The sequence below is a fragment of the Xanthomonas sp. LF06-19 genome, assembly GCF_034105425.1.
Taxonomy (GTDB): Bacteria; Pseudomonadota; Gammaproteobacteria; order Xanthomonadales; family Xanthomonadaceae; genus Xanthomonas_A; species Xanthomonas_A sontii.
The window spans coordinates 565217-680559 of record NZ_JAXGGH010000002.1; the positions used below are offsets into that span (position 1 = coordinate 565217).

87 protein-coding genes (2 of these 87 running past the window's edge) are annotated in these 115343 nt (G+C 68.7%); 40 read left to right on the forward strand and 47 right to left on the reverse strand.

The window, feature by feature from the left end; genetic code table 11:
* The 4 genes from SLW55_RS06455 to SLW55_RS06470 all read right to left on the reverse strand — a co-directional run.
* Positions 1-2454, reverse strand: partial view of a hemagglutinin repeat-containing protein gene (locus SLW55_RS06455; protein WP_320744841.1) — the 5' portion only. The gene continues 1755 nt to the left of window position 1, outside the view; only the first 2454 of its 4209 coding nucleotides appear in the window; the start codon lies at positions 2452-2454; its stop codon lies off the left edge, out of view.
* Between the two features lie 209 nt (positions 2455-2663).
* The gene (locus SLW55_RS06460) at positions 2664-3140 is read right to left on the reverse strand and encodes a hypothetical protein (RefSeq protein WP_320744842.1); all 477 of its coding nucleotides are present in this window, start codon (positions 3138-3140) and stop codon (positions 2664-2666) included.
* The gene (locus tag SLW55_RS06465; protein WP_320744843.1) at positions 3137-17278 is read right to left on the reverse strand and encodes a hemagglutinin repeat-containing protein; all 14142 of its coding nucleotides are present in this window, start codon (positions 17276-17278) and stop codon (positions 3137-3139) included. Before SLW55_RS06465 ends, SLW55_RS06460 begins: the two co-directional genes overlap by 4 nt.
* Positions 17279-17357: 79 nt before the next feature.
* Entirely contained in the window at positions 17358-18998 is a 1641-nt protein-coding gene (locus tag SLW55_RS06470) for a ShlB/FhaC/HecB family hemolysin secretion/activation protein (protein WP_320744844.1), read from the reverse strand.
* A gap of 344 nt (positions 18999-19342) precedes the next feature.
* Here SLW55_RS06470 and SLW55_RS06475 point away from each other — a divergent pair, with 344 nt between their 5' ends.
* The 3 genes from SLW55_RS06475 (at position 19343) to pyrF (ending at position 21705) form a co-directional block, all read left to right on the forward strand.
* Positions 19343-19966: a hypothetical protein gene (locus tag SLW55_RS06475; RefSeq protein ID WP_267117668.1), complete on the forward strand. Its 624-nt coding sequence runs from the start codon at positions 19343-19345 to the stop codon at positions 19964-19966.
* Positions 19967-20056: 90 nt separating this feature from the next.
* Positions 20057-20974: a 5'-nucleotidase, lipoprotein e(P4) family gene (locus SLW55_RS06480; protein WP_320744845.1), complete on the forward strand. Its 918-nt coding sequence runs from the start codon at positions 20057-20059 to the stop codon at positions 20972-20974.
* Entirely contained in the window at positions 20971-21705 is a 735-nt protein-coding gene (pyrF, locus tag SLW55_RS06485; protein ID WP_267085911.1) for an orotidine-5'-phosphate decarboxylase, read from the forward strand. The genes SLW55_RS06480 and pyrF overlap by 4 nt, the downstream gene beginning before the upstream one ends.
* A gap of 187 nt (positions 21706-21892) precedes the next feature.
* Here the strand turns inward: pyrF and SLW55_RS06490 are convergent, their stop codons facing one another.
* From SLW55_RS06490 to SLW55_RS06505, 4 genes are all read right to left on the reverse strand, one after another.
* Positions 21893-23410, reverse strand: a complete 1518-nt coding sequence (locus tag SLW55_RS06490) for a tryptophan halogenase family protein (RefSeq protein WP_267117508.1) — start codon at positions 23408-23410, stop codon at positions 21893-21895.
* Between the two features lie 118 nt (positions 23411-23528).
* On the reverse strand, positions 23529-26552 hold the full coding sequence (locus SLW55_RS06495; RefSeq protein ID WP_267117507.1) for a TonB-dependent receptor: 3024 nt from the start codon (positions 26550-26552) through the stop codon (positions 23529-23531).
* 90 nt (positions 26553-26642) lie between these two features.
* Positions 26643-27686, reverse strand: coding sequence for a LacI family DNA-binding transcriptional regulator (locus tag SLW55_RS06500; protein ID WP_295921415.1), 1044 nt, complete (start codon positions 27684-27686; stop codon positions 26643-26645).
* 14 nt (positions 27687-27700) lie between these two features.
* Positions 27701-30766, reverse strand: coding sequence for a discoidin domain-containing protein (locus tag SLW55_RS06505; RefSeq protein WP_320744846.1), 3066 nt, complete (start codon positions 30764-30766; stop codon positions 27701-27703).
* 378 nt (positions 30767-31144) lie between these two features.
* Here SLW55_RS06505 and SLW55_RS06510 point away from each other — a divergent pair, with 378 nt between their 5' ends.
* The 3 genes from SLW55_RS06510 (at position 31145) to SLW55_RS06520 (ending at position 35846) form a co-directional block, all read left to right on the forward strand.
* A complete protein-coding gene (locus tag SLW55_RS06510; protein ID WP_267098895.1) occupies positions 31145-32083 on the forward strand; it encodes a hypothetical protein in 939 nt (312 codons plus the stop codon).
* The gene (gene plsB, locus SLW55_RS06515) at positions 32083-34755 is read left to right on the forward strand and encodes a glycerol-3-phosphate 1-O-acyltransferase PlsB (protein WP_267084835.1); all 2673 of its coding nucleotides are present in this window, start codon (positions 32083-32085) and stop codon (positions 34753-34755) included. The genes SLW55_RS06510 and plsB overlap by 1 nt, the downstream gene beginning before the upstream one ends.
* Positions 34756-35006: 251 nt before the next feature.
* On the forward strand, positions 35007-35846 hold the full coding sequence (locus SLW55_RS06520; RefSeq protein ID WP_152237619.1) for a DUF2884 family protein: 840 nt from the start codon (positions 35007-35009) through the stop codon (positions 35844-35846).
* A gap of 70 nt (positions 35847-35916) precedes the next feature.
* Here SLW55_RS06520 and SLW55_RS06525 read toward each other — a convergent pair whose 3' ends face one another.
* Both SLW55_RS06525 and SLW55_RS06530 read right to left on the reverse strand, forming a co-directional pair.
* Entirely contained in the window at positions 35917-36495 is a 579-nt protein-coding gene (locus tag SLW55_RS06525; RefSeq protein WP_320744847.1) for a DUF488 domain-containing protein, read from the reverse strand.
* Positions 36492-36695 carry a DUF465 domain-containing protein gene (locus SLW55_RS06530; protein ID WP_017908896.1) on the reverse strand — a complete coding sequence of 68 codons (204 nt, stop codon included), beginning with the start codon at positions 36693-36695 and terminating at the stop codon, positions 36492-36494. Before SLW55_RS06530 ends, SLW55_RS06525 begins: the two co-directional genes overlap by 4 nt.
* 140 nt (positions 36696-36835) lie before the next feature.
* On the opposite strand from SLW55_RS06530, the gene bamE reads away from it, so the two are divergent.
* A complete protein-coding gene (gene bamE / locus SLW55_RS06535) occupies positions 36836-37438 on the forward strand; it encodes an outer membrane protein assembly factor BamE (protein WP_320744886.1) in 603 nt (200 codons plus the stop codon).
* Between the two features lie 144 nt (positions 37439-37582).
* On the opposite strand, the gene SLW55_RS06540 is transcribed toward bamE, so the two are convergent.
* From SLW55_RS06540 to SLW55_RS06565, 6 genes are all read right to left on the reverse strand, one after another.
* The gene (locus SLW55_RS06540; RefSeq protein ID WP_320744848.1) at positions 37583-38950 is read right to left on the reverse strand and encodes an XVIPCD domain-containing protein; all 1368 of its coding nucleotides are present in this window, start codon (positions 38948-38950) and stop codon (positions 37583-37585) included.
* Between the two features lie 11 nt (positions 38951-38961).
* The gene (locus tag SLW55_RS06545; protein ID WP_320744849.1) at positions 38962-39597 is read right to left on the reverse strand and encodes a hypothetical protein; all 636 of its coding nucleotides are present in this window, start codon (positions 39595-39597) and stop codon (positions 38962-38964) included.
* Between the two features lie 118 nt (positions 39598-39715).
* Positions 39716-40279, reverse strand: a complete 564-nt coding sequence (locus tag SLW55_RS06550) for a hypothetical protein (protein WP_320744850.1) — start codon at positions 40277-40279, stop codon at positions 39716-39718.
* 148 nt (positions 40280-40427) lie between these two features.
* Positions 40428-42014, reverse strand: coding sequence for a choice-of-anchor Q domain-containing protein (locus SLW55_RS06555; protein ID WP_320744851.1), 1587 nt, complete (start codon positions 42012-42014; stop codon positions 40428-40430).
* Positions 42015-42306: 292 nt separating this feature from the next.
* Positions 42307-43857 (reverse strand): cryptochrome/photolyase family protein, encoded by a 1551-nt coding sequence (locus tag SLW55_RS06560; protein WP_320744852.1) that lies wholly within the window; start codon positions 43855-43857, stop codon positions 42307-42309.
* Positions 43858-43909: 52 nt separating this feature from the next.
* A complete protein-coding gene (locus SLW55_RS06565) occupies positions 43910-44068 on the reverse strand; it encodes a DUF2256 domain-containing protein (RefSeq protein ID WP_150409989.1) in 159 nt (52 codons plus the stop codon).
* 203 nt (positions 44069-44271) lie between these two features.
* Between SLW55_RS06565 and SLW55_RS06570 the strand changes: the two genes are divergently transcribed.
* Complete coding sequence (locus SLW55_RS06570; RefSeq protein ID WP_320744853.1) at positions 44272-45180, forward strand: DUF6624 domain-containing protein; 909 nt, start codon at positions 44272-44274, stop codon at positions 45178-45180.
* A 36-nt stretch (positions 45181-45216) separates the two neighbouring features.
* On the opposite strand, the gene SLW55_RS06575 is transcribed toward SLW55_RS06570, so the two are convergent.
* The gene (locus SLW55_RS06575) at positions 45217-45579 is read right to left on the reverse strand and encodes a hypothetical protein (protein WP_017907949.1); all 363 of its coding nucleotides are present in this window, start codon (positions 45577-45579) and stop codon (positions 45217-45219) included.
* Between the two features lie 190 nt (positions 45580-45769).
* Here SLW55_RS06575 and ttcA point away from each other — a divergent pair, with 190 nt between their 5' ends.
* From ttcA to SLW55_RS06590, 3 genes are all read left to right on the forward strand, one after another.
* On the forward strand, positions 45770-46639 hold the full coding sequence (gene ttcA / locus SLW55_RS06580) for a tRNA 2-thiocytidine(32) synthetase TtcA (protein ID WP_320744854.1): 870 nt from the start codon (positions 45770-45772) through the stop codon (positions 46637-46639).
* Positions 46640-46751: 112 nt separating this feature from the next.
* On the forward strand, positions 46752-47657 hold the full coding sequence (locus tag SLW55_RS06585) for a recombination-associated protein RdgC (RefSeq protein ID WP_017916664.1): 906 nt from the start codon (positions 46752-46754) through the stop codon (positions 47655-47657).
* A 67-nt stretch (positions 47658-47724) separates the two neighbouring features.
* Positions 47725-48516: a SprT family zinc-dependent metalloprotease gene (locus tag SLW55_RS06590; RefSeq protein WP_148828610.1), complete on the forward strand. Its 792-nt coding sequence runs from the start codon at positions 47725-47727 to the stop codon at positions 48514-48516.
* A 729-nt stretch (positions 48517-49245) separates the two neighbouring features.
* Here SLW55_RS06590 and SLW55_RS06595 read toward each other — a convergent pair.
* From SLW55_RS06595 to hemH, 3 genes are all read right to left on the reverse strand, one after another.
* The gene (locus SLW55_RS06595) at positions 49246-51441 is read right to left on the reverse strand and encodes a methyl-accepting chemotaxis protein (RefSeq protein ID WP_017912116.1); all 2196 of its coding nucleotides are present in this window, start codon (positions 51439-51441) and stop codon (positions 49246-49248) included.
* Between the two features lie 227 nt (positions 51442-51668).
* A complete protein-coding gene (locus SLW55_RS06600) occupies positions 51669-52511 on the reverse strand; it encodes an alpha/beta hydrolase (protein ID WP_320744855.1) in 843 nt (280 codons plus the stop codon).
* Positions 52508-53467 carry a ferrochelatase gene (gene hemH / locus SLW55_RS06605; RefSeq protein WP_320744856.1) on the reverse strand — a complete coding sequence of 320 codons (960 nt, stop codon included), beginning with the start codon at positions 53465-53467 and terminating at the stop codon, positions 52508-52510. The genes SLW55_RS06600 and hemH overlap by 4 nt, the downstream gene beginning before the upstream one ends.
* A gap of 167 nt (positions 53468-53634) precedes the next feature.
* Here hemH and SLW55_RS06610 point away from each other — a divergent pair, with 167 nt between their 5' ends.
* The 4 genes from SLW55_RS06610 (at position 53635) to tatC (ending at position 56164) form a co-directional block, all read left to right on the forward strand.
* Positions 53635-54534 (forward strand): YSC84-related protein, encoded by a 900-nt coding sequence (locus SLW55_RS06610; RefSeq protein WP_148828608.1) that lies wholly within the window; start codon positions 53635-53637, stop codon positions 54532-54534.
* A gap of 125 nt (positions 54535-54659) precedes the next feature.
* On the forward strand, positions 54660-54890 hold the full coding sequence (gene tatA, locus SLW55_RS06615) for a Sec-independent protein translocase subunit TatA (protein WP_010340619.1): 231 nt from the start codon (positions 54660-54662) through the stop codon (positions 54888-54890).
* Positions 54891-54905: 15 nt separating this feature from the next.
* Complete coding sequence (gene tatB / locus SLW55_RS06620; protein WP_017907960.1) at positions 54906-55427, forward strand: Sec-independent protein translocase protein TatB; 522 nt, start codon at positions 54906-54908, stop codon at positions 55425-55427.
* Positions 55424-56164, forward strand: coding sequence for a twin-arginine translocase subunit TatC (gene tatC / locus SLW55_RS06625; protein ID WP_017907961.1), 741 nt, complete (start codon positions 55424-55426; stop codon positions 56162-56164). The genes tatB and tatC overlap by 4 nt, the downstream gene beginning before the upstream one ends.
* Positions 56165-56318: 154 nt before the next feature.
* Here the strand turns inward: tatC and SLW55_RS06630 are convergent, their stop codons facing one another.
* From SLW55_RS06630 to SLW55_RS06640, 3 genes are all read right to left on the reverse strand, one after another.
* Positions 56319-57218 (reverse strand): BPSS1780 family membrane protein, encoded by a 900-nt coding sequence (locus SLW55_RS06630; protein ID WP_017907962.1) that lies wholly within the window; start codon positions 57216-57218, stop codon positions 56319-56321.
* Positions 57219-57266: 48 nt separating this feature from the next.
* Positions 57267-58037, reverse strand: a complete 771-nt coding sequence (locus SLW55_RS06635; RefSeq protein WP_320744857.1) for a glutamine amidotransferase — start codon at positions 58035-58037, stop codon at positions 57267-57269.
* 103 nt (positions 58038-58140) lie between these two features.
* On the reverse strand, positions 58141-59961 hold the full coding sequence (locus SLW55_RS06640) for a GspE/PulE family protein (protein WP_284468029.1): 1821 nt from the start codon (positions 59959-59961) through the stop codon (positions 58141-58143).
* Between the two features lie 76 nt (positions 59962-60037).
* Here SLW55_RS06640 and glyQ point away from each other — a divergent pair, with 76 nt between their 5' ends.
* Both glyQ and glyS read left to right on the forward strand, forming a co-directional pair.
* Positions 60038-60946, forward strand: coding sequence for a glycine--tRNA ligase subunit alpha (glyQ, locus tag SLW55_RS06645; protein WP_160947476.1), 909 nt, complete (start codon positions 60038-60040; stop codon positions 60944-60946).
* A 183-nt stretch (positions 60947-61129) separates the two neighbouring features.
* Positions 61130-63298: a glycine--tRNA ligase subunit beta gene (glyS, locus tag SLW55_RS06650; RefSeq protein ID WP_320744858.1), complete on the forward strand. Its 2169-nt coding sequence runs from the start codon at positions 61130-61132 to the stop codon at positions 63296-63298.
* A 636-nt stretch (positions 63299-63934) separates the two neighbouring features.
* On the opposite strand, the gene rep is transcribed toward glyS, so the two are convergent.
* Positions 63935-65911, reverse strand: a complete 1977-nt coding sequence (gene rep / locus SLW55_RS06655) for a DNA helicase Rep (RefSeq protein ID WP_010340793.1) — start codon at positions 65909-65911, stop codon at positions 63935-63937.
* A gap of 132 nt (positions 65912-66043) precedes the next feature.
* Between rep and SLW55_RS06660 the strand changes: the two genes are divergently transcribed.
* Together SLW55_RS06660 and SLW55_RS06665 are read left to right on the forward strand one after the other, a co-directional pair.
* On the forward strand, positions 66044-66664 hold the full coding sequence (locus SLW55_RS06660) for a thymidine kinase (protein WP_017907968.1): 621 nt from the start codon (positions 66044-66046) through the stop codon (positions 66662-66664).
* A 165-nt stretch (positions 66665-66829) separates the two neighbouring features.
* Complete coding sequence (locus tag SLW55_RS06665; RefSeq protein ID WP_017912190.1) at positions 66830-67594, forward strand: sel1 repeat family protein; 765 nt, start codon at positions 66830-66832, stop codon at positions 67592-67594.
* 203 nt (positions 67595-67797) lie between these two features.
* Here SLW55_RS06665 and SLW55_RS06670 read toward each other — a convergent pair whose 3' ends face one another.
* On the reverse strand, positions 67798-69402 hold the full coding sequence (locus SLW55_RS06670; RefSeq protein WP_039726155.1) for a glucan biosynthesis protein D: 1605 nt from the start codon (positions 69400-69402) through the stop codon (positions 67798-67800).
* A gap of 399 nt (positions 69403-69801) precedes the next feature.
* Positions 69802-70614, reverse strand: coding sequence for a bifunctional DNA-formamidopyrimidine glycosylase/DNA-(apurinic or apyrimidinic site) lyase (gene mutM, locus SLW55_RS06675; RefSeq protein ID WP_320744859.1), 813 nt, complete (start codon positions 70612-70614; stop codon positions 69802-69804).
* A 173-nt stretch (positions 70615-70787) separates the two neighbouring features.
* On the opposite strand from mutM, the gene SLW55_RS06680 reads away from it, so the two are divergent.
* Both SLW55_RS06680 and SLW55_RS06685 read left to right on the forward strand, forming a co-directional pair.
* Entirely contained in the window at positions 70788-71801 is a 1014-nt protein-coding gene (locus tag SLW55_RS06680; RefSeq protein ID WP_320744860.1) for a cytoplasmic protein, read from the forward strand.
* A 7-nt stretch (positions 71802-71808) separates the two neighbouring features.
* A complete protein-coding gene (locus SLW55_RS06685; protein WP_295966095.1) occupies positions 71809-72111 on the forward strand; it encodes a hypothetical protein in 303 nt (100 codons plus the stop codon).
* Here SLW55_RS06685 and SLW55_RS06690 read toward each other — a convergent pair.
* Both SLW55_RS06690 and SLW55_RS06695 read right to left on the reverse strand, forming a co-directional pair.
* Positions 72077-72484, reverse strand: coding sequence for an EF-hand domain-containing protein (locus tag SLW55_RS06690; RefSeq protein WP_267121633.1), 408 nt, complete (start codon positions 72482-72484; stop codon positions 72077-72079). The genes SLW55_RS06685 and SLW55_RS06690 overlap by 35 nt on opposite strands.
* Entirely contained in the window at positions 72481-73677 is a 1197-nt protein-coding gene (locus SLW55_RS06695) for a fatty acid desaturase (protein WP_267104630.1), read from the reverse strand. Before SLW55_RS06695 ends, SLW55_RS06690 begins: the two co-directional genes overlap by 4 nt.
* Before the next feature lie 135 nt (positions 73678-73812).
* On the opposite strand from SLW55_RS06695, the gene SLW55_RS06700 reads away from it, so the two are divergent.
* Complete coding sequence (locus SLW55_RS06700) at positions 73813-74655, forward strand: ATP-binding cassette domain-containing protein (protein ID WP_295860227.1); 843 nt, start codon at positions 73813-73815, stop codon at positions 74653-74655.
* A gap of 121 nt (positions 74656-74776) precedes the next feature.
* Here SLW55_RS06700 and SLW55_RS06705 read toward each other — a convergent pair whose 3' ends face one another.
* Entirely contained in the window at positions 74777-75229 is a 453-nt protein-coding gene (locus SLW55_RS06705) for a helix-turn-helix domain-containing protein (RefSeq protein ID WP_267093186.1), read from the reverse strand.
* A 133-nt stretch (positions 75230-75362) separates the two neighbouring features.
* Here SLW55_RS06705 and SLW55_RS06710 point away from each other — a divergent pair, with 133 nt between their 5' ends.
* A complete protein-coding gene (locus tag SLW55_RS06710) occupies positions 75363-76268 on the forward strand; it encodes an NAD(P)H-binding protein (protein WP_320744861.1) in 906 nt (301 codons plus the stop codon).
* A gap of 22 nt (positions 76269-76290) precedes the next feature.
* Here SLW55_RS06710 and mnmE read toward each other — a convergent pair whose 3' ends face one another.
* The 5 genes from mnmE to rpmH form a co-directional block, all read right to left on the reverse strand.
* On the reverse strand, positions 76291-77634 hold the full coding sequence (gene mnmE, locus SLW55_RS06715) for a tRNA uridine-5-carboxymethylaminomethyl(34) synthesis GTPase MnmE (protein ID WP_320744862.1): 1344 nt from the start codon (positions 77632-77634) through the stop codon (positions 76291-76293).
* Between the two features lie 32 nt (positions 77635-77666).
* Entirely contained in the window at positions 77667-80408 is a 2742-nt protein-coding gene (locus SLW55_RS06720; protein WP_320744863.1) for a tetratricopeptide repeat protein, read from the reverse strand.
* A gap of 101 nt (positions 80409-80509) precedes the next feature.
* Positions 80510-82240, reverse strand: a complete 1731-nt coding sequence (yidC, locus tag SLW55_RS06725; RefSeq protein WP_267098917.1) for a membrane protein insertase YidC — start codon at positions 82238-82240, stop codon at positions 80510-80512.
* An 18-nt stretch (positions 82241-82258) separates the two neighbouring features.
* Positions 82259-82696, reverse strand: a complete 438-nt coding sequence (gene rnpA / locus SLW55_RS06730) for a ribonuclease P protein component (protein WP_026144197.1) — start codon at positions 82694-82696, stop codon at positions 82259-82261.
* 38 nt (positions 82697-82734) lie between these two features.
* Positions 82735-82875 carry a 50S ribosomal protein L34 gene (gene rpmH, locus SLW55_RS06735; RefSeq protein ID WP_003469983.1) on the reverse strand — a complete coding sequence of 47 codons (141 nt, stop codon included), beginning with the start codon at positions 82873-82875 and terminating at the stop codon, positions 82735-82737.
* Positions 82876-83136: 261 nt separating this feature from the next.
* On the opposite strand from rpmH, the gene dnaA reads away from it, so the two are divergent.
* From dnaA to SLW55_RS06800, 13 genes are all read left to right on the forward strand, one after another.
* Positions 83137-84477 carry a chromosomal replication initiator protein DnaA gene (gene dnaA, locus SLW55_RS06740; protein WP_026144198.1) on the forward strand — a complete coding sequence of 447 codons (1341 nt, stop codon included), beginning with the start codon at positions 83137-83139 and terminating at the stop codon, positions 84475-84477.
* Positions 84478-84798: 321 nt separating this feature from the next.
* Positions 84799-85899: a DNA polymerase III subunit beta gene (dnaN, locus tag SLW55_RS06745; protein ID WP_017911750.1), complete on the forward strand. Its 1101-nt coding sequence runs from the start codon at positions 84799-84801 to the stop codon at positions 85897-85899.
* 479 nt (positions 85900-86378) lie between these two features.
* A complete protein-coding gene (recF, locus tag SLW55_RS06750) occupies positions 86379-87479 on the forward strand; it encodes a DNA replication/repair protein RecF (protein WP_320744864.1) in 1101 nt (366 codons plus the stop codon).
* 112 nt (positions 87480-87591) lie between these two features.
* Complete coding sequence (gene gyrB / locus SLW55_RS06755) at positions 87592-90054, forward strand: DNA topoisomerase (ATP-hydrolyzing) subunit B (RefSeq protein WP_152237607.1); 2463 nt, start codon at positions 87592-87594, stop codon at positions 90052-90054.
* A 78-nt stretch (positions 90055-90132) separates the two neighbouring features.
* Positions 90133-90978 carry a type II CAAX endopeptidase family protein gene (locus tag SLW55_RS06760; protein ID WP_320744865.1) on the forward strand — a complete coding sequence of 282 codons (846 nt, stop codon included), beginning with the start codon at positions 90133-90135 and terminating at the stop codon, positions 90976-90978.
* Positions 90979-91046: 68 nt separating this feature from the next.
* Positions 91047-91853 carry a M48 family metallopeptidase gene (locus SLW55_RS06765; RefSeq protein WP_026143554.1) on the forward strand — a complete coding sequence of 269 codons (807 nt, stop codon included), beginning with the start codon at positions 91047-91049 and terminating at the stop codon, positions 91851-91853.
* Between the two features lie 159 nt (positions 91854-92012).
* Entirely contained in the window at positions 92013-93206 is a 1194-nt protein-coding gene (locus SLW55_RS06770; RefSeq protein ID WP_267103140.1) for a tetratricopeptide repeat protein, read from the forward strand.
* A 266-nt stretch (positions 93207-93472) separates the two neighbouring features.
* Positions 93473-94033 carry an energy transducer TonB gene (locus SLW55_RS06775; RefSeq protein ID WP_267084955.1) on the forward strand — a complete coding sequence of 187 codons (561 nt, stop codon included), beginning with the start codon at positions 93473-93475 and terminating at the stop codon, positions 94031-94033.
* Between the two features lie 97 nt (positions 94034-94130).
* Complete coding sequence (gene exbB / locus SLW55_RS06780; RefSeq protein WP_010340667.1) at positions 94131-94895, forward strand: TonB-system energizer ExbB; 765 nt, start codon at positions 94131-94133, stop codon at positions 94893-94895.
* Positions 94896-94935: 40 nt separating this feature from the next.
* Positions 94936-95361: a biopolymer transporter ExbD gene (locus tag SLW55_RS06785; RefSeq protein WP_010340666.1), complete on the forward strand. Its 426-nt coding sequence runs from the start codon at positions 94936-94938 to the stop codon at positions 95359-95361.
* 3 nt (positions 95362-95364) lie between these two features.
* Entirely contained in the window at positions 95365-95778 is a 414-nt protein-coding gene (locus SLW55_RS06790) for a biopolymer transporter ExbD (protein WP_010340665.1), read from the forward strand.
* A gap of 178 nt (positions 95779-95956) precedes the next feature.
* The gene (locus SLW55_RS06795) at positions 95957-96820 is read left to right on the forward strand and encodes a hypothetical protein (RefSeq protein WP_267084867.1); all 864 of its coding nucleotides are present in this window, start codon (positions 95957-95959) and stop codon (positions 96818-96820) included.
* A gap of 251 nt (positions 96821-97071) precedes the next feature.
* Positions 97072-97479 carry a biopolymer transporter ExbD gene (locus SLW55_RS06800; RefSeq protein ID WP_295909622.1) on the forward strand — a complete coding sequence of 136 codons (408 nt, stop codon included), beginning with the start codon at positions 97072-97074 and terminating at the stop codon, positions 97477-97479.
* A 194-nt stretch (positions 97480-97673) separates the two neighbouring features.
* On the opposite strand, the gene SLW55_RS06805 is transcribed toward SLW55_RS06800, so the two are convergent.
* The 4 genes from SLW55_RS06805 to SLW55_RS06820 all read right to left on the reverse strand — a co-directional run bounded on the left by SLW55_RS06805 (position 97674) and on the right by SLW55_RS06820 (position 100699).
* On the reverse strand, positions 97674-98426 hold the full coding sequence (locus SLW55_RS06805; RefSeq protein WP_295909624.1) for a pyridoxine 5'-phosphate synthase: 753 nt from the start codon (positions 98424-98426) through the stop codon (positions 97674-97676).
* A gap of 14 nt (positions 98427-98440) precedes the next feature.
* Entirely contained in the window at positions 98441-98707 is a 267-nt protein-coding gene (locus tag SLW55_RS06810) for a hypothetical protein (RefSeq protein ID WP_010340662.1), read from the reverse strand.
* A gap of 102 nt (positions 98708-98809) precedes the next feature.
* Positions 98810-100282: a cardiolipin synthase gene (cls, locus tag SLW55_RS06815; protein ID WP_320744866.1), complete on the reverse strand. Its 1473-nt coding sequence runs from the start codon at positions 100280-100282 to the stop codon at positions 98810-98812.
* A gap of 9 nt (positions 100283-100291) precedes the next feature.
* Entirely contained in the window at positions 100292-100699 is a 408-nt protein-coding gene (locus SLW55_RS06820) for a hypothetical protein (protein ID WP_320744867.1), read from the reverse strand.
* Between SLW55_RS06820 and SLW55_RS06825 the strand changes: the two genes are divergently transcribed.
* Positions 100686-101771, forward strand: coding sequence for a PA0069 family radical SAM protein (locus SLW55_RS06825; RefSeq protein ID WP_295911915.1), 1086 nt, complete (start codon positions 100686-100688; stop codon positions 101769-101771). The two genes, SLW55_RS06820 and SLW55_RS06825, sit on opposite strands and share 14 nt — an antisense overlap.
* Positions 101772-101936: 165 nt before the next feature.
* Here SLW55_RS06825 and SLW55_RS06830 read toward each other — a convergent pair whose 3' ends face one another.
* The 7 genes from SLW55_RS06830 to SLW55_RS06860 form a co-directional block, all read right to left on the reverse strand.
* Positions 101937-102644 (reverse strand): 2OG-Fe(II) oxygenase, encoded by a 708-nt coding sequence (locus tag SLW55_RS06830; protein WP_017911286.1) that lies wholly within the window; start codon positions 102642-102644, stop codon positions 101937-101939.
* An 84-nt stretch (positions 102645-102728) separates the two neighbouring features.
* Positions 102729-103340 (reverse strand): NAD(P)H-dependent oxidoreductase, encoded by a 612-nt coding sequence (locus SLW55_RS06835; protein WP_320744868.1) that lies wholly within the window; start codon positions 103338-103340, stop codon positions 102729-102731.
* A 209-nt stretch (positions 103341-103549) separates the two neighbouring features.
* A complete protein-coding gene (locus SLW55_RS06840) occupies positions 103550-103822 on the reverse strand; it encodes a hypothetical protein (RefSeq protein WP_017910082.1) in 273 nt (90 codons plus the stop codon).
* Between the two features lie 194 nt (positions 103823-104016).
* On the reverse strand, positions 104017-104529 hold the full coding sequence (locus SLW55_RS06845) for a hypothetical protein (protein WP_267084871.1): 513 nt from the start codon (positions 104527-104529) through the stop codon (positions 104017-104019).
* An 81-nt stretch (positions 104530-104610) separates the two neighbouring features.
* A complete protein-coding gene (locus SLW55_RS06850) occupies positions 104611-104934 on the reverse strand; it encodes a hypothetical protein (RefSeq protein ID WP_267084872.1) in 324 nt (107 codons plus the stop codon).
* 259 nt (positions 104935-105193) lie between these two features.
* Positions 105194-106210, reverse strand: a complete 1017-nt coding sequence (locus SLW55_RS06855) for a class 1 fructose-bisphosphatase (protein WP_320744869.1) — start codon at positions 106208-106210, stop codon at positions 105194-105196.
* A gap of 169 nt (positions 106211-106379) precedes the next feature.
* Entirely contained in the window at positions 106380-107582 is a 1203-nt protein-coding gene (locus SLW55_RS06860; RefSeq protein ID WP_026143214.1) for an amino acid aminotransferase, read from the reverse strand.
* Between the two features lie 130 nt (positions 107583-107712).
* Here SLW55_RS06860 and SLW55_RS06865 point away from each other — a divergent pair, with 130 nt between their 5' ends.
* Entirely contained in the window at positions 107713-109839 is a 2127-nt protein-coding gene (locus SLW55_RS06865; RefSeq protein WP_320744870.1) for a TonB-dependent receptor, read from the forward strand.
* 440 nt (positions 109840-110279) lie between these two features.
* Positions 110280-110699, forward strand: coding sequence for a hypothetical protein (locus tag SLW55_RS06870; RefSeq protein WP_017910076.1), 420 nt, complete (start codon positions 110280-110282; stop codon positions 110697-110699).
* A 122-nt stretch (positions 110700-110821) separates the two neighbouring features.
* On the opposite strand, the gene SLW55_RS06875 is transcribed toward SLW55_RS06870, so the two are convergent.
* Both SLW55_RS06875 and SLW55_RS06880 read right to left on the reverse strand, forming a co-directional pair.
* Positions 110822-111586, reverse strand: coding sequence for an SDR family oxidoreductase (locus SLW55_RS06875; protein ID WP_295954621.1), 765 nt, complete (start codon positions 111584-111586; stop codon positions 110822-110824).
* Between the two features lie 341 nt (positions 111587-111927).
* Positions 111928-113826: a sigma-54-dependent Fis family transcriptional regulator gene (locus SLW55_RS06880; protein WP_267100904.1), complete on the reverse strand. Its 1899-nt coding sequence runs from the start codon at positions 113824-113826 to the stop codon at positions 111928-111930.
* 247 nt (positions 113827-114073) lie between these two features.
* On the opposite strand from SLW55_RS06880, the gene adh reads away from it, so the two are divergent.
* Positions 114074-115343: the 5' portion of an aldehyde dehydrogenase gene (gene adh, locus SLW55_RS06885; protein WP_267117799.1), read on the forward strand. Its footprint extends 260 nt past the window's final position; 1270 of the gene's 1530 nt are visible here — the first part of the coding sequence; the start codon lies at positions 114074-114076; the stop codon falls past the right edge of the window.

Here is a 115343-nt window from a genome sequence, read left to right on the forward strand (position 1 = left end):
CTCACTGCCCTTGGCCTTATCGTCGTCGGTGCCGACGCTGTAGCCGCCCGACAGGCTGATGCCCTTGGCGTCATAGCTGCTGGTGTTGGCGATGTCGCTGTACGTCAGCGTGCCGGTGCTCAGGCGGTTCTTGCCTTGGTCGATCGCATCCTGGCTGCTGGCGATCACCGCGCCCTTCAGGTCGGTGTTGCCGCCCACGGTGATGTCGAACCCGCCCTTGCCGGCCTGGATGCCGCTCTGCTCGGTGACGCTGGCGTAGTCGCCATTGACCTTGTTGCTGCTGTAGCTGGCGCTGGCACTGAACCCGATGCCGAACGTGACGTTGCCACCGATCGACTTGTCCTTGCTGGCGTAGCTGCTGCTGTCCTGCAGGCTCTCGATGTTGAGGTTGCCGCCGACATCGGCGATCACCTTGTCCGCGGAGACCTGTGCGCCCTTGAGCGTGGTGTCGTTGCCGCTGATGATCGTGGCGTTGTTGCCCGCAGCCACATGGCTGTTGGTGTAGCTGACATCCTCGCCATTGGCCTTGCCACGCGCCCCACTGGCGCTCAACGTCACGCCCGCCGCGAACCCATCAGCGCCGTAGGTGATCGCAACGCCGACCGCAGCGCTGCTGCTCTTACTCGTGCTGTGCTGTTCGGCCGTGTTCTTCGCGGCCTCGATGGTGACATCGTGATCGGCGGCCAGCAGCAGGTCGTGACCAGCGGTGACGTCGCTGCCGCGTACCAGCAGGTTGCTCGCATCGCCGCCGCCAGTAGCGATCAGATTGACGTCGCCGCCTGCCTGTAGCTTGGAACCCTTGGCCTGGTCGGCCGACTGGGTACTCTTGCTCTCGCTCTTGCTGCCACCCACCGTCACGGCGATGCTGATGTTCGCGCCTTGCGCAGCGCTTGCGGCGCTGCCGCTGGCCAGTGCGCTTCCGGTCTGACTCAGCGAGCTGGCGGCGCCATAGGCGCTGTAGGCCGCGGACCCCGCCGCCAGCGCCTGCATGCGCGCATCGCCACTGACTTTGGAGCCAGCCTTGGCCGTATCGTAAGCGGACTGGGCCAGGTTCAGTGCTGCGGAACTGAGCGTGATCGACAAGCCGCCTTGGCTGAACTTGCTGCGCTGCTCGGCATCGGTGGTGTCGTGGACCTCGGTGATGGCGATGTCCTTTGCCTTCACCGTGATGTCGCCGGCATTGGCCAGCACGTCGCCGCCGGTCTGCGCGTAACGATTGCCCGCAACCAGCGTGACGTCGCCCTCCACGCTACCGACCGTGCTGCCCACATGCGTCACATCGGCGGTGTCGGCATTGTTCTGGATCTTCTGCGTGCCGAAGGTCACGCCGATCCCGCCGCTGCCGAACATGCCGGACTTCTTCGTCTTCTTCTCGTGCTCCTCGCTGTGCGTGTTCTGCGCCGTCTCCAGCGTCAGATCGTTGCCGGCGGCCACCACCACGTTGCCGGTGCCGGCGACCTGTGCGCCCTGCGACAGCAGGTCGTGGCCGGCGGCGATCTGCACGGTGTCGCCGCTGAGCGTGGTCGCCACCGCGGTGCTGTCGTGCCACTCGTCATGCGTGGTGGTGGTCTTGCTGGACAGGAAGCCCTTTTTCTTCTTCTGCATGTCCTGCACGGCGTCGTGCTGCTCCTGTGCGGCGAGCAGGTTGACGTCGTTGCCGGCGGACACGGCCAGCGCGCCCTTGTCGGTGAACGCCTTGGCCGCGGTCAGGTTCACGTCGTGGCCGGACTGCAGGGCGATGTCGCCGCCGGCGGTGAACTCGGTGCCGTGGACGGTCTCGTCGCGGGTGCTGGTGGTCTGCTTGAAGCGCTTGCGCGTCTCCAGGGTGGTGCTGCTGTCGACCGTGGTCAGCGTGGTGCTGTTGAGGTCGTTGCCGGCGACCACGGCCAGGCCGTTGCCGGCGTCGAGCTTGACGGCGGTCAGGTTGACGTCGTGGCCGGCGCTGAGCACCAGGTTGCCGCCAGCGGTGAGTGCCTGCTGGTCGATGTCCTGGGTGGTCGTGGTGGTGACGACCCTGGTCTTGCCCTGGCGGGTCTGGTCGGTGACGGTGCGGCTATCGCCCAGCACCGACGTGACATTGAGATCGTGCCCGGCCGCGGCGATCAGGTTGCCATCGGCCTTGACCTGCGCCTGGCGGATGGTGAGGTCGTTGCCGGCGGCCAGTTGCAGGCTGCCGCCAGTATCGATGCTGGTGCGCACCGTCGCCTTGCCGTTGGCGTCGGTGACCGGGGTCAGCGACAGGTCGTGCCCGGCCTGCAGGGCGGCGTCGCCGCCGGCGGCGATCGCCACGCCGTGCAGTTGCAGATCGTTGCCGGCCTGCAGGGACAGGTTGTTGCCGACGGTCAGGCTGGTGCCATCGCCGCCGCGGGTCAGGCCGGACTCATCGCGCAACGCGGTCGGCTGCAGCCTGAGATTGTTGCCCGCCAGCAGCGCGGCACTGTTGCTGGCCTTCACGGTGGTGCCGGTGAGGCTGAGGTCGCGGCTGGCCTGTAGCAGCAGGTTGTTGCCGGCGAGGCGTTGCGAGTGGTGCTGGTGAAGTCGCGCCCTGCACTGAGCAGCTCGTCGCGGCGAGCGATCTGGCCGCCTGAGTTCAGCAGATCCTGACTGGCTTGCAACGCCACGGTACCGTCGGAGACGATGCGGCCGTGGTTGAGCTGATAAAGTCAGATAAGCAACCCATTGAAGTCGTACATGTACTCTTCAAATTCCAGCAATGTCCAAATGTGCCCATCCAATCTATCCACTCGAACAACCCCTCCAGCCTTCTCTTGACAACTATCGACAATATTAAATGTTTGATAAAGAGGGAGGCCAGGAGATAATAAGATCCCTTCTTCTGCAACGCTCGCACCGATAGAAGAAGCGTATTTTTTTGCGAAGCGTAAACATTCTGATTTACCAAGCAATCTCTTCTCTTTATAACAGTGGGGAACACTGAAACAGTTGATGCCAAGAGATCGCAAATCGATCAGAATTCTGACCAAATTAATTCTTTCAATTTTAACTCCAAAGTATCCCTGAAAACCACCTTCCTTGTACCTAAAATCTTTATCGTATATCCCTATCAGCTTGAGTCTTTCCGATGTCACCACCTCAAAACTAAATAAATCACAATTAAATCTATTTCTTATAATGGTCATTTTTTTACCTCCGGCGTAATTATTACGATACTTCCTAACTTCTCGCCAGTTTTAGAAGCTTTACCCAGAACGTCCCTCAGATCGTTTACAGGAACAGAGTAGGAAGAACCAGTGCCTAGAGGCCATGGATCTCGAATGTACGCACGTCCGCTATCGATGGAATCAACAACGATAGCATGGAGGCCGCCACCAGAAGTTCTAACATTTACGATAACTGAAGAACTCCCATTTGCCGCCTCGGCTATTCTATCAATACTTGCACCTGACAAATATTCCGCAGAGCCTTTAAAGCCAAGATCGCGCAACCCATTTGGCACATCTGAAAGCCAGGCGCCACTATGATCGGTGTTAATAGCGCCCCGCACATAGAACTCTGGAATGTCTTCGAGATTTGCAGCCATTCGACAACTTGCTGCGACACAGGAAATTTCAGTTGACTGCCCCATAACTTTACTTGGCGGCTCGTAAGGGCCAATGTTTTCTTTGAGAAACAAGCCCTCTCCGTTACCGGCTTTAGCTATTTCCGCATCTTTCTCCAGTAACTTTGCCGATCGTGCAGCATCACTTGTTAGTGCCAATTCTAGCGGAGCACCTTCCAACTTAGCCCCTTCTTTGAGGGCCACCTTTTCCGTCGCGTCTGCAATAACTTGTGCAGCCTTCCGCTCTGCGACGCTCGCGGCAGTACCGATGCTGTGACCACCCGTAGCATCGCCAAGGACAACATCTGCTGCCCCAACTGCTAGCGCATTGCAGGCAATTGGATTTCCAAAACATGCCGTTATAGCAGCCGGGGTCGCCACGACGCCGACTGCAGCTCCACCACCAAGTACAAGGCCTGCGGCAGGTACCGCCAGCACACCCCGACCGGAGGACCCGATCTGCGTATCCGCAAACGTCAGCAATTCCGGGCTGTAGTTCGCCTGCAGGGTGTCCTTGTGAATACCCGCCTGATAGAGGCTGTTGTAAACAGTGAGGAAATTGTCAGGACTGGACGCCAACTCGTTTCCATACAGATGAAAGTTGTTGTATTCGGCGTCGGTCGCCTGGAACGCACGCTCCCCAGCATAATCGTTGGTATTGGTACTCAGGAATGCTTGCGCACTCTCATCAACTTTGGTGTTCCCAATAAGTCCATTGATCTTTGCATCCACGCGCGCTGCTGCTTCCACGGTTAGGCGACGCGTTGCTTCCTCTTCGCTAATTCCTTCCTGCAAAGCGAATGTCGCGGCGTTCTGGCGGATCCAGGTCACCTCTTCCGGATGCAACTGCCGGTTGAATCTATCGCCCGATAGCGCCGTGTTGGCTCCGTCCTGTCCGCCCAACACACCGCCGATCGCCGCGCTGCCCAACTCCATCAGGGCGTTGTACGTTTCCTTGTCCGTCACCCCGTGGGCGACCAAATAATCCGACATCGCGCTCTTGGCAGCTTCAGCGCCAGCAGCGGCTGCAGCACCTTGCAGCGCGCCGTCACCGCCCAGTGCGGCCACGGCGGCGCCCGTCAGGCCATGCAGCAGTGTCTTGTTCGCTCCCCCATCGCTCCACGACTCAAGACGGGCTTGTGCTGCTTTTCGAGTCTCCTCGTCCGGGGCATTGATCAAGTCCTGCTGTGCCTTAAGTTGCATCGCCGAGGCAACATCGCCAGCAACACGGAACCCGACCTCGCCCGCCACGGCGGCCAACTCCTTCTGCTCTGCCAGCTTCTTCTCGTCGAAGATTTCCTTCAGGCCCGACTGCTGCAACTCGGTGGTCTTGCGGTCCAGGCCCGACAGCGCCGCGGTATCGCCGTTGCGCACCTCCACCGTGCCAGCGGCGATGTCGCTCTTGGTAGTGCTACTGCTGCTGTCGCTGCTGTTACCCAGCATGCTCAGCCCGGTTCGCGCGGCAACACTGACCATGCTGCTTCCGGTCCCACCGCCGACCGACACGCCACTGCTCTTGTACTCGGCCTTGTTCTGCAGGTCGTCCACCGTCAAGCCGTTGGTGGACAGACGGTTCTTCTCAGCGTCGGCGGTGCTGGCAATGGCGCCGCCAATGAGATGGGTGTCGCCGCCGACGGTGATATCGAATCCACCGTTGCCCGCCTGGATGCCGCTCTGTTCCTTGACGCTGATGTAGTTGCTGTTGACCTTCTGCTGGCTGTAGCTGCCACCGCTCCCGGAGCCAGTCGCCAGGGTCAGGCTGGCCTGCTGCTGCTTGCTCTTGTAGTCGTTGGTGTCCTGCTCGCTCTGGATCAGCAGGTCGCCACCGACCTTGGCCAGCACGGTGTCGCCGATCGCCTGCGCGCCCTTGATCGTGGTGTCGTTGCCGCTGGCCAAGGTCAGCGTGTCGTTGGCCGTGACCACGCTCTCGGTGTGGAGGTTGCTGTTGCCCTTGGCGTCGCCCTTGCCGGCCGACACGGTCAGGTAGTAGCCGGTCGTTGCGCCGACGCTGACACCGATCTCGCCGCCGGCGTTCTTGTTTTCCGACTTGGTCGTGTTGGTTTCCTGCTGACTCAGCAGGTTGAGGTTGTTCGCCGCCGCCAATGCGACGTTGTCGCCGGCGATCTTGCTGCCGATGACGTTGAGATCGCCGCCCGTGGCCGCGATGGTCACATTGCCGTCGCTGAGGATGCGGCTGCCGCCGGTGGTCTCTTCGTGGGTCGTCGTCTTGCTGGACGAGCTGCTGGCACCGATGCCGATGCGCAGGCTCACGCCGGTGGCATTGGCCGCTCCCTGGGCACCATCGGCTGACGCCTCACCGGTTCTCGTCATGTTGCCGGCAACTGCTTCGCCGTTGTAGCCCTTCAGGCCGTTGCTGGCCAGACCAGCCGCATCGCCGATCGCGTATCCGGCCTTCGCCGCGTAAAGCGCCTTGAGCCGATCGTCGTCTACGTCCGAGCCACGCTTGACCGCCCCATACGCGGTTTGCGCCGCATCGACCAAGCCACCGGTCAATCCAAGGGTGATCCCCGCACTCTGCTGCTTGGACGTCTGCACCGTGTCCACGCGGTTCTCGACCGCGGCGATGGTCACGTCCTTGCCGACGATGGCGGTGCCGGTCTTGCTCAGCACGTCGCTGCCGGTGATCGCCACGGCATTGCCGCCGGTGAGGGTGACGGAGCCATCGGTGCTGCCCACCAGGCTGCCGCTCTGGCTCACCTCGGTGGTGTCGAGCGTGTTGGTCTGCTTGCTCGCACCCAGGGTGACGCTGAAGCCGCCGCCGCTGTACAGACCGGTCTTCTTGACCTTCTTGTCGTGCTCCTCGCTATGCGTGTTCTGCGCCGTCTCCAGCGTCAGATCGTTGCCGGCGGCCACCACCACGTTGCCGGTGCCGGCGACCTGCGCGCCCTGCGACAGCAGGTCGTGGCCGGCCGCGATCTGCACGGTGTCGCCGCTGAGCGTGGTCGCCACGGCGGTGCTGTCGTGCCACTCGTCGTGCGTGGTGGTGGTCTTGCTGGACAGGAAGCCGGTTTTCTTCTTCTGCATGTCCTGCACGGCGTCGTGCTGCTCCTGCTCGGTGAGCAGGTTGACGTCGTTGCCGGCGGACACCGCCAGCGCGCCCTTGTCGGTGAACAGGTTGGCCGCAGTCAGGTTCACGTCGTGGCCGGACTGCAGGGCGATGTCGCCGCCAGCGGTGAACTCGCTGCCGTGGACGGTCTCGTCGCGGGTGCTGGTGGTCTGCTTGAAGCGATTGCGCGTTTCTACGGTGGTACTTGTATCGACCGTGGTCAGGGTGGTGCTGTTGAGGTCGTTGCCTGCGACCACCGTCAAACCCTTACCGGCATCGAGCTTGGCCGCGGTCAGATTGACGTCGTGGCCGGCGCTGAGCACCAGGTTGCCGCCGGCCGTGAGAGCTTGCTGGTCGATGACTTGGATGTTGCTGGCCGTGACGACCTTGGTCTTGCCTTGGCGAGTCTCGTCGGTGGTGGTGTGGCTGTCTCCCAGCACCGAGGTCACGTCGAGGTCGTGTCCAGCTGCGGCCATCAGGTCGCCGCCGGCCTTCACCTGCGCCTGGCGGATGATCAGATCGTTGCCGGCGGCCAGTTGCAGATTGCCGCCGACCGTCAGGCTGGATGTATCGCCACCGCGCATCAAGCCGGATTCGTCACGCAGCGCTGTGGGTTGCAGCAGCAGGTTGTTGCCTGCTTGCAACGCGGCATTGTTGCCGGCCTGTAGGGTGGTGCCGGTGAGGCTGAGGTCGCGGCCGGCCTGCAGCAGCAGGTTGTTGCCGGCAGTGATGCCCGAACGCAGATCGCCGCCGGCGAGGGCGTCGCGGGTGGTGCTGGTGAGGTCGCGACCGGCACTGAGCAGCACGTCGCGGCCGGCGATCTGGCCGCCGAGGTTGAGCAGGTCCTGATTGGCCTGCAACGCCACCGCGCCGCTGGACACGATGCGGCCCTGGTTGAGCAGGTTGCCAACGTTGGCGCTGACATTGGCGCCGCCGATGGTGCCGGTGTTGCTCAGACCGGCCGTGGCGTTGAGCGAGACGTCGCCGTTGTCGCTGGCCAGCAATGCGCCGTCGCTGCGCAGGGTCAGCGCGGTCTTCGACGACAGGTACACCACCGGCACCAGCACCTTCTGGCCCTGATACTCCTGTTCCACCATCCACACGATGTCGTGGGTCAGCGCGGCGACCTGGTCGGCGGTCAGCGCCACGCCCACGCTCAGGTGCAGGGTGCCGGCCTCGGCGACGCCGCCATCGAGCAGTGCGCGGTACTGGGCCACGCCGTCGGCATAGTTGCCCAGGTAGCGGCGGCCGGTGAGCTGGGTGATCTGGTCCAGCACCAGGCGCTGTTCGTAGAAGCCATCGCCCAGGCGGGTCTGGGTCCACTGCGGATCCACGCCGAGCTTGTCGAGCAGGTAGTCGCTGCTGATGAAGTTGTTGTAGTCGACGAAGCGCGGATCGGTCTCGATCAGGTAGCGGCGGCCGGGGGCGCTGTTGCTGGCCTTGACCCCGCCCAGGCCGTTGGCGGCGCGACCCAGCGTGTTGACGCTGGCGCCGTTGCTGCCGACCAGGCGGTACAGCCCGCCCATCGGCAGCACGATGTTGCCCAGCGGCGCGCCGACGCCGCCGACCACCTGCGGCACTTGGCCGGTACCTGGGTCGATCTGCTGGTACTGGCCGGGCACGCTGCCGGCGGTCAGCACCGCCTGCGCCGTGCCGGCCTGGACCTGGCTGCGGCTGCCACTGCCGGCGCCGCCGAGCTGGACCTGCACGCCGCTGGCCTGGACCTGGGGCGCAGTGGCGCTGCTGCCGTTGGCCAGCGTGGCCTGGCCGTCGTCGATGCGGATGGCACCCAGGCTGGCGGTGGCGATGCGGTTGCCGACGTTGGCCTTGGTCGGCGTCGCAGCGGTCTGCGCCTGCACGGCGATACCGCCGGCGCCGTCGGCGCTCATCGTGCCGTACCGGTTCAGGGCCCCGCCCTGGGTGGCGTTGAAGGAGGCGCCGCCGATGCTGCGACCATCGCTGCCGACCGCGCCGTTGCGGATGGTGGCGCCACTGATCGAAACGCCCTGTCCGCCGGTCATGTTGGCGGCGAGGGCGATGTAGCTGTTGTCCAGAATGCCGGAGCCGGTTTCGTTTTCCTGCACCTCATAGGTACAGCCATCCGCCCGATAGCCGCGTGCGCAATCGCCATCCTGCAGAACCGCCACCTGTTCGACATCGGTGTACTTCGTGCGCTGGCTCAGTGCCAACGCGTTGTTGCTTACGACCTCTTGTCCGCTGATGAGTCCATCACTCAAACCGCTCGTGCCACGACGATTGACAGAGAGCAGACCGGCGGCAGCGATCGTTGACGCATAGTTATTGACGCCGCCTGACATGGAGATATTCCCTCCAGCGACGATGCGTCCTTCGACACTGGCGGAGATGAGCTTATCGCGACTGATGACATCGTAGGTCCGCGTGGCGCCCAGGCCGACTCTATCGCCAACGTTCGGGCCATTCTGCTCAGGCATCGGCTGACCGACGTACAACACTTCGGGAGGTGTCGTGGCATTGATCGCGTCGCGCTCTGCGTCTGACAGCGGTGTGGTTTGGGCATTGACCACGCGCCGCCGATTGTTGATCTGATTGGCCGCGACCAGGATGCTGCCATCGGCCTCGATGCTGCCGGAGACGTTGTCCAGCGTGCCGGTGCGCGCGGTGAGCGTGCCGTTGCCGTCGCGCGCGGCGCCGATGGCGATGTTGCCGAGGCTGAAGATCTTCGCGTCGCGGTTGACCAGTTGGTCGCGCACCAGCAGGGTCATGCCGCTGGTGGCGCCGATCAGCGCACTGCCGTAGGCGGCGTTGTCAGTGGCGCTGCCCAGGTCGGCGCCGTTGACCAGGGTGCCGGTGTCCACCAGCACGTTGCCGCCGACCAGGCTGCCGGTGTTGGACACCGACCCCGAGGTGACCTGCAGGTTGCCGCTGGCGGAGATGTCGCCGGCGTTGCTGACGCTGCCGCCGGTGTTCAACTGCACGTTGCCCGAGCGCATGCTGGCGCCGGCGAGATTGCTGATGTTGCTGGCGTTGATGCCCAGGCTGCGCCCGGCCTGCAGCGCCGATGCGTTGACGAAGTTGCCGCCCACCGCCAGGCGGAAGTCGCCGTTGCTGGTGATGTCGGCACCGGCGCGATGGGTGTAGTCGCTGCGGATGGTCAGGTCGAGCAGGTTCTGGCCGAGGATGCTGCCGCCGCCGTCGAAGCCGACGGTGTCGATGACTACGTCGCCCGCGCCGCCGGCGCTGCTGCCGGCGCCGATCTGGCCGCCGCTGTTGCTCAGGCTCTGCAGGGTCAGGCGCACCGCCTGCTCGGCCTTGATCCTGCCGTTGCGGTTGTCGAGCGTGGCGCCGCTCCGCTGCAACAGCATGCTGGCGCCGGCGTAGACGCTGCCGCCCTGGTTGTCGAGCGCATTGGTGTTGGCGATCAGGTCGCCGCCGGCCACCAGTTGCCCGCTGCCGTTGGCGATGCTGACGGCGTCGAGCACCACGCTGCCGCGCCCGCCCAGGCTGCCGCCGACGTTGCGCAACTCGCCGCCGGTGGTGAGCCGGGTCAGGCCGCCGCCGTTGTTGACGACGCTGCCCTGGCTGTTGTCGATGCGGCCGCCGGACAGGGTCATGGCGTTGCCGCTGTCGAGCTGGCCGCCGCTATTGAGCAGCGCGCCGGTGACGGCGACGCTGAGGTCGCGGGCGGCGCCGATGCGGCCGCTCTGGTGATTGTCGAGCTGGCCGCGCGCGGTCAACGCCAGGTCGCGCCCGGCCTGCAGGGTCCCGCCGCTGTTGCTCGCGTTCTCCGCGTTCAGCGTCAGATCGGTGCTGGCGCCGATCACGCCCGCGTCGTTGTTCAACGTATGCGCCAGATCCACGCGCAGGTCGCCACCCGCACCGCCGCTGCTCAGCGCCTGCATGGTGCCGCCGCGGTTTTCGAGGCTGTCGGCGCGCAGCACCAGGCTGCCGCCGGTGGCCTGCACCACGCCGAGGCGGTTGTCGAGCGCGCCGCTGCCCAGTTGCACATTCAAGCCGCGTCCGGACACGCTGCCGCCGATATTGCCCAGGCCGGCCGCGGTGACGCTGGCATCGCCGGCCGCGGCGATGGCGCCGCCCTGGTTGTCCAGCGTGTTGCCGGTACTGAGCTGCAGCTGGCCCTGGGTGAGGATGCGCCCGCCGGCATTGCCGAGGGCGCCGCTGCTGCTGACCATCAGCGTGCCGCCACCGGCGTGTTCGATGCGCCCTTGTGCGTTGTTGATCGACGCCGCGCCCAGCTGCAGGTCGCCGCCGTTGCTGACCAGGCGGCCGCCGCCGTTGTCGAACGCGCCGGTGACCGCGATGCGGGTGGTGCCGCTGCCGCTCTGCACCAGGCTGCCGCTGCCGTTGCGCAGCGTCGCCGCGCCCAGGTCCAGGCCCGCCGCCTGCAGCGTGCCGCCGACGCCGTTGAGCGCGCTGTTGTCCAGCGCGCCACCGGCGCGCACGGTGAGCAGGCCGCCGGCCAGCAGGTCGGCGCCGCGATGGTCGACGTCGCCGCTTGCGGTCAGCGTGGCGTTGCCGCCGACGCGGGCGGTGCTGCCGGCCAGCGCGAGTTGCGCGGCATCGGCGGCGAGGTTGCCGGCGGCGACCAGGCGGCCGCTGGCGCTGAGCGTGCCATCGGCATGCAGGGTCAACACGCCGCTGTTGCCGAGGCTGCCATCGGCGCGCACGCCGGCCGCGGCCACGCCGCCGATGGCGACGTTGCCGCCACTCAGGCGCAGGTTGCCGCTGGACAGGGTCTGCCCGGCGTTGTCGATGCGCTGGCCCTGCAGCGCGACGTCCGCGCCACTGACGGTGCCGTGCTGGAGCACGCTGGCGTCGCTGCCGAGCAGGACCTGGTTGGCGTTGAGGGTGCCGGTCACGGTCAGGTCGCCGTGCGCCTGCAGTTGCAGCGTGGTCGCCGCGCTCAAGGCGCCGCTCTGGTTGAGCGCGCCGCCGGCCTGTGCGCTGAACCCGCCGGCCGAGGCCAGGGTGCCGCCCAGGTTCAGATCGCCCTGGCTGACCAGGGCCACGTCGCCGGTTTCGCTGCCGAGCTGGCCGCTGCTGGCGACGCTGGCCGCCTGCACACGCAAGGCGCTGCCGGCGATCAGATCGCCGCGGTTGTCGACCGCCCCATTGGCGGTCAGCGCCAGACGCTGCACGCCGTAGCTGCGCCCGGTCTGCTGCAGCGAACCGACATCCAGTTGCAGGCGCTGGCGCGCACGCAGCGCGCCGGCGTTGCTGAGCAGGCCGCTCACGGTGAAGGTGCCGTTGCCCAGCGCGGCGAGCAGGCCGCTGCTGCTGTTGGTGGCGCTGGCGGCGGTGAGCGTCAGGTCGCTACCGGCGACGACCTGGGCGGCGTTGTCGAGCGCGCCGGTGGCGCGCAGGTCGAGCGTCGAAGCGGACTGCACCAGGCCACCGAGGGTGAGGTCGCCGGTGCTGGTCATCGCCAGCGTGGTGCCGGCGTCGACGGTGCCCTGGCTGTCGATGGCCGCGCCGTTCAATTGCAGCGCGCCGGCGCTGTGCAGCACGCTCTGGCTGCCGCTGCGCAGGGTGCCGCCGGCCTGCAGGGTGGCACTCTGGCCGGCGCTGACGCTGCCGTTCACCTGCAGATCGCGCTGCGCCTGCGCTTGCAGTCCCTGGGTCGTGGCGAGCTGGCCGCCAAGGGTCAGGTCGCGCCCCGCACGCAGGTCCAGCGCCTGCGCGCTGAGCGTGCCGGTCTGCAGCAGATCGCCCTGCGCCTGCGCGCTGAGTGCGGTGGCGGCGGCGACGGTGCCGCCCAATGTCAGATCACCCTGGCTGGTCAGCGTCACCTGGCCGCTCTGGCTGCCGAGCTGGCCTGTGCTGGCGATGCGCGCGGCGTCGAGCTGCAGGTCGCGCTTGGCGATCAGCTCGCCCTGGCTGTCGATGGCGCCGCTGGCGCGCAGGCTCAGCGTGTCGCCGGCGTAGGCCTGGCCGCTGTGCTGCAGGTCGCCGACCTGCAGGGTCATGGCCTGGCCGGACTGCAAGGTGCCGGCGTTGGCGAGGGTGCCGGCGGTGGTCAGGGCCAGCGCGCCCTTCGCGGCGAGGCTGCCGCCTTGGGTATTGGCGATGCCGGTGGCGGCGACGCTGAGGTCGCGGCCGGCCAGCACCTGCGCGGCATTGGTCAGTTGGGTGCCTGCGGCGAGCGCGACATCGCGCCCGGCCTGGGCGACGCCGGCCACGGTTAGGGCGCCATCGCTGCGCAAGGCCAGATCGGTGGCGGCGTCGAGCGTGCCGCGGCTGTCGAGGCTGCCGCCTTGCAGGGTGATGGCACCGGCCGCGCTCTGCAGCACCGCCGCGTTGCCGGTGGTCACGCTGGCACCCTGCAGTTGCAGGTCGCCGGTGGCCAATGCCTGGCCATCGACGCTGAGCGCGCGCTGCGCCTGCAGCGTCGCGCCGGTGGCGCTCTGCAACGCACCGGCAACGCCCACATCGCGCCCGCTCAGGGCGATCGCGCGCGCCTTGGCCACGCCGTCCAGGCGCAGGTCGCCCAGCGCAGTGGCGTTCAAGGCCTGCGCGGCGATCACGCTGCCGCCCAGCTGCAGGTCGCCCTGGCTGGTGAGCGTGACCTGACCGTTCTGGCTGCCGAGCTGGCCGCTGTTGCTGAGGCTGCCCACGTCCACCAGCAGGTCGCCGCCGGCGATCACGTTGCCGCGGTTGTCCATCGCGCCGCTGCTGCGCAGCGTCAGCGCCCGGCCGGTGGAGAGCGTGCCGCTGTGCTGCAGGCTGCCCGCCTGCAGGGTCAGCGCCTGCTCGCCGCGCAGCAGGCCGGCGTTGTCGAGCAGTCCATCGATGTGCAGATCCAGCCCGCGGCCGGCGGCCAGCGTGCCGGCAGCGCGGTTGACCGCGCTCGCCGCTTGCACCTGCAGATCGCGCCCGGCCACCACGCGGGCGCTGTTGTCGAACGCACCGGCGGCGGTCAGCAGCACATCGTTGCCGCCCTGGGCGATGCCGGCCAGGCGCAACGCGTCCTGGCTGTGCAGGGCCAGGTCGCTGCCGGCGTCGAGCGCGCCCTGGCTGTCGATGCTGCCGCCGTCCACGGCGATGGCCGCGGTGCTCTGCAGCACCGCGGCGCTGCCGGTGCCGACGCTGGCGCCGCGCAGCTGCACGTTGCCGCCGGCCAGCGCCTGCCCGTCCAGTTGCAGCGCGCGCAGCGCCTGCGCCTGCAGGGTCGACGCACTTTGCACCGTGCCGGCCATGCTCAGATCGCGCCCCGCCTCCAGCTGCACGGACTGCGCCTTGCTGGTACCGCCGTGGAGCAGATCGCCCGCCGCCTGCAGATGCAGCGCGGTGCCGGCGATCTGGGTGCCGGTCACTTGCAGATCGCCGGCGCTGACGACGCCGAGCTGTCCGTCCTGGCTGCCGAGCTGGCCGCTGCTGGCCACGCTGCCGGCGCTGATCGCCACATCGTGCTTGCCGATTAGGTCGCCGCTGTTGGTCAGTGCGGTGGCCGCCTGCACGGTCAACGTATCGCCGGCATAGCTGCGGCCCGTCTGTTGCAGGCTGCCGACGGTCAATTTCGCGGCCTGGCCGGCCTGTACCAGACCGGCGTTGTCGACGTTGCCCTGCACGCTGGCGTCGAGCGTCGTCTGCGCGAGCCACTGGCCTTGCGCCTGGTTGCGGGCGCTGGCGGCGGTGAGCTGCAGCGCGCGTCCGGCGAACACCTTGGCCTGGTTGTCGAGGGTGCCGCCGGCCAGCACCGCGACGTCGCGCCCGGCCTGGGCGATGCCGGCCAGATGGATATCGCCCGTGCTGTGCAGGCGCAGATCGGTGCCCGCGTCCAACGCGCCCTGGCTGTCCAGCGCGGCGGTGTCCACCTGCAGCGCGGTGGCGCTCTGCATGATGGCGCTGTTCCCCAACGCGACGCTGGCGGCGTTGACGCCGACCGCGCCGCTCGCGCTGGCCTGGCCGTCCACGCGCAGCGCACGTTGCGCCTGCAGTTGCAGGGTGTCGGTGCTCTGCACCGTGCCGGCCACGCCCAGGCTGCCCGCGGCAGCGAGCTGCACGCCGGCCGCACGCAGGCTGCCGCGCTGCTGCAGATCGCCCAGCGCCTGCGCGTTCAAGGCGCCGGCAGCCACGACCACGCCATCGAGTTGCACGTCGCCGCGGCTGTTCAACACGACCTGGCCGCGCTGGCTGCCGAGCTGGCCGCTGCTGGCAAGGCTGCCGGCATCGAGCTGCACGTCGCCGCCGCCGACCAGGTCGCCCTGGTTGGCAACGGCACCATCGACGCTCAACGTCAGCGTCGTGCCGGCATTGGCCGAGCCGGTCTGCGTAAGGCTGGCGGCGCGCAGGCCCAGCGCGCCGCCGGCGTACAGGTGGCCGTCGTTGGACAGCACGGTCGCGCCGCTCAGGCTGGCATCGCCCAGGGCCGACAGGCTGGCGCCGGCGGCGTTGCTGAGACTGCTGGCGTCGGCGCTGAGCGCGCCGCCGGCCACGACCTGGGCCTGGTTCTGCAGCGCCGCGGCGCTGCTCAGCGCGAGGTCGCCACGCGACTGCACGGTGCCGGCCAGCGACAGGTCGCCGGCGCTGCGCAGCGCCAGGCTCGTGCCTGCATCCAGCACACCGGCCTGGGCGATACTGGCGCCGTCCAGCGCGAGTGCGCCGCCGGTCTGCACCTGCCCACTCTGCAGCAACGCGCCCTGCGCATGCAGCGTGGCATTGCCGCCAGCCGCCAGGGTGGCGCTGCTGCGCAACTGGCCATCGGCACTCAACTGCAGATCGCCATCGGTGCGGACCACACCGTCCAGCGTGGCGTCGCCGGCCGCCCGCAGTTGCGCGCTGCCCGCGCCCAGGGTGCCCGATTGCAGCAAGGCGCCGCCGGCCTGCGCGGTCAGCGCGCCCTTTGCCGCCACCTGCCCGGCCAGGGCCAGGTCGCCGCGACTGCGCAGGGCGACATTGCCGCCCTGGCTGCCGAGTTCGCCGCTGCTGCGCAGTTGCGCCGCGTCCACGCTCAGCGCCGCGCCGGCCACCAGGCTGCCGCTGTTGTTCAGCGCCGCCGTGCTGGCGAGCGTGGCGTTGCGCCCGGCGTAGCTGCCGCCGGAGTTGCCGACGCTGGCCGCGTCGATGCGCAGGTCGCGTCCGGCATACAGGGTGCCGGCGTTGTCCAGCGCGCCCGGCGTCGCCAGCGCGATGTCGCCACCGGCCGAGACCACCGCACCGGCCGCATTGCCGATCGCCGCCGCGCCCAGGTCCAGGCGCCCGCCGGCGCTGAGCTGGCCGAGCGTGTCCAGGCGTCCACCGGCCTGCACACTCGCGTCCTGCCAGGACTGCGCGAGGCCGGACAGGCGCATGTCGGCGTCGCTGCGCAGGCGCAGGCCCGCGCCGGCGTCGAGCACGCCGGCCGCATCGATCCGCGCCGCCTGCACCGCCAGGCTGCCGGCGCTCTGCACGGTGCCGCCCTGCTGCAGCCAGGCTGCGCCGGCCTGCAGCTGCGCAGCGCCCCCGGCGTAGGCGCTGCCGCTGCTGCGCAACTCGCCGCTGGCACTCAGCGCCAGATCGCCGCCGCTGTACAGGCTGCCGCCGGCATCCAGCTCCGAACCGAACAAGCTGATGGCGCCGGCGCTGCTGCGCCCGCTGTGCGCCAGCGCGCCGCTGGCCGCGGCATCGAGCAGGCCATGGGCGATGGTGTCGCCGCTCAGCGCCAGTTGCGCGGCGCGCAGGCGCACGCCGGCCTGCTGCGAGCCGAGGACGCCTTGCTGGCTCAGCGCGCCGGCCGCGCGCAGGTCGACGTCGTCGCGGGCCACCGCGGTGCCGGCCAGGCTGAGCTGGCCGGCGCTGTCGATCTGCAGGCTGCCGCTCTGCGCGGACAGGGTGCCGCGGCTGACCACACCGACACCGGCTTCGGTGGCGATCAGGCGGATGCGGTCGGCGTACATGCCGCCCAGGTACGCCACGTCGATGCCGATCGCCGGCGGTGCGCCGTCGCTGCCCGGCAGCACCTCCAGCAGCATGCCGTCGTAGCCGATACGCTGTGCACCGGCACTGGCCAGCAGATCCTTGGCCCACACCGAGCCGTTCACGCTCAACTGCCGCGACAGCAGATCCAGGCGGTCCACGTTGTACGCGTCCAGGCCGTTGCTGCCGACGCTCAGCGCGCCGCCGGTGATGGAAAACCCGTTCAAGGCGCCATCGGCGCCGAGCAGCGGGGTGCCGGTGGCCAGGGTGACGCGCGAGGTGTTGAGGAAGCCGCAGCCGTCGCAGACGATGCCGTTGGGATTGGCGATCACCAACTGCGCCTTGGCCCCGGCGATTTCGGTATAGCCCTGCAGGCGGCTGGTGGTGGAGGTGACTTCGTTGAGGATCAGCGTGGCCGCGCCGCTGTTCTTCAGGTTGTCGTTGCCGGCGATGTAGCCGCCGAGTTCGGTCTTGGAGATCTGCGCGCTGTTGTTGAGGATCAGGCCGTTGCTGCCGACGTCGAAGCGCGAATAGCGGTTGTGCGAGACGCCGCGTGCGTTGGGGGCGACGATGTCGACCACCGGCACGCCGTTGGCGGCGGCCTGCTGGCCGGGCTGGCGTCCGTCCGGATTGGCGACCGGTGCGACCTGCGCGTACAGCGGCAGCGAGGTCCAGGTGACGGTGCAGCACAACAGCGCGGCCAGGCCGCGCTTGAGCGGCTCGAGCAGGCGGTGGCGGCGGTCGTCGGTACGGTCCATGTGCATCGTCGTCTCTCTCGTGCCGCGCACCGCGGCAAAACCCATCGCGTTGCCTGCCGCCGGCCGGCGGCAGGACGTGTCAGAACTGGTAGATCAGGCGCACGCCGTAGGCCGGCTGCGCGCTGTGGAAGTCGCGCGGCGCGTGCAGGTCCCAGCCGGCGAAGCCATCCCAACTGAGCCCGCCGTACGCGCCGCGCACGCCGACGAAACCGCCGACCAGGCTGCGCCCGGCTTGCGCGGCGGCGCTGGGTCCGGCGATGCGACCGGCATCCACGCCCAGGTACGGGGTGATGCCCAGGCGCTGCACCGGCAGGTTGAGGCTGTTGCGCCAGTACGCGCCGCGCTCGGCGCCGAGGGTGCGTTCGCCGTCGAAGCCGCGCACGCTGTAGCGCCCGCCCAGGGTGATGAATTCCGAACCCAGCAGCAGTTGCGAGGACGTCTGCGCATGCAGGCTGCTGTCCCAGCTCATCGCCACCTGGCCCAGCGCGAACGGCAGACCGGCGCTGACATCCAGCGTGGTGACGCCGTAGCGGTAGCCGGGGAAGCCCACCGCCGGGTCGTAGCCGGTCCATTGCCCGTCGAACCACGGGGTGCCGCGGCGGTGCCCAAGGCGCGTGTCCAGCTGCAGCTTGCCCAGGTAGTGGCGATGGCTGAGGTAGAGCTCGGCGCTGGTGGTGTGGCGGCGCTGGATGCCGATCTCTACGCCGTCCAGGTAGCTGCGTGCGGCGCGCTTGGCCACCACCATGCCCAGCGTGGTCTTGCTGGTGCCGGTGCGGTGGATCACCCGCTGCAGATCCAGTTGCGCGCTGTCGGAGCTGCCGCTGGACTGGAAACTCTGGCGGAAGCCGTCCACCTGCTGGTGGTAGCGATACGACGACAGCGACAGGGAGAACGTCCACCAGCCCCAGGGCACGCTGTAGGACAGGCTGTTGCCGCGGGTGCCGCGGGCGGCGCCGTCGTCGACCAGGTCGTGGTTGTAGCCGATCGAGAGCAGGTCGTTGATGCCCAGCGGCGCATCCAGGGCGAAATCGATGCCGCCCTGGTAACGGCCGGTCGCCTGCACGCCGGAGTCGTCGGCGTTGAGCACCGCGCGCCAGCGCTTGCTGCGCTGCACGGTGATCAGCAGGTCCGACTCGCCGGGCTGCTCGCCCGGGGCGATGTCGATCTTGGCGTCCTGCGACGGCACCCGCTTGAACTGCTCCACGCCCTGCTCGATCGCGCGCAGGTCGAGCACGTCGCCCGGCCGCAGCGGCAGCGCGCCGCGCCAGAACACGCGGCCATCGGCCGACTGCACCCGCACCTGGCGCAGGCGCCCGGGCAGCAGTTCGAAGCGCAACTCACCGCGGGACAGATCCTGCGCGGGCACGCCGAGGCGAGTGGTGACGAAGCCGCGCGCGACCAGTTGGTCCAGCGCGCGGCGGCGGATCAGGTCGATGCCGGCCGTGCCGATGCAGCGGCCCTCGTAGCGACGCAGCGACTGCCACAGCCAGGAAAAACGCGCCGCATCCGGGCCGCCGCCGTTGAGGCGGACGCGCTGGATCGGGAAGCACAGGGCTTCGGTCGGCAGGCTGGTGCTGCGCATGTCCGCCGGCGCTTCGGCCTCGCGCGGGCCCACGAACGGCGCCTGCCGATCCTGCTCCTGCTGCCGCTGCACCTGCTCGGCCTGGCGCAGCTGTTCCTGGCGGTCGAGCGTGCTCGGCGGTTCCTGCGCCTGCGCCATGGGCGCGCCGGCAAGCAGGCACGCAGCCAGCACAATGCGAGAAGCTCCTTTTCTCCAGCGATCCACTGCAACGTCCCCTGTGACGCTTCCCGCATTTGCCTGCAGGTACAGGCGCGATCGCGCTGCAGCGCACCAGGCGCCGCGTCGCGCGGTTTTCCGTACTGCGAAGTGTGGTGCAAACCACAACGTCGCGGCATCCGGAGGCTCCCGACACGCTGTCGGGAAATTCCCTGCAAAACAGGCACTTAAGTGAATTGCGTCACTTTCATGGAGGATGCACGTCACAACTGGCGCGCGATCCACAGCGGCTGCCACACTCTCGGCTCACACCGCGAAGGCCCCGCATGCTCCCGCTCACCCTCCTGCTGGCCCTGGCCGCGCCCGCTGCGCCCGGCGCCTTGCCAACCCACACCGCCGCGCCCCCGACGCCGACGGACTGCGGCGCGGCATCGGCCGCGCTGGCCGAGACCGAGGTCTGCGATCCACGCCGCGGCGTCCTGCATCTGGCCTATCGCGCCGGCCGCGTCGTGCTGCAGATGCCAGGGCGCGCACCGACCGAGCTGGAAACCATCCCGCGCGCCTACGCACCGGAGCTGATCGGCAGCGCGCGCGCCATCCGCCTGCTGCCGACCCGGTTGCAGCCGTATCTGGCGCGCGACCGCCTGCTGTACCTGTCGGTGCGCCGTTCCTCGCCCGGGGACGGACATGGCTACTGTGGCGCCGGGGCGGAGATGGCGCTGACCGTGGTCGACCTGCACGGGGCGCCTTCGATCCTGGCCCGGGTGCCGGTGTCCAGTTGCCTGGACAACATCGATCTGGATGCACCCGGCCTCGACGACCTCACGCCCTACGCCGTGCGCGATGGGCGCCTGCGCATCCGCTTCAGCGCCTATGCCGGCCACGACGATGCCGATCCCGTCGAGGCGGTGCTCGCCCCGGACCTGCACGAACTGACGTTCGCGCCCTGAGCGCGGCAGCCCGCCTGCGCCACCGCGCGCCGCGCCTGTCATCGCAACCGGCTAAAATCCGCGGTTCATTTGCCCAGGTTCCCACGCCCGATGACGCCGATCGCCCGCACCGCACTGGCCTGCGCCGTGCTCGCCCTGTCCGCCTGCAAGCCGCAGGCGCAGGTCGCCGACCCCGCCGCCAAGCCGGCTGCCACCGCCACTGCCGCGTCGACCGCGTCCGCCGCCAACCCGGGCGCCGCCGACGACAACCTCAACGCGGTGCTGTGGATGCAGCGCTCGGCCGAGTACCAGGCCCTGGCCGAGCAGACCTATCGCGCCGCCGCCGACCGCCTGGATGCGGCGCTGAAGGAACCGAACTGGGACGCGCTGGTGCCGGAGGAACGCGGCAACGCCGCCGCCGGGTTGAAGCCAGCGGTGGTGATGGACGTGGACGAAACCGTGCTGGACAACTCGCCGTACCAGGCGCGGCTGATCCGCAACGGCAAGGAATACGACGAGGTCACCTGGGACCAGTGGGTCGCCGAGAAGAAGGCCAAGCCGATTCCCGGCGTGGTCGATTTCGCCAAGGCCGCCACCGCCAAGGGCATCACCGTGCTGTACGTGACCAACCGCGCGGTGCACCTGACCGACGCGACCCTGGCCAACCTGCGCAGCGCCGGCCTGCCGGTGGCCGACAACAGCGTGCTGCTGGGCCTGGGCACGGTGGTCAAGGACTGCGAGCAGAACGGCTCGGAGAAGAACTGCCGGCGCAAGCTGGTCGGCCAGCAGTACCGCGTGCTGATGCAGTTCGGCGACCAGCTCGGCGACTTCGCGCAGGTCGTGGCCAACACCCCGGAAGGCCGCGCGCAGTTGCTGCAGCAGTACCACGACTGGTTCGGCGAACGCTGGTGGATGCTGCCCAACCCCAGCTACGGCTCCTGGGAGCCGGCGCTGTTCAACAACGACTTCACCCAGTCGCGCGCCGCACGCCACCAGGCCAAGGTGCAGGCGCTGGAGCTGGCGCAGTGAGTCGCGCGCCGCTGGCGCTGGCGCCGCACGAGCGCCTGATCTTCGCCCTCGACGTGCCCGGGCGCAGCGAGGCGCTGGAGTGGATCGAGCGGCTCGGCGAGGCGGTGGCGTTCTACAAGATCGGCATGGAACTGCTGGCCTCGGGCGAATACTTCGACGTGCTGGACACGCTGGCCGGGCGCGGCAAGCGGGTGTTCGTGGACCTGAAGTTCTTCGACATCCCGGCCACGGTGGGCGGGGTGATCCGGCGGCTGTCGCAGTGGCCGGTGGACTACTGCACCATCCACGGCTGGCACCCGCCGATGATGCAGGCCGCGGCCGAGGCCAACGGCAGCGACATGCGCCTGCTGGCGGTGACCGTGCTGACCTCGATGGGCCGCGCCGACCTGGCGTCGATGGGCATCGACCGCGCGCCGGAAGACGTGGTGGTGGAGCGCGCGCTGGCCGCGCAGGCGGCCGGCATCGACGGCGTGATCGCGTCCGGCCAGGAAGCGGCGCCGATCCGCCGCGCCACCGGCGCCGGCTTCTCCATCGTCTGCCCCGGCATCCGCCCGGGCGGCCCGGTCGGCGACGACCAGCAGCGCACCGTCGGCGTGGCCCAGGCCTTCGCCGACGGCGCCGATGCGATCGTGGTCGGCCGGCCGATCCGCCAGGCGGCCGATCCGCGTGCTGCCGCCGAGGCGATCCAGCGGGAGATCGCGCTGACGTTGGCCGGCGGCGCCGTCAGTTGATTTTAAATCAATGACTTAACCGACAACTTCTAAAGCATTGCTTTAGCTCCGGCATGCCGGTAGCATGCCCAGCGTCCGGCGTTGCCGGAGATGTGCCATACCGTTCTCCGGCTTCGGTCGGATTTGAAGAGGCCCGCGCCTGGTGCGCGTGGCCTCTTTTTTTGTGCCCGCGCGGCGCGGGCCGTGCTCACACAGGCCTGGCCGCGCAATAGCGGTCGATGAAGGCCTGGTGCGGCGGCATCGCGTCGGCGCAATGGCCGATGGTCTGCTCGACGCTGGCCATGAAGCGCTCCAGATCGGCCTGCGGCACCTGGTCCACCAGCGGATGGTAGGCGCGCGGCAGGATGCCCTGCCCCACCATCACCTGCACCCAGCTGATCTCGGCGAACATCTCGTCGCCGTTGCGGTAGAAGCGGCCGCTGTCGCGGAACAGCGCCAGCGTCTCCTGCAGCTCCGGGGTGATCGGCATACTGCGGCAGTGCCGCCAGAACGCGCTGTCGTCGCGCTCGGTGGCGTGGTAGTGCAGCAGCAGGAAGTCGCGGATGCGGTCGAACTCGAAGGCGATGCGCTCGTTGTAGCGCCGCACCAGTACCGGGCTGATGCCCTCGCGCGGGAACAACTCCAGCAGCTTGGAGATGCCGGACTGGACCAGGTGGATGCTGGTCGATTCCAGCGGCTCCATGAAGCCGCTGGCCAGGCCCAGCGCGATCACGTTGCGGTTCCACACCTGCTTGCGGCGGCCGGTGACGAAGCGCAGCGGCCGCGGATCGGCCAGCGCCGGGCCGTCGAGGTTGGCCAGCAGCGTGGCCGCGGCCTCGTCGTCGCTGATGTGCGCACTGCAGTACACGTAGCCGTTGCCGGTGCGGTGCTGCAGCGGGATACGCCACTGCCAGCCGGCCGCGCGCGCGGTGGCGCGGGTGTACGGCGTGGGCGGGCCGACCTTGGCGCAAGGCACCGCCAGCGCACGGTCGCACGGCAGCCAGTGGCTGAAATCGTGGTAGCCGGTGTGCAGCGCCTGCTCGATCAGCAGGCCGCGGAAGCCGGAGCAATCGATGAACAGGTCGCCGGCGATCGCCTCGCCCGATGCAAGCCGCACCGAAAGCACGTCGCCCGATTCCGGATGCAGCTGCACCTCCTCGACGATGCCCTCGCGCCGGGTCACCCCGCGCTGTTCGGCGTAGCGGCGCAGGAAGCCCGCGTATAACGCCGCATCGAAATGATAGGCGTAGGCGATGTTGGCCAGCGGCGAGTTCGGCGGCACATCCGTGGCCGAGGTCATGAACCGGTCGCGCTTGGCGGCGACGGTGTTGAGCGTATAGGCGCCCAGCGGCTTCGCCTTGCCGGCCAGCGCCTGCTTGAACCAGTACTGCTGGAACGGCAGCAGCCCGAGCGGATGCCCGATCTCGGTGCCGAAGCCGTGCACGTAGGACATGCCGGGGCGCTGCCAGTCGGCGAATTCGATGCCGAGCTTGAAGCTGCCCTGGGTGTGGCGTACGAACTCGGCCTCGTTGATGCCGAGCAGATTGTTGAAGGCCTTGATGTGCGGCACGGTGGCCTCGCCGACGCCGACGATGCCGATCTGCTCGGACTCGATCAAGGTGATGCGGTAGTCGGGGCCCAGCACACGCGCCAGCGCGGCAGCGGCCATCCAGCCAGCGGTGCCGCCGCCGACGATGACCAGGTTGCGGAGAGGGGCGGCGATCATGCGTGCAGGGTCCTGTACCGAGGAAAGAGGCGACCGCAAACGCGGACGGGGCCACACGGCCCCGTCCGTTGAAACCCCACGCGCGCCGGTCGGGCACGCGCGTGGGTCATACGGTGGATCAGAACTTGGCGCCGATCTCGAAGGTCACCGTCCGCGGCACGTACATGATGTCGCCGGTCTTGTTGATGGTGATGTTCGGATCGAAACGGCCATTGGAGCCGAAATCGTTGTACGAGTACGACGCGTAGTTCTTGAAGTTGAAGGCGTTGAGCAGGTTCACGCGCGCCGTCAACTTGAAGTCGTTGTACACGGTGAAGTCCTTGGTCGCCTGGAAATCGACCGTGCGGTAGCCCCAGATCTTGCCGCCGACCAGGAACTTGCCGCTGCCCGGCGGCACCGCCGCCACCTGCTGGCAGGTCGCGCCATCGGGATCGGTCTTGCCATAGCACGCGATGGTGTTGATCGGCTCCGGCGTGGCCAGCACCACCTTGGCACCGAAGGTCAGGCCCCACGGACCGTCGATCGAGCCGGAGGCGACGAAGCGGTGCGCCGACACGGCATCGGACTTCACGAACGGATAGTCGTGGATGGTCGCCTTGTCGAACGCGTACGGCTCGTCGATGTTGCGGTTCTGACGCGCGCTGGTGTGGGTGTACGACAGGGTCAGACCCCAGCCCGATTCCTTGGTGTACGGCTTGTCGGCCGACAGCAGCACCTGGCTGCTGCGCTGCTCCAGGCCATTCATGCCCAGGATCGTGTTCTGGTAGCCCGGCACCGGCTGGCCCCACGGGGCGCTGCCGTTCTGGAAGTAGGAACCATCCGGGTAGCGGTTGATCAGCGACATCGCGAAGCCGTCGTAGCTGAGCACGCGCTGGAAGGTCACGTCGGTCTGCCAGTCGCCGACCTGGTTGGTGATGCCGATGCTGTACTGGTCGCTGTACGGCGTCTTCAGGTGGTTGTTGAACATGAACAGTTCGGCGCTGCCACTGACGCCGGGGATGGTGTTCAACTGGTCCACGCCATTGAGGTAGCGCGGATCCCACGCGGTGCAGACGCGGTCGCCACGGTAGCACTGGCCGGTAGCCGGGTTCTGGAAGTACACCGCGACCGGCGACAGCGCGGCCTTGCTGGTTTCCAGCGCCAGCTGTTCGAACAGGTTGCGATCGTAGGAGCGGCCGGCACCGCCGTGCAGCACCGAGCTCTCGTCGCCGAAGAAGTCGTAGGAGAAGCCCAGGCGCGGTGCCCAGCCATCCTTGAAGTTCTTGCGGTTGCGACCGGTGCTGATGTAGTCGGCGGCGTTGATGCCGCTGGGCAGCAGGCGGTTGGCCCAGGGCTGGCCCGGGTTGGCCGGATCATTGGAGTACAGCGCGTTGACGAAGGCCTGCGAGGTGACGAAGTCGGTGTAGGCCGGGCTGTCCTCGTAGTCCCAACGCACGCCGACGTTGATCATCAGCTTGTCGGTCGCCGCCCAGTCGTCCTGGATGTAGATGCCGTACTGCTTGGACGGCGACTCCACCGTGGCCTTCTGGCCGGGGGTGTTGTACGGCGCGACGTAGTCCACGCGATACGGCGTGGCGGCGACGCCGTTGTTGTTGACCGCATAGCTGAACTGCGGGTTGAGCGCAGCGGCATCCTGCGAGGTCAGCTTGATGTCCTTGTAGCTGACGCCCATCTTGATGGTGTGCTCGCCATGCCACTGGAAGCTGGTGAAGGTCAGGTCGTTCTGCAGGAACCAGCCCTTCTGGCTCTTGCGCTGCACGTTCAGACCGCCGGCGGAGCCGGTTTCCAGGAAGGTGTATTCGCCGACGTTGGGATCGTTGTAGTTGAGGTACTTGTAGACGACGCCATTGCCGATGCTCTTCGGATTCGGGTTGTTCTCCGAATCCTCGGTGCCGACGATCAGCTCGTTGAACCAGTTGTCGGCGCTGTGCTGCCAACGGATGTTGGCGCGCTTGTCCTTGTTGATCTTGTTGGTGCCGTGCTCCGGCGTGCTGGTGCCGCCGACGTTGCCGGTCTGGGTCTCGTCGCGGTACTGGCCGCTCAGTTCGATGCGGTCGCGATCGGTCGGCTCGAAATCGATCTTGCCGAAGTACAGATCCTCGGTGAACGGCATGTTGGCCGCGCCGAACTGGCTGGACAGGTTGGACGGCAGCAGGCCGACGTAAGGCTGCGCGGTGCTGTCCGCCTGCACGCTCTTGGGCACCACGTTCTCCTTGCCTTCGTAGGCGACGAAGAAGTGCATGCGGTCCTGGATGATCGGGCCGCCCAGGGCGAAGCCGTATTCCTTGGTCTGCGAATCGATCTTGCCGTTCGCTTCGTCGGGACGCTTGTCGCGCAGATCCTGGTCGGTGTAACGGTAGAAGGCTTCGCCGTGGAACTCGTTGGTGCCGGACTTGGTGGCCGCGGTGATCGCCGCGCCGCTGATCTGGCCGTACTCCGCCTTGTAGTTGGAGGTGATGACCTTGTACTCGCCGATCGCCAACTGCGGGAACGGGTTGCCCTGGGTGTCGCTCTGGCCGGCGATGCCGCCGCCCTTGACGTAGCTCTTCTGGCCGACGCCGTCGATGTACAGGTTGCCGGCGCTGGCATTGGATGCACCGCCGCGCAGCTTGGTGTTTCCGTTGCCGTCGATCTGGAACACCATGCCCGGCACGGTGTCGGCGAACTCCAGGAAGTTGCGGGTGGCCTGCGGCAGCTGCTGGATCTGGTGCAGCGACACCACGTTGCCCACTTCCGAGGTCTTGACGTCCTTCAGCAGCGGCGCGCTGACGGTGACGGTGTCCAGGGTGGTCGCGTTGCCGCCGGCGGCGGTGGTACCGGCGTCGAGATCGACGGTGGACGAGGACGCGACCTGCAGGGTCACCGTCTTGGTGACGCCGTTGGCCTCGACCTTGTAGGTGCCCGGCGGCAGGCCGACCACGGTGTAGTTGCCGTTGGCGGCGATCGGCGCGCGACGCACCGAGCCGGTGGCGACGTTGGTGACGGTGACTTCGGTGCCGGCCTGGGCGGCGGCGACCTGGCCGCGCAGGGTCGCGCTGCTGGACTGGGCCATCGCCGGCATCGTGGCGAACAGGCAGGTGGCCAGCGCGCAGCACAGCAGGCTGCGTGCGGGCAGGTTGGAGGCGGAACGCGATTTCTTCATGACTAAAGCCCTCCCAGGGCGGTCAACGGGATCATTGTTGTGTTCTTCTAGGTGGTGCAAAAAACGACATCGGTGCTGCATGCGTCGGTGTCAGTCCATGGCGGTCCCTCGCTGGGCACTGGAAGCACGAACGATCAGTTGCGGAGCGATCGCATTGGCCGCTGCCGCCGACGCCCCCGGAGCGGCATGCGGCTCCAGCGCACCGAGCAGCAGTTGCATGGCGCGGGCGCCGAAGCCGGCGATGTCCACGCGCATGGTCGTCAGGGCCGGATGCACGTAGCGTGCCATCGGCACGTCGTCGAAGCCGGCCAGGGCGATGTCCTCGGGCACGCGCAGCCCGGCATGGGTGAAGGCGAACAGGCAGCCCAGCGCCATCATGTCGTTGGCGGCGAACACCACGTCCGGGCGCTGGCCCTGCAGCAGGGCTTCGCCGGCGCGGTACCCGGAGGCCTCGTCGAAGGCGCCGGGCAGCACCAGCGGTGCCACCTGCGGGCAGCGCTCGCGCAGTTCGTCGCGGTAGCCGCGCAGGCGTTCGCGCGCATCGAAGTTGTCGTCCGGCCCGGCGATGAAGGCGATGCGGCGATGGCCCACGTCCAGCAGGTGGCGGGTCATCGCACGCGCGCCGCCGTAGTTGTCGACGTTGAGCACCTGCGCCTCGCCGATGCGCTCGGCGCAGTTCATCAGCACCGCCGGCAGCGTGCCGGGCAGCATGTCGGCCGGGTCCTCGGCATCGCTGGCCATGGACGGCGACATGATCAGCAGTCCGTCGACGCGTCCGGGCATGCGCCGCACCGCCAGCCGCTGCTGTTCCGGCTCGCCGTGGTAGCTGGACACCAGCAGGTGCAGGCCGCGCTCGCGCGCCACCGTGTCGATGCCGCGGATCAGTTCGGAGAAGAACTCGCCGTGCAGGTCCGGCAGCACCACGCCGATGGTGTGGGTGCGGCGGCTGCTCAGGCTGCGCGCGGCGTGGTGCGGCACGTAGTGCAGGGTGCGCGCGGCTTCCAGCACGCGCGCGCGCACCGACTCGGCTACGTGCTGGTGGCCGTTCATGGTGCGCGACACGGTGGCCACCGAGACGTTGGCCAGGCGCGCCACGTCCTTGATGGTGATGTTGGCGCGCTGGTCCGGCGCCATGACGGGGGGCGGGCTCACCAGCGTGCCTCCAGGGTCCGGAAAGGCTTGGACAGGGTCACGCCGCCGGCGTCGTATCGGTCGATCCGGCGGCCGTCCACGCGCACCTGGGTCGGCCGCGTGCGCGTCGGCCAGACCACGCGCACGCCGGTGCCGGCGCGCAGGCCGCTGTCGAGTTCGACGCGCAGCCGCCCGTCGCGCTGGCGCGCGCGCAGGCCGAGCGTGCCGTAGGCGGTGGGCAGGCGCTGCACGGCCAGGCCATCGTCGGCGAGCCAGGCTGGCGGCACGCCGGGCAGCAGCACCAGCGCGTCGTCGCCCTCGTGCATGAGCATGCCGAACAGGGTGCGCGCGTACTCGGCGCCGATCCAGGTATGCGGCATGTCGCCCAGGTAGCGCGGGAAGCGCAGCCGCGATTGCACCACCTCGGCCAGCACCTGCCATTCGAACGGGCGGCGGTCGCGCAGCAGGTCCTGCAGCAGTTCGTCGGCCACCTGCGGCTGGTCAAGATGCACGTAGGTCAGCACGTTGCGCATCTCGTACGGGGTGTAGGCCCACAGCGCATTGGGTTGCTTGCGCTGGCGCACGTCTTCCAGATAGCGCGCGAAGGTGGTGCGCAGCGCCGCCTCCGGCAGCAGGTCCTGCTGGCCGGTGGGATCCAGCGCGATCGAGACGCTGGTCGGATCGCCGTCGCCCAGGTCGGCCGCAGCGGGAATGTAGTCCGCGCCCTTCCACGCCATGGTGGCGCGGATGGAAGCGGCCAGCGAGGTGCGCAGCGCCGCGTACTGTTCGCGCGCCCAGGCGGCGGTGGCGGCATCGCCCAGCGATTCGGCCAGCCAGGCGCCGTCGTGCCAGCCCTTCAGCGCCCAGTAGTCGTCCCAGTAGCTGTGGGTGGGGCTGGAATAGCCTTCGTGGCTGATCGACGGGGCGAGGATGCCGCGGAAGCGTTCCGGCGCCGGCTGCTCGGCCATGTAGCCGGGCACCAGGGTGCGCTCGCGCAGTTCCTGCAGGAACTGCATCGCCAGCTTCACCTTCGGCAGGTAGGCGCGCACGCTTTCCGGGCCGCCGTCCAGCCGCGCGACGTCGGCGACCAGGGTGATGTATTCGCCCTGGCTGTCGTACTCCAGGTCCGAGCCGAAGCCATCGTTGACGCTGCCGTCGTCGTTGAGGATCGGCGAGACCAGCCCGTTCGGGTGCACCGCGTGGTCGCTGTACCACTGCAGGTAGTCGCGCGCGACCTGCGCCTGGCCCATGCGCAGCAGGATCGCCGAGGTGGCCATACCGTCGCGGATGAAGGAGCGGTTGTAGTTGCGCGGCCCCGGCTGCATCGCCGGGCCGGTCTGGTTGATCAGCATGTACGCGGCCTGCGCGCGCAGCATGTCCACCAGGCTGGCGTCGGGCAGGCGCAGGCCGACGTTGCCCAGGCGCTGCTGCCAGTCCGCGGAAACCTGCTCGGCCAGCGCGTCGAAGCTGCGGCCCGCATCGCCGCGGCCGGCGGCGAGCAGGGCGTCGCGGTCCAGCGGCGGCGCCGGCGGCAGGCGGCCCTGGGCGTCGGCGCTTGCGGTGCCCAGCGGAAACGCCAGCACCACGTCCTGTTGCGCACCCGGCACCAGGCGCACCGTGTAGTTCAGCATCGCCGCGGCCAAGCCGTCGGCGTCGCGGGCCTGGCGCTGCGCCGGCAGCGTGCCGGCGGCGACGTGGCGGGTGATCTCGGTGGCGCCGTTCGCGCCGAACGCTTCGGCGCCGCCGCCGCTGGGCGCGCTCAGCGAGGTCAGCAGCGCGCGGCCGTCGACCTGCACGACGTTGCCGTCGACGGCGACGTCGTGGATCGGCGACAGGCCGCCGTTCTGCCACGGCGGATTCATCTGCATCGGCCGCACCAGCAGCGACAGGGTGCCGCTGACCGGGGTGGTGCCGGTGTTGCGCAGGCGATGGCGCAGCAGCGTCACCGGCTGGCCGTCGCGTTCGATCGCGAAGGTCTCGCTGCGCAGTTCCAGCCCCGGCTGCGGCGACCAGCGCACCGACGGCATCGGCTTCCAACCGTCGCGCAAGGCGTGGGTGAGCGCATGGCCGTCGGCGCCGGCGGCGGTGCCGGAGGCGTCGCGCCACAGCGGCTGCACCAGCGGCGCGCCCTTCCACGCCTCCAGGTTGCCGTACTCGTCGAAGATCGATTTCTGCCGGCCGGCGTGGATGCCGACCGCGGTCCAGTAGGTCTGCTGCATGTGCAGCGAGGCCGGGAACAACGCGCGGGTGGCGCCGCGCTGCGCGGCGACCTGGTAGCGCTTCATCGGCGTCATCACCGCCTTCGGCCCCAGCAGGCGCAGGCGCGCCAGGGTCGGCGCGACGCCACCGGGCGCGGCGTCGACGCGCAGGCGCAGCGCGCGCACCGGCAGCGGCGCGGTGCCGGCCAGGTAGGCGCTCTCGCTGTCGCCGGCCTGCGGATCGTCGGCCAGCGTGCGCCAGCGGCCCGCGGCGTCCTGCGCCTGCAGCTGCGCCGCGCCATGCGCACCGGCGAACTCGACGATCAGGCCGGCGCTGTCGAACGCGCGCGGGAAAGCGATATCCAGTTGCCGCGCCTGCGCGCCGGTGCCCGGCATCGCCACCGCGGCACCGCCCTGCCACAGCGCCGCGGCGTCGGCTGCGGACACGCCACGCAATTGCGCGGCGCCGGCACCCAGCGGCTCCATCTCGTAGATCGACACGCCCCAGTCGGCGCTGCGCGCGGGCGCAGCCAGGCGCAGGTAGCGGGCCAGCTGCGGCGCAAAGAACACGGTCTCGGTGCCGCCCAGCGAATCGGCCATCGTGTAGACCGTGTCCCAATGCTGGCCATCGCGCGAGGTCTGCAGCAGGAAGCCTTCCGGATTGGAGGTGTCCCATTGCAGGCGCACGCCGCCGACCTGCGCGGCGCGGCCCAGGTCGATCTGGAACCAGTGGCCGGGACTGAAGGCGCCGGCGGTGCGGGTGCTGGCGTCGCCGTCGATCAGATAGCCGATCGCCTGCGCCTTGACCTGCTTGGAGGAACTGGACGCCTGCCATTGCGCACGCGGCGGCAGGCGGCCGTCCTGCGCCTGCACCGGGGCCGTCATCGCAAGTCCGTACAGGACTGCGGACAACACCCAGGCGCAGCGGCGCGCGCCACCGTGACCGAGCACTCGGATGATCTCTGACGAATATCGCACTGGGTCCCCCGGCCAGCACCGCCTCAATCGAGGTGGGCGGACGTTAGCAGCAACTGCAAGCGGTTACATGATGCGTTGCAACATCCGCAATCCACTGGCACATCTGGCCATCTGCCGACATGCCTGTCCCGACAGCCCAACACCGGGTCATGAAATGTCCCGCCGCGACAAGCCCAGCCCCCTGGCTGCCTGCCGGTCGTCCCCGCACCGCCGCCCCGCCCGGCTTGCCGGAATCGCCCGCGCCCAGCAAGATGCGGGACGTTTTGGGGAACGAGCCCGCATCGTATGTCGTCCTGCCCGACCCGGGTCATCTCCTCGCGCGCGCTGTGCGTCCTGCTGTTGGCGATGCTCGCCCTGGCCGTGGGCGGATGCAAGCGCACGCCCGCCGAACTGCCCGGCGCCAGCGCCGAGCCGGCCGCCGCGGTGCGCACGCTGGCGCACGCGCTGCAGCGCAACGACCTGCTCGGTTACGCCCGCGCCGCGGTGCCGCCGGCCCAGTACCAGCGCCTGCAACAGGCCTGGAGCGAGGACCGCAGCCGCTGGCCGCTGACCGAGCTGCCGCTGGCCGAACGCCTGCCCGAGGTGCTCGACACCCTCGCCGCGCCGGACGCCGAGCGCCAGCTGCAGCGCGCCTTCGACGCGCAGTTCGGCGGCCAGGCGGCGAGCCTGAAGCAGGCGGCGCACTCGCTGGGCCTGTTCGGCGTGCAGTTCCTGCGCAACCAGGGCCACTACACGCCCGAGCAGCGCGGCCATTACGTGCAACTGGTGCAGGCGCTGAGCGCCTGGGCCGCGCGCGCGCCGCTGTCCGAGCGCAAGCGTGCGCAGGCAGCGCTCGCGCGGCTGTGCGCGGGCGCGCGCCGCACCGGCGTGCGCAACGATGCCGACCTGCGCACCCTGGGCATGGACGAGAGCCTGCGCCGGCTGGGCCCGTTCGTGGCCGACCTCAAGGCGGTGCTGGCCGACTACGGCCTGGACCTGGACGCCAGCGCCGGCGCGCTGCGCACCGGCCTGGTCAACCAGCAGGGCGACCAGGCGGTGGTGCGCATCCAGTACCCGCTGGACGGCGAACAGATCGACACCACCGCGGTGCTGGTGCGCCGTGACGGGCACTGGTACCTGCGCGACACCCTCAGCGAGGTGGACGCGCTGCTGGCGGCCAGCGCCGGCACCGCCGCCGCGGCCGCGGCGCCCGCCGCCGACCCCGTCCCGCCGGCTAAGCGATAATGGCCCCGATGCCAGAACAGAATCCCCTCCCGTTCCCCGACGACGCCGCGGCCGCACGCGCGGCCGACACGGCACGTGCGCCCGCCGACGCCTCCCCGGCCGACCCCGGCGCGTCTCTTTCCTCGACCGCCGCTCCCTCCACCCTGCCGGTGGCCGCGACCGCCGCGCGCCAGGCCAAGGGGCCGCTGTGGGCGCGCCTGCTCGGCCGCCTGGCCGATCCCTGGCTGGGCCTGAAGATCGAACCGGCCGAGCCGGGCCAGTACAACGACGGCCGCCCGGTGGTGTACGTGCTGGAGGACTACGGCCTGTCCAACGCGCTGATCCTGGACAAGGCCTGCCGCGAATCCGGCCTGCCCTCGCCGCTGGTGCCGCTGCCCGGCGACCCGCTGGGGCGCAAGCGCGCCTACCTGGCGCTGTCCCGGCGCAGCAGCAACCACGCGCTGCTGCCGGAGCAGCGCGGCGCCAAGACCCACTCCGATTCGCTGGCCAAGCTGCTGCAGGCGCACCGCGAGCGCCCGGACCTGGACATCCACCTGGTGCCGGTGTCGATCTTCGTCGGCCGCGCCCCGGACAAGCAGAGCGGCTGGTTCGCCGTGCTGTTCTCGGAAAACTGGGCGCTGGTGGGCAGCTTCCGGCGCCTGCTCGGCGTGCTGCTCAACGGCCGCAGCACCATCGTGCGCTTCGCCCCGCCGGTGTCGATGCGGCAGACGGTGGAGGAAGGGCTGCCGCCCGAGCGCACCGTGCGCAAGCTGCAGCGCGTGCTGCGCACCCACTTCCGGCGCATCCGCGAGGCGGTGATCGGCCCCGACCTGTCGACCCGGCGCCTGCTGGTGGACCAGGTGCTGGCCGCCGAGCCGGTGCGCGAGGCGATCGCCGCACAGGCCAAGCGCGACAACAGCAAGCCGGTGGACGCCTGGCGCAAGGCGCACGCCTACGCCTGGGAGATCGCCGCCGACTATTCCAGCCCGGTGGTGCGCTCGGCCAGCTTTCTGCTGACCCACGTCTGGAACCGCATCTACGCCGGCGTGCTGGTCCACCACCTGGACAAGCTCAAGGACGCAGCGCCCGGGCACGAAGTGATCTACGTGCCCAGCCACCGCAGCCACATGGACTACCTGCTGCTGTCCTACCTGCTGTACGAACGCGGCATCGTGCCGCCGCACATCGTGGCCGGCATCAACCTCAACCTGCCGGTGGTCGGCACCCTGCTGCGCAAGGGCGGCGCGTTCTTCATCCGCCGCTCGATCAAGGGCAACGCGTTGTACTCGGCGGTGCTCAGCGAGTACGTGGCGCAACTGGTCGCCGGCGGCTACTCGATCGAGTACTTCGTCGAAGGCGGACGCTCGCGCACCGGCCGCCTGCTGCAGCCCAAGGGCGGCATGATCGCGATGACCCTGCGCGCGTTCCTGCGCCAGCCGCGCAAGCCGGTGCTGTTCCAGCCGATCTACGTCGGCTACGAGAAGCTGATGGAGGGCAACAGCTACCTCGACGAACTCAGCGGCCGGCCCAAGGAGAAGGAATCGATCTGGGCGCTGCTGTGGGGCATCCCCAAGGTGCTCAAGCAGAACTACGGCCAGGTGGTGGTGAACTTCGGCGAGCCGATTCCGTTGAGCCAGGTGCTGGCGCAGCGCGCGCCGGAATGGGACGGCCAGCCGCTGGGCGAGGACGAGAAACCGGCCTGGTTGAACGGCACCGTCGATGCGCTGGCGCAGCAGATCCAGGTGCACATCAACGCCGCCGCCGACGTCAACCCGGTCAACCTGCTGGCGCTGGCGCTGTTGTCCACGCCCAAGCACGCCATGGGCGAGGCCGACCTGATCGCGCAGATCGAACTGTGCAAGAAGCTGCTGGCGGAACTGCCGTACTCGGACCGGGTCACGGTGACCCCGCATTCGCCCGAGCGCATCATCGCCCACGCCGAAGAGATCAACGTGCTCACCCGCACGCCGCATCCGCTCGGCGACGTGCTTAGCGTCAACGGCGACAACGCGGTGCTGCTGAGCTACTTCCGCAACAACGTGCTGCACCTGTTCACCGCCTCCTCGTGGGTGGCGTGCTGTTTCCAGAACAACCGCCGCATGAGCCGCGCCGGCCTGCTGCGGCTGGGCCGCACCGTGTACCCGTTCCTGCAGGCGGAGCTGTTCCTGCCGTGGAGCGAGGACCAGTTCGCCGAGCGCATCGAACGCACCATCGAGGTGTTCGTGCGCGAAGGCCTGCTGCTGCAGCTCGCCGAGGACGACGGCAGCGTGCTGGCGCGCAACACCGGCCAGACCGACGAGGTGTTCCGCCTGCGCGCGATCGGCCACTCGCTGCAACAGGCGTTCGAGCGCTATTACATCGCCATCTCGGTCCTGGTGAAGAACGGCCCGGGCAAGCTCGGCGCCGGCGAACTGGAGAGCCTGTGCCAGCAGGCCGCGCAACGCCTGAGCCTGCTGTACGCACCGGCGGCGCCGGAGTTCTTCGACAAGACCCTGTTCCGCGGCTTCATCCAGAAACTGCGCGAACTGAAGCTGGTGTGGCCGGACGAGAACAGCAAGCTGGTGTTCGACGAACGGCTGGATGCGTGGGCAAAGGATGCCAAGTTCATCCTTGGTCGCGAGCTGCGCCACACCATCGAACGGGTCAGCCCGGAAGCGGCCAAGGTCGAGGAGCCGCCGGTTCCGCAGGATTGAAGCGGCAGTCGCCGCACCTGCAGTCGTGATGCGGTGAGATCCTGGCGCGTGGCGACGCGCCAAACACAAGGGCGCGCTGGTATCACTGCGGCGCGACGCGTGGCGACGCGCCGTGCATAAAGGCGCCCCGCTATCACTGCCGCGCGGCACAGTGACTTCCGACACGCGACCCAGGGGCCGGTGCGGCCCGAGCATGCTTGAACTCCCTGCTGCGGGTTCCGGCGATGCGCACAGCTCCTCTTTTCGCTCTGTTGCTGCTTGCCGCCTCCAGCGGGCCGGCGTGGGCCGACCAAGGCGACGACGCTGGCAAGCACGACCATCGGCCGCAGGTGTCCTCGCGCCAGTGCGGCCTGAGCACGCCGTTCAACGTGCTGGCCGACAGCGGCGGCATCTGGCTCACCCGCGACGGCGAGGGACCACGCGAGATCTTCTTCCATGCCGGCGAACTGAGCGTGGATCACCAGGTGCAGCAGATCGGCGCAGCGGATGCGCAGCGATTGCTGGACATGGAGCGCGAGACCCGCGCGCTGATGCCGGAGGTGACGGATCTCTCGCACGAAACGGTCGACCTCAGTTACGACGTGCTCGGCGTCGTCGTCGAAGTGCTGACCGGCAATGCGGGCAATGCGCGCAAGATCGAGCGGCTACGCACGCAGGCCAACGCATACGTCGACGGCACGCTCGGCAGGGGACGCTGGGACCAGACCGCGTTCGACAGCAATTTCGAGCGCTACGTGCAGACCCAGGCCGAGAGTTTCTCAGGCAGCATCGCCCGCCACCTGCTCTGGCAGATCGTCACGGGCCGCGCCGATGCCATCGACAAGCGCGCCAACCGCATGGACGCCGCCCTCGAGGCCCGCCTGGATGCGCGCAGCAAGGGCATCGAAACCAAGGCGCAGGCGCTGTGCGCGCGGGTGGCGCGGCTGGATCAGCTGCAGCAGGCGCTGGAATACCGTTACCACGGCCAGCCGTTGCGCCTGCTCACCACCTCCGAGGACGGTACGCCTGAGCAGAGCACCGCCGCCCTCGTCGGTACCGACGATACGCCGCGGAGCAATGCGGTCACGGTGCCGTCGGTACCAACGCATTGAGCCTGACGCCGCCGCTGGCGCGTGGCGACGCAGCCGCCGCGCTGGCGGCCTGCGGCGACGACAGCACCGCTCAGGCGTCGAACAGATCTCCGGTGCGCGGCCCCGCAGCCGCCGCATCGGGCGGATAGACCAACTGCCCCTGCGCGTCGCTGCGCGCAGCCGGGTTGAGCGTGGCCGGTTCCTGGCGGGCGACGTCGATCAGGTGCACCACCGGGTGGCCGTGGTGCAGCAGGTGGTCGCAGACGATCTGACGGTGGCACTGCCGCCAGTAGGCCTCGGCGCACATGACCGCGCACGCGCCGTCCTCGCCGAAGGCCTGCAACTCGGCCAGCGCCTCGGCGAATTCGTCGCCCAGCGCGTAGTCGGCGTAGTTGTGGAAGCTGACGCTGCGCCAGTGACCGTTGCGCTGCGGATCGACCCCCGGCTGCTTGCCGCGGCGTCCGCCCAGGGCGCGGAAGTGCCGGTAGGCGATCCCCGCGGCGGCCAGCGCCGGCGCCAGCGCGCTGCCGTCGAACTGTGGGAACCGCCGCGAATACGGAAACGCGCGCACGTCGGCGAGCCGGGTGACGCCGGCGCCCCGCAGGATCTGCAGGAAGGTCTCCAGGCTGCGCGTGGAATGGCCGACGCTGAAGAAGGTCGCCGCGCTCACGCCGGTTCGTCGGGGATCAGCAGATGCTCCAGGCGCAGGATGCAGTCCTTCAGTTGCAGCTTGCGCTTCTTCAGCCGCTTGGCTTCCAGCTCGTCGTCCAGATTGGCCGGGATGCGCTGCAACTGTTCGTCGAGCGCGCGGTGCTCCCGACGCAGGGCGTCGATGCGCAGGGAGATCTCGGCGGGCGTCAGGGTGTCCACGAGGTTCGAGCATACACAGGCCACCGGTCCGCCGTCACCGTGCAACGCGCCGCCATGCCGGGTGCAGGCCAGCCGGCACAATGCGCGCGGACGCCGCGGCGGAGACGGTGCCCTCCCACCCTCGTGCCACCCGCGGCAGGATCGCCGCGCCGAAAGGAGTCAGCCATGCGTTCGTTCCGTTCCCTTTCGTTCTCGCCCTCGCCCTGACGGCGGCCCTGCCGCAGCTGGCCGCGGCGGCCGATGCCAAGTTCTCCGGCTTCCTGTGCTGCAACATGCGCAGCGACGGCAGCTGGATCAGCGACAGCAACTACGCCGAAGACGGCAAGCGGGTGATCCCGGCCGGCACGCCGGTGCAGGTGACCGGCTACGGCCGCTACCGGGTCAATGTGCTGATCGACGGCAAGAAGCAGTCGATCGGCGACGACTACAGCCGCGACCTGGGCAACGAGGCCTTCGCCCAGCGCTACGTGGTCGCGCAGGATCCCACGGCGAAGCTGGCGGCCTACCTGCCGAAGATCCGCGAGGCGATCGCCGCCAACCGCGTGACCAAGGGCATGACCCGCGAGCAGGTGCTGATGGCGCTGGGCTATCCGATCACCAGCGAGAACCCGAGCCTGGACGCGCCGCTATGGCGCTACTGGCTCGACAGCTTCAACGAGTTCCAGGTGTCCTTCGACGGCGCCGGCAAGGTCGAGAAGGTCACCGCCGATCCGAAGACCCAGAACCTGGTCTGGCAGCCGTAATCCCGGCGCGACTCCACGCGTCATGGCGCCGCGCTTCCGCCTCGGCGGAGGCGGCGCGAAGCGCATGCCATGGCCGCGACCTGCCGCGACCATGGCGCGACGCAAGGGCAGCGGGCGCTGGGCGCATCCCGCCGGCCACTGCGCTCAGCGGCTCAGCACCTGCGGCGGATCGGTCCGCGTCGGGCCCTGTTGCGAGGCCTGCAGCGCCTGTTCCTGCCCCTGTGCCTGGCGCTGCGCCTGCCCCTGCTGCGCGCCCAGTTGCTGCAGCTGCTGGTAGGTCTCCTGCGCCGGCCGTGCGATCGCCTCGCTGGTCGGCATGTGCGCGCGGTTGGCGTAGGGATCGGGCGAAACGTCGCCGCCGTTGCGGTACACGAACGCCAGTTCGCCGCCCTGGTGCGCGGCGGTGGGCCGGTTGAAGCCCACCGCCAGCTGGTCGCGCTCGCTGAAGCCGTTCTGCTTGGCCAACAGGGTCAGGCTGGCGGTCATGCGCTCGCTGTTGTCGTCCCAGCCCTTGCCGATCGCCTGTTCGGCCTGGGCCACGCCGCTGCGGACCCGCTCGTGCAGGGCGCGGTCGGCGGCACCCGGCGCGGCGGTCGGCTCGCTGGCGCGCGGCGCAGGCGGTTCGGGTGTCGGCGCCGGTGCGGAGCCATCGCGGAATCCCGCCGGCAGCACATCGCGCGGCACCTGCGCGGCGTCGATGCCGACCGCCTTCAGGTCGGCATGCACCGCCGGCGGCGTGCGCTCGGGGTGCTGCGCCTGCGCCCGGTCCTCGGCATCGGCGATCTGCGCCAGCGCGCGCTCGCCATAGTTCTGCGGATAGCCGCGCGCGTCGTAGAACAGCTTGCCCATCGCCTCCACGTTGCGCGGATTGTCGGCATCGATCTTCAGGTCCTTGCCGAAGCTCAACCCATCCTTGGCGGTGTAGGTGGCCTTGCTGCCTACGCCCTGCTTGTCGATGTAGCTCGCCATCTCGCTGCTGGCGTTGTACAGGTCCTTGAGCGTGGCCTTGGGATTGGTGCGGGTGACGTAGTCGGCCAGCGTGTTGACCCCGGCGATCTCGTCCTTGGCCTCGCGGGTGCGCTGTTCCTGCCCGTAGGCCTTGAGCGTGGCGGTGTAGTCGTGCGGCGAGGGCGAGGCGGCGATGCCGTCGACCTTGGCGGCGAACGCGGCATCGCTGCGGTCGATGGCGGCCTTGTTGATGGCATGGCCGATCTCGTGGCCCAGCACGATGCGGGCGGTGTTGGCCGAATCGTCGCGCGGTGCGTTCATCTTCGCCGTGGCCAGCACGTCCATCGGCAACTCGATCTGTCCGGTGCGCGGGCTGTACGACCCGGTACCCGCCTCGGGGCTGGGCGCGAAGCCGGACAGCTGCTGTTGCCCGATCGCCTGCTCCACGCGCGTGCGCAGTTCCGGCGTGTTGTCCAGCATCTGCCGCAGCGCCTGGCCTTCCTTCGGATGCGCCTGCGCGAAGGTGTCGACCATGCCCTTCAGGCGTTCGTCGTCGTGTGCCATCTCCGCTCTCCTTACGCGTCGACCAGGATCTGCAGCATCTCCACGCACGCCTGCGCGTCGTGTTCGCCAGCGTCCTTGCCGACGAAGGCGTACACGGCGACCGCGCCGCGTTCGAAATGCCAGCGGCCGGCGCTGCCCTGGCGCGGCGGCGCAATCCAGCGCGGCACGAAGCCGGCCGCGACCAGTGCCTGGCGATACGCGTCCAACGATTGCGTGCACCGCGCCGGCGCCGCGCCCGGCGCGGGGGTGAAGCGCAGGTCCAGCCGCGACGGCGGGGCATCGTCGGCATCGGCGACCGATTCCAGCGTGTAGCCGCCACCGCCGGCGAGCGTGCCGGACGCGCTGAACGCATGCCCGCCCTCATCCTCGACCTGCAGCCCGGTCTGCGCCGCGACCTGCGCGGCGACCAGATCCTGCCTGCCGCCGATCGCCAGGATCAACCGTACTACGCCTTGTGCCAGGTGCTCTGGCGTCATCTCCGACATGGTCCGCTCCGTGTGTGCAGGGGTGATCGAGGGGGAAGAGGAATGCGCACCGGCACAGGCGGCCAGCAGCGCGGTGGCCAGCAGCAGGGCCGCGCGCGGCGCCAGGCGCCTGCCGGCGACGTGCCGCGACCCGCGGCGATTGCGATACAGCATCCGCTCCATGAAACGCCTCTCCGTCAAACGTCTTCCACGCATCGTGGCGCGGTCAGACATGAGCACGCGATTGTAGCCAGGGCATCGGCGTCTCGCAGCCTGCCGCTGCCCACGCCGCGCTGGAACGTCACTCCCAGTCGGCGCGACGCTGCCAGACGAAGCCGGGCAGATCGATACGCTTGCGCGGCGTGCCGTCCCAGTCCACGGTGAAGCCCGCCGCACGCAACGCCGCGGCGACCTGCTGGCCGACCACCAGGTCTGCCTCTTCGCGCCCCTCCAGATCGCCGAATGCCAGCATCAGCCCGCCGCCGTCGATCGCGCGCTCCATGTCCTGGCCGTGATAGAAGCAGTAGCCGTGGTAGCGCCGGTCCGGCGTGTCGGCCACCGCCTGGTTCACTTCGACGTGACCGTCGGACATGGTGTAGCCGGCATTGGCCAGCGCGCAGATGCCGGCGTCGTGCAGCCGCTCGAACAGCGCCTCGAGCCGGTCGCAATCGGTCTGCGCCGGCCAGGTCTGTTCCGCCTGCTGCTTGGCCTGCCACTGGCTGGCGACCGAGGCGCGCAACATGGCCTCGTCGCAGTCGTCTTCGAGGATGTCCTCGAGCATCTCCTGGATCTCGTCCTGGGAGTAGAACCCGGACCAGACCCATTTGCGGATCTCGTCGTACACGTAGGCGTCGGATTCGTTCATGGTCGCTCCTGCGGTCTTCGGCGCATGCCGCGCGCACTGTAGCAGGGCCATCCCGCGGCGTTGCTGACGATCGGATCAATACGCGTGGCCGCACCGGCCAGGCCGGCGCGACCGCACGCTTTCGTGCAGCGAACGAAGGCCGATCGACCTACTTGACCTCCACCGCGCCGAGATCGCACACGGCGGTATTGCGGGGATTGCCGCGCTGGTCGATGGCGGCGCAGTTGCTGCCGGCATTCAACGCCGGGCTGTTGGCCGCGGGCAACTGGGTGAGCGTCGGTCCGCCGTTGCTGGCCGGGGCCGACAGCAGCGGATCGGCCGCTTTCACGGTGCCCGCGGCCAGGCAGGCATTCGGCCACACCGCGCCCTTTGCCGAGTATTCGATCAGGTTGTTGCCGGTGTTGCTCTGGTTATTGCAGAACACGCGCTCGGTCTTGGAATACAGGATGCTGTTGCGGAGGTCGAACCTGTCGCCGAACAGGGTCACCCACGGCGTGTTCTCGGCGAAGGTGACGTTGTTGAAGCGCACGCTGGGGCTGCCTTGGTCGCCGTTGGCCGGCTGCCAGCCGACATGCTGGATGGCCGCGCCCACGCCTTTCGCATAGTTGCCGTAGAAGGTGCTGTTGCTGACGTCGCAGGCGCCGTAGCAATCCAGGTACAGCGCGCCGGCGTTGCCCTGTTCGGCCTTGTTGGACAGGAAGCTGGTCTCGGCGACGTTGATGGTGCCCGGCGTGGTGATGGCGGTGCCGGCATGCGAGGTGTCGGTGAAGCCCATGCTGATGCGCGCGCCGCCGCCGGGGCCGCCGGTGGCGACGTTGTTGGCGAAGGTGGAGTACTTCACGTCGATGGTGTCCGGCGCGTACGCCCACAACGTGGCACCGCCGGAGCCGTTGGCGGCGACGTTGTTGCGGACCACGGTGCCGCATACCGCCAGCGTGCCGCCGCTGCCGACGCCACCCTTGAGATAGCCGGCCAGCGATGCGCCGTCGGTGTCGATCGCCCCGCCACCGCCGAAGTTGCCGGCATCGGGGAAGCCCTGCGGCGCATTGATCGCCTGGTTGTTGGCGAATTCCGAGCCGACGATGGTCAGCCGACTGAGCTGGGTGTACAGCGCGCCGCCGAGCCAGGAGCTGTTCTTGTAGAAGCCGCTGCGGACGATGGTCACCTCGGCGTCGCTGCCGGCGAAGATGGCGCCGCCGCCGATGCTGCTGCGGTTGGCCAGGAACTGGCTGTTGATGACTTCCAGCTTGCCGCGGTAGCCGACCTTGATTGCGCCGCCGCCCCAGGTGCCCGGGTCGTAGGCCTGGTTCGATGCCGGCTGCACGGAGCTGCCGTTCTGCAGTTTCAGGTTGCGCACCGATAGCGCGCTGCCGGCATTGACCAGCAGGATCCGGGCGGACTGGCGGCCGTCCAGGGTGATCTTGCCCTGGCCGTCGATCACCGTGGGCGTCGTCGCCGCGATGGTGATCGAACGCGTGACGGCGATGCTGGTCGGCTTGGTGCCGCAGTTGAAGGTGATGTAGCCGCCCTGCGCCGCGGCGGTGGCCAGCGCGCTGGCGGTGCAACTGGCCTGCGTGCCGGTGCCGACCACGGTGGTCGCGGTCGGCAGCGCCCAGGCCTGCGGCACGCTGCATTGCGGCGCCGCGGGGACGGCGGCGATCGCCGTGGCGGCGGTCATGAGAGCGAGGACACCCAGCGCGCGTGCGCTGGTGGTGAGGTATAGCGTCGTGGTCATGATCATGCTCGATAGGGTTGCGGGGGAACAACACGACGCGCGACAGTCATCCAACTGTCATCCACGTCGCTGACACCTCGAGTGCAACCGGCGGCCTGAACCGACCGGCGGCATAGGGTGCTCAAGCGCGTGTCGATCGGCCAGAACGCAGGTAGCACATCGCGCGATTGCACGGTCCGCCGATGCGACAGTGTGCCGATACGCGGCGCGCGGCACGCTTTGGGTGCGTCGCAGGGCACGTTCCCGCATCGCATCCGGCCGCTGCGGATGCGCACGAGTCGCCTGGCCCGCGCTACAGCGCGTCCAGACCTTCGCGCAACTGCTGCGCCTGTGCGCGCAAGGCCTGCAGTTGCGTGGCCGGCAGCTTGCCCAACTGGCGGTAGACCATGTCCAGGCGACGATTGCGCCCCAGCGTGTCCTGGTGCCGTGCGAAGAAGTCCCAGTACAGCGCGTTGTAGGGACACGCACGCGCGCCGGTCTTCTGCTTGCGGTCGTAACGGCAGCCCTGGCAGTAGTCGCTCATGCGGTCGATGTAGGCCGCGCTGCTGACGTAGGGCTTGGTCGCGAGCAGGCCGCCGTCGGCGAACTGGCTCATGCCGACGGTGTTGGGCAGTTCGACCCATTCGAACGCGTCGATGTAGACGCCCAGGTACCAGCGATGCACCGCCGCCGGATCCAGTCCGGCCAGCAGGGCGAAGTTGCCGATCACCATCAGCCGCTGGATATGGTGCGCGTACGCATCCTGCAGCGATTGGCCGATGGCGTGCTGCAGGCAGCGCATGTGCGTCTCGCCGGTCCAGAACCAGGCCGGCAGCGGCGTGTCGTGGCCGAGCGCGTTGCGCGCTTCATAGTCCGGCATGTGCGCCCAGTAGATGCCGCGCACGTACTCGCGCCAGCCGAGGATCTGCCGCACGAAACCTTCCACCGCCGCCAGCGGCGCGGCGCCGGCACCATAGGCCGCCAGCGCGCGCTGCACCACGTCCTGCGGCCGCAGCATCTTGGTGTTGAGGGCGAAGGAAAGCTGCGAATGGAACAGGCGCGGACTGCGCGTGCTCATCGCATCCTCGTAGCGGCCGAAATGCGGCAGGGCGTCGACGATGAACCGATCGAGGCAGGCCAGCGCCTCGGCCCGGTTCAATGGCCAGCGCACCGCCTCCGCCTGCGGCTGACCGAAACTGTCCACGCCGGCGGCCTGGATGCTGGCCCACAGCGCGCGGTGATCGTGGGTCGGGCGCGCATCGGGCGGTGGCGGCGGCTCGCCATGCCAGGGCTGGCGATTGTCGTGGTCGTAGTTCCACTGCCCGCCCTCAGGCGTGCCGTCATCCGCCAGCAGAATCCGGTGGCGCTTGCGCATGTGCCGGTAGAAGTGCTCCATCAGCCACTGCCCACGCCCGCGGAAAAAGTCCGCCAGCTCGCCGCGGCGCGTGTAGAAGTGCGTGCTGTCCACCGCCTCGACGACGAAGGCCTGCGCCGCGCTCCACTGGCGCAGCTGCTGGTCCAGACGCCATTCGTCCGGATCCTGGTACTGCAGGCGCTGCGCACCGTAGTGCGCCATCAGCGCCTCGAGATTGGCGGGGATGGACTGGCGATTGCTGGCATCGTCGATCGCCACATAGCGCACGCGGTGGCCGGCGCTGCGCAGGTGCCGGGCGAAGTCGCGCATCGCGGCGAACACCGCCAGGATCTTCTGCGCATGGTGCAGGACGTAGTCGGTCTCCTGCCGCACTTCCATCAACACATACACCACGCCGGGATCGCGCACGTCGAACCAGGCGTGTTCGGGATCGAGCTGGTCGCCCAGGACCAGGCGCAGGGTGTGGGCGGTGGATGGCAGCGGACTCATGCAGCGCGGCACGCCTGCTGGCATGCGGTGGGCCAGCGCACGGCCCGGCAGCTCACGGCGCCTCCGGCGCGCGCACGCGCTTGCGCTCGCCACGACAGCGGTCGGAACAATACTTCACCTCGTCCCAGACCTTCTCCCATTTCTTGCGCCAGCGGAACGGCCGGCCGCAATGCAGGCAGGGCTTTTCCGGCAGATCCTGTTTCTTGTGCATGCGCGATCCTGCGGCGATGTGGGACGGACCGGCGCGGCCGGGGCCCGCAACCGGCGTGTGCATAGTGTGCCCCGCCAGCTCCCCGACGGGACACTCCCGCCGCGGCCCAGGCGCAGTCGTGACCGCGTGCTGCCGATGACACCGGACTGCGCTACTGTCCGCCCAGGCTACGCGCCGCGCGGCCCCGCCAGAGTGGATCGTTTATGCACCAGGGATACGCGCTGTTTGTCGCATTGCTGGCCGCGAGCGCGGCGCCTGTCTCCGCTTCGGAGCCTGCGCGGTTGGACGATGCGCTTGCGGCCTACGATGCGAAGGACTACGGCACTTGTGCCGATACCTTGGCGCGCATCGACGCAGCGCCGGCCGGCCTACCGAGCGGAGCGGATCTGTTCTACGTCGAATGCCTGGCCGCTGCCGGGAGAACAGATGCGGCCGTGGCGGTACTCGACGCGCGGTTGGCGCAAGGCCGCATCGATGTGCCGGAACTGATGCACAAGGATCGACCCGGCCTGAACCGGCTGCGCGCCTCGCAGGCGTGGCCAGCGCTACTCGCCCGTGCCGAGACGCTCGATGCCGCACGCCAGGCGCGCCTCGACCAGCCACTGCGGCAGGCATTACTGGCGCGTGTGGAGAAGGATCAGGTCGTCCGACAGAAGGCCATCGACGAGGGAAACACCCCCGCATCATGGCAACAGACGGTGGCGGTGGATCAGGACAACACCGCCTGGCTGAAGGCAATGGTGGCGAAGAAGGGATGGCCTACGCGCACATCGGTGGGCGAAGACGGGGCCAAGGCCGCGTTCCTGATCGCCCAGCACGCAACCCTGGACCCCGCCTTCCAGGAGCAGGTCCTCGCGTTGATGCAGTCCGCCCTGGCGCAGAAGGAGGCGGATCCTTCCGACGTGGCGATGCTGCAGGATCGCGTGCTGCTGCACCAGGGCAAGCCGCAGCTTTACGGTACGCAGTTCAAAACCGAGCCGGACGGCACGATGGTCCTGGACAGGACCCAGGACATCGACGACCTGGATGCGCGCCGCGCGACGATGGGCCTGCCGCCGATCGCCGAGTACAAGGCCTCCCTGTCCGAGGTCTACCATGCGCCGATACGATGAACGGACCGGACGCACATGGCATCCGCCTGCGCGCCCTCACTCCTGCGCCGGCCACTCGCGAAACACCACACAGACCGTGGTCGGGTCCAGCATCGCGAACTCGCGTGCGCCCCAGGGCTTGAGCGCGACGGTACGGCAATTCGGATGCAGCCACTGCGGCGCACGTGCGGACAACTCGGCATAGATCGTGTCGATGCTGTCGGTTTCGATGCCCAGTTCCGGCCGGTCCTTCGCCGCCCACTCGGCGTTTTCCACCAGGTAGGCCTTGGCGCCGTCGCGCGCGATCACCGCCATCGTGGCGTCCTGGTACAGCACCTGGAATCCCAGGCCGCCGACGAAGAAGTCCAGCCCGTCCTGCATGCGCGCGTAGAAGATCTTGGGAATGAGGTTCTTGAACATGGGGCGACCGCTGCGTCCGTGACCAGCGGCGAGTGTACGGCCTTGGTCTCCTGGCGGCATGGCCGAGGAGGATCGGTAGACGGGGCGTGGCGCTTGTCCCGATCCTCGCAGGCAACAGGGCCGATAAAGCTCAGCCTCAACGTCAGCTTCACAATCACGGCGGTCCGAGCTGCCGACTACACTACCGCCGATGACCTCGCCCCTGCCCCTGCCGCCGCTGCACCCGCTCGCCGATCCCGCACCGCCTGCCGCCCGCAACGCCGCGGCGCTGGGCAAGCGCCTGTGCCGGCAGGTCGGCCAGGCCATCGCCGATTTCGGCATGATCGGCGCCGGCGACAAGGTCATGGTGTGCCTGTCCGGCGGCAAGGACAGCTACACCCTGCTGGACATCCTGCTGCAGTTGCAGCGCAAGGCGCCGGTACCGTTCGAGCTGGTGGCGGTGAACCTGGACCAGAAGCAGCCGGGCTTTCCCGCCGACGTGCTGCCGAGCTACCTGCGCCAGCGCGGCGTGCCCTGGCATGTGATCGAACAGGACACCTATTCGGTGGTCACCCGGGTGGTGCCGGAAGGCAAAACGCTGTGTTCGCTGTGCTCGCGGCTGCGCCGCGGCGCGCTGTACCGCTACGCGGCGGAGAACGGCATCACCAAGATCGCGCTGGGCCACCACCGCGACGACATCGTCGCCACGTTCTTCATGAACCTGTTCTTCCACGCCAAGCTGGCGGCGATGGCGCCGGTGCTGCGCAGCGACGATGGCCGCCACGTGGTGATCCGGCCGCTGGCCTACGTGCGCGAGGACGATATCGCCGCCTACGCGCAGGCACAGGCCTTCCCGCTGATCCCTTGCACGCTGTGCGGCAGCCAGGAGACGCTGCAGCGCCGCCAGGTCGGCCAATTGCTGCAGCAGTGGGACCGGGAGCATCCGGGGCGGGTGGAGCAGATCGCCCGCGCGCTGGGCAACGTGCATCCGGCGCAGCTGGCCGACCGCGCGCTGTTCGACTTCGCCGCGCTCGGCGGCGCGGCCACGGCCGGCGCCTGGGCGGACGACCCGCCGGGCTGATCCATCTCGCTGAACCGCCCGATGCGGTGCCGGGGCGGGCGCGATGCGACAATGGCCACCGCTCCCCGGCGCACGCCGCCGGACCGTTCCGTTTCCTTCCGCTGGATGCTCGATGTTCTTTCGCAATCTGACCCTGTTCCGCTTCCCCACCACGCTCGATTTCTCCGAGGTCGAAACGCTCCTGCCGGAGGCCCAGCTCAAGTCGGTCGGCCCGCTGGAAATGAGTTCGCGCGGCTTCATCTCCCCCTTCGGCCGCGACGAGCAGGAAGCGCTGTCGCACCGCATCGCCGATTTCCTGTGGCTGACCGTCGGTGGCGAGGACAAGATCCTGCCCGGCTCGGTGGTCAACGACCTGCTCGCGCGCAAGGTCGCCGAGATCGAGGAGAAGGAAGGCCGGCGCCCCGGCGGCCGCGCGCGCAAGCGGCTCAAGGACGACCTGATCCACGAGCTGCTGCCGCGTGCCTTCGTCAAATCCTCGCGCACCGACGCCATGCTCGACCTGCAGCACGGCTACGTCGCCGTGGACACCTCCAGCCGCAAGACCGGCGAGAACGTGATGTCGGAGATCCGCGGCCTGCTCGGCAGCTTCCCGGCGCTGCCGCTCAACGCCGAAGTGGCGCCGCGCTCGATCCTCACCGGCTGGATCGCCGGCGAGCCGCTGCCCGAAGGCCTGAGCCTGGGCGAAGAATGCGAGATGAAGGATCCGATCGAAGGCGGCGCGGTGGTCAAGTGCCAGCACCAGGAGCTGCGCTGCGACGAGATCGACAAGCACCTGGAAGCCGGCAAGCAGGTCACCAAGCTGGCGCTGGTGCTCGACGACCACGTGTCCTTCGTGCTCGGCGACGATCTGGTGATCCGCAAGCTGAAGTTCCTCGACGGTGCGCTGGACCAGCTCGAGCATGCCGACCAGGACGGCGTGCGCGCCGAACTGGACGCGCGCTTCGCGCTGATGAGCGCCGAAGTGCGGCGCCTGTTCCTGTTGCTGGAAGAGGCGCTGAAGCTGAGCAAGGCCGACTGATGCTGCGGCGCAAGCGGGTGCACGCGGCTGTCACCGTGCGCACCCGTGCCGGCGGTATGCTGTGCCCATGCCCGATCTGCTCCGTCGCCTGATCGCGCCGCCCCCGGCGGCCGTCGAACGCGACCTCGTCCGCTTCCGCCTGGACGAGCGCGAGGTCGAGGTGCTGCGCGTGCGCGACCCGCGCGCGCGGCGCATCAAGCTCAGCGTGGACGAACGCGGCGCACGCCTGACCCTGCCCCTGCGGGCCAGCCTGATCGCCGGCGAGCGCTTCCTGCTGGAGAACCGCCAGTGGCTGGCGCAGCAACTCTCGCGCTATGTCGCCGCCGAGACGCTGACGCCGCTGCGCCCGGGCGAGGCCGGCGAACTGCCGCTGCGCGGGCAGTCGCTGCCGGTGGCCTGGCACGACGCCCGCTACGCGCGCATCGAGGTCGCCGACGGCGTGGCGCACCTGCACCTGCCGCCACGCGGCGGCGACGCGGCACTGCGCCGCGCGCTGCGCGATTTCTACGAAGCCCAGGCCCGCGCCGACGTCGGCCGCTGGCTGCCGCAGTACCTGCCGTCGCTGCCGCGCGCGCCGCGTGCGGTGCGCTACAAGGTCATGTCCTCGCAGTGGGGCTCGCTGGCGCCCGACGGCAGCATGGCGCTGGATCTGGCGCTGGTGCTGGGACGCCCCTCGGCGTTCGAGTACGTGCTGGTGCACGAGCTCTGCCACCTGATCCAGGCCAATCATTCGCCGGCGTTCTGGCACGAAGTGGAAGCGCGCTTCCCCGACTGGCGCGCCGAGCGCACCTGGTTCCACCAGCATGGCCGCCAGCTCAAGGCGCATCTGCGCTGGCTGCTGCGGCCGGATCGCGACTGAAGGGTCCATCCACGAACGGTGGGAAACGCTCCGTAGAAGCAGCTTTCGCCGCGATGCGCGTTCTCGGCAAAGCGCATCGCGGCGGAAGCCGCTCCTGAAGGACAGGCTGCATCCGACAGATCGGCTTGGGCGAGAGCGCGTTCGTCGAAGCGCTCGAAGACGCTGCGGCGGGTGCGCCCGGACCGCGGCTGAACACCGAACATCGCGGCGCGATCGACGGCCGCGGCGAGGCTGCGGTCGGGCGGCGAATCGGGCACGCATGCTGCGCTGCGGCACGACATGGCGCAAACAGGGATGCGAACAAGGGGAATGAGCAGGTGGGTGGGCGCGCCGATGCGGTCGCATCGCGGTGTGTTGGCCCAGCGCTGCGGAAGCAGAACTCCATGCAGCGCCCGGCAGGCCCCCTCTCCTCCCGCCTACCGCGAATCAGGCGCGACCTCCGGCGCCAGCGAGGCGGTACGGTCCGTGCGGCACTACGCCGGCATGTCAGGACGCCGGGATCGAGCCGCGTACACAGGACGTATCGCGTCTACGCCTGTTGACGGCAGGCGCGGGCGCAACTTAAGCGAAAATTCTTTTACACACAAGCTTCACGATGGGTGTGTAGGGAACACACCTACAGACCTGTCCGCGTGTCCCCGACGTGGGTGCGTTCGGCCTGGCGATGGACGCCGTAGCGGTCGTCAACCGCACTGCCCGCGGCGCCCCGCTCCTGCGAACGCTTCCGCATCAGGCGCTGCGCGCATAGTCGAAGCCGGCTGGCGCAGGCTGGATCGCCAGCACCGGCAACGCCTGCTCCGCCGGCGGGACCGACGGTGCCGCATCGGCCAGCCGGAACACCGCCACCGCCTCGCTCAGACTGCCGGCCTGCTGCTCCAAGGCGCGCGATGCGGCCGTGGCCTGCTCCACCAACGCCAGGTTCTGCTGGGTGCTGCGGTCCATCTGCGCCATCGCCTGTCCGACTTCGTCGATGCCGGCGGCCTGCTCCTGCGAGGCCGCCGCAATGCCCGCCATGAGGGCATTGACCTCGTCCACCGAGGCCAGCACGCGCCCCATGGTGCGGCCGGCGTCGTGCACCTGCGCCGAGGCCACCGCGACCTGGTCCACCGAGGCCTCGATCAGGCGCTTGATCTCCTTGGCCGCATCGGCCGAGCGCTGCGCCAGCGCACGCACCTCGCTGGCGACCACCGCGAAGCCGCGGCCCTGCTCGCCGGCACGCGCGGCCTCCACCGCGGCATTGAGCGCCAGGATATTGGTCTGGAAGGCGATGCCGTCGATCACCGCGATGATCTCGCCGATCTTGCGCGAGGCCGCTTCCACGCCCTGCATCGCACCGACCGCCGCATCGATCGAAGCACCGCCCTGGCCGGCCACGGTCGCCGCGGCGTCGGCCAGCTGGTTGGCATGGTGCGCATGGGTGGCGTTCTGGCGCACGGTGTCGGTCAGGCGCGCCGCCGCACGGGCGGTGCGCTCCAGCGTGCCGGCCTGTTCGGCGCTGCGCTGCGACAGGTCCTGGTGGCCGCCGGCGATGGCGCCGGCCTCGGCATCGATCGCCGCGGCCGCATGCTGGATGCCGGCCACGATCGCCGCGAGCTGGTCTGCACTGGCGTTGGCGTCGTCGCGCATGTCAGCGAACACGCCATGGAAATCGCCGTGCATGCGCACGCCGAGGTCGCCGCTGGCGATGGCGCGCAACAGCCCGGACAACTCGCCCAGGTTGCCGTCCACCGTCGCCATCAGCTGGTTGAGACTCTCGAGCATGATGCGGAAATCGTGCTGGTGCGCGCCGAGATCGGCACGCGCGCTGAAGTCGCCGGCCGCGGCGGCCTCGGCCAGATGCCAGATGTCGCGGCTGAGCGTACCAAGGTTGGCCTTGATCGCATCCATCGCCTCGGAGATCGCGGCCTGCTCGCCGGGCAGGCGCGGCATGTCCTCGCTGAGATCGCCGATGGCGTAGCGCCGCATCAGCGCCACCATCGACTGCGCGGTGCCCACGTGCAGGTCGACCAGCGCATTGGCGTCACGCAGCAATTGACCGTAGTCGCCCGGGAAGGCGGCCGCATCGCCGCGGCAGGCGATGGCGCCGTCCGCATGTCGTTGCGCCATCCGCCGCTGCTCGGCCAGCACCGCGCGCAGTTGGGTCTGCATGGTCTGCATGCTGCGCAGCAGCTCGGCGGCCTCGTCGTTGCCCTGTGCCGGCAACACCGCGTCGAGTTGGCCGGCGGCGATCGCCGCGGCCACGCGGGTGCCTTCGCGCAGCGGCCGCACCAGGCTCTGGGTGATGCACCAGCCCAGCCACGCACTGACCGCCAGCAGCAGGCCGCCGCCGAGCAGCAGCAACCAGCGCGCGCGGGCCATGGTGGTCACCGCCTGCGCATAGGAGCCGTCGCTGAGCGTGCGCAGGTGCGCGGCGTTGCGCTGGATCGCCTGCTGCCACTGCGCCAGCAGCGGCTGCAAGGTGTACAGGTGCAAGGTCTGCGCATCCAGGTTCTGGTTGTCGGCGGCCATCGCCAGCACCTGCGACTGGAACGGCTGCACCTGCACATAGGCCTTGTCGATCGCCGCGCGCAGCTGCGCGCCGGTGCGGTCGGCCGGGTCCAGGCGCAGCGCGAACAGCTTGCGCCGTGCCTGCGCGTAGTCGCGCTGGGCCTGGCCGATCGCGCGCACCACCGCCTGCTTCTCGTCGGGGTTGGTCAGGATGACGTCGTTGAGCAGGCCGATCTCCAGCCGCGCCTGCGCCGCGACCATGGCGTTGGACAGGCGGATCTTCTCCATCTTGTCCAGGGCGATGTCGTCGAGCTGCTGGCGCGCCAGCGCCATCGACGCGAGGCTGGCCACGATCAGGGCGCCGCAGATCAACAGCAGGGCAGCGAAGGCGAAGGTCAGGCGTGGGCCGACCCGGTAGCGGCGAAGGAGGCGGATCATGGAAGCGCGGCGTCAGGGCGAAAGGTGCGCGCTACGCTGTGCGCCGAAGTTTTCCGAACCGCGACGGCACGGCGACAACATGTCGAACTGTGACGCCGCGAAAGGAACAATTGCGGCGGCCTGCGCAGCACCGGCGCCCACTGCGTCGCAGTGTGCGTGCGCGATGCCCGGATGCGATGGTCGCGGCGGCGCAGACGCATGGCGACGCGGTCAGCGCCGCGTCTGCGTCAGAGGAAGCCGTGCAGCAACGCGGCCACCGCCGCCGGTTGTTCCATGTGCAGATGGTGGGTGCCGGGCAGCGTGTGCACGCGGCCGTCGCGCAGGCACGCCGCGCGCGTCAGGCGCAGCGACTCGGGCAGGATGTCCTGCGCCGGATCGGCGAACACCACCGCGGTCGGGCACTCGATGCCGGCCAGCAGCGCCTGCATCTGCGGCTCGGTCGGGCGGATCGCGGTGGGCAGGGTCAGCCGGCGGTCGCTGCGCCACACGTAGCCGCCGTCCACCGCGCGCACGCCGCGTTCCACCAGCAGCCGCGCGGCCGGCTCGCTGAGCTGGTTGGCCAGCATCCGCGCCCGCACCGGCGCGGCCAGATCGGGAAAGACGCGCAACGGCGTGGCGGTGGCACGGCGGGTACTGGCGACGCTGTTGCGCAGCCGTTCCACCGCGCCCGCCTCGCTCTCGGCCAGGCCGCCCAGCATCTCGATCGCCACGAACTTCTCGATGCGTTGCGGCGCCGCGGCGGCCAGCAGGCTGGCGATGGCCGCGCCCATCGAGTGGCCGATCAGCACGAAGCGCTCCCAGCCCAGCGCATCGGCCGCGTCCAGCACCGGGTGCAAGGCGCTGGCCAGCAGGTACTCGGCACCATCGGGCAGGTCGCTGCTGTGGCCATGGCCGGGCAGGTCCAGCATCACCAGGTCCAGCTGCGGCAGATGCCGGCTCAGCGGCACGAAGCTGGCGGCGTTGTCGAGCCAGCCGTGCAAGGCCAGCGCCTTGGGCCCCTCCGGGTCGCCGCTGCGCAGTCCGGCCAGCGCGCCCACCCGCGACGGGCAGGCAAAAGCACGCAAACTCATGCCGCGCGGGCCGCCAGCTGCGCCAGGGCACGCGCGTGCGCCGGGGCGTCGTTGAGACAGGGGATGTAGCGCACCTGCATGCCGCGTTCGGCGCAGGTCTCGACGAAGCCCATCGCCACTTCTTCCAGGGTTTCCAGGCAGTCGGTGGCGAAGCCGGGACAGAGTACGTCCACCTGCTTGACCCCCTGCCCGGCAAGCTCCCACAGCCGCGGCTCGGCGTACGGGCGCAGCCAGCGCTCGGCGCCGAAGCGCGACTGGTAGCCGAGCTCCCACTGCCCGGCCTCCAGGCCCAGCGCATCGGCGATTGCCTGCGCACTGGCTTCGCAGCGCTGCGGGTAGGGGTCGCCGTTGTTGGCCACGCGCTGCGGCAGGCCGTGGAAGGAGAAGAACAGGCGCTCGCCGCGGCCGTGCTGCGCCCAGTGCGCGCGCACGCTGTCGGCGACCGCGGCGACCCAGGCCGGGTCGGTCGGGTAGTCCTCGATCAGGTGCACCGGCAGCTGCGGATGGCGCGCCTGCCAGGCCTGCACCACGTCCTCGATCGAGGCGGTGGTGGTGGTCGAATACTGCGGGTACAGCGGCAGCACCACGATCCGGCGCACGCCGGCATCGCGCAGCGCGTCCAGGGCCGGCGCCAGCGCCGGCGCGCCGTAGCGCATCGCCCAGGCCACGCGGTGCCCGGGCAGTTCGCGCTGCATGCCTTCGGCCAGGCGGCGGGTATACACCGCCAGCGGCGAGCCGTCGGCCAGCCAGACCTGCGCATACTTCTCGGCCGACTTGGGCGAGCGCCGCGGCAGGATCACCCAGTGCAGCAGCGGCCACCAGAACAGCCGCGGGATCGCGACCACGCGCTTGTCGCCAAGGAACTCGGCCAGATAACGGGCGACCGCAGGCGCGGTCGGCGCCTCGGGCGTGCCTAGATTCACCACCAGGATGGCGGTCTCGGGTGCGTCGGACATGCGCACATTGTGGCAGAGCGCGCGCGTTGCGGCGTGTCGATACGCTCGATCGCGGCGATCGACGGCGCCTGCATGCGGTGCCGGCACCACTCATTGCCGATTCATTGCCCTGTGACTAAGTTCAAGTACTTGCAGTATCTTGCTGCGGACCTACTTCGGAGCCCGCCATGCCCCTCCTGCCGCGCCTCGCCCTGTTGTTGAGCACCCTGTTGTTCGTCGGCCACGCCGTGGCCGGACCGGAAGAGGACGAGCGCGCCCGCAACGCGCTGCGCGTGCTGACCGACATCCAGAAGATTCCCGAGCAGGCCATCCCCGACAAGCTGCTCGACGAGGGCCGCGCCATCGTGGTGATCCCGGATACGCTCAAGGCCGGCCTGGTGATCGGCGGGCGTCGCGGCCACGGCCTGATGTCGGTCAAGCGCCCCGACGGCACCTGGTCCAACCCGGTGTTCGTCAAGCTCACCGGCGGCAGCATCGGCTTCCAGGTCGGCGTGCAGTCCTCCGACGTGGTGCTGGTGTTCCGCAACGACCGCAGCCTGGACAACATCGTCAACGGCAAGTTCACCCTCGGCGCCGATGCCGGCGTCGCCGCCGGCCCGGTCGGGCGCAACGCCGCCGCGGCCACCGACGGCCAGCTCAAGGCCGAGATCTGGTCGTGGTCGCGCGCCCGTGGCCTGTTCGCCGGCGTCGCCCTGGATGGCGCCGCGCTCCAGATCGACGATGCCGCCGACCTCAACGCCTACGGCAGCAACACCACCCCGCGGATGATCTTCGAAGGCCGCACCACCAACCGGCCGTCCAACGACATCGTCGCCTTCCGCGACAAGCTCGAGGAAGCCACCTACGCCGCGCGGCAGAGCCGAGGCACCGACAGCAACGGCAGCCCGGGCGCCGCTCCGGCACCGGCGGCCATGCCGGCGCCGCAGGCCACGCCCGAACCGACCGCCGCGCCCGACGCCGCTGCCAGCACCGTCCCCCTGCAGGGCCAGGCGCAACCGGCGCAGCAGGGCTTCCAGCCGGTGTCCGACGGCGAGATCCGCACCGAGAAGCTCGACGGCGATCGCTGAGCGCGGTTCCCAACGCCACCTGTCCATCGCGCCGTGCAGGCCTGCCTGCACGGCCGGGAGAGGTAACGCGGCGCGGCGCGGTGCGTTATCCTGCGGGTTCCTTACGACTTTTCTGCGAGCGGATCATGGGCAGTCTTAGCATCTGGCACTGGCTGGTGGTGCTGGTGATCGTGCTGCTGGTGTTCGGCACCAAGCGGCTGACGAGCGGCGCCAAGGATCTGGGCAACGCGGTCAAGGAATTCAAGAAAGGCATGCGCGACGACGACAAGCCCGCCGGCCAGCTCGGCGACGAGACGCGCAGCAGCAGCGAGCCGTCCCGCCAGACCCAGGCCGAGCGCGACCGCGACGCGCACTGACGGGACCCCGCCGGCGTGTTCGATATCGGATTCAGCGAACTGCTGGTGATCGCGGTGGTGGCCCTGGTGGTGCTCGGTCCCGAGCGCCTGCCCAAGGCGGCGCGCTTCGCCGGATTGTGGGTGCGCCGCGCCCGCGCGCAGTGGGACTCGGTGAAGCAGGAACTGGAACGCGAACTGGAAGCCGAGGAACTCAAGCGCAGCCTGCACGACGTGCAGAGCTCGCTGCGCCAGGCCGAGACCCAGTTTCGCGATGGCAGCGAGGAGCTGCAGCGGCAGACCGAGGCGCTGCGCCGCGAGATCGATCCGAACCCGCCGGTGCCGCCTGCCGACAGCGCGCCGTCTACCGTGCCGCCAGCGACAGCCGCCGCAATCGACGCCCCGACTGCGCACGCTCCCGAGACGGACACGCCCCTGCCCACGCACTCTGCCGCGACGGTGCCCGCCGCCGCGCGCGGTGCCGCCGCACCGCATCCGGCGTCCACCGCCACGGCGCACACCGGCCAGCCGCCCTCCATTGATCCGGAGGCGCCGCGATGAACGTGGAAGCCGAGAGCAGCCTGATCGAACACCTGATCGAACTGCGCGCGCGGCTGATGCGCGCGCTGATCGGCCTGGGCGTGGTGGTGGTGGCGCTGCTGCCCTTCTCCAAGCGCCTGTACTCCTGGCTGGCGGAGCCGATGCTGGCGCAGTTGCCGGTGGGCCAGAGCGTCATTGCCACGCACCCGGCCGGCGCGGTCATCGCGCCGCTGAAGCTGGCGTTCTTCCTGGCCCTGTTCGTGTCCGCCCCCTGGCTGCTGTACCAGGCCTGGGCCTTCGTCGCCCCCGGCCTGTACCAGCGCGAGAAGCGCCTGGCGCTGCCGCTGCTGGCCTCGGCAGTGCTGCTGTTCTACCTCGGCTGCGGCTTCGCCTACTTCCTGGTCCTGCCGGCGGTGTTCCACTTCCTGACCACGTTCAAACCGGACGTGATCCAGCTCACCCCCGATGCCGGCGCGTACCTGGACTTCGTGCTGGCGATCTTCTTCGCCTTCGGCGCCAGCTTCGAACTGCCGGTGGCGCTGGTGATCCTGGCCCTGCTCGGCTGGGTGACCCCGCAGCAACTGCGCGAGGGCCGCGGCTACGCAGTCGTCGGCATCTTCGTGCTGGCCGCCGTGCTGACCCCGCCGGACGTGGTCTCGCAACTGATGCTGGCGATCCCGATGTGCCTGCTCTATGAGCTGGGCATCATCGCCGCAGCGGCGGTGACCAAGAAGCCGGGAATCGAGGCACGGGAATAGGGAATCGGAACAGCGGTTCGCTGCATACCCACCATTACCACGCGGCTTGACGGCAATCTGCCGCACACAGCAAAACGGCCCCGAGGGGCCGTTTTGCTGTTGCTGTGGCTCTTACGATTCCCGACTCCCGACTCCCGATTCCCCAATCCCGGCGCTACGCCACAAAGACGTTGGAGGGCGGCGGCGGCACCGCCGGCGCCGCATCGCCGGCGTGCACGAACATCTGCTTCCAGGCCGCGTACACGATCCCGGCCAGGACCGGCATCAGCAGCGCCATCAGCAGCAACTGCGCGACCAGCGCGGCCACGGCGGTGCCGACGAGGAGCTGCAGCACCAGCATCACCACGGTCAGCGCGAAATAGAACGCGAACATGGCCAGGAAGGCGAGGACGAAGAACACCAGCATCGCCGGCAGGTTGTGCAGGCAGGCGCGCAGGCCGTGCCCGATGGCGGCGATACCGTTGCGGCCGTCGAACATCACCTGCGGCGCGAACAGGAACAGGGTCAGCGCCACCGCCACGAACCCGACCGCCACCAGCATCAGCCACAGCAGGATGCGCAGCGCCGGCAGGGTCGCGACCAGTTGCTCCACCTGCAGCGGATCCGGCTGCGCGCCGGACTGGCCCAGCTCGTTGAGCTTGTTCATCACCGTGGTCAGCTGCATCCACCCGTCCGGACCGATCACCACCACCGCCAGCAGCGCCAGCGCCAGCCCGACCACCACCTGCGGCAGCAACGCCACCAGCAGGTTCGGCGTGCGACCGCCATGCAGGCCCTGCAGCAGGTGCGCCGGCTCGGCGCTGCGGCCCTGGTCGACCTCGCGCACGGCCCACACCAGCCCGCCGAACAGCAATGGCCCGGCCAGCCCCATCAGCAGTTGCGCCAGCATGCCCAGGGTCGGGTTGAGCACGCCCAGGAACAGGGCGATCAGCGCCGCCAGGCCCCAGATCAGTCCGAGCCGGCCCAACGCCCACGGCGCCCGCCGCAGCAGGGACATGCCGGCCAACAGCCATTCCGCGCCGGCCGAGGCCGGCAGCTTGCGAATCTCGATCATTGCCAATCCGAAGTGGGGGACGCCGTACAGCGGCGGCGACTGCACAGATTATCGCGGTTTTGCCTGGCCGCTGCTGTGCTGCCCGCGTGCGTGCTGAACGAAGCGCCGCAACAGTTTGCGTGCCAGCGGTGCGGCGCTGACCTCGCGGGCGATGGTACGGGCGCAGCGTCCGGCGCTGCGTAGACAGTCGGCACGCGCCTGCACGTAGCCGCGCATGTGGTGGGTGGCGAACTCCGGATGGAACTGCACGCCCCAGGTCGCCTCGCCCCAGCGGAACGCGTGGCACTGGTCCTGCGCCGAGTGCGCCAGCACCGTGGCGCCGGACGGCGCGCGCAGCACCGTCTGCAGATGCGTGGCATGTGCGGGGAAGCGAGGCGGCAGGCCGGCGAACAGCGGATCCTCGGCGGCAGGCGGGTGCAGTTCGATGTCCACCGTGCCCGATTCGCGCCCGGCCGGGTTGTAGGCGACCTCCCCGCCCAGCGCGTGCGCCAGCAGCTGGTGCCCGTAGCAGATGCCCAGCATCGGCGTGCCGTCCTCGGCGGCTTCGCGCAACCAGGCCGCCGAGCGTTCGCTCCACTCGGCCCGGTCGGTGACGAACGCCGCCGAGCCGGTGACGATCACCCCAGCGAAGTCGCCCCTTGCCGGCAACGCCTCGCCGGCGACGACGTTCGTCACCACCGTCTCGCGCTCGGCCAGGCCGGCGGCGACGCGGATCCAGTGCGGGAAGCGTCCGTAGCGGCGCATCGTCGCCACCGGCTCACCGGTTTCGAGGATCAGGAAGGGCGCAGCACGGCGACGGACGGGAGAAGCGAACGGCATGGTGGGATTCTAGACGCCGTCGTCGTGGATTGTTCAAGGCCGCGCGGCGGTGGCGGCATAGCCATATAACTGGCGATCATGAGGCAGGGAAGCGCCCCGCGCTTCACTCCCGCGGCGGCAGCACCGACAGCACTTCTTCGATGGTGGTCAGGCCGGCGGCCACCTTTTCCAGGCCGGCGCGGCGCAGCGTGCGCACACCCTCGTCTTGGGCGGCGCGGCTGAAGCCGGCCAGGTCCATGTCGGCGCGGATCAGGGTGCGCAGGCGCGGGGTCACCGGCAGCAGTTCGTACAGGCCCACGCGGCCCAGGTAGCCGGTGCGGCGGCACTCCAGGCAGCCGACCGGGGCGTAGGGTTGCAGCGCCTCGGGCAAGGCCTCGCCCGGTTCGCGCAGCGCGTCCCATTCGTGTGCTTCCAGCGTGTGCGGGCGCTTGCAGTGGCCGCACAGGGTGCGCACCAGGCGCTGCGCCAGCACGCCGTTGAGGGTGGAGGCGACCAGGTAATGCGGCACGCCCAGGTCGAGCAGGCGGGTGATCGCCGAGGGCGCATCGTTGGTGTGCAGGGTCGACAGCACCAGGTGCCCGGTCAGCGAGGCCTGCACCGCCATCTGCGCGGTTTCCAGGTCGCGGATTTCGCCGATCATGATGATGTCCGGGTCCTGCCGCAGCAGGGTGCGCACGCCGCTGGCGAAGTCCAGGTCGATGTTGGTCTGCACCTGCATCTGGTTGAACTCGGTGGCGATCATTTCGATCGGGTCCTCCACGCTGCACACGTTCACGTCCGGCGTGGCCAGGCGCTTGAGCGTGGAGTACAGCGTGGTGGTCTTGCCCGAGCCGGTGGGGCCGGTGACCAGCACGATGCCGTGCGGGCGCTCCACCAGCGCGTTCCAGCCGGCCGCTTCCTGCGGGCTGAAACCGAGCTGGTCCACGCTCTTGAACGCGGCATCCGGGTCGAAGATGCGCATCACGCACTTCTCGCCGAAGGCGGTGGGCATGGTCGACAGGCGCATCTCGGTCTCGCGCCCGCCGGGCGAGCGGGTCTTGATGCGCCCATCCTGCGGGCGCCGCCGCTCGGCCAGATCCATGCGCCCGAGCACCTTGATGCGGCTGACGATGGCGGTCATCACCGCCGGCGGCACTTCCAGCACCTTGTGCAGCACGCCGTCGATGCGGAAGCGCATGCGCCCGGCCTCGCGCCGCGGCTCCAGGTGGATGTCGCTGGCGCGCTGCTCGTAGGCGTACTGCAGCAGCCAGTCGACGATGTGCACGATGTGATGGTCGTCGGCGTTGACGTCGCCGCCGCGGCCCAGTTCCACCAGTTGCTCGAAGCTGGGCAGGCCGCTGCTCTGCTCGGTGCGCCCGTCCTTGGCGCCACGCACCGAGCGGGTCACGCCGAAGAACTCCATCGTGTAGCGATGCAGGTCCAGCGGGTTGACCACCACGACCTCGATGCGGCGCCGCGCCAGGTGCTGCACGTCGCCGAGCCAGTCCAGCGCCAGCGGTTCGCTGGTCGCCACCAGCAGGCGCTCGGGCTGCAACGCCAGCGGCAGGATCCGGTGGCGGCGCGCATAGGCGTGCGAGACCACGCCGGTGACCGCGGCCACGTCGACCCGGGTCGGATCGATGCGCAGGTAACGCAGGCCGCAGCGCTGCGCCAGCCACTCGGTCAGCCGTTCCAGGCTCAGTTCGCTGCCGGGCGGGCGGGTGGCGGCCAGTTTCAGGTTGGACAGCAGCACCAGCGGATGCACGTCGCTGACGGTGCGTGCGGTCTGCGCCGAGAACTGCACGCGGCCGCGTTCGGCCGACGCGACCAGACCGTCGGCGAGCAATGCGGCGGCCACGCGCTCGAAGCTCAACCGGCCCGGCGGCAACGCCACGGTGGGCTCGGCGGGCGACGACGCGGGCGGCGCGGCAGGGCGCGAATCCATGGTCCAGGTCCGGTACGCGGAAGTCCCCGCGAGTCGGTCGCTATACTAGCGCACCCCTCAACCGGCCCCCTGCGAGATGTCCGTTTCCCGGTCCGTTCCGATCACGTTCCAGGGTCTGATCCAGACCCTCAACCAGTTCTGGGCGCAGCACGGCTGCGTGCTGATCCAACCGTTGGACCTGGAAGTGGGCGCCGGCACCTTCCATCCGGCCACCTTCCTGCGCGCGCTCGGGCCGGAGCCGTGGAACGCGGCCTACGTGCAACCGAGCCGGCGCCCCACCGACGGCCGCTACGGCGAGAACCCGAACCGCCTGCAGCGCTACTACCAGTACCAGGTGGCGATGAAGCCGAACCCGGACAACATCCAGCAGCTGTACCTGGATTCGCTCAAGGCGCTGGGCATTGATCCGCTGGTGCACGACCTGCGCTTCGTCGAGGACAACTGGGAATCGCCGACGCTCGGCGCCTGGGGCCTGGGCTGGGAGGTGTGGCTCAACGGCATGGAAGTCACCCAGTTCACCTACTTCCAGCAGGCCGGCGGCCTGGAGTGCAAGCCGGTGCTGGGCGAGATCACCTACGGTCTCGAGCGGCTGTGCATGTATCTGCAGAACTGCGACAACGTCTACGACCTGGTGTGGACCTACGGCCCCGATGGCAGCCCGGTCACCTACGGCGACGTCTACCACCAGAACGAGGTGGAGCAGAGCGCGTACAACTTCGAGCACGCCAATGTGGCCGAACTGTTCCACCGTTTCGACGCGTGCGAGCAGGAAGCGCAGGCGCTGGTCGAGGTCGGGCTGCCGCTGCCGGCGTACGAGCAGGTGACCAAGGCCAGCCACGCCTTCAACCTGCTCGACGCACGCCGCGCGATCTCGGTGACCGAACGCCAGCGCTACATCCTGCGCGTGCGCGCGCTGGCGCAGGCGGTGGCCAAGGCCTACTACGCGCAGCGCGAGAAGCTGGGCTTCCCCGGCGTCAAGAAGTGATGCAAGCCCCTCTCCCCCCCGGCGACCGAAGGAAGTCCCCGCGGGAGAGAGGGGTTGGGGTGAGGGTACGCCGGCACGCACGGCCGGCTGCTCCGACTCCCCAGGCGCCCGCACCCTCATCCGCCCCTTCGGGGCACCTTCTCCCACAGGGAGAAGGGAAAAACCGCTAGCAAGGTCCGACACATGAGCCAACACCTTCCCCTGCTGATCGAACTGGGCACCGAGGAACTGCCGGTCAAGGCATTGCCGGGCCTGGCCCAGGCGCTGTTCGACGGCGTGATCGCCGGGCTGGAGAAGCGCGGCATCGCGGTCGAGCGCGGCGACGCCAAGCCGCTGTCCACGCCGCGCCGGCTGGCGGTGCTGCTGCCGGGCGTGGCCGTCGAGCAGCCGGAGCAGCGCGCGGAAGTGCTCGGCCCCTACCTCAACATCGCGCTGGACGCGGACGGCCAGCCGACCAAGGCGCTGCAGGGTTTCGCCGCCAAGGCCGGGATCGACTGGACCGCGCTGGAGCGCACCAGCGACGCCAAGGGCGAGCGCTTCGTGCACCGTGCGGTGAACCCGGGCGCGCGCACCGCCACGCTGCTGCCGGAGATCCTGCGCGAAGCGATCGCGGCGATGCCGATCCCCAAGCCGATGCGCTGGGGCGACCACGACTACGGTTTCGCCCGGCCGGTGCAGTGGCTGGTGCTGCTGTTCGGCAGCGAGGTGGTGCCGATGCCGTTGTTCGGCGTGGAGGCCGGCCGCGACAGCCGCGGCCACCGCTTCCTGCACGACGCGCCGGTGCCGCTGGCGCAGCCGGGCGACTACGTGGCCGCACTGCAGGCCGCGCAGGTGCTGGTGGACCCGGACGTGCGCCGCGCGCGCATCGTCGCCGAGGTCGAGCAGGCCGCGCGTGAGGCCGGCGGCAGCGCGCGCATCGCCGAGGACAACCTGGAGCAGGTGGTGAACCTGGTCGAATGGCCGTCGGCGGTGCTGTGCAGGTTCGAGCCGGCGTTCCTGGCGGTGCCGCAGGAAGCGCTGATCGAGACCATGGAGAGCAACCAGAAGTTCTTCCCGGTGCTGGACGACGGCGGCAAGCTCACCGAGCACTTCATCGGCATCGCCAACATCGTCTCGCGCGATGTGGCCGAAGTGGCCAAGGGCTACGAGCGGGTGATCCGCCCGCGCTTCGCCGATGCCAAGTTCTTCTTCGACGAAGACCTCAAGCAGGGCCTGGAGGCGATGGGCGCCGGCCTGGCCAGCGTCACCTATCAGGCCAAGCTCGGCAGCATCGCCGACAAGGTGCAGCGCGTGGCCGCGCTGGCCGAGGCGATTGCCGCGCAGGTCGGCGTAGACCCGGCGCAGGCGCGCCGCGCCGCCGAACTGAGCAAGAACGACCTGCAATCGCGCATGGTCAACGAATTCCCGGAACTGCAGGGCATCGCCGGCCGCCACTACGCGCTCGCCGCGGGCGAGCCCAGCGAGATCGCCCTGGCGATCGACGAGGCCTACCAGCCGCGCTTCGCCGGCGACGACATCGCGCTGTCGCCGCTGGGCAAGGTGGTGGCGATCGCCGAACGCCTGGACACGCTGGCCGGCGGGTTCGCCGCGGGGTTGAAGCCCACGGGCAACAAGGATCCGTTCGCGCTGCGGCGCAATGCGCTGGGGTTGGCGCGGACGGTGATTGAGAGTGGGTTTGATGTGGATCTGCGCAAGCTGCTCGATAAAGCACAGGATGCGGTTGCTTTCGAGAAGACTGAGCAAAAGACCAAACAAGCCGAAAGTGCCGCAGCGAAGGCGCGAGCCGCGGGCGCGGACGCTCACGCTGTTCCGCAGGCGGGTGGTACCTCGCTTGCCGAACTCGATGAAGTCTTCGACTTCATCCTCGACCGCCTGCGGGGCTACTACGCCGACAAGGGCGTGCCGGCGACGCAGTTCAACGCGGTGGCGGAACTGAAGCCGGCCTCCCTGTACGACTTCGACCGCCGCATCGACGCGATCGGCACCTTCGCCGCGTTGCCGGAGGCCGAGGCGCTGGCCGCGGCCAACAAGCGCATCCGCAACATCCTGCGCAAGGCCGAGGGCGAGATTCCGGCGCAGGTCGACGCGGGCCTGCTGCGCGAGCCGGCCGAGCGCGCGCTGGCCGAAGCGGTGGAAGCGGCGATCGCCGAGACCGACGGCGCGCTGCGCCAGCACGACTACGTGACCGTGCTGAACTTCCTGGCGCGGCTGCGCCCGCAGGTGGACGCGTTCTTCGACGGCGTGATGGTCAACGCCGACGACCCGGCACTGCGCCGCAACCGCCTGGCCCTGCTCAAGCGCCTGGGCGACCGCCTCGGCAGCGTCGCGGCGATCGAGCACCTGTCGGCGTAAGCAGCAGAAGCGTCGAACCAGAGACGGGCCGCCTTGCGCGGCCCGTTCTCGTTTTTCAGGTAGAACTCCCGCGGCAATGCGCGGCGCCAATGGCTTCGGCACACCGCAATGCGTCGGGACTGAAGTCCCTCCCACAGTGCAAGCTCCCTGCTGCCCGCACGCCCTGAAGGCGCGTTCGCTTGCGTCCTTCACAACAACGTGTGCAAGCGCCCGCCCTAAGCCCCTCTCCCCTCGGGAGAGGGGTTGGGGTGAGGGTACGGCGCGAAGCGACCCGCAGAGATTGGGGACACGAGGCTTCACCGGACCCTCATCCGCCCCTTCGGGACACCTTCCCCCAAAAGGGGGCCGTGGTCCCGAAGGGAGAAGGAACAGCCGACTAGCCCCTCTCCCTCCGGGAGAGGGGTTGGGGTGAGGGTCCGGCGCGAAGCGACATGCAGAGATTGAGGACACGAGGCTTCGCCCGCACCCTCATCCGCCCCTGCGGGGCACCTTCCCCCAAAAGGGGGCCGTGGTCCCGCAGGGAGAAGGAACAGCTGGCAAGGCCCTGCGCACATCCGCACGTCCCCTCCCAGCCACGGCGCGCACAACGCACCCCGCCATTACGAATCCCCAATCCCGACTCCCCAATCCCGGCCTTCAATCAAACAACGCCTGGATCGCCGCCAACCCTGCATTCGCGCGTTCCTTCTTGCGCGCTGCGTCGGCCACCGGGTCGGCGCCGTCGCGCTGCATTTCCTCGGCCGGGATCTCGTCGAAGAAGCGGCTGGGCTTGAGCCGGATATGCTCGCCGAACTTGCGGGTGAGCTTGCTGTAGCTCATCCACAGCTGCTCCTTGGCGCGGGTGATGCCCACGTACAGCAGGCGCCGCTCTTCCTGCAGGTTGCCCTCTTCCAGGCTGACCTCGTGCGGCAGCACGCCGTCCTCGCAGCCCACGATGAACACGTAGCGGAACTCCAGGCCCTTGGACGCGTGCATGGTCATCATCCGCACCTGGTTGCCGCCGTCGTCCTTGTCGTTGCGCGACAGCAGCGCCAGCTGCGCGGCCAGGTCGCCGACGGTGGCGCCGCGCGGTCCGCCCTCGAACCACTTGGCCAGTTCCTCCAGGTTGCCGCGGCGGCGCTGGAAACTCGCTTCGTCCTTGCACTGGCTGCGCAGCTCGCGGATCAGCCCCGACTGCTCGGCGAGCTGGCGCACCACGTCGGCCGAGGACAGCGTGGTCGAGGCCGCGCGCAGTTCGTGCAGGATGTCGACGAAGTCGCTCAGGCCGTTGGCCGCGCGCGGCGGCAACTGCTGCAGCGCGCCCACCGACTCGGCCGCGCGCGACATCGGCAGGTGCTTGGCCGAGGCCAGTTCGGCCAGCTTGGCCAGCGAGGTCGCACCGACCTCGCGCTTGGGCGCCTGCACCGCGCGCAGGAACGCCGCGTCGTCGTCGGGATTGACCAGCAGGCGCAGCCAGGACAGCACGTCCTTGACCTCCTGCCGCTCCAGGAACGCGGTGCCGCCGGTGATGTGGTACGGCACGCTGGCCATCTGCAGCGCCTTTTCCAGCGGCCGCGACTGGAAATTGCCGCGGAACAGGATGCAGAAATCGCTCCACGGCACCTGCTTGGCGGTGCCCAGATAGGCGATCTCGGCGGCCACCTTCTCCGCCTCGTGCTCGCTGTCGCGGCACTCCCACACGCGGATGCGCTCGCCATCGGCCTGATCGCTCCACAGCGTCTTCAGATGCTCATGCGGGTTGTGCGCGATCAGGGCATTGGCCGCGCGCAGCACGCGGTTGGAGCAGCGGTAGTTCTGCTCCAGCTTGATGATCTGCAGGGCCGGGTAGTCGCGGCCCATCTGCATCAGGTTTTCCGGGTTGGCGCCGCGCCAGGCGTAGATGCTCTGGTCGTCGTCGCCCACGCAGGTGAAGTTGCCGCGCGGGCCGGCCAGCATCTTCAGCAACCGGTACTGCGCGTCGTTGGTGTCCTGGCTCTCGTCCACCAGCAGGTAGCCGATGCGTTCGCGCCAGGCCATCACGATGTCCTCGTTCTCCTCCAGCACCTGCACCGGCAGGCGGATCAGGTCATCGAAGTCCACCGCGTTGAAGGTGCTCAACCGCGCCTGGTAGCGCTCGTACAGGCTGGCCGCTTCCTGCTCGCGGTTGCTGCGCGCCGCCGCCATCGCCTGCTCCGGCGACAGCCCGGCGTTCTTGGCGCGCGAGATCAGGTTCTTGGCGTCCTCGATGGCATCGGGCTTGGCGCCGGGCATCAGGTCCTTGATCTGCGCGGCGGCATCGTCGGCGTCGAAGATCGAGAAGCCGCGCTTCAGGCCCACCGCCGCGTGTTCGATCTGCAGGAACTTCAGCCCCAGGGCGTGGAAGGTGCAGATGGTCAGGCCGTCGGCGGCCTCGCTGCGGATGCGCTTGGCCACGCGCTCGCGCATTTCCTTGGCCGACTTGTTGGTGAAGGTGATCGCGGCGATGCGCTTGGCCGGGTAACGGCCGCTGGCGATCAGGTGCGCGATCTTTTCCACGATCACGCGGGTCTTGCCGCTGCCGGCGCCGGCCAGCACCAGCAACGGACCCTCGCAATGCAGGACCGCGGCGCGTTGGGGAGGATTGAGACCGTGCATGAAGACTTCCCTTGGCCGCGCATTGTAACGGGCACTGGCCGGCGCCGACGCCCCACCGCCGCGCCGGCGCTGAACCGGTTCGCGAACCGTCCGGCGGCCGGGGCGCGCGGCCGCCGCGCTAGAATCGGCGGCATGGCGAAACTGTATTTCTACTATTCGGCGATGAACGCCGGCAAGACCACCACGCTGCTGCAGTCGGCGCACAACTACCGCGAGCGCGGCATGCGCACGGCGATCCTGACGCCGCGGCTGGACCACCGCGCCGGCAGCGGCGTGGTCGCCTCGCGCATCGGTCTGCGCGCCGACGGCATGCCCTTCGTCGCCGACACCGACCTGCTGGCCACCCTCGAGGCCGACATCGCCAGCCACGGGCCGCTGCATTGCGTGCTGGTGGACGAAGCGCAGTTCCTCAGCCGCGCGCAGGTCTGGCAACTCAGCGAAGTGGTCGACCGGCTGCGCATCCCGGTGCTGTGCTACGGCCTGCGCACCGATTTCCGCGGCGAGCTGTTCGAAGGCAGCCAATACCTGCTGGCCTGGGCCGACGAACTGCAGGAGATCAAGACCATCTGCCACACCGGCAGCAAGGCGACGATGACCGTGCGCGTCGACGAGAACGGCCACGCGGTGCAGGACGGCCCGCAGGTGGAGATCGGCGGCAACGAGCGCTACGTGTCGGTCAGCCGCCCCGAGTTCAAGAAGATCATGCGCGGCGAAGGGCGCATCGATCCGCTGCAGATCGCACTGCCGCTGTAACTCGCATGCAACGCGCGACGCACCGCACTGGTGCGTCGGATCGGACCGCGATGAACCGCCGCTGACGATTGCCGCGCAGGCGCCCGTGCCTATGCCATCAGTCTATGGAGCGCGCCCAGGCGGCATGCCTAGAATCGCGCCGATCGCACTCATGGGATGAGGAACATGCTTTCGTTCAAAGGATTTTTTGCCGGCAGCGGCACCGCACTGGCCTGTGCCCTGCTGCTCGCCCTGCCTGGCCCCGCCGCTGCGGCCCCGGGCGACCACACCTTCCAGGACATCCCGGCGCAGGTGCTCACCGACGGCTTCCTTGAGGCGCACCTGGACCTGTTCTATCGCCGCGCCGGTATCCGCGCCGACAAGAAGGGCGAGTACGCCGAGGCCAGGAAGCAGTACCAACTGGCCGCACGCTATGCCGACAAGCCGTCGCAGGCGCGGTTGGGCGAGATGTACTGGGAAGGCCAGGGCGGCGCCGCCGACCATACGATGGGCTTCCTGTGGATGGCGCTGGCCGCCGAGCGCGGCTACGACCAGTTCGGCGCGCGCAAGATGGAGTACTGGAACCAGCTGACTCCGGACGAGCGCAAGCGCGCGGCCAAGCTCGACAAGTCGATGCTCGCCGACTACGGCGATCAGGTCGCCAAGCCGCGCCAGGAAGCGGTCCTGCGGCGCGAAGCGATGCGCAGCACCGGCGGCCTGCTCGGCCACTCCGGCGCGGCCGGCCCGCTGTCGATCAACGGCCCGCGTGGCGGCAGCATCGATCCGGAGGTGTTCTACGCCAAGCAGTTCTGGGAACCGAGCGCGTACTGGAAGCTGCAGGACCAGGTGTGGGACGGCCGCACCCCGGGCCGGGTCGACATCGGCGATGTCGAGGACATCAGCACGGAAGGCGCACCGCCAACGCCGCCGCAGGAGCCGGGCAAGCACTGAACGCGGAGCCATTCCCGCGTCGGGACTGAAGTCCCTCCCACAGCAGCTCAGTGCCGGGCCTGTGCGCCCCTGTGGGAGTGGCTCAGCCGCGACGCGCGAGGCGCACCGCACTCGCACCCCCGACTGCGTCGGGACTTAAACACCCGCGCAACCGCCCCATCCAACGAGCGCCCGATGCCGGCCGGCGCCGAGCGCTTCGCGGCTCAGTACAACTTGCGCTCGGCCGCCGGCGGCGGCGTCCACTGGTAAAGCCAGGTCTCGGTCAGCGGGCGCTCGCCGCTGCGCAGGTACAGGCGAATGTCGATCTGCTCGGTGCCGTCGTCCGGCGGCACCACGTCGAACATCGCGCGGTAGCCGGAAATCTCGTGCAACGGCCGCGCCGAGACGATCTCGGTACGGCCGCGATTGAGCTGCAGCACCGCCTCGACCTTGGCGTCCTTCTCCTTGCCCAGCTTGGCCAGTTCGCCGCCGACGAAATCCACCGCGAAGCGCCACGAGAAGTAATGCCGCTTCTGCCCGACCACGCCGCCCAGGCCGGTACGCGTGGCCACGCAGTGCGCCAGCGGCGAGGACGCCGGCGCCTGTGCGCCCCAGTACAGGCGGTATCCGAACAGCAGCTCCTGTCCGGGCTGCGGCTTGTCCTGTGGGTTCCAGAACGCGACGATGTTGTCGAAGGTCTCGTCGACGGTGGGGATCTCCACCAGTTGCACCGAGCCCTTGCCCCAGCCCTGCTTCGGTTCCACCCACAGGCATGGGCGCTTCTCGTAGAACACGCCGTCGTCCTGGTAATGATCGAAGTTGCGGTCGCGCTGCAGCAGGCCGAAACCGCGCGGGTTCTCGTCGACGAACATGTTGAAGCGCAGGTGCGGCGGATTGCACAGCGGCCGCCAGATCCACTCGCCGCCGCCGGTCCACATCGCCAGGCCGTCGGTGTCGTGGATCTCCGGGCGCCAGTCCCAATCCATGCGGCGGTCGTTCTCGCCCACCTGGTACATGCTGGTGCACGGCCCCAGGCCCAGGCGCTCGATGGTCTTGCGCGGATACAGCGCGCTGTCGATGTCCATCAGCAGCACGTCGCCATTGGTGATCGCGAAGCGGTAGGCACCGGCCACGCTGGGCGAATCCAGCAGCGCGTACACCACCACCGTGTCCGAGCCGGCCTTGGGCTGCTCCAGCCAGTAGGCGATGAAGTCCGGGAATTCCTCCGGGCCGCCAGTGCCGGTATCGATCGCCAACCCGCGCGCCGACTGGCCGTACTGGCCCTCCTTGCCGACCGCACGGAAGTAGCTGGCGCCGAGGAAGGCGGCGAAGTCGCGCTCGGTGTCCTGCTTGGTGTTGAGGCGGAAACCGGCAAAGCCCAGTTCCTTCGGCAGCGGCTTGCCCTTCAGCCCGCTGCTGCCGTAATCGAACGCCGCGCTGTCGTAGGCCAGTTCCTGCGCCTGCCCGTCGACCAGGTCGAACATGTGCACCGGCGTCTTGAAGTACAGCCCCAGGTGGAAGAACTTGGCCTGGAACTTCGGACCCTGCTCGGCCGCCCACAGTGCGTGATCCTGGCGGTAGCGGATCGACTGGTACTGGTCCCAGGTCAAGCCCTCCACCGGCGCCGGCAGCGCCCGCTTGTGGCTCTGGTACGGCGCATCGGCCATGGCCCGCGCGTGGCCCTTGAGCCAGGCGTAGTCGAACGGTTGCGGCTTGCCCAGGCGGCGCAGGCCCACCGCAGGGGCCGCCTGGCCGAGCATCGGCATCGCCGGCAAGCCCATGGCGGCGAAGGCGGCGGCGGCGTTCTTGAGGAAATCGCGTCGTTGCATGGCCGGGATCGAAACGGAAAAGGACGCCCATCATAGACAAGCGGCGCCGAAGGTGGCGGTGATGGTGTCCGTGGGAGTGCGTCCCGGGCGCAGACGTGCAGGAGTGGGCCGGCAGGCCCGGGAGACACGCTTTGCCGACCCGACCACATCGGCGTCGCGATGCCCGAGTGGGCAAGGCGCCTTCGGGAGCCGCTAACGACGCGACAAGGCCCGCTGAAAAGCCCAGCGACATGTGCGCTTGAGCCGACGCGTTACCGGCAAGGCCCGTCGCGGCTGAAGCGCGTTCGCGGTCGCGACGGCCCATCGTGCCGAGACGCTGCAAGAAGCGCGGTGCTGCCGGTGTCCCTGCGGGCCCCGGACCGCCTTCGCCGGTGCGTGCAGCGCGATCGCGTTCGTTGCTCAGCGCTGGCAGTGGCCACACCAGACGCTGGCGCGTTGGCCGATGCTGGCGTGGCGCAGCGTGCGTCCGCAACGCTTGCAGGCCTCGCCCTCGCGGCCGTAGACCGACAGCTCCTGCTCGAAGTAGCCCGGCGCCCCGTCCGGGCTGATGAAATCGCGCAAGGTCGTGCCGCCGCGCTGGATCGCATAGCCCAGGATCGCCTTGGCCGCCTCGGCCAGGCGCGCATACCGGGCGCGCGAGACCTCGCCCGCCTCGCGCAGCGGACTGATGCCGGCCTGGAACAGGCTCTCGGCCGCGTAGATGTTGCCCACCCCGACCACGATGCGCTGATCCATCAGGAAGGTCTTGACCGGCGCGGTGCGGCCGCGGCTGAGCCGGAACAGATGATCGCCGTCGAACGCATCGGACAGCGGCTCCGGCCCCAGTTCGGCGAGCAGCGGATGGATCTCGCCCGGCGCCTGCCACAGCAGGCAGCCGAACCGGCGCGGGTCGTTGAAGCGCAGCACGCGTCCGTCTTCCAGGCTGATGTCGACGTGGTCGTGCGCCCGCGGCGGCGTGTCGCCCGGCAGTACGCGCAAGCTGCCGGACATGCCCAGATGCAGCAGCGCACTGCCCACCGCGGTATCCAGCAACAGATACTTGGCCCGCCGGCGAATGCCGTCGATGCGTTGCCCGGGCAATTGCTCGGCCACCTCGGGGGGAATCGGCCAACGCAGATCCGGCCGCCGCAGGATCACCCCATGGATGCGCCGCCCCGACAGATGCGGCTCCAGACCGCGCCGGGTGGTTTCGACTTCGGGGAGTTCGGGCATGATGGTACGGTCGCGGCGAGTCGATAGCGGGATTCGGAAACTGTAACACCAGGGTGATGTCGCTCTTGTCTGTAAGCAGGGACGCGCTGATCCTAGTGCGGGTAGCCGGCAACTCCACCCGACGTGACCCACGCGTCCGTCAAGGAAGTGCAATTTTCAAGGAAATGAATCCAATGCCCCAGATGACGTATCGCCTGTTGTCGGCGCTGCTGTTTTTCGCTGCAGCGACGGTTTCTGCGCTCGCCTGTGCTGAAGAGATGGAGGAACGCACCGCAATTTTCGAAGGTGCAAGATCCGCCATGAAGAGTGGCGACATCGCGGCGCTCGAACGGCAAGCGGCGGTCTATCGAACGAAGCAGTCCAGGACCTCCAGTGGCGTCTGGAAATTGAGCCTGTTGCATAGCGGCGTCGGTCGCTATTTACGCACTGGGTCATACAGCGAGGCGGCGTGGGCGGAAAAGGAGAGCGTCGTCAAGCGTTGGATCGCGGCATATCCAAAGTCTCCCAGCGCACGAATCGCCTATGCAGCATGGCTCTCAAGTCGCGCCTGGAGCCATCGCGGCAATGGTTACGCCAATACGGTCCGTCCGCAGGACTGGGCGCCGTTCAAGGCTGGCATCGAAGCGACCCGGCAGTATCTTGAAGACAACAAGCAGATCGCGTCGCTGGATCCCGAGTGGTACGTCGAGATGGAAGGCGTCGCCAAGGTACAGCAGTGGGACGATGACAGGTTCCAGGCGCTGATCGACGAGGCGATGGCGCGGTACCCCGCGTATTACGAGATCTATTTCCAGGCGATCGAGTTCTATTCGCCCAAATGGGGAGGCAACGCCACCGACATCGAACGCTTCGCCGCAATGGCGATGGAACGCACGCGGGCACGTGAGGGCAAGGGACTGTACGCACGCATCTATTGGTACGCCTCGCAATCGATCTATGACGAACGCTTGTTCACCGAATCGCTGGCGCGCTGGTCGACCATGCGCGCTGGCATCGACGACGTGCTCAAAGTCTATGCGGACGAATGGAATTTGCAGAATTTTGCCCGCTTCGCCTGCCTGGCGCGCGATCGGGAGAAAGCCCTTGAACTGATCGAACGCGTGCGCGGACCCACCTATACCGAGGTCTGGAAAGGGGAAGAGAATTTCCAGCGCTGCAAGGCCTGGGTCTTTGAGGGCGTCACCTGATGCGCGAATGTCTTTGGATCCCGGATCGCGAGGCGACGTCGCGCTGATGCGGATAAAAGCCATCACCATGCTGCCGTCCATGCACAGCAAGCTTGCGGCGATGTATTGCTTGCTCGCCTGGGTGATGGTCAGCCTTCAGATGCATGCGACCGCCATTGCCTTTCTTTCTGTCGCGCTGCTGCACCTGGTTTCTGCTCGCAGACTCGCCTCGGCTCCGGACACCGCAGCGCCAGCCCCGGAATCGGCGAGCACAGCGCCCGCCGGATCGGCGTCCCCTACTGCGGCGGCGCCGCCAACTCCCGCGCGCTGAGGTAGCCGTCGCCGTTGGTGTCCTGCTTGCGGAAGCGGGCTGTCAGGGTGGCCAGGTGCTGTGCGCGGGTGATCGGCGGGCCGCGGCCGCCGGGCAATTCGGCGGGGCTGAGCACGCCGTCATGATCGAGGTCGCGCGCGTCGAAGGCATAGCTCATCCAGGCCAGGTATTCGTCCAGGCTGACGCGGCCGTCGCCATCGCGGTCCATGCGCTGCAGGTAGCTGGTGGTGCTGTCGATCGCCTGCGCGTGGGCGCTGACGATACCGCCGGCAAACAGGGCGCAGGCGATGCGCAGCGTCAGTCCGGCCAGTAACGACGAACGCCGCGCAAGGCGGCGTTCGTGCGACGGGATATGCGGTGCGCCGCGGCTCATGCCAGGGCGTAGCCCTTCAGTCGTGCGGCGTAGGCCTGCAGCGCGGCGATGCCGCTGGCTTCGGCGTCGTGACACCAGGCCTGCAGGTGCTTGAGACGCTCGCTGGCATCGTGGGTGCGCGCTTCGAGCAGGGCCGCCAGGCGGGTGCGATGCTCGACCAGCGTGCGCATGCGCGGCCGCTGCGCCACCCAGTGCTGCAGCTGTTCGCGCGCGTCGGGCTTGAGCCAGCGGCCATCGTCGACCAGGCCCTTGCGCAGGCGCCGCGGCAGCAGCTTGCGCAGCTTGGCGCCGGCCTGCGCGGCTTCTTCCTTGAGCGCGGGCTTGAACACGTTGCGCTGGTAATCGGTCATCGCCTGGAAGCGATGCGACAGCAGCGCGCGCAGGGTGTCGGCGTCGGGCACGGCGATGTTCGGGCGCACGTCCAGGGTCGGCGCCACGCGCAGGATCTTGGCCAGGCGCAGCGCGGCCAGCGCGCGGATCGCGATCCAGCCGATGTCCAGTTCCCAACGGCGCATCGAGAAACGCGCCGAGCTCGGGAAGGCATGGTGGTTGTTGTGCAGTTCTTCGCCACCGATCCACAGCGCCCACGGGGTCAGGTTGGTCGAGGTGTCGGCGGACTCGAAGTTGCGGTAGCCCCACCAATGGCCCAGGCCGTTGATCACGCCGGCGGCCCAGAACGGGATCCACGCCATCTGCAGCGCCCACAGCGCGATGCCGGGCAGGCCGAACAGCGCGAAGTTGACCGCGAACAGCGCCACCGGCCCCAGGTTCGCGTACGGGGTATACAGGTGCCGCTCGATCCAGTCGTCCGGCGCGCCCTTGCCGTACTGCTCGATGTCGCCACGCTGGGTGCGCGCTTCGCGGTACAGCTCCACGCCGCGCCAGAACACGCGGGCGATGCCCTTGGTCTGCGGGCTGTGGGGGTCTTCCTCGGTCTCCACCTTGGCGTGGTGCTTGCGATGGATCGCCACCCACTCCTTGGTGATCATGGAGGTGGTGAACCAGGTCCAGAAGCGGAAAAAGTGCGACAGCAGCGGATGGAAGTCCACGCCGCGATGCGCCTGACTGCGGTGCAGATACAGCGTCACCGCGAAGATGGTGAGCTGGGTGAACAGCAGCAGCACGGCCAGCATGCCCCACCAGCCGACGCCGAGCAGGCCGTTGCCGAGGAAGTCGAGGATCGCGTCGAACATTGCCAGAAGCTCCAGAGCGTAAGACGGCGTGAGGGGATGACGACATGATGGGGGTTGCGGGCGCAAACTTCACCCGGCGCTCGCGTATGGTATTCAGCCGCCAAGCGCTTCCGATCACAGAACGGTTTCGGTTCCATGTCAGCCGCCTCTTCCCAAGCAACCCCCGTGCCAGCGGCCGCGCCGTTGATCGAACTCGATCGCGCCAGCGTCGTCCGCGGCCAGGTCCGGGTACTGCATTCGCTGAGCCTGCGCATCGCGCTCGGCCAGCACACCGCGATCCTCGGCCCGAACGGCTGCGGCAAATCCTCGTTCATCAAGCTCATCACCCGCGAGCTGTACCCGCTGGCGCGCGCCGGCGAGGAGCCGGCGGTGCGGGTGCTCGGCCAGAGCCGCTGGCAGGTAGACCGACTGCGCAGTCAGTTGGGCATCGTCACCGGCGACCTCAGCGTCAATCTCGCCGACATGCCTGGGCTGGACGTGGAAAGCGCCGTGCTGTCGGGGTTCTTCGCCAGCTATGTGGTGCCGCCGCACCGCGAGGTCACCGAGGCGATGCGCGACCGCGCGCGCGAGGCGCTGCAGGCCGCGCACGCGCTGCCATTGCTGCGGCGTCCTTATGCCGAGCTGTCGGCCGGCGAGACCCGGCGCGTGCTGATCGCGCGCGCTCTGGTCAATCGGCCACAGGCACTGCTGCTGGACGAACCCAGCACCGGCCTGGACCTGGTCGCGCGCGAGCACCTGCTGGCGACGATGCGCGACCTCGCCCGTCAAGGCATCACCCTGGTGCTGGTCACCCACCACATCGAAGAGATCGTGCCGGAAATCGCACGGGTGATCCTGTTGCGCGAGGGCCAGGTGTACGCCGACGGCGCGCGCGAGGAACTGCTGGCCGATGCGCCGTTGTCGGCGGTGTTCGGCGGACCGGTACGGGTGCAGCGCGACGGCGACAGCTACAGCGCGCGGGTGGTTGCGGAGAGCTGATCCTCGGTTGCCGAATTCGGGCGTTTGCGGCCGTCGGGGTTGCGGGTAATGCGGGAATGTCCGTAGGTGCGGCTTCCGCTGCGACCGGGCGTTCTCGGTAAAGCCGCTCGCACGGGACGCGTCAACCGTACGCAGCGCCCACCGCCCGCGCCGGTGCATCGGCCTCGAACGCGGCGCGCGCGCCACGGATCTGCGCGTGGTGATCGGCAGCCCAGCGCACCAGCGGTGCCAGCACCACGCTCAACGAGTGCCCCAGTGGGGTGAGCCGGTACTCCACGCCGGGCGGCACGGTCGGCAGCACCTCGCGGGCGACCAGCCCTTCGCGCTGCAGGTCGCGCAGGGTCTGGGTCAGCATGCGCTGGGAGATGTCCGGCACCGCGCGGCGCAGTTCGCCGAAGCGGTGCGGGCGTTCGGCCAGCAGCATCACGAACAGGGTGCTCCACTTGTCGCCGATCTGCGCCAGCACGTCGCGCACCGGGCACTGGTCGATGGCCATGCCGGCACGCTGGTAGTCCTGCAACTGCTGGCTCAACAGCGCGTCGCAGGCGGCGACCGGCGGTACGACGGTGTCCATGGTGGTTACCTCGGGGTAAGCAGGGGCGGAAAAAGTGCCGTCTTTACAGGTCGGCCAAGGTCTCTAGGATAGACCAGGTTCCTTTTCCAGACCATGGCGTCCTGCGACGCCGCCCTTCCTCAGGAGACCCGTCATGTCCGCATCTTCCGATTCCCTGCTCGTCACTGGCGCCGGCGGCCAGTTCGGCCAGCGCGTGCTCGCGCACCTGCTCGACACCCTCAAGGTGGCGCCGGCGCGGGTGGTGGCGATGACCCGCCAGCCCGAGCGCCTGGCCGCCTGGGCCGCGCGCGGCGTGGCCGTGCGCCACGGCGATTTCGACGACGCCGCTTCGCTCGACACCGCATTCCGTGGCGCCGGCCGCGTGCTGCTGATCAGCACCGACGCGCTGGACCGCCCCGGCCACCGCTTGCAGCAGCACCAGGCCGCGATCGCCGCCGCCGAGCGTGCCGGCGTCGGCCACCTGGTCTACACCTCCTGCCCGGAACCACACGACTCGCCGCTGCTGCTGGCCACGGATCACGCCGGCACCGAAGACAGCCTGGCCGCCAGCGCCCTGCCCGCCTGGACCGTGCTGCGCAACCACTGGTACTTCGAAAATCTGTTCATGAGCCTGCCGTCGGTGCTGGCCTCGGGCCACTGGTACAGCGCGGCCGGTGACGGCGGGATCGCCCATATCGCGCGCGACGACCTGGCCCGCGCCGCCGCGGTCGCCCTGGCCGGCGGCGACGGCAAGCGCACGCTCACCCTCAGCGGCGCGCGCGCCTACACCACCGCCGAGATCGCCGCGCTGGTCGCGCAGGTGCTGGACGTGCAGATCCAGGTGGTGCCGGTACCGGTCGAAGGCCTGGTGCAGGGCATGGTCGGCGCCGGCCTGCCCGAGCCGGTCGCGCGCATCTATGCCTCGTTCGACACCAACACCGCCGTCGGCCGCGTCGCCACCGTCACCGGCGACTACCTGGCGCTGACCGGGCAGGCACCGCTGCCGTTCGAACAGTGGCTGCAGGACAATCGCGCGCAACTGGCAGGGCTGAAGCCGTAAGCGCACTCGGCAGCGCGACGGGTTATTTGCCGATACAGAAACTGGAGAAGATCCGCCCGAGCAGGTCGTCGGCACTGAGCGTGCCGACGATCTCGCCGAGCGCGGCATGGGCCAGGCGCAGCTCTTCGGCGGCCAGTTCCAGGCGTTCGTACTGCAGTTCGACCGCCGCCGCGTCGGCATGCGTCGCGGCGCGCTGCAGCGCGTCGACGTGGCGCGCGCGCGCGGAGAACTCGCCGTCGCTACCCTCGCCGGCCGCGGCACCGGCGATCGCGCGCAACTGCGCGTGCAACTGCTCCAGCCCGCTGCCGGTAGCCGCAGAAACGTAGACGCGCTCGGCACTGGCCGCGGGCACGGCGGCGAGCAGGTCGCTCTTGTTGTGGATCCACAGGCGCTGCGGCACATCCGCGATGGCATCGGCGATCGCGGCCTGGCCGGCCTCGGCCTCGCGCGCGTCGAGCACGATCAGCGCCAGGTCGGCGCGCTGCAGTTCCTGGCGCGCGCGGCGCATGCCCTCGCGCTCGATCGCATCGCCGCCCTCGCGCAGGCCGGCGGTGTCGACCAGGGTCAGTTCCACGCCGTCCAGGCGCACGGTCTCGTGCAAGGTGTCACGGGTGGTGCCGGCGATGTCGGTGACGATGGCGCGGTCGCTACCGACCAGCGCGTTGAGCAGCGAACTCTTGCCGGCATTGGGCGGGCCGACCAGCACCGCGTGCAGGCCATCGCGCAGGCGCCGGCCGCGTTCGGCGTCGGCACGCAACTGCGTCAGATCCGTGCGCGCCTGCGCCAGGCCGGCGCGGACCTGCGCACCGCCCAGCGTGTCCAATGCCTCGTCGGCGAAATCGATCGCCGCTTCGACGTGGATGCGCAGGCGGATCAGCTGTTCGGCCAGGTCGTCGACGCGACGCGAAAACACCCCGTCCAGCGAGCGCCGTGCCGCGCGTGCCGCGCGCAGGTCGCCGGCGGCGATCAGGTCGGCGATCGCCTCGGCCTGGGCCAGGTCCAGCTTGCGGTTGAGGAAGGCGCGCTCGCTGAATTCGCCCGGACGCGCCGGACGCGCGCCGAGTTCGCAGCAGCGCGCCACCAGGTGCCGCAGCAACACCGGGCTGCCATGCGCCTGCAGTTCCAGCACGTCCTCGCCGGTGAAGCTGCGCGGCGCCGGAAACCACAGCGCGATGCCGTCGTCCACGATCTCGCCGTGCGCGTCGCGAAAGCGCGCGTAGCGCGCGCTGCGGGGCACCAGCGCGCCCAGGCCCAGCCCCTCGGCGATGGCCGCCGCCGCCGGACCGGACACGCGGACCACGCCGACACCGCCCGCGCCGGGAGCGGTGGCGATGGCGGCGATGGTCTCGGTGGCGGAAGACGGCATAGCGAAGGCGACAGGTTCGGCGGCGCGGTGGATCACAGGGTCTGCAACTGGCCGCGGACGTAGGCGGCCGACGCCCCGTTGGGTTGCAGCTCCAGGTAGGTCTGGAAGGCGCGCTTGGCCTTGGCCGCATCGCCGAGCTGGCGGTAGGCGTCGCCCAGGTTGACGTAGGCCACCGCGCGCGAGGGATCGATCTTCAGCGTGTTCTCCAGCCAGCGCACGGCCTGCGCGTACTTGCCCTGACGATAGTAGATGAAGCCCAGGTTGTTGGCCGCCAGCGCGAAGTCCGGGCGCAGCTTCAGCGCCTCGGTGAACTGCGCCTCGGCCTCGTCGTAGCGCTTCTCCTTGTACAACTGCAGGCCGCGGTCGTTGGCGCGCTGCGCACGCTGGCGGTCGGACACCGGACCGGCCGCGGCCGGCACCGCCAGCGGCCGCTCGCCGCCCTGCAGATCCTTGACCACCACCGCCGGCTTGGCCGGAGCGGCCGGCGCGTCGGCGCTGCCGGCGCCCGCGTTCGGCGTCGCGGTCGACGCGGGCGCGGCCGCATCGACGCGGTCGTTCATCGCGATCGCCGCCGAGGACAGTTGCTGGGTGCTGGCGGTGAGGAATTCCTCGCCCTCCGGTACCTGCAGCACGAACTCGCCGCCCTGCGAACCGGGCAGGCTGCCGAACGCGGGCGTTTGCTGCGAGATGCTCGACACCGCCGGCGCCACGTAGGCGGCCAGCTCGGTGCCGGTGATCAGGCCGTCGCCGTTGAGGTCGGCCTTGCCCGACAGCGCCTGCAGCAGCACCCAGGTGAATACCGAATGGCCATTGGGGCCGCTGTCGGCGACCTGCTGGTCGGCGCCGCCGGCGGTGAGCATCTGCCGGGCGATGCGCCGCGCGTTCTCGCGCAGGTAGGCGCTGGTGCCGCCGCCGCGGGTCAGGCCCAGGCCGCTGTAGCACGCGTCCATCACGAACAGCACGTGCTTGGCTTCCAGGCTTTCGGCGATGTCCTGGATCTCGGTCATCGGAATCGCGTCGGTGGCGAACTGCGCCGGGTCCGAATCGGCGGGCACGATGTAGCCGAGGTCGCGCCCGGAGGCCAGCTTGCGAGTGGCGCCGTGGCCGGCGAAGAACACGAACACGCGGTCGTTCTTGCCCACACCGCCGTGTGCGAGGCGATCGTGGAAAGCGGCCAGGATGTTGTTGCGGGTCGCCTCCTGGTTCTTCAGCACGATCACCTGCGACGACGGGAAACCGAAGCTGCCGGTGAGCGTCTGCGCGATGGCCTGCGCGTCGTTGGCCGCGTACTGCAGCTTGGGCCAGTGCGCGTAGTCGTCGATGCCGATGACGATGGCCCACGACTTGTCATAGCCGCTGGTCACCGTCGGTGCGGCGGCGTTGCTGGCCGCGCGCGCCACGCTGAAGTCGCGCCCGTTCCAGGCGGCGAGCTGGTAGCCGTCGGCGCTGAGCCGGTCGAGGATCTGCGGCAGCGCCTTGACCGTGCGTTCGTGGATGTCGTGGAACAGCAGGATGCCGCGCTGCTCGCGGCCGACCTGCTCGAGCACGCGCTGTACGATCGACTCGGGCACCGGGTCGGCCCAGTCCAGCGAATCCACGTTCCACATCACCGACTTCAGTCCGGCCTCGCCCAGGATCTGCATGCCCTCGGCGTTGCGCGCGCCGTAGGGAAAGCGGAACAGCGGCGCACGCTTGGCATCGACCGCGCGCAGCATGCGGTCGGTGTCGAGGATCTGGCTGCGCAGCGCGGCGCCGGTTTCCTTGGACAGCTGCGCGTGGGTCAGGCTGTGGTTGCCGACGGTGTAGCCCTGCTCCATCAGGCTGCGGCTGACGCTGGCCAGCGGCGACAGGTCGACCTTGCCATCCGGCTCCAGCTTGCCCAGGTTGCGGCCGACTTCGAAGAACGTGGCCGGCACGTCATAGCGCTTGAGGATGGCGACGATCTCGTCGGTGTACTCGCGATGCGGACCGTCGTCGAAACTCAGCACCACGGTCTTCGGCGGCAGGTCGCGGCCGAACACCTCGCGGTCGCTGTCCTTCATCGACATCGGGTACGGGGTGATCACGCCGTAGTCGCGCAGGATCGCTTCGCGCGTGTACAGCGTGCCCAGGTGGGCGACGTAGTCCTCCCACTTCTCGCGCTTCTGCACGATCGCGCGGGTGCGATCGAAGCGACTGAAGATCGCGGTGATCTCGCGGTTGTAGGTGCGTTCGATCTCGTCGAGCGCTTCCAGGTCTTCGCCGATGCGCTGGTGCAGCTTGATCGCCGGCAGCGAGGAGTCCTTGCCGATGCGCACCTGCCAGTCGGCGAGAATCTCGCGGAATGCCAGGCGGTCGGCGTCGTACAGGTCCGGCGCCGATTCGACGTAGTCCAGCAGGCTGCCGACCGCGGCGAAGCGCTGCGGGTCGGGCAGCGCCAGCAGCGCATCGAATTGCTTGGCCAGCGCCTCGCGGCGCTCCAGGCCCTCGTGGAACAGCTGCTGGCCGACGCTGCTGGAGGTCTGTCGGTCGGCCTGCGACTGCTTGGCCTCGTCGGCCAGCAACACGATGATCTTGCGCTGCGCCGCCAGCTGCGCCTGCAGGCCCTGCAGCAGCGTCGTCGCCTGGGCCTGCAATGCGGGAGAGCCTGGAATGGCGATCGCCGGCGCCGATGTCGCGGGCTTGGACGGCGTCGCCGCGCTGTCGGCAGGCGTGCGCTGGCACGCGGCCAGCGCCAAGGCGAGCAGGCCGATCACGGCGACGGACGGCGACAACGGACGATGGCGCTTGCGCATGACCACGGACTCGCGAGCAAGGCGCTACGGGAACAGCGCAGACGCCGGCGCCTTCCCCGGCCGCATGCGCAACGCCCGCCGGAGGGCGGGCGTTGTCGGGTTTACTTCTTGGCCTTGGCCGGCGGCTTGCCGCTGCCGCCACCACCGGCAGTGGCCGGTTCGCCGTGGCGCTTGGTCATCCACCACTGCTGCAGCAGGCCCAGCGAACCGTTGGTGACCCAGTACAGCACCAGACCGGACGGCACGAAGGCCATCATCACGCCGAACACCAGCGGCATGAACTGCATCATCTTGGCCTGCACCGGATCCATGCCCGGCGACGGCGTCAGCTTCTGCGTCAGCCACATCACCGCCACGTTGATCACCGGCAGGATGAAGTAGGGATCGCGCGCGGTCAGGTCCTGGATCCAGGCGAACCACGGCGCCTGGCGCAGTTCCACCGACTCCACCAGCACCCAGTACAGCGCGAAGAAGATCGGCATCTGGATCAGCACCGGCAGGCAGCCGCCCATCGGGTTGATCTTCTCCTTCTTGTACAGCTCCATCATCGCCGTCTGGAACTTCTGCTTGTCGTCGCCGTAGCGCTCCTTGAGCTGCTGGATGCGCGGCTGGAACTTGCGCATCTTGGCCATGCTCTTGTACTGCGCGGCCGACAGCGGATACAGCATCAGCTTCAGCAGCACCACCAGGCCGACGATCGACCAGCCCCAGTTGCCGAGCAGGCTGTGCAGGTGGCTGAGGATCCAGAACAGGCCCTGGCCGAGCAGCGCCATCAGCGAGAAGCGGCTGTAGTCGACCACGCGGTCGAGGCCGCGCACGTTCTCCTTGGCGATCTGGCTGACCAGCTTCGGGCCGACCCACAGCCGCGCCTCGGTGCTGGCGCTGGCGCCCGGCGCCACGGTGAAGCCCGGGCCGCGCGCTTCGATCACATGCCGCGGGCCGTCGTTGGACAGCACGTACAGCGCCTGCTGGTCGGCCTGCGGAATCCAGCCGGTGAAGAAGTGGTGCTGCAGCAGCGCGATCCAGCCGCCGGAGATGGTCTGGTTGAGCGGGCCGTCTTCCAGGTAGTCCTTGAATGCACGACGCTGGTAGCCGTCGGCCGGGCTGAACCAGGTGGCGCCGTTGAAGCTGAAGGAATCCGGGTTGGTCATGCCGCGGCTGACGATGGTCGGCACCCGGCTCAGCTTGCGGAACACGTAGCCCTGCCACGGCTTGCTGCCGTGGTTGACGACCTCGTCGCGCACCTGCACGGCGTAGTGGCCGCGCTGCAGGGTGTACACACGACGGATGGTCACGCCATCCGGGCCATTCCACACGAACGGCACCTGCAGGCTGTCCTGGCCCTTGGCCAGCACGTACTCCTGGCCCGGGTGTTCGGGGCGGAAGCCGCCCGGGCCCGGCGACGGCGAGTTGTGCTCGCCGACCCAGCCGCTGGTGGCGGTGTACGGATGCGCCGCGTCCTCGGTCAGCAGCTGCACCGGCGGGCTGCCCGGCTGCTTGGTCTGCGGGAACAGCAACAGATCGGCGTCGAACACGCTGCGGCCGTCCAGGGTCAGGCGCAGCACGTCGGTGGTGACGGTGACCCGCGGCGCGGCGCTGGCCGCGGCGGTCTCGGGCGTGGTGCTGGCCGGCGCGGTGCCGGGCACCGTGGCCTGCGGAACGGCCGGCGCATGCGTGGCGCCGGCATCGGCGTCCTGCGCCGGCGGCACCGTGGTCGCCGCCGCGACCGTCGCCGCGGTGGCGTTCGGCGAATGTTCCTTGTTCCACTCCATCCACAACAGCGCCGCGACCATCAGCCAGGCGAAAATCAGGAAAAGGCGGGTCTGGTTCATCGGACAGGCAAGCTCGGCTCAGCCAGAAGCAGGTTCTGACGTGGATGTGGGGGAAGAAGGACGATCGGGCGGCGGCATTGTGCCGTCCGCGGCCGGGGCCGGCAATGCGCCGGCGCGACGCAGCAGGCGCAGATAGGCCTGGCGCAGCTGCTCGCCGCTGGCCTGGGCGGCGGCGCTGCGCGCCACCACCACGTAGTCGCCGGGCTTCAGCCACGGCAACAGCTGCCGCGTGGCGTCGCGCAGCACGCGCTTGATGCGATTGCGCACGACCGCGCGCTTGTCGACCTTGCGCGACACCGCCAGACCCAGCCGCGCCGGGTGCGGCGCACTGCGCCAGTGCAGGCTCATCAGCGGCTCGGAACAGCGGCGCGCGGCATCGAACACGACGCGGTATTCCGCAGACGTGCGAACCCGCGCAGAGCGAGGAAATCGCCTACGCGGGTCGGGATGATTCACGGTCCGGATTGCAGGCGCCGCCTGGGGCGGCGAAGCAATCAAGCGCTCAGGCGCTTGCGGCCCTTGGCGCGGCGGCGGGCCAGGATCTTGCGGCCGTCGGCGGTGGCCATACGGGCACGGAAGCCGTGGTCGCGCTTGCGCTTGAGGTTGCTGGGCTGGAAGGTGCGCTTGGTGGCCATCGGGGCGCTCTGATCTGAATGGGGCGGAAAGAACCGGAAATTCTATAGGACCTCTTACGCCGCGGTCAACTCCCTGTATTGACGACGGCAATGGCTGGCCACGCCAGGCCTGTGGATGGATCTGTGAATAGCCGTGGGAAAACCATTCCCGACCCTGCGCGCCGGTGGTAGTCTGATCCATCCGCTTTCCTCTCCCACCGGCCGAATGCGCCGCGCCCGAGCGCGCCCTTCATGCCCGGTCTATCGACGAATTTAGATCTGATGGATGCTTGGCCCCGTTGCCTGGAACGTCTGGAAGCCGAATTTCCAGCCGAGGACGTTCACACTTGGTTGAAACCGCTGCAAGCCGAACAGCGCCATGACAACAGCATGGTGCTGTACGCCCCGAACGCCTTCATCGTCGAGCAGGTGCGCGAGCGCTACCTGCCGCGTATCCGCGAACTGCTGACCTATTTCGCCGGCAGCGGCGAGGTGCTGCTGCAGGTCGGCTCGCGTCCGCGCGCGCCGGAACCGGCGGCCGCCCCGCCCAGCGAGACCGCGGCCGCACGCACCCCGGCGCCGCCGTTGCTGGAGCCGTTCGCCGGCAACCTCGATTCGCACTACACCTTCGCCAACTTCGTCGAAGGCCGCAGCAACCAGCTCGGCCTGGCCGCGGCGGTGCAGGCCGCGCAGAAGCCCGGCGACCGCGCGCACAACCCGCTGCTGCTGTACGGCGGCACCGGCCTGGGCAAGACCCACCTGATGTTCGCCGCCGGCAACGCCATGCGCGAGCAGAATCCGAACGCGCGGGTGATGTACCTGCGCTCGGAACAGTTCTTCAGCGCGATGATCCGTGCGCTGCAGGACAAGACCATGGACCAGTTCAAGCGCCAGTTCCAGCAGGTGGACGCGCTGCTGATCGACGATATCCAGTTCTTCGCCGGCAAGGACCGCACCCAGGAAGAGTTCTTCCACACCTTCAACGCGCTGTTCGACGGCCGTCAGCAGATCATCCTGACCTGCGACCGCTATCCGCGCGAGGTCGAGGGCCTGGAGCCGCGGCTGAAGTCGCGCCTGGCCTGGGGCCTGTCGGTGGCGATCGATCCGCCCGATTTCGAGACCCGCGCGGCGATCGTGCTGGCCAAGGCGCGCGAGCGCGGCGCGGAGATCCCCGACGACGTGGCGTTCCTGATCGCCAAGAAGATGCGCTCGAACGTGCGCGACCTGGAAGGCGCGCTCAACACGCTGGCGGCGCGCGCCAACTTCACCGGCCGCGCGATCACCACCGAGTTCGCCCAGGAAACCCTGCGCGACCTGCTCCGTGCGCAGCAGCAGGCGATCGGCATCCCCAACATCCAGAAGACCGTGGCCGACTACTACGGCCTGCAGATCAAGGATCTGCTGTCCAAGCGGCGCACGCGCTCGCTGGCGCGGCCGCGGCAGGTGGCGATGGCGCTGACCAAGGAACTGACCGAACACAGCCTGCCGGAGATCGGCGATGCGTTCGCCGGGCGCGACCACACCACCGTGTTGCACGCCTGCCGGCAGATCAAGCACCTGATGGAAACCGACGGCAAGCTCCGCGAAGACTGGGACAAGCTGATCCGCAAGCTCAGCGAGTGAGCCCGGAGAGGACAGGACGACACGCCGATCCGCACGCGCAGCGTGCGCGTTCGGCGGTCACCTGGCGCCACGTGATAAATCGGTGCATGACTTCGCGACAAATCCGGGAGAAACTGTGGATAAAGCGCGACGCGGCGGCGACGGCAAAACTATCCACAGGTTTCCCCACCAGTTCCGGGACAGTAGTACACGGGATTGAGGGCGCTAAAAATCTTTTGTTTTCAGTGGTTTGAGCTACATTTGCACCGAATTTCGCTCTACCATCACCACCAAGCTTTTGATTTATTCCACATCTTTTAAAGCATAGGGGCACGGAACCACATGCGTTTCACACTGCAGCGCGAAGCCTTCCTCAAGCCATTGGCGCAAGTCGTCAATGTGGTCGAACGCCGCCAGACCTTGCCGGTTCTGGCCAACTTCCTGGTGCAGGTGCAGGGTGGCCAGCTGTCGCTGACCGGTACCGATCTGGAAGTGGAAATGGTCTCGCGCATTGCGGTCGACGATGCCCAGGACGGCGAAACCACGATCCCGGCGCGCAAGCTGTTCGAGATCGTGCGTGCCCTGCCCGACGGCAGCAAGGTCACCGTCTCGCAGTCCGGCGACAAGATCACCGTGCAAGCCGGGCGTAGCCGCTTCACCCTGGCCACGCTACCGGCCAACGACTTCCCGTCGGTCGACGAAGTGGAAGCCACCGAGCGCGTGGTGGTGCCGGAAGCCGCGCTGAAGGAACTGATCGAGCGCACCGCGTTCGCGATGGCGCAGCAGGACGTGCGCTACTACCTCAACGGCCTGCTGTTCGACCTGCGCGACCAGACCCTGCGCTGCGTGGCCACCGACGGCCATCGCCTGGCGCTGTGCGAGACCGAGCTGGAGAACGCCGGCGGCGCCAAGCGCCAGATCATCGTGCCGCGCAAGGGCGTGACCGAGCTGCAGCGCCTGCTGGAAGGCGGCGAGCGCGAGGTCGAGCTGGAAGTCGGCCGCGCGCACGTGCGGGTCAAGCGCGACGATGTCACGTTCACGTCCAAGCTGATCGACGGCCGCTTTCCCGATTACGAAGCGGTGATCCCGATCGGTGCCGACCGCGAGGTCAAGCTGGATCGCGAGATCCTGCGCGCGGCGCTGCAGCGTGCGGCGATCCTGTCCAACGAGAAGTACCGCGGCGTGCGCGTGGAAGTCTCGCCGGGCCAGCTGAAGATCAGTGCGCATAACCCGGAGCAGGAAGAGGCGCAGGAAGAAGTGGAAGCGGACACCAAGGTCAGCGACCTGGCGATCGGCTTCAACGTGAACTACCTGCTCGACGCCCTGTCTGCGCTGCGCGAGGAGTTCGTGGTGATCCAGCTGCGCGACGCCAACTCGTCGGCACTGGTGCGCGAAGCCAGCAGCGCCCGCTCGCGTCATGTGGTGATGCCGCTGCGTCTCTGACCTTTCCCGTTTCGTGTTCCACGTGGAACACGTGCGAAAGCGACCCGGCCTTCGTGCCGGGTTTTCTTTTTGTTGGGCTCCAAGATCAACGCTCCCGCACTGAGAGGGATCCGTTGCCACGGGAGGCCCGCGCAGCTTGCACCCTTGCATTACCCGGCCAAAACGCATCGGCCGTGACTGTGTCTGCAAAGAGACGGCTCCGGCACCTCGGCGGGATCACACCATTATCGAAGCGCCAGGAGACCGTGCGGCAAGACAACGTGCCTGTGATCGCCTGGCCGACTCTCTTACCCACGCCTCCACCGTCCCGCGGGAGTCCGTCCTCCCAATGATGCGGAGGTTGCTGGCACGCAGCGCTGTCAATTTCCCGAGCGCGGCCGTCCTGACAGCGCCCATCAGCCGTTTTGGGTATGCTGCCGCCCTACCCCAAGCCCCGATCTGCGTGCGCCCGGTGCGAGCGCCTTCGCCTCTATCCCCGCATGCACGTCTCCCGCCTCGACTTCCACCACCTGCGCCGGTTCGCGGCGCTCGAGCTGGCGCCCGCGCCTGGATTGAACCTGATCACCGGCGACAACGGCGCCGGCAAGACCACGGTGCTTGAGGCGATGCACCTGATGGCGTATGGCCGCAGCTTCCGCGGACGCGTGCGCGATGGGCTGGTCAGCCAGGGCCAGGACGCGCTGGACGTTTTCGTCGAATGGCAGGAGCAGTCGGCTGAAGCCGGCGCGACTCGTCGGCGCCGCGCCGGACTGCGCCACAGCGGGCAAGAATGGCGTGGTCGCCTCGACGGCGAGGACGTCGCCCATCTCGGTACGCTGTGCGCCGCGCTGGCAGTGGTCACCTTCGAGCCAGGAAGCCATCTGCTGGTCAGCGGCGGCGGCGAGCCCCGCCGCCGCTTCGTCGACTGGGGCTTGTTCCACGTGGAACCTGACTTCCTGTCCCTGTGGCGGCGCTACGCCCGCGCGCTCAAGCAGCGCAATGCGTTGCTCAAGAGCGGCGGCAGCGGCGCGGCGTTGGATGCCTGGGATCACGAGCTCGCCGAGTCTGGCGAGCCGTTGACCTCGCGCCGCCAGGACTACCTGGACCGCCTGCTTCAGCGTCTGCTCGCCCTTGCCCCGGATCTCGCCCCGTCGCTGGGCATCGCGCATCTGCAGTTCGCGCCCGGCTGGCGCCGTCAGGAGGTCTCGCTGGCCGATGCACTTTTGCTCAACCGGGAGCGCGACCGTCAGCTCGGCTATACCTCCGCCGGCCCGCACCGGGCCGACTGGAGCCTCAGCTTTGCCGAGATTCCCGGCCGTGATGCGCTCTCCCGCGGCCAGGCCAAGCTCACCGCCCTGGCCTGCCTGCTGGCGCAGGCCGAGGACTACGCCGAGCAGCGCGGCGAATGGCCGGTGATCGCCCTGGACGATCTGGGCTCGGAGCTGGACCGCCACCACCAGGCCCGGGTGCTGGAGCGCCTGCGTGCCGGGCCGGCGCAGGTCTTCGTCACTGCCACCGAGACCCCGCAGGCGCTGGCCGACGCCAGCCTGCCGATCGCCCGGTTCCACGTGGAACATGGGCAGATCCTGGCCGTTTCCTAGGTCGCCGCGGGTCCGGCGGCCCGGGCTGCTATAATTTCCGCCAATCCCCTATCCAGCGGCGCGAACCGGCCCCGGCCTGTCTTCGCCGCCTCGTGGAGCCTACGGCACCCGCATGACCGACGAACAGAACACCCCGCCTAGCAACGGCAACTACGACGCCAACAGCATCACCGCCCTGGAAGGCCTGGAGGCGGTCCGCAAGCGGCCCGGCATGTACATCGGCGACGTCCATGACGGCACCGGTCTGCATCACATGGTGTTCGAGGTCGTCGACAACTCCATCGACGAAGCCCTGGCCGGGCATGCCGACCACGTCGCGGTGACGATCCACGCCGATGGTTCGGTCTCGGTGTCGGACAACGGCCGCGGCATCCCGGTCGGCAAGCACGCGCAGATGAGCGCCAAGCTCGGCCGTGAGGTCTCCGCCGCCGAGGTGGTGATGACCGTGCTGCACGCCGGCGGCAAGTTCGACGACAACAGCTACAAGGTGTCCGGCGGCCTGCACGGCGTGGGCGTCAGCGTGGTCAACGCGCTGTCGGAGAAGCTGTTGCTGGACGTGTTCCAGGGCGGCTTCCACTACCAGCAGGAATTCAGCAATGGCGCGGCCGTCGCGCCGCTGGTGAAGCTGGGCGAGACCAGCAAGCGCGGCACCACCGTGCGCTTCTGGCCGTCGGTCGTGGCCTTCCACAACAATGTGGAATTCCACTACGACATCCTGGCGCGCCGCCTGCGCGAGCTGTCCTTCCTCAATTCCGGGGTCAAGATCGTGCTCGCCGACGAGCGCGGCGAGGGCCGGCGCGACGACTTCCACTACGAGGGCGGCATCCGCAGCTTCGTCGAGCACCTCGCGCAGCTGAAGACCCCGCTGCACCCGAACGTGATCTCGGTCACCGGTGAGCACAACGGCATCACCGTGGACGTGGCGCTGCAGTGGACCGACTCCTACCAGGAGACGATGTACTGCTTCACCAACAACATCCCGCAGAAGGACGGCGGCACCCACCTGGCCGGCTTCCGCGGCGCGCTGACCCGCGTGCTCAATACCTACATCGAGCAGAACGGCATCGCCAAGCAGGCCAAGATCAACCTGACCGGCGACGACATGCGCGAAGGCATGATTGCGGTGCTGTCGGTGAAGGTGCCGGATCCCAGCTTCTCCAGCCAGACCAAGGAGAAGCTGGTCAGCTCCGACGTGCGCCCGGCGGTGGAGAACGCCTTCGGCGCGCGCCTGGAGGAGTTCCTGCAGGAGAACCCCAACGAGGCCAAGGCCATCGCCGGCAAGATCGTCGATGCCGCCCGCGCCCGCGAGGCCGCGCGCAAGGCAAGAGACCTCACCCGTCGCAAGGGTGCGCTGGACATCGCCGGCCTGCCCGGCAAGCTGGCCGATTGCCAGGAAAAGGATCCGGCGCTGTCGGAGCTGTTCATCGTCGAGGGCGACTCGGCAGGCGGCTCGGCCAAGCAAGGCCGTAATCGCAAGAACCAGGCAGTGCTGCCGCTGCGCGGCAAGATCCTCAACGTCGAGCGCGCGCGCTTCGACCGCATGCTGTCCTCCGACCAGGTCGGCACGCTGATCACCGCGCTGGGCACCGGCATCGGCCGCGACGAGTACAACCCGGACAAGCTGCGCTACCACCGCATCATCATCATGACCGACGCCGACGTCGACGGCGCGCACATCCGCACCCTGCTGCTGACCTTCTTCTACCGGCAGATGCCGGAGCTGATCGAGCGCGGCTACGTCTACATCGGCCTGCCGCCGCTGTACCGGCTCAAGCAGGGCAAGCAGGAGCTGTACCTGAAGGACGACAACGCGCTCAACGCCTACCTGGCCAGCAGCGCGGTCGAAGGCGCGGCGCTGGTTCCGGCCAGCAACGAGCCACCGATCACCGGCGCGGCGCTGGAGAAGCTGCTGCTGCTGTTCGCCAGCGCCAACGAGGCGGTGGCGCGCAATGCCCACCGCTACGACCCGGCGCTGCTGAGCGCGCTGATCGACCTGCCGCCGCTGGACGTGGCCCAGCTCGAGAGCGAGGGCGAGACGCATCCGAGCCTGGACGCGCTGCAGGCGGTGCTCAACCGCGGCAGCCTGGGCTCGGCGCGCTACAGCCTGCGTTTCCAGGCGTCCAACGCGCAGCGCCCGGCCACCCTGCTGGTGGAGCGCCGGCACATGGGCGAGGAGACCACCTATGTGGTGCCGATGGCGGTGTTCGAGAGCGGCGAGCTGCGGCCGCTGCGTGAGATCGCGCGGGAGTTGCATGGGCTGGTGCGCGAGGGCGCGCAGATCGTGCGCGGCAACAAGACCCAGGCCATCACCAGCTTCGCCCAGGCCTACGCCTGGCTGTTCGAGGAGGCCAAGAAGGGCCGCCAGATCCAGCGCTTCAAGGGCCTGGGCGAAATGAACGCCGAGCAGCTGTGGGAGACCACGGTGAACCCGGATACGCGTCGCCTGCTGCAGGTGCGCATCGAGGACGCGGTCGCCGCCGACCAGATCTTCAGCACGCTGATGGGCGACGTGGTCGAACCGCGCCGCGACTTCATCGAAGAAAACGCGCTGAAGGTCGCCAACCTCGATATCTGACCCTGGCGGTCCCCGCCCTGGCGTGCGCCGGGGCGGGCGTCCCGCTGTGCCTTCCGCCCGCTTCCGCACAGGATCGCGATGACCGCACCGCCGTTGCCCGCCACCCCGCTGCCGTTGCCTTCCGCGCCGCCGGCCCGCCCGCGCCGGCCGATCCTCGGTTTCTTCCTCGACGTGCTGCTGGCGGCGGTGGTGCTGCTGGCGGTGAGCGTGCTGAGCGGCCTGGTCTGGGGCGTGATCCGCGGCTTCCAGCTGGCGATGGAGCTGAAGGCGCAGGGCGTGCCTGCCGATCGCCTGGCCGCGCTGGTCGCGCAGCAGGTCGGCCAGCCGGGGGCGCTGGCGCAGTTGCTGATCGCCCTGGTCAGCACGCTCTCCGCGGCGCTGCTGCTGTACTTCCTGCGGCGTCCGGCCAGCGCCGCCGAGCGCCGCGCCTCGTGGCTGGCGGCGCGCGCACCCGCGACCTGGGGCTGGGTGCTGCTGGTCGCGGTCGGGGTGTTCGTCGGCAGCGCGACGATCTCCGCGCTGGCGGCGCAGATCGGCATCAAACCGGTGCCGACCAACCTGCCGTTGATGCAGGACGCGATGGCGCAGATGCCGCTGTTCCTGTGCGTGTTCGCGATCGTGATCGCCCCGGCCTACGAGGAACTGCTGTTCCGCCGCGTGCTGTTCGGGCGGCTGTGGGACGCAGGCCGGCCGCGGTTGGGCATGCTGCTCAGCGGCGCCGCCTTCGCCCTGGTGCACGAAGTACCGGGGACCACCGGAAATAGCCTGGCCGCCACCGCGCAACTGTGGCTGGTCTACGGCGGCATGGGCGTCGCGTTCGCCTGGCTGTACAAGCGTACCGGCACCTTGTGGGCGTCGATCGCCGCGCATGGCCTCAACAACGCCATCGCGGTCGCCGGACTCTACTGGTTTGGCGCAACCTGAAGGTTTGTTTGACGAAATGTTAAGACGCGGCCCCCCACACTGCGACGCGTGTTAGGAGGGGGGACCGTATGAAGCAAGTGGTACTTGGCGCATCGCTGGCGATGCTGCTGGCAGCGTGTGCGACGACGACATCGCCAACCGGGCGTACCCAGGTCGTGGGCGGCATCTCGCAACAACAACTCGACCAGATGGGCGCGCAGGCGTTCGCCGAAGCCAAGGCCAAGGAACAGCTGGACACCGATCCCAAGCGCAACGCCTACGTGCGCTGCGTGGTCAACACGCTGGTCGCGCAGTTGCCCGAGCAATGGCGCGGCACCGGCTGGGAAACCGCGCTGTTCAACGACAAGGAACCCAATGCGTTCGCCCTGCCCGGCGGCAAGGTCGGGGTCAACAGCGGCATCTTCAGCGTGGCCAAGAACCAGGACCAGCTCGCCGCCGTGCTCGGCCACGAGATCGGCCACGTCATTTCGCGTCATCACGAAGAACGCATTACCCGCCAGCTCGGTGCGCAGGCAGGCCTGAGCGTGATTGGCGCGTTGGCCGGTGCCCGCTACGGCCAGGGCGCGGCCGACACCGTCGGCCAGGTCGGCGGCATGACCGCACAGACCCTGTTCCTGCTGCCCGGTTCGCGCCAGCAGGAAACCGAAGCGGATGTCGTCGGCCAGCGCCTGATGGCGCAGGCCGGATTCGACCCCGCGCAGGCGGTGGATCTGTGGAAGAACATGATGGCCGCCGGCGGCGCACGTCCGCCGCAATGGCTGTCCACCCACCCCGATCCCAGTGCCCGCATCGGCGAGCTGCAGCGCGACGTCGCCGCGCTGGAACCGGTGTATGCGCAGGCGCGCAGCGCCGGCAGGACGCCCAAGTGCGGCTGAGTCGTCCGTCGTCCCCGTGTCCGTCGCCGGCACTGTCACAGAAAACGCATCCAAAAACGTTTTCACGGCGTACAGGTTTCTGATAGGTTTGCTGGCTCGGCCGAGGAATGGCCGCTCCGTCTTCCGTGCCGCTCCGGGCGGTTTCCACCGAGGTGACCCATGAAATTCCGCATTCGCAAGCAAGCGTTGTTGTCCCTGGTGATCGCCGCCGCCCTCGGTGGCGCGGTGGTGACCGATGCCGCTGCGCAGAGTGATCGCACCGACCACCGCTCCTCGCGCAATGCGAAGAGCGAGAAGGCGGCGGTGCTGTTCCCCAATGCCGAGCGCAAGGAGCCGACCGGCAAGCCGTCGTCCAAGCTCGGCAGCAAGCTGCAGAAGCTGATCGACACCTACAACAAGGGCGAGGACTACGCGGCGGTGCGCGCCCAGGCCGATGAGATCCTGGCCAACAGCGGCGCCAACGAGTACGACAAGTCGGTCGCCGCGCAGCTGGCCGCGCAGGCCGCCTACAACCTCGACGACAGCAAGGCCGCGCAGGCGTACCTGAAGCAGGCGATCCAGTTCAACGGCCTGGACAACAACGGCCACTACCAGTCGATGCTGATGCTGGCGCAGCTGCAGCTGCAGGACGAGCAGACCGCCGAGGGCCTGGCCACCCTCGACAAGTTCCTCGCCGAAACCAAGTCGACCCGCCCGGAAGACCTGATCCTCAAGGGCCAGGCGCTGTACCAGGCGCAGCGCTACCAGGAAGCGATCCCGGCGCTGAAGCAGGCGATCGCCGCGTCGCCGGAGCCGAAGGACAGCTGGAATCAGCTGCTGATGGCGTCCTACGCCGAAGCCGGCCAGACCGGTGAAGCGGTCAAGGCCGCCGAGGCGTTGGCCGCCAAGTCGCCCAACGACAAGAAGGCCCAGCTCAACCTGGCCAGCATGTACATGCAGGCCGACCAGATGGACAAGGCCGCGGCGGTGATGGACAAGCTGCGCGCCGCCGGTCAGCTGACCGACGAGAAGGAATACAAGCAGCTGTACTCGATCTACGCCAACACCGACGGCCACGAAAAGGACGTCATCGCGGTCATCAACGAAGGCATGCAGAAGGGCATTCTGAAGCCGGACTACCAGACCTACCTGGCGCTGGCGCAGTCGTACTACTACACCGACCAGCTGCCGCAGGCGATCGAGAACTGGCAGAAGGCGGCGCCGCTGTCCAAGGACGGCGAAACCTATCTCAACCTGGCCAAGGTGCTGCATTCGGAAGGCCGCGTTGCCGAGGCCAAGCAGGCCGCGCAGCAGGCACTGGCCAAGGGCGTCAAAAAGCCGGAAGACGCCAAGAAGATCATCAACCTGAAGTAGCACGCAAAAAAAGCCCCCGAAGACCAGTGCTGAAAGTAGTGCAGGTAACAGGGATTGGTATAAGCTTGGAGGTTCCTGCGGTGTCATTGCCGCGTGAACTTGGGTTCCGCTCCACCGCGGAATCCGCCCCCCTTTAATTGAGTCATTGGCGCATGACGGAACAACTGGTCATCCATCGGCAGTACGACAAAGATGACGCCTCCGGCCTCAGCTGGCCGCGCATCATCGGTATTGCCTTCGTAATCGCGCTGCATCTTGCGGCGCTGATGTTGCTGCTGATTCCGGCCGTTGCGCCCAAGGCGGTGGCGGAGAAGGAACGCAACATCATGGTCACCCTGGTGGACGCACCGCCGCCGCCGCCCCCGCCGCCGCCGCCGCCGCCGAAGCCGCCGGAAACTCCGCCGCCGCCGGTGAAGAACCTCGCGCCGCCGAAGCCGACCCCGCTGCCGCCGCCGCCGGAAGCCCCGGTGATCGACGTGCCGGAGCCGCGCCCGAACGACGTGGCCACCCCGCCGTCGCCGCCTGCGCCGCCGTCGCAGCCGACCGACATTGGCGCGAGCGTCGATATCTCGTCGAAGAACATGAATCCGCCGAAGTATCCGCCGGCAGCATTCCGCTCGGGTGCGCAGGGTGAGGTGATCCTGATCATCGATGTCGATGCAAATGGTAACGTGACGAACGTTGCCGTCGAGAAATCCAGCCGCAACCGCGACCTGGACCGCGCCGCCATGGAAGCAGCGCGCAAGTGGCGTTTCAATGCCGCCATGGCCAATGGACAGAAGACCGCCGGCCGCGTCCGCGTCCCGGTCAACTTCGCGCTGAACTGATACAAAGGTTGCGCGGACCGGCGCACCGCCGGTCCGCAAACCCTGTCTACTCTTTGCACCACCCTCATCACCACCACACACAACAAAGGTAAGCGTCATGCTGCAGGAAATTTTCATCGCCGCTGCTGCGGGGGGCAACAACGCATCGAACGCCCTGTCGCAGATGGGCTTCGAGCACCTGATCACCGAAATGACCTCCAAGCCGGGTGACTTCGCCGTCTCCTGGGTGGTGCTCATCACCCTGATCATCATGTCCGCCTCGTCCTGGTACTGGACGATCATCAACATCTTCCGCGCCACCCGTCTGAAGAGCCAGGCCGACCGCGTCACCAGCCTGTTCTGGGACACCCCGAACGCCCAGGACGCCATCCGTGCGATGGAAGAGCAGCCGGCCTCCGAGCCGTTCTCGAAGATCGCCCTGGACGCCGCGCAGGCCGCCGCTCACCACCAGCGCGCCGAAGCCGGCACCGGCACCGGCCTGGGCGAGACCCTGAGCCGTTCGGAGTTCGTCGACCGCGCCCTGCGTCAGGCCGTGACCCGCGAAAGCACCAAGCTGCAGTCGGGCATGACCCTGCTGGCGACCGTCGGTGCGACCGCGCCGTTCGTCGGTCTGCTGGGTACGGTGTGGGGCATCTACGGCGCGCTGATCAAGATCGGTGCCACCGGCTCCGCCTCGATCGACGCCGTGGCCGGCCCGGTCGGTGAAGCGCTGATCATGACCGCGATCGGTCTGTTCGTCGCGATCCCGGCCGTGTTCGCCTTCAACTTCTTCAGCAAGGTCAACAGCTCGGTGATCGCCAAGTTCGACACCTTCGCTCACGACCTGCACGACTTCTTCGCCACCGGTTCGCGCGTTCGCTGATCCCGGCTAAGTCGTCCACGCAACGTTAACGGAGCCCGTTATGGCTTTCAGTAGTGGTAACAGCGGCGGCCCCATGGCCGACATCAACGTCACGCCCCTCGTGGACGTGATGCTGGTGCTGCTGATCATCTTCATCATCACGGCACCGCTGATGTCCCACAAGGTCAAGGTGGAACTGCCCCAAGCCAACTTGAAGCAGGATCCGGACAAGGACGACAAGCGTTCGAATCCGATCACCCTGGCGGTCAAGGAGGACGGGTCGCTGTACTGGAACGATGAGCCGATTTCCAAGGAAGCCCTGGAATCGCGCTTCTCGACCGCTGCACAGCAGACCCCGCAGCCGCCGCTCAACCTGCGTGGCGACCGCACCACCAAGATGCGCACGATCAACGAGATCACCAAGATCGCGCAGAGTCAGGGCATGCTGGACGTCGGCTTCGTTGCGACCAAAGAGAAGGGGAACTGAGCCATGGCGTTCAGCTCAGGAGGCGGCCGTGGTCCCATGGCCGACATCAACGTCACGCCGCTGGTCGACGTGATGCTGGTGCTGTTGATCATCTTCATCGTGACCGCGCCGATCATGACGTACCCGATCGACGTGGATCTGCCGCAGCGGGTCATCAACCCGCCGCCGCAGTTGCGCGATCCGCCGCCGCCGATCGATCTGCGGATCGATGCGTCGAACCAGGTGTTCTGGAACAACAGCCCGGTGGCGGTGAGTGCGCTCCCGCAGATGATGGAAAACGAAGTCCAGCGCGATCCGACCAACCAGCCGGAACTGCGCATCGATGCCAATCCGGATTCCGAGTACGAAGTGATGGCCAAGGTGCTGGCCGCCGCCAAGAACTCGGACATGAAGAAGATCGGCTTCGTGCAGCAATAAGCTTCACCGCAATTCGCTTCACCGCAACACCTCAGTCATGACGCGACTGCAAACGCCACCGGCAACGGTGGCGTTTTTTTTATGGAAATCTACCGCCTATGCAATTACTCTTCGTTCGTTCTTCGATTTTAGTTGAACGAATGGTTGGGACTTATGTAATTTACCAAATGGAGATGGTATGAACTCAAAAAGCGGGCCTTCTTCTTTCTTCATTGCGTTTCTGGCAATGTGCTCGATCGCTCAAGCACAAGCGCAAACCACCTTGACAACAATCACTGTAACCGCGCCAAAGCCTAATGAAGTGCAAGGCAACAATACTTCGACTTTCGCTTTTTTTTCGGCGTTCGAGTATTCGGGCGGATCAAAAGGCGGTGATGAAACTGATAGCGAAAAGCCCGACGACACTCCCGGACAGAGAACGCCGGCTGACGAGCTCTCGGAGTATAATGACTTCAATGCACTTCCTGATGCTCTCAAAAATATAATTACATCTTCCGGCATACTTTCTGCGCAACTGCTGCAGTTCTTTCAGAATAATGGGAGGATTCAGGTTGTTGAAGGTTTAGGGGTTTATCAGGCTCAATATACTCCTGGCGTCCTAAAGCTCGATGCGGAGACATTGAGATCTTTTGGCGATGGCAATGCTGACTATCACGCACGTGTTTTTGTAAGCTCGATAGCACACGAAGTTGGACATGCGATGGATAAAACTTCTTTCACCGGGTCCACCGCGGCGGAATATGAAAATTACAGGGCAGTAAGGGAAGCAAATGCGATCTTGAATTCTATGCTAGTGACGAGCGAATTGGAAAATACACTAGGAATAGATGTTATAATGACTGGCTATGGAACAGACGCTCAGCTTACCGCTCTTTTCAATAACTTTGCTCAAAATAGACAAATAGATCCATTGATTGATAGTCTCAAGAATCTTGTGAAAAGCAATACGCTTAACACTCAGGGGCTATCGGATTTGAACGGTGACGGAAGTGTCGACCAATATGACCGATACAGGCAGGACTACAATAACGGTTACCGTTGACGCTTATCTGTCTTCGATGCAAGGCACTAGTTATGCATAGTCAAAAATATTTTATAGTAAGCTCCACTGGCAAATCTTAGTCACAGCTAGAACGAAAGCGCCACCGGAAACGGTGGCTTTTTTTATGAACGATACGTTCTATGCCGTTCTGACAGGTATACCCGCAAGTTAGGCTGGTCTACTTGCCTCCCACATCGCCGCGGTGCGGGTGTAGGCTGGTGACGCGACACCACACCCACAGGAGGCTGGCCATGGCGTTCAGTGCTGCAGGGAATCGGGGACCGCTGGCGGAGATCAATGTCACCCCGCTGGTCGATGTGATGCTGGTGCTGTTGATCATCTTCATCGTCACCGCGCCGATGCTGACGCGGACGATCACCATGAACCTGCCGCAGCGGACGCCGGCGCTCTCCAGACCCCTGCCGCCACCGGACCCGATCCAGTTGCGCCTGGATGCCAGTGGCCAGTTGTTCTGGAATGCCGCGCCGCTGGCCTTGCGCGATCTGCAGCCGCGGCTGCAGGAGGCGATGGCGCAGGCGGCCGGCAATCCGCCCGAGCTGCGCATCGATGCCAGCCCGGACGCCGACTACGAGGCCATGGCCAAGGTGCTGGCGGCGGCCAAGAACGCCGACGTGCAGCGCATCGGTTTCGTGCAGTAACAGGCAGCCGGCGATGCGACGCCACCGTTGTCGGTGGCGTCGCCCGCTCGGGCACCGCACGGCGCCCCGCCAGGGGGAGACAGCCAAAGACCCACGCTGATTGGATTGCGCCGAGCGCGAGCACTGCAGCACGCGATGGCTGCCAAGCGGCCAGTCTGCCAGCGAAGCGCCCTGCCTCGCGTTGCCGGCGTCGCTCAGCGTGCGCCGGCCAGCACCGCCAGATAGGCCTTCACCGTGGCGTCGAGCCCGGCGTAGAGCGCCTCGCCGATCAGCGCGTGGCCGATCGACACTTCCAGCACGTCCGGGACCGTCGCCAGGAACGCGCCGAGGTTGGCCTGGGCCAGATCGTGGCCGGCGTTGACGCCCAGTCCGGCGGCCTGCGCGCGGCGTGCGGCGGCGGCGAACGGCGCGGCCGCGGTGCTGTCGCCCTGCTCCCACGCGGCGGCATAGGGACCGGTGTACAACTCGATGCGGTCGGCGCCCAGTTCGGCCGCCACCGCCAGGGCGGGATTGTCGGCATCGACGAACAGGCTGACACGGCAGCCCAGGGTCTTCAGCTCGGCGATCAGCGGACGCAGGCGGTCGCTGTCGCGGCCGAAGTCGAAGCCGTGGTCGGAGGTGAGCTGGCCGTCGCCGTCGGGCACCAGGGTGGCCTGCGCCGGGCGCGTCTGCGCGCACAGCGCGATCAGTCCCGGATAGCCGGGACGCGGCGGCGCGAACGGGTTGCCCTCGATGTTGAATTCGACGTCGCCCTCGCGGGTCAGCTCGGCCAGCTCCAGCACGTCCTCGGCATGGATGTGGCGCCGGTCCGGGCGCGGGTGCACGGTGATGCCGTGCGCGCCGGCATCCAGACAGGCGCGCGCGGCGTCGAGCACGCTGGGCAGGTCGCCGCCGCGCGAATTGCGCAGCACCGCGATCTTGTTGACGTTGACGCTGAGCTTGGTCATCGCCGGCGAACCGCTTACGGCGCCGCGGCGTCGTCGCTGGCGGCGGCCGCGGCGCGGCGCGCCTCGGCCTGCTCGCGCAGCCGGCGCAGTTCGGCCGGGTCGATCATCGGCATCGCGTCGCGCTGGCTGGCATCGCCGATCTTGGCCACGTACCAGCCGCGTGCCCAGGCCAGCAGAAAGGCCAGCGCGGCCAGCAGGCTCACCACCAGCAACCACATGTGCGGCGTCGTGAACGCCAGAACGAAAGCACCCAGCGCGAGCGGCAGAAAGAGCCAATACATGACGATCTCCCCAAGGATGGCGCAGTGTAGCGCCGCCGGGCGTGCCGGTTCCACGTGGCGTGGCGGCCGGCGCGCGCCGCTCCCGGCGCCGGGGCGCCGCGCTTACAGCAGCGGCGAGGTCAGCCGCGCCACCGCCTCCGGCAGCCGGTAGCGCCACAGCGAGCGCTTGCGGTCGTCGCGTACGCGCACCGCATCGGCCATCTCCCCTTCCAGCAGCTCGGCCAGTTGCCTGGTCAGCCCGCGGTCGCGGAACAGCGTGGCGACCTCGAAATTGAGCCGGAAACTGCGGTTGTCGAAGTTGGCGCTGCCGACCAGGCACAGGTCCTCGTCGGTGATCAGCGCCTTGGTGTGCAGCATGCGCGGGCCGTATTCGTAGATCCGCACGCCGGCCTGCAGCAGTTCGTCGAAGTAGGAGCGCGCGGCCAAGGTCACCAGCCGCGAGTCGCTGCGCTTGGGCACCAGCAGGCGCACGTCCAGCCCGCCCAGCGCCGCCGAGGTCAGCGCCATGCGCGCGGCCTCGCCCGGCACGAAGTACGGCGTGACCAGCCACACCCGCCGTTGCGCCTCGTGGATCGCCGCCACCTGCAGGCGATGGATGCTTTCCCACGACGAATCCGGCCCCGACACCAGCACCTGCGCCTGGATCGTGCCGGCATCGCGGCTGGGCATGTCGCTGGGCCAGATCCGCGCCATGTCGAAGGCATCGCGGCCCTGCCGGGTGGCGTACAGCCAGTCCTCCACGAACACCAGCTGCAGGCTGCGCACCACGTGGCCTTCGCAGCGCAGGTGCAGGTCGCGGTAGGCGTCGGCGCGCAGCGCCTCGTTCTCCTCGTCGGTGACGTTGATGCCGCCGGTGAAGGCGATGCGGCCGTCGATCACCACGATCTTGCGGTGGGTGCGCAGGTTGACCCAGGGCCGCTTGAACTTGAACGGCCGCAGCAACTGGGTGGGATGGAACCAGGCCACCTCGGCGCCGGCCTCCAGCAGTGGCCGCAGGAAGCGCTTGCGCACCTGCGAGGAGCCGACCGCATCCAGCAGCAGGCGCACCCGAACCCCGGCGCGAGCGCGCTCGACCAGCGCGTCGCGGATGCGCGTGCCGGTGCGGTCGGGATTGAAGATGTAGTACTCCAGGTGCACATGGTGCTGCGCGGCGCCGATGTCGCGCAGGATCGCCTCGTAGGTAGCGGCGCCGTCGACCAGCCACTGCACCGCGGTGGCCGAACTCGGCGCCAGGCCGGTGGTGGCCTGGGCGATCTTGGCCAGCTCGGTGCAGTCGGCGTCGGGTGGGCAGACGCTGCTGTAGTGCTCCATGCCCGAGCGCGAGCGGCCGCGGCGCAGGCGCTGCCGTTTCACCTTCTGCGGGCCCAGCAGGTAGTAGATGACGAAGCCCAGGTAGGGCAAGGCGGCCAGCGACAGCACCCAGCTCAGCGTCGCCGCCGGCTCGCGTTTCTGCAGCACGATCCAGCTGCTCAGCCACAGGATGTACAGCAGGTAGGCGGCGGTGAGGTAGGCGCCGATGTGTGGGATGCCGGTCAGCCGGTCCCAGGTGTTCTGCAGAGTCGCGATCACGAGCATCGGCGGATTCTAGAGGGTGACGCGGAGGTTGCGGCGAAGGCGATGCAGGCCCGGCACCACGGCGACCGCCCGGATCGCGTGGGTTTGCTGTCTGGCGCGCTGGCAGCCATCCGCTCTGCGAACCAGCGCTGCACTGCGGGTGCATGACAGCAGGCGTTCGCGGCAACCGAGTGACGCCAAGGCGACGGCGTTCGCGGGCGCCCGCGACGAGGCCCCGGTTCGGCGAATGGCAGCGTCATCGCCGAAGAGCGACAGGCCGCCGGCCCGCCGTGGAACGTCGATCTGCTGCGCCGCCGTGCGCAACGGGCGGAGGCGAGCCACGCTGCGTGCGTGGCCTGAAAGATTCAGCGCCGCCGTCGGCGCCGTCGCATCCGCCGAGACGGTCGGCGCGTAGCCTATGCCGATGAGCACCGCCATCAAGGGCCGCGGCGCCGGCAGCCACTTGCCGGGCCGCTTCGAACGAACCGTCAGCCAGGCCGAGGACGACGGCTGGCACCCCGACGACAGCGAGGAATTCGCCGCCCCGCGCCTGCGCACCCAGGTGAGCGAGGAGACCGCGCGCAGCATCATCAGCCGCAACCAGTCGCCGGACGTGGGGTTCGCGCAGTCGGTCAATCCGTACCGCGGCTGCGAGCACGGCTGCAGCTACTGCTTCGCCCGCCCCAGCCATGCCTATCTGAACCTGTCGCCGGGGCTGGATTTCGAGACGCGCCTGTTCGCCAAGACCAATGCCCCGGAGCTGCTGCGCCGTGAGCTGGCCAAGCCCGGCTACGTGCCCAGCCCGATCGCGCTGGGCATCAACACCGACGCCTACCAGCCGATCGAGCGCAAGCTGCAGCTGACCCGGCGCCTGATCGAGGTCTTCGCCGAGACCCGCCACCCGTTTTCGCTGATCACCAAGAACGCGCTGGTCGAGCGCGACCTGGACCTGCTGGCGCCGCTGGCCCGCGACAACCTGGTCAGCGTGCACTTCTCGGTGACCTCGCTGGATCCGCGGCTGTCGGCCATGCTGGAGCCGCGCGCCTCGGCGCCGCACGCGCGGCTGCGCGCGATGCGCACCCTGCATGAGGCCGGCGTGCCGGTCGGGGTGATGGTGGCGCCGGTGATCCCGTGGATCAACGATCACGCCCTCGAAGCGGTGCTGGAGGCGGCCCGCGAGGCCGGTGCCGAGTCCGCCGGCTACGTGCTGCTGCGCCTGCCGCACGAGGTGGCGCCGCTGTTCCGCGACTGGCTGCAGGCGCACCATCCCGACCGCGCCGCGCACGTGATGAGCACGGTGCAGCAACTGCGCGGCGGCAAGGACTACGACAGCACCTTCGGCAAGCGCATGCGCGGCGAAGGGGTGTACGCCGACCTGCTGGCACGGCGCTTCGCGCTGGCGCACAAGCGGCTGGGCTATGCCGAGTCCCCGCGCCGACGCCTGGACTGCAGCCACTTCGTCAAACCGTTGCCGCCGCGCCCGCCGTCGCCGCAGGGCGTGCTGTTTTGAGCGGGGATTGGGGATTCGGGATTGGGGATTAGCAAGAGCGGCGCGTCGCGGCGGCCCGACGCAGCCACTGCAATTCAGCCACCAAGAAAGCAGCTTTTACGAATCCCCAATCCCCACTCCCGAATCCCTGCTTTTGACGAATCCCCATTCCCTATTCCCTATTCCCTATTCCCTGCCGTAAAGCGCCTGCGCCGACTGGAACAGGATCCAGCTCGTCGCGATGAACTTGTCGCCGCGCTGCGGGCGGTTGCCGCGGTGGGTGTGGGTGAAGGCGGTCGGGGCGATCAGCAGGCTGCCGGCGCGCGGGACGATCTTGCGCTGCTGGAACAGGAACTCGGTCTCGCCCTCGTCGAAATCGTCGTTGAGGTACAGGGTCCACAGCAGGTGCCGGTGCAGGGTCTCGGCACTCGGATCGCGCGGGTACAGTTCGCAGTGCCAGTACGGGTAGCCGCCCTCGCCCGCTTCGTACCACTGCAGGTTGATCGCGCCCGGGCGCAGGCAGGTGCGCGCCAGGTTGGACAGCGCGGCGTCGTCGAGCAGGGCGAAATCGTCGGCGCCGAGCCGGTGCGGCTGGCCGTCGGCGCCGGGCACCTGCAGCATCAGCGGCGAGATCAGGGTCTGCGGGTACTTGCGCAGGTAGCCGAGCAGCCCGCCGAACACGGCCTGCTGCAGCCGCTGTTCCACGTCGCGCCACGGTTCCAGGCCGCTGATGCGCAGGTCGCGGCTGCGCTTGAGCTCGGGAAACACGCCGCTGCCGACCTCGCCGGGCCGCAACTGGGTGCTGCCGCGCAGGCGGCGCAGGATGGCGGCGCAGTCCTCGCGGGACATGGCGCCATCGAACACTTCGATGAAATCGGGATGCAGGTCGGACATCGCGCGACCTTACCAGCGATTTCGCAGGGTTGCAGCCGCAGCGCAGCGGCTCCGTGCCACTGGCGCTCCGACGCGGCGGAACACTCAGGCCAGCGGCGGTGGGTACGGATTGGCCTTGAGCAGGCGCGCCAGGTGCGCGGCGTTGCTGGCGGCGGTCTTGATGGTGTCGGCCAGCACCTTCGGCGTCTGCTTCAGGTCCTGGTAGTCGGTGCTGCCCATCGCCTCGCCGACCCAGTACGGCGGGCTGCCGGCGGCGACGCTGAAACCGAAGTCGGTGAGCCCCTGGTAGAGATCGGCACTGACCTTGTGCGCGCCATCCTCGTTGCCCACCACCGCGACCATGGCCACGCGGTTGAAGGTCGGATACACGCCGTCGTCGCCGATTTCGCCGAGAAACGCATCCATGCGCTCCAGGACGCGCTGCGCCAGGCTCGACGGATGGCCGACCCAGATCGGTGTGGCCAGCACGAAGATGTCTGCATCCAGCACGCGCTGGCGCAGCTGCGGCCAGGCATCGCCGTCGCCTTCGTCGGCACGTACGCCGGGGCGCACGTCGAAGTCGGCCACGCGCGCCGAATCGCCCTGCATGCCGTGCGCGGCCAGTGCCTGCAGGATCTGATCCAGCAGGCGCTGGGTGGACGAGGGCGCAGTGCCGCGCTTGAGCGAGCAGTTCAGGCCGAAGGCGCGCAGGGACATGGTCCGACTCCGTCAATAAAACCTCACTGTGGATTGGGCGCGATGGGCCCGACGTCGCGATGGCGTGCAAGGGTCGTGAGCGCTGCGGCACCGCAAACGCATACCGAGCGTGTCGAGATCAGGCATGTGTCGATAGCGGTCCACCGCCGCGATCGCCCTATCGCGCACCGAACTGGCGTGCGTGACTGGCGTGCGTGCGTTTTCGATGACTAGGAGCGCTTGGATGACCCGGGCGTGCCGCGGATCGCGATGCCCAACAGCGCCAGCCACACCGCCAGCGCCAGCAGGGTCGGCAGCTCGAAGCGGCTGGAGTTGTACAGGGTGAAGCTGCGGGCGGCGAAGAACAGCAGCGTCCACAGCGCCAGGTTGACCAGCACGATCCGCCGCCGCCAGCGGTGGCGGGTGAACAGCGCGATGACCGTGGGCATCAGCGCGACCGGTGCGGTGGCGAAGAAGAACAACACGACGAGGGTCTGGTTCATGGGGTTCCTCCCGCCCGGGACGACCAGGTGCACGCGACGACCGCCGGCGATCAACGCGCTCTGCTGGCGCCGGACGCCGCTACCCTACCGCAGCCAGGGCGTCAGGCAACCGCCGGCACGTCGCCAGCGGCGCAAACGAGCGGTGTCGCAGCGGACGCACGGTCGTGCGTCATGACGAGCGACGCTCCCGCGCCTCAGTGCGCCGCACTCGCTGGCCAGACCCGATCGACCAGGTCGCCGATTTCGATCGGCGACTGTTCGCCTTCCGCAGCACGCTGCCAGGCCGCTGGCGAAGGACCTTGGCGCCCGGTCGGCGGCGCGTCCCACAGCGTGACGTTGAGCGCGAACACCACCACACCGCCCTTGGCCTGGAATGGCGGTACCCGCTCCAGAGCGGAGACCAGCGTGTTCGCCACCGGATCGGGCAGTGCCGGTGTCACATCCAGCCAGATCCGGGACCGGCCGCCAGGGCGGACCGCCACGGCCACGAAGCCGGCGGCCGGTCGGGGTGTGGCGACCCGCGCCAGTTCGCGCGACGCCGTGGCATTCAGCGCTTTCACATATGCCGCCAGGTCTTCGACGCTCTCGGCGCGATCGCGCATCACCGATTCCGGCTGCAGCAGCATGAGGTTCTGCATGCGAAAGGGTTCGGCGGCCGACAGCGTTCCGCTCGACATCATTGCCACCAGCATCAGGCACCAGCGCATCGGAACCTCCCTGTTCGTCTCGATCGGCGCATCCTGCCGCATCGCCGCGCGCCCGGCCAGGGGCGCGGCAAGCGTCGGGGATCAGTACAGCAGATCGACGTAGTGGATCTTCTTCGCGCCGAAACCGCCACAGCCCTCGCTGGTCGTGTACTGCAGCACGACCTGAGTCCTGGACGTGGCGGCGGAGAGAATGGCCGAATACTTTTCCTTGGCGATGGCGTCCGCGGAAAAATCGATCACCCAGCGTCCATCGGACGCGCACTCGTTGTTGGTCGGCTGGTTCTCCAGCCAGACCGAAGCGTAGTTGGATTCGACCACGACGCGGGTGATCTTCCCCTGCTGCGTGGTGTCGGCACAGGCCACACCCGAGGCGAGCAGCAGCAATAGCCCGATGACACGCTTCATTGCATTTCCCCTGTTTGAGTTTTCTACCGCCATCGGCGCTGTGGCAGTGAGCGCACATCATCGAGCCAAGACGCCGCCCCGAAGCGACTGCGCCGCTACAGGACGATCTCGCCCCCCAATCGCAATGTGCCGCCTGTAGCGGTCTCCCCCTTGCACCCACCGCGACCATGCCGGCGATGCGGCACCGAGGATACGACAGCGCTGGCGACAGCCGCCATCGTCCAGGGTCCCCGGACGCGCGGCTGCCGCGCCACCACGCTCAGCCGTGGTGGCTGTCGTGCTCCAGGTGATACCGCACCGCCTCGGCCACTTCGTTCTTCGAGCCCAGGAACACCGGCACACGCTGGTGCAGTTGTTCGGGCTGCAGGCCGAGGATGCGTGCGCGGCCGGTGCTGGCGGCGCCGCCGGCCTGCTCCACCAGCATGCCCATCGGGTTGGCTTCGTACATCAGCCGCAGCTTGCCGGCCTTGCCCGGGTCTTTCTTGTCCCAGGGATAGATGAAGATGCCGCCGCGGGTGAGGATGCGGTGCACGTCGGCGACCATGCTGGCGATCCAGCGCATGTTGAAGTTCTTGCCGCGCACGCCTTCGCTGCCGGCCAGCAGGTCGGCCACGTACTGCTGCATCGGCGCTTCCCAATGGCGCTGGTTGGACATGTTGATCGCGAACTCGGCGGTGTCCTCGGGGATGCGCATGTCGGCCTGGGTCAGCAGGAAGCTGCCCTCCTCGCGCTCCAGGGTGAAGGCGTGGGTGCCGTGGCCCAGGGTCAGCACCAGCATCGTGCTGGGGCCGTAGATGCAGTAGCCGGCGGCGACCTGCGCGGTGCCCGGCTGCAGGAAGTGCTCGTCGCCGGGCTTGTCGGTGCCTGGGGGCGCGCGCAGCACCGAGAAGATGGTGCCGACCGAGACGTTGACGTCGATGTTGGAGCTGCCGTCCAGCGGATCGAACAGCAGCAGGAAATCGCCGCTGGGGTAATTGTCGGGCACCGGCTGGCAGTGGTCCATTTCTTCTGAGGCGCAGGCGGCGAGGTGGCCGCCCCAGGCGTTGGCTTCGAGCAGGATGTCGTTGCTGAGCACGTCCAGCTTCTTCTGCGCTTCGCCCTGCACGTTGCCGGTGCCGGCATCGCCGAGCACGCCGCCGAGAGCGCCCTTGCTGACCGCGATGGAGATGCGCTTGCAGGCGCGGGACACGATCGTGATGAGCTGGCGCAGCTCCGGGCCGATACGCCCGGCATGCTGTTCTTCGATCAGGAAGCGGGTCAGCGACGTTCGCGACATGGGCAGGACGGCCTTGCGTGAGAAGGGGCCGCCATTGTCGCGGGTTGCGCGGTAGATTTCGATCAACGGCGTTCCGCGACCATGCCGGCGCGGGCCGACACGGTCGCCATGCAGGCACAAAAAAGCCGGAAGCGCAGGCGCTTCCGGCTCGGCGCGGGACCGCGGGGACTCAGCCCTTGTGCACGGTCGCCACGGCCTGGGTCACGTAGTCCAGGTTCTTCTGGCTCAGCGCGGCCACGCAGATGCGGCCGGTGCCGACCGCGTAGATGCCGAACTCCTCGCGCAGCCGGTCCACCTGCGCCTTGCTCAGGCCCGAGTAGGAGAACATGCCGGCCTGCTGCTGGATGAAGCCGAACTCCGGCGCGCCGAGGGCGGCCAGCTTCTGCACCATGCCGGCGCGCAGGGCGTGGATGCGCTCGCGCATCTCGGTCAGTTCCTGCTCCCACATCGCGCGCAGTTCGGGGCTGTTGAGCACCCCGGCGACCAGCGCGGCGCCGTGCGTGGACGGGCTGGAGTAGATGGTGCGGATGATGCGCTTGACCTGCGACTGCACCGCCTTGCTCTCGGCGGCGTTGGCCGAGACCACCGACAGCGCGCCGACGCGCTCGCCGTACAGCGAGAACGACTTGGAGTAGGAACTGGCGACCACGTAGTTGTCGATGCCGACCTCGGCCAGCAGGCGCACCGCGTAGGCGTCGGCGTCGATGCCCTTGTCGAAGCCCTGGTAGGCGATGTCCACGAACGGGAACAGGTTGCGTTCCTTCAGCAGCTCGGCCACGGTGCGCCACTGCGCCTGGCTCAGGTCGGCGCCGGTCGGGTTGTGGCAGCAGGCGTGCAGCAGCACCACGCTGCCGGGGGCGAGCTGGCGCAGGTCGGCGAGCATGCCGTCGAAGTTCAGGCCGTGGCTGGCCGGATCGAAATAGGTGTACTCGACCACGTCGAAGCCGGCGGCACCGAACACCGCGCGGTGGTTCTCCCAGCTCGGGTTGCTGATGGCGATGGTCGAGGTGGACAGCAGCTTCTTCAGCAGGTCCGCGCCCACCCGCAGCGCGCCGCTGCCGCCGACGGTCTGCGAGGTGGCGACGCGGCCGGCGGCCAGCAGCGGCGACTCGGCGCCGAACAGCAGTTTCTGCGTGGCCAGGTCGTAGGCCGGCAGGCCGTCGATCGGCAGGTAGCCGCGCGGTCTGGCGTCCTGCGCCAATTGCTGTTCGATCTGCTGCACCGCGCGCAGCAGCGGGATGCGGCCGTTTTCGTCGTAGTAGATGCCCACGCCCAGGTTGACCTTGGTCGGGCGGGAGTCGGCGTTGTAGGCCTCGGTCAGGCCCAGGATCGGGTCGCCTGGGACCTGTTCCACGTTTGCAAAGAAGGACACGGCGGTACTCGTTCGGTGGCGGAGGTGGGGGCCGGAAGGACCGGAGCCGGCGCGGTCAAACACCTCATCCTAACAAACGCTGCCGCGCTTGGCCGGGTGCGGCCGGGCGGCAGTTGGGCGATGATGGGCCATGTCATCTTCCCTGCCCTCCGCCCTGCTCTGCGGGGCCTGCGCCCTGGCGCTGTCGTCCCTGGTCCACGCCGCTCCCGGCGAGGATCCGGCCACCACCTTGCCAGTGCTCCAGGTCCAGGCCGCCCGCGTCGGCGGCGTGGCCGATTTCGACCTGCCGGCGTCGCTGACCACGACCGGCCTGGGCGACAGCGACCGCCTCGGCATACAGGCGTCCGAGGCGCTGGTCGGGGTGCCCGGCCTGCTCGCGCGCGATCGCCAGAACTATGCGCAGGACACCCAGCTGTCGATCCGCGGCTTCGGCGCGCGCTCGGCGTTCGGCGTACGCGGCGTTCGCCTGCTGCTGGACGGCATCCCGGCGACGATGCCGGATGGCCAGGGCCAGCTATCCAACTTCAACCTGTTCGGCAGCGAGCGCGTCGAGGTGCTGCGCGGGCCGTTCTCGGCGCTGTACGGCAACTCTTCCGGCGGCGTGGTGCAGCTGTGGAGCGCCGACGGCCAGCCGGACGATCCGTGGCGGCTGCGCAGTGCGATCGGCAGCCACGGCACCGCCGCCCTCAGCGCGCAGGCGCTGGGCCAGCAGGGCGACGTCCACTACAACCTGGCGGCCACCCATTTCAGCACCGACGGCTACCGCGACCACAGCCACGCCCAGCGCACCACCTTCAACGCCAAGATCGGCATCGACCTGGCGCCCGGGCGGCGCCTGGACCTGCTGCTCAACGCGCTGGAGGCGCCCGATGCGCAGGATCCGCTGGGCCTGAGCCGCGCCCAGGTCGCCGCCGACCCGCGCCAGGCCACTGCCGCCGCCGGCCAGTTCGACACCCGCAAGTCCACCCGCCAGGTGCAGGCCGGCGCGATCTTCACCCAGCAGGTGGACCAGCAGACCTGGCGGCTGATGGGCTATGCCGGGCGCCGCGACGTCACCCAATACCTCTCGGTCCCGGTGGGCGCGCAGAGCAACCCGCTCAATGCCGGCGGCGTGATCGACCTGGACGGCGACTACGGCGGCCTCGACGCGCGCTGGGCCTGGCAGGGCGAACTGGGCGGCCGCCCGTTCCAGTTCACCGTCGGCGCCAATGCCGACCGCCAGCAACAGCACCGCACCGGCTACGAGAACTTCGTCGGCAGCACGCTCGGGGTGAAGGGCCGGCTGCGCCGCGACCAGCAGGACCGGGTGGAGAACGTGGACCAGTTCGCCCAGGCCTGGTGGCAGTTCGCCGAGCGCTGGTCGCTGCTGGCCGGGCTGCGCCACAGCCAGGTGCGGTTCCGCTCGAACGACGCCTACATCGTCGGCCGCAATCCCGACGACAGCGGCCGCACCGACTATGCCGCGACCACGCCGGTGGCCGGGCTGGTGTTCCGCGTCACCGACGACCTGCGGCTCTACGCCTCGGCCGGGCGCGGGTTCGAGACCCCGACCTTCAACGAGCTGGGCTACCGCCGCGACGGCGGCGCCGGTCTGGCGCTGGACCTGGCCGCCGCGCGCAGCCAGAACCTGGAACTGGGCGCGAAGTGGCGCAACGCCGCCGGCGCCCGTTGGGACGCGGCGCTGTTCCGCGCCACCACCGAGGACGAGCTGGCGGTGGCCAGCAACACCAACGGCCGCAGCACCTACCGCAACATCGGCCGCACCCGCCGCCAGGGCGCCGAGACCAGCCTGACCCTGCCGCTGGGCGCCAGCGCGCAACTGCAGGTGGCCTACACCTGGCTGCAGGCGACGGTGCGCCAGGCCTACCTGACCTGCGCCAGCAGCGGCTGCGCGACGCCGACGGCGGTGGTGGCCGCCGGCACGCGCCTGCCCGGCGTGCCGCAGCAGCAACTGTTCGCGCGCTGGCAGTGGCAGCCGCGCGCCTGGCAATTCGCGGTGGAGGGCGTGGCCGCCGGCGACACCGTGGTCAACGACCTGGCCAGCGAGGCCGCGCCCGGCTACGCCCTGCTCAACCTGGAAGCGGCGCGGCGCTGGACCACCGCGCACGGCACCCTGCGCACCTTCGCGCGCATCGACAACGCGTTCGATCGCCGCTACATCGGCTCGGTCATCGTCAACGACGGCAACGGCCGTTACTACGAGCCGGGCCCCGACCGCAGCTACACGGTCGGCTTGCAGTGGGACTTGCCGCACTAGCCGCGAACGCCTGCCGGTCGGGCTAGCTTTCGCTCGCGGCTGCGTGGCGAGGCGGCTGCGCACCCGCTTGGTTCTGGCGACCATTCGGCGATGGCCTGCCGCAGCTGTACGCCGATGACGGTCGATGCGTCCATCAGCATCTGCACCCGTCGAACGACGCCAAGTGCGAGGCGCAGATGCAGTGCGAGGCGAACGCGATAGCGGCACTGCGGAAGAAGGCGCCTGGCAGCCGCGTATGAATCATCGGAGGCGATGCCACGCCTGGATTGAGCGAACGCCAGGTGCCGCGCGTCTACGCGCTGCGCCGCGCCTGCAAGTCGTCTACCAAACGCACTGCACCTGTCTACGCGAACCGGCGGCGGACGCTGGCGGCGTTCTTCGCGGCGGCGCTAGCGTAATGCCACCCCCGCATACCGCCTCGCCTCTCCAGGAGACGCACCATGAGCACATCCGACGACAGCCGCGACAACGCCGGCACCAAGAGCAAACCCGCGTTGGCCGAAGGCGTCAGCGCCACGCCGTACCAAGGCACCTTCACGGTGGTCAATTGCACCGGCCAGACGATCAACAACGTCAGCGTCAAGCACACCTGCGGCAACTACATGGATCCGGCCGCTTCGGCGTCGCTGCCGCCGGGCGGTACGATCGCCTCCGTGCCGCTGCGGGCGCAGACCGGCTCCAACGACTACTGGAACCTGTCGTTCCAGATGAGCGACGGCAGCTCGCGTAGCCGCAACAGCAAGCAATGCAACTACGTGCAGAGCGACGCGCCGGGGACCTGCATCATCGCGCTGTACGCCAGCAGCTTCAGTGTGCTGACGCCGGTCAGCTCACCGTGCATGAACAACAGCTACGACTGAGCGATTGCATGCCCGGCCGCTGCTGTCGCGACGTCGGCAGCGGCAGGGCATTGCCCGCGGTGGCGAGCGTGCGCCTCGCCCCGCAGCGTGCGGGCGCGGCGACATCGCGACCGCCGTCCGCGTCAACTGCGCATGATCGATACCCCGCCGTCGACCAGCATTGCGCTGCCGGTCACGAACGCGGCTTCGTCCGAGGCCAGGAACAGCGCGGCCCGTGCCAGTTCGTCCGGCTGCGCCAGGCGTTTGAGCGCATGCAGCTGCGCGACCTGCGCCAGCGCTTCCGGCGTGCCGTTCATCGCCTCTGCCATCGGTGTGTGCGTGCCGCCCGGCAGCAAGGCGTTGACCCGGATCGCCTGCGGCCCGAACTCCGCTGCCAGCGCCTGGGTCAGGCCGATCAGGCCGGCCTTGCTGGCGGCATAGGCGGCGGTGCACGGGAAGCCGACGGTGTGGCCGACGAAGGTCGAGGTGAAGATCAACGACCCGCCGCCGCGTGCCAGCATCGCCGGAATCTGATGCTTGGCGCCGAAGAATGCGCCGCTGAGATTGGTATCGAGCGCGTCGCGCCAGGCCTGCGCCTGCAGCTGCGTGGTCGGCACCAGCGTGCCCAGTGTGCCGGCGTTGTTGAAGCCGATGTCCAGCCCGCCGAAGCGCGTGTCCGCCAGCGCCACCAACGCCTGCGCATAGGCCTCCTCGCGGACGTCGCCGGCCAGCCACGCGGCGTGACCGCCGGCGTCCTCGATCTGCGCGGCGAGCGTCTGCAGCAGCGCACCGCGGCGCGCGCCCAGCACCACGCAGGCGCCTTCGCGCGCGAACAGGTGCGCGGCGGCGTGGCCGATGCCGGAACTGGCGCCGGTGATGAGCGCGATCTTGCCGTGCAAGCGTTGCATGTGAAGCTCCATGGTTGCGAAGGAGCCTGGAGCATCGCCGGCAGCACCGCGCGATGCTCGCCGTGTTCGGACGCGGCAGTCGTGGGCGATGTGTTCCGGCAGAAAGAGGTCATGGATGCGAGAGCGGTTTCCAACCGATGAGGGGTCTGTGGGAGGGCTGTCGCGGCGAAAGGGCGCTCCAGCCGCGCGCGTTGCTGCGGTTCGGTGGAAACCGCGCTGCGCTGTAGGAGCAGCGTCAGCCGCGACTGACATGACCGATAACGCCGTGTCGCGGCTGCAGCCGCTCCTACGGGACGTGCGACGTCGACGACCGCGTAAGGCGCAGCCGGCGATATGCCGCCTCAGTGCGTCCCCAACTGTAGCCGCCGGTACAGCGTGCTGCGGCTGATGCCGAGCCGGCGTGCGGCCTGCGAGACGTTGCCGTTGCAGGCATCCAGGGCCTGGCGCATGGCGCCGAGCGCGAGACTGTCGAGGTCGGCATCGGGCAACGGCATCGCGGTGCCGCCGTTGCTGCCCTGCTCTCCCGCGCGCACGCCGGGCAGGTAGGCCGGCAAGGCGTCGGTATCGACCAGCGCATCCGCTTCGCTCAACGCCACCAGGGTGCGCAGGCACGCCACCAGCTGGCGCAGATTGCCCGGCCACGCGTAGGCACTCAGCGTCGCCAGGGCCGCCTCGGTCAGACGCCTGCCCTGCCCCAGCCGCGCCCACAGCTCGGCGACGAGCGCGCGTCGGTCCGGATGCGCACGCAGTGCCGGAATCTGCACGCAGTGGTGGGCGATGCGGTAGTACAGATCGGGCCGGAAGCGCTGCTCGGCCATCGCCGCGTCCAGGTCGCGGTGGGTGGCGCAGACCAAGGCGAAATCCAGCTTCACCGGCTTGCCGCCGCCCAGCGGCAGCAGTTCGCGTTCCTGCAGCACGCGCAGCAGCCGCGGCTGCAAGGCCAGCGGCATGTCGCCGATCTCGTCCAGGAACAGCACGCCGCCGTCAGCCTGGCGCAGCAGGCCCGGGTTGCCGTGCTTGCGCGCGCCGGTGAAGGCGCCATCCTCGTAGCCGAACAGTTCCGCTTCGATCAGCCCCTCGGGCAGCGCCGCGCAGTTGACCGCCACGAACGGGCGCCCGGCGCGGGCGCTGCGCCGGTGCAATTCGCGCGCGAACACTTCCTTGCCGGTGCCGGTCTCGCCCTGCACCAGCACCGGCAGTTGCGCATCGAGCACGCGCCGCGCGCGTTCCAGCGCCAGTTCCTGCGCCGCGTCGAACAGCGGCGCGTCGGACGCCGCCGCCGCCGAAGGCCGCGATGACGCGGTTACGGTGATCGGCGCCTGCTGCGGGCGTCGCCGCGGACGATCGTCGGCCGGGCTGTCGATGCGTCCGTGCAGCGCCCGCCCCTGCAGGTCGAACACGCTGCCCTGCTGGCGCAGCCGCGACAGCGGCTCTTCGAACAGCGCTTCGTAGGGCGCGCGGCCGAGTTCGTGGCGCTCCAGCCCGAACAGCCGCAACCCGGCCTGGTTGGCGGCCACCAGGCGGCCGTTGCGGAACGCCAGCAGCGCTTCGCGTGCGGTGCCGAGCAGCGCCGGGTCGTGGTGCACGCGCAGCAGTTCGCAGCCGGGAATGCCGTCGTCGAAATAGCGGTGTTCGATGTTGGCCACCGCCATCCGCGCCAGTGCCAGCGCATGCATGTGCTGCACGCTGGCGTCGCCGGAGATGTCGAGCACGCCGGCCAGGGCGCCGTACGGATCGAAGATCGGCACCGCCGCGCAACTGAGGATCTGGTGCGGGGCGAAGTAGTGTTCGCCACCGCGCACTTCCACCGAACGGCTTTCGACGATGGCGGTGCCGATGGCGTTGGTGCCGACCTGGGGTTCGCTCCAGCATGCGCCGGGCATCAGCGCCACCCTGCCCGCCTTGTCGAGGAAGCGCGGGCTGCCTTCGGCGTCGAGGATCCAGCCGGCCTCGTCGGTGAGCAGCACGATGCTGCCGGTGGCCGCGGCGTCGCCGGCCAGGCCTTCCAGTTCGGCGCGGGCCAGCCGCCACAGCCGCTCGTGCGCCTCGCGCAGGGCGCGCAGGCGCGAGGCTTCCAGCGGTTCGATCGCCGGCTTGGCGTCCGCGGCCAGGCCCAGGCGCTGGCAGCGCTGCCACGACTGCAGGATGGTGTCGGGCACCTGCCCGACCGGCGCGCCGCCGCGTTCGAAGAAGGCCCGGCGGGCCTGGCCGAGTTGGTGTTGCGAGGGGTGCTGCGCCATGTCCGGCTCCGCTGTCGCAGATTGCGACACCTGGTGATACGGGTGTTCCGATAAACAGCACATCCGCAGGCGCGGCGCAATCGACAGACGTGACGCGACGCAGCAAAACCGCAGGGGGTGCGTCGGTGTGTCGCGGTGCGACCGGGTGACGCGGCGCAGCACGCAAAACCTGGCATCGGACTTGCGCTTGTGCAGCTACCCGGACGGGCCTGCCCTGTCCTTCTCGACCGCCGAAGGAGACACCACGATGAATGCCGTCAGCACCGCCAAGCCGCATGCCACCGATCCGCAGTCCATCTTCAAGTCGCGCTACGGCAACTTCATCGGCGGCAAGTGGGTGGAGCCGAAGAGCGGGCAGTATTTCGACAACAGCACGCCGATCACCGGCAAGGTGTTCACCGCGGTGGCGCGCTCCAACGCCGAGGACATCGAGGCGGCGCTGGACGCCGCGCACGCCGCCAAGGACGCCTGGGGCAAGAGCTCCAGCACCGAGCGCAGCAACGTGCTGCTGAAGATCGCCGACCGCATCGAGCAGAACCTGGAGCTGCTGGCCTATGCCGAGACCTGGGACAACGGCAAGCCGGTGCGCGAGACGCTCAACGCCGACGTGCCGCTGTGCGTGGACCACTTCCGCTACTTCGCCGGCGCGGTGCGCGCCCAGGAAGGCGGCATCTCCGAGATCGACCACGACACCATCGCCTACCACTTCCACGAACCGCTCGGCGTGGTCGGCCAGATCATCCCGTGGAACTTCCCGCTGCTGATGGCGTGCTGGAAGCTGGCGCCGGCGCTGGCCGCCGGCAACTGCGTGGTGATGAAGCCCGCCGAGCAGACCCCGGCCTCGATCCTGGTGCTGATGGAAGTGATCGGCGACCTGCTGCCGCCGGGCGTGCTCAACGTGGTCAACGGCTTCGGCCTGGAAGCGGGCAAGCCGCTGGCCAGCAACCCGCGCATCGCCAAGATCGCCTTCACCGGCGAGACCACCACCGGCCGGCTGATCATGCAGTACGCCAGCCAGAACCTGATCCCGGTGACGCTGGAGCTGGGCGGCAAGTCGCCCAACATCTTCTTCGCCGATGTGATGGCCGAGGACGACGATTTCCTCGACAAGGCGGTGGAAGGCTTCGTGCTGTTCGCCTTCAACCAGGGCGAAGTCTGCACCTGTCCGTCGCGCGCGCTGATCCAGGAGTCGATCTACGAGCGCTTCATGGAGAAGGTGCTCAAGCGGGTGGCGGCGATCAAGCAGGGCAATCCGCTCGATCCCAACACCATGGTCGGCGCGCAGGCCTCCAGCGAGCAGTTGGAGAAGATCCTGTCCTACATCGACATCGGCAAGCAGGAAGGCGCCGAAGTGCTGATCGGCGGCGAGCGCAACGCGCTGGATGGCGAGCTGGCCGGCGGCTTCTACGTCAAGCCCACGGTGTTCAAGGGCCACAACAGGATGCGTGTGTTCCAGGAGGAGATCTTCGGCCCGGTGGTGTCGGTGACCACCTTCAAGGACGAGGCCGAGGCGCTGG

What these genes read in the sequence shown, in the direction of transcription:
- SLW55_RS06460 (WP_320744842.1), bottom strand. Translation starts at nt 3,140, where the DNA reads ATGACCATTATAAGAAATAGATTTAATTGTGATTTATTTAGTTTTGAG.
- SLW55_RS06465 (WP_320744843.1), bottom strand. Translation starts at nt 17,278, where the DNA reads ATGGACCGTACCGACGACCGCCGCCACCGCCTGCTCGAGCCGCTCAAG.
- SLW55_RS06470 (WP_320744844.1), bottom strand. Translation starts at nt 18,998, where the DNA reads ATGGCGCAGGCGCAGGAACCGCCGAGCACGCTCGACCGCCAGGAACAG.
- SLW55_RS06475 (WP_267117668.1), top strand. Translation starts at nt 19,343, where the DNA reads ATGCTCCCGCTCACCCTCCTGCTGGCCCTGGCCGCGCCCGCTGCGCCC.
- SLW55_RS06480 (WP_320744845.1), top strand. Translation starts at nt 20,057, where the DNA reads ATGACGCCGATCGCCCGCACCGCACTGGCCTGCGCCGTGCTCGCCCTG.
- SLW55_RS06490 (WP_267117508.1), bottom strand. Translation starts at nt 23,410, where the DNA reads ATGATCGCCGCCCCTCTCCGCAACCTGGTCATCGTCGGCGGCGGCACC.
- SLW55_RS06495 (WP_267117507.1), bottom strand. Translation starts at nt 26,552, where the DNA reads ATGAAGAAATCGCGTTCCGCCTCCAACCTGCCCGCACGCAGCCTGCTG.
- SLW55_RS06500 (WP_295921415.1), bottom strand. Translation starts at nt 27,686, where the DNA reads ATGGCGCCGGACCAGCGCGCCAACATCACCATCAAGGACGTGGCGCGC.
- SLW55_RS06505 (WP_320744846.1), bottom strand. Translation starts at nt 30,766, where the DNA reads ATGACGGCCCCGGTGCAGGCGCAGGACGGCCGCCTGCCGCCGCGTGCG.
- SLW55_RS06510 (WP_267098895.1), top strand. Translation starts at nt 31,145, where the DNA reads ATGTCGTCCTGCCCGACCCGGGTCATCTCCTCGCGCGCGCTGTGCGTC.
- plsB (WP_267084835.1), top strand. Translation starts at nt 32,083, where the DNA reads ATGGCCCCGATGCCAGAACAGAATCCCCTCCCGTTCCCCGACGACGCC.
- SLW55_RS06540 (WP_320744848.1), bottom strand. Translation starts at nt 38,950, where the DNA reads ATGGCACACGACGACGAACGCCTGAAGGGCATGGTCGACACCTTCGCG.
- SLW55_RS06545 (WP_320744849.1), bottom strand. Translation starts at nt 39,597, where the DNA reads ATGGAGCGGATGCTGTATCGCAATCGCCGCGGGTCGCGGCACGTCGCC.
- SLW55_RS06550 (WP_320744850.1), bottom strand. Translation starts at nt 40,279, where the DNA reads ATGAACGAATCCGACGCCTACGTGTACGACGAGATCCGCAAATGGGTC.
- SLW55_RS06555 (WP_320744851.1), bottom strand. Translation starts at nt 42,014, where the DNA reads ATGACCACGACGCTATACCTCACCACCAGCGCACGCGCGCTGGGTGTC.
- SLW55_RS06560 (WP_320744852.1), bottom strand. Translation starts at nt 43,857, where the DNA reads ATGAGTCCGCTGCCATCCACCGCCCACACCCTGCGCCTGGTCCTGGGC.
- SLW55_RS06565 (WP_150409989.1), bottom strand. Translation starts at nt 44,068, where the DNA reads ATGCACAAGAAACAGGATCTGCCGGAAAAGCCCTGCCTGCATTGCGGC.
- SLW55_RS06570 (WP_320744853.1), top strand. Translation starts at nt 44,272, where the DNA reads ATGCACCAGGGATACGCGCTGTTTGTCGCATTGCTGGCCGCGAGCGCG.
- SLW55_RS06575 (WP_017907949.1), bottom strand. Translation starts at nt 45,579, where the DNA reads ATGTTCAAGAACCTCATTCCCAAGATCTTCTACGCGCGCATGCAGGAC.
- ttcA (WP_320744854.1), top strand. Translation starts at nt 45,770, where the DNA reads ATGACCTCGCCCCTGCCCCTGCCGCCGCTGCACCCGCTCGCCGATCCC.
- SLW55_RS06585 (WP_017916664.1), top strand. Translation starts at nt 46,752, where the DNA reads ATGTTCTTTCGCAATCTGACCCTGTTCCGCTTCCCCACCACGCTCGAT.
- SLW55_RS06590 (WP_148828610.1), top strand. Translation starts at nt 47,725, where the DNA reads ATGCCCGATCTGCTCCGTCGCCTGATCGCGCCGCCCCCGGCGGCCGTC.
- SLW55_RS06595 (WP_017912116.1), bottom strand. Translation starts at nt 51,441, where the DNA reads ATGATCCGCCTCCTTCGCCGCTACCGGGTCGGCCCACGCCTGACCTTC.
- SLW55_RS06600 (WP_320744855.1), bottom strand. Translation starts at nt 52,511, where the DNA reads ATGAGTTTGCGTGCTTTTGCCTGCCCGTCGCGGGTGGGCGCGCTGGCC.
- hemH (WP_320744856.1), bottom strand. Translation starts at nt 53,467, where the DNA reads ATGTCCGACGCACCCGAGACCGCCATCCTGGTGGTGAATCTAGGCACG.
- SLW55_RS06610 (WP_148828608.1), top strand. Translation starts at nt 53,635, where the DNA reads ATGCCCCTCCTGCCGCGCCTCGCCCTGTTGTTGAGCACCCTGTTGTTC.
- tatA (WP_010340619.1), top strand. Translation starts at nt 54,660, where the DNA reads ATGGGCAGTCTTAGCATCTGGCACTGGCTGGTGGTGCTGGTGATCGTG.
- tatC (WP_017907961.1), top strand. Translation starts at nt 55,424, where the DNA reads ATGAACGTGGAAGCCGAGAGCAGCCTGATCGAACACCTGATCGAACTG.
- SLW55_RS06630 (WP_017907962.1), bottom strand. Translation starts at nt 57,218, where the DNA reads ATGATCGAGATTCGCAAGCTGCCGGCCTCGGCCGGCGCGGAATGGCTG.
- SLW55_RS06635 (WP_320744857.1), bottom strand. Translation starts at nt 58,037, where the DNA reads ATGCCGTTCGCTTCTCCCGTCCGTCGCCGTGCTGCGCCCTTCCTGATC.
- SLW55_RS06640 (WP_284468029.1), bottom strand. Translation starts at nt 59,961, where the DNA reads ATGGATTCGCGCCCTGCCGCGCCGCCCGCGTCGTCGCCCGCCGAGCCC.
- glyQ (WP_160947476.1), top strand. Translation starts at nt 60,038, where the DNA reads ATGTCCGTTTCCCGGTCCGTTCCGATCACGTTCCAGGGTCTGATCCAG.
- glyS (WP_320744858.1), top strand. Translation starts at nt 61,130, where the DNA reads ATGAGCCAACACCTTCCCCTGCTGATCGAACTGGGCACCGAGGAACTG.
- rep (WP_010340793.1), bottom strand. Translation starts at nt 65,911, where the DNA reads ATGCACGGTCTCAATCCTCCCCAACGCGCCGCGGTCCTGCATTGCGAG.
- SLW55_RS06660 (WP_017907968.1), top strand. Translation starts at nt 66,044, where the DNA reads ATGGCGAAACTGTATTTCTACTATTCGGCGATGAACGCCGGCAAGACC.
- SLW55_RS06665 (WP_017912190.1), top strand. Translation starts at nt 66,830, where the DNA reads ATGCTTTCGTTCAAAGGATTTTTTGCCGGCAGCGGCACCGCACTGGCC.
- SLW55_RS06670 (WP_039726155.1), bottom strand. Translation starts at nt 69,402, where the DNA reads ATGCAACGACGCGATTTCCTCAAGAACGCCGCCGCCGCCTTCGCCGCC.
- mutM (WP_320744859.1), bottom strand. Translation starts at nt 70,614, where the DNA reads ATGCCCGAACTCCCCGAAGTCGAAACCACCCGGCGCGGTCTGGAGCCG.
- SLW55_RS06680 (WP_320744860.1), top strand. Translation starts at nt 70,788, where the DNA reads ATGCCCCAGATGACGTATCGCCTGTTGTCGGCGCTGCTGTTTTTCGCT.
- SLW55_RS06685 (WP_295966095.1), top strand. Translation starts at nt 71,809, where the DNA reads ATGTCTTTGGATCCCGGATCGCGAGGCGACGTCGCGCTGATGCGGATA.
- SLW55_RS06690 (WP_267121633.1), bottom strand. Translation starts at nt 72,484, where the DNA reads ATGAGCCGCGGCGCACCGCATATCCCGTCGCACGAACGCCGCCTTGCG.
- SLW55_RS06695 (WP_267104630.1), bottom strand. Translation starts at nt 73,677, where the DNA reads ATGTTCGACGCGATCCTCGACTTCCTCGGCAACGGCCTGCTCGGCGTC.
- SLW55_RS06700 (WP_295860227.1), top strand. Translation starts at nt 73,813, where the DNA reads ATGTCAGCCGCCTCTTCCCAAGCAACCCCCGTGCCAGCGGCCGCGCCG.
- SLW55_RS06705 (WP_267093186.1), bottom strand. Translation starts at nt 75,229, where the DNA reads ATGGACACCGTCGTACCGCCGGTCGCCGCCTGCGACGCGCTGTTGAGC.
- SLW55_RS06710 (WP_320744861.1), top strand. Translation starts at nt 75,363, where the DNA reads ATGTCCGCATCTTCCGATTCCCTGCTCGTCACTGGCGCCGGCGGCCAG.
- mnmE (WP_320744862.1), bottom strand. Translation starts at nt 77,634, where the DNA reads ATGCCGTCTTCCGCCACCGAGACCATCGCCGCCATCGCCACCGCTCCC.
- SLW55_RS06720 (WP_320744863.1), bottom strand. Translation starts at nt 80,408, where the DNA reads ATGCGCAAGCGCCATCGTCCGTTGTCGCCGTCCGTCGCCGTGATCGGC.
- yidC (WP_267098917.1), bottom strand. Translation starts at nt 82,240, where the DNA reads ATGAACCAGACCCGCCTTTTCCTGATTTTCGCCTGGCTGATGGTCGCG.
- rpmH (WP_003469983.1), bottom strand. Translation starts at nt 82,875, where the DNA reads ATGGCCACCAAGCGCACCTTCCAGCCCAGCAACCTCAAGCGCAAGCGC.
- dnaA (WP_026144198.1), top strand. Translation starts at nt 83,137, where the DNA reads ATGGATGCTTGGCCCCGTTGCCTGGAACGTCTGGAAGCCGAATTTCCA.
- dnaN (WP_017911750.1), top strand. Translation starts at nt 84,799, where the DNA reads ATGCGTTTCACACTGCAGCGCGAAGCCTTCCTCAAGCCATTGGCGCAA.
- recF (WP_320744864.1), top strand. Translation starts at nt 86,379, where the DNA reads ATGCACGTCTCCCGCCTCGACTTCCACCACCTGCGCCGGTTCGCGGCG.
- gyrB (WP_152237607.1), top strand. Translation starts at nt 87,592, where the DNA reads ATGACCGACGAACAGAACACCCCGCCTAGCAACGGCAACTACGACGCC.
- SLW55_RS06760 (WP_320744865.1), top strand. Translation starts at nt 90,133, where the DNA reads ATGACCGCACCGCCGTTGCCCGCCACCCCGCTGCCGTTGCCTTCCGCG.
- SLW55_RS06765 (WP_026143554.1), top strand. Translation starts at nt 91,047, where the DNA reads ATGAAGCAAGTGGTACTTGGCGCATCGCTGGCGATGCTGCTGGCAGCG.
- SLW55_RS06770 (WP_267103140.1), top strand. Translation starts at nt 92,013, where the DNA reads ATGAAATTCCGCATTCGCAAGCAAGCGTTGTTGTCCCTGGTGATCGCC.
- SLW55_RS06775 (WP_267084955.1), top strand. Translation starts at nt 93,473, where the DNA reads ATGTTGCTGCTGATTCCGGCCGTTGCGCCCAAGGCGGTGGCGGAGAAG.
- exbB (WP_010340667.1), top strand. Translation starts at nt 94,131, where the DNA reads ATGCTGCAGGAAATTTTCATCGCCGCTGCTGCGGGGGGCAACAACGCA.
- SLW55_RS06785 (WP_010340666.1), top strand. Translation starts at nt 94,936, where the DNA reads ATGGCTTTCAGTAGTGGTAACAGCGGCGGCCCCATGGCCGACATCAAC.
- SLW55_RS06790 (WP_010340665.1), top strand. Translation starts at nt 95,365, where the DNA reads ATGGCGTTCAGCTCAGGAGGCGGCCGTGGTCCCATGGCCGACATCAAC.
- SLW55_RS06795 (WP_267084867.1), top strand. Translation starts at nt 95,957, where the DNA reads ATGAACTCAAAAAGCGGGCCTTCTTCTTTCTTCATTGCGTTTCTGGCA.
- SLW55_RS06800 (WP_295909622.1), top strand. Translation starts at nt 97,072, where the DNA reads ATGGCGTTCAGTGCTGCAGGGAATCGGGGACCGCTGGCGGAGATCAAT.
- SLW55_RS06805 (WP_295909624.1), bottom strand. Translation starts at nt 98,426, where the DNA reads ATGACCAAGCTCAGCGTCAACGTCAACAAGATCGCGGTGCTGCGCAAT.
- SLW55_RS06810 (WP_010340662.1), bottom strand. Translation starts at nt 98,707, where the DNA reads ATGTATTGGCTCTTTCTGCCGCTCGCGCTGGGTGCTTTCGTTCTGGCG.
- cls (WP_320744866.1), bottom strand. Translation starts at nt 100,282, where the DNA reads ATGCTCGTGATCGCGACTCTGCAGAACACCTGGGACCGGCTGACCGGC.
- SLW55_RS06825 (WP_295911915.1), top strand. Translation starts at nt 100,686, where the DNA reads ATGAGCACCGCCATCAAGGGCCGCGGCGCCGGCAGCCACTTGCCGGGC.
- SLW55_RS06820 (WP_320744867.1), bottom strand. Translation starts at nt 100,699, where the DNA reads ATGGCGGTGCTCATCGGCATAGGCTACGCGCCGACCGTCTCGGCGGAT.
- SLW55_RS06830 (WP_017911286.1), bottom strand. Translation starts at nt 102,644, where the DNA reads ATGTCCGACCTGCATCCCGATTTCATCGAAGTGTTCGATGGCGCCATG.
- SLW55_RS06835 (WP_320744868.1), bottom strand. Translation starts at nt 103,340, where the DNA reads ATGTCCCTGCGCGCCTTCGGCCTGAACTGCTCGCTCAAGCGCGGCACT.
- SLW55_RS06840 (WP_017910082.1), bottom strand. Translation starts at nt 103,822, where the DNA reads ATGAACCAGACCCTCGTCGTGTTGTTCTTCTTCGCCACCGCACCGGTC.
- SLW55_RS06845 (WP_267084871.1), bottom strand. Translation starts at nt 104,529, where the DNA reads ATGCGCTGGTGCCTGATGCTGGTGGCAATGATGTCGAGCGGAACGCTG.
- SLW55_RS06850 (WP_267084872.1), bottom strand. Translation starts at nt 104,934, where the DNA reads ATGAAGCGTGTCATCGGGCTATTGCTGCTGCTCGCCTCGGGTGTGGCC.
- SLW55_RS06855 (WP_320744869.1), bottom strand. Translation starts at nt 106,210, where the DNA reads ATGTCGCGAACGTCGCTGACCCGCTTCCTGATCGAAGAACAGCATGCC.
- SLW55_RS06865 (WP_320744870.1), top strand. Translation starts at nt 107,713, where the DNA reads ATGTCATCTTCCCTGCCCTCCGCCCTGCTCTGCGGGGCCTGCGCCCTG.
- SLW55_RS06870 (WP_017910076.1), top strand. Translation starts at nt 110,280, where the DNA reads ATGAGCACATCCGACGACAGCCGCGACAACGCCGGCACCAAGAGCAAA.
- SLW55_RS06875 (WP_295954621.1), bottom strand. Translation starts at nt 111,586, where the DNA reads ATGCAACGCTTGCACGGCAAGATCGCGCTCATCACCGGCGCCAGTTCC.
- SLW55_RS06880 (WP_267100904.1), bottom strand. Translation starts at nt 113,826, where the DNA reads ATGGCGCAGCACCCCTCGCAACACCAACTCGGCCAGGCCCGCCGGGCC.